The 114,937-nt window shown below is 71.5% G+C and carries 96 protein-coding genes, 1 tRNA gene and 1 pseudogene (2 of these 98 cut by a window edge); 33 read left to right on the forward strand and 65 right to left on the reverse strand.

What is annotated here, in order from left to right; all coding sequences use genetic code 11:
* Together FHS44_RS11430 and FHS44_RS11435 are read left to right on the forward strand one after the other, a co-directional pair.
* Positions 1–388 carry the end of an ABC transporter ATP-binding protein gene (locus FHS44_RS11430; RefSeq protein ID WP_184713940.1) on the forward strand. 1,397 nt of this gene lie to the left of the window's left edge, so 388 of the gene's 1,785 nt are visible here — the last part of the coding sequence; its start codon lies off the left edge, out of view; its stop codon occupies positions 386–388.
* Complete coding sequence (locus FHS44_RS11435; protein WP_184713941.1) at positions 385–2,235, forward strand: ABC transporter ATP-binding protein; 1,851 nt, start codon at positions 385–387, stop codon at positions 2,233–2,235. The genes FHS44_RS11430 and FHS44_RS11435 overlap by 4 nt, the downstream gene beginning before the upstream one ends.
* A 96-nt stretch (positions 2,236–2,331) precedes the next feature.
* Here FHS44_RS11435 and FHS44_RS11440 read toward each other — a convergent pair whose 3' ends face one another.
* Together FHS44_RS11440 and FHS44_RS11445 are read right to left on the reverse strand one after the other, a co-directional pair.
* Positions 2,332–5,802, reverse strand: a complete 3,471-nt coding sequence (locus FHS44_RS11440) for a M28 family peptidase (RefSeq protein ID WP_184713942.1) — start codon at positions 5,800–5,802, stop codon at positions 2,332–2,334.
* 1,190 nt (positions 5,803–6,992) lie between these two features.
* A complete protein-coding gene (locus tag FHS44_RS11445) occupies positions 6,993–7,955 on the reverse strand; it encodes a LysR family transcriptional regulator (protein WP_184713943.1) in 963 nt (320 codons plus the stop codon).
* 480 nt (positions 7,956–8,435) lie between these two features.
* On the opposite strand from FHS44_RS11445, the gene FHS44_RS11450 reads away from it, so the two are divergent.
* The 3 genes from FHS44_RS11450 to FHS44_RS40135 all read left to right on the forward strand — a co-directional run bounded on the left by FHS44_RS11450 (position 8,436) and on the right by FHS44_RS40135 (position 10,648).
* On the forward strand, positions 8,436–9,107 hold the full coding sequence (locus tag FHS44_RS11450; RefSeq protein ID WP_184713944.1) for a restriction endonuclease: 672 nt from the start codon (positions 8,436–8,438) through the stop codon (positions 9,105–9,107).
* Positions 9,108–9,271: 164 nt separating this feature from the next.
* Positions 9,272–9,898 carry a response regulator transcription factor gene (locus FHS44_RS11455; RefSeq protein ID WP_184713945.1) on the forward strand — a complete coding sequence of 209 codons (627 nt, stop codon included), beginning with the start codon at positions 9,272–9,274 and terminating at the stop codon, positions 9,896–9,898.
* Positions 9,899–10,348: 450 nt separating this feature from the next.
* On the forward strand, positions 10,349–10,648 hold the full coding sequence (locus FHS44_RS40135; protein WP_221460660.1) for a hypothetical protein: 300 nt from the start codon (positions 10,349–10,351) through the stop codon (positions 10,646–10,648).
* Here FHS44_RS40135 and FHS44_RS11465 read toward each other — a convergent pair.
* Together FHS44_RS11465 and FHS44_RS11470 are read right to left on the reverse strand one after the other, a co-directional pair.
* Positions 10,535–11,881, reverse strand: a complete 1,347-nt coding sequence (locus FHS44_RS11465) for a sensor histidine kinase (RefSeq protein ID WP_184713947.1) — start codon at positions 11,879–11,881, stop codon at positions 10,535–10,537. The genes FHS44_RS40135 and FHS44_RS11465 overlap by 114 nt on opposite strands.
* A gap of 131 nt (positions 11,882–12,012) precedes the next feature.
* Entirely contained in the window at positions 12,013–13,578 is a 1,566-nt protein-coding gene (locus FHS44_RS11470) for a 4-hydroxyphenylacetate 3-hydroxylase family protein (protein ID WP_184713948.1), read from the reverse strand.
* Between the two features lie 349 nt (positions 13,579–13,927).
* On the opposite strand from FHS44_RS11470, the gene FHS44_RS11475 reads away from it, so the two are divergent.
* On the forward strand, positions 13,928–14,134 hold the full coding sequence (locus tag FHS44_RS11475; protein WP_184713949.1) for a hypothetical protein: 207 nt from the start codon (positions 13,928–13,930) through the stop codon (positions 14,132–14,134).
* Between the two features lie 52 nt (positions 14,135–14,186).
* Positions 14,187–14,609, forward strand: coding sequence for an SgcJ/EcaC family oxidoreductase (locus tag FHS44_RS11480; RefSeq protein WP_184713950.1), 423 nt, complete (start codon positions 14,187–14,189; stop codon positions 14,607–14,609).
* 98 nt (positions 14,610–14,707) lie between these two features.
* Here the strand turns inward: FHS44_RS11480 and FHS44_RS11485 are convergent, their stop codons facing one another.
* From FHS44_RS11485 to FHS44_RS11510, 6 genes are all read right to left on the reverse strand, one after another.
* Positions 14,708–15,937, reverse strand: a complete 1,230-nt coding sequence (locus tag FHS44_RS11485; RefSeq protein ID WP_184715236.1) for a dihydrolipoamide acetyltransferase family protein — start codon at positions 15,935–15,937, stop codon at positions 14,708–14,710.
* 2 nt (positions 15,938–15,939) lie between these two features.
* Positions 15,940–16,917 carry an alpha-ketoacid dehydrogenase subunit beta gene (locus tag FHS44_RS11490; protein WP_184713951.1) on the reverse strand — a complete coding sequence of 326 codons (978 nt, stop codon included), beginning with the start codon at positions 16,915–16,917 and terminating at the stop codon, positions 15,940–15,942.
* The gene (gene pdhA / locus FHS44_RS11495) at positions 16,914–18,032 is read right to left on the reverse strand and encodes a pyruvate dehydrogenase (acetyl-transferring) E1 component subunit alpha (RefSeq protein ID WP_184713952.1); all 1,119 of its coding nucleotides are present in this window, start codon (positions 18,030–18,032) and stop codon (positions 16,914–16,916) included. The genes FHS44_RS11490 and pdhA overlap by 4 nt, the downstream gene beginning before the upstream one ends.
* Before the next feature lie 95 nt (positions 18,033–18,127).
* Positions 18,128–18,343 carry an MbtH family protein gene (locus tag FHS44_RS11500; protein ID WP_184713953.1) on the reverse strand — a complete coding sequence of 72 codons (216 nt, stop codon included), beginning with the start codon at positions 18,341–18,343 and terminating at the stop codon, positions 18,128–18,130.
* A gap of 20 nt (positions 18,344–18,363) precedes the next feature.
* Entirely contained in the window at positions 18,364–20,121 is a 1,758-nt protein-coding gene (locus tag FHS44_RS11505) for a non-ribosomal peptide synthetase (RefSeq protein WP_184713954.1), read from the reverse strand.
* A gap of 231 nt (positions 20,122–20,352) precedes the next feature.
* Complete coding sequence (locus FHS44_RS11510; RefSeq protein WP_184713955.1) at positions 20,353–21,477, reverse strand: carotenoid oxygenase family protein; 1,125 nt, start codon at positions 21,475–21,477, stop codon at positions 20,353–20,355.
* Positions 21,478–21,560: 83 nt separating this feature from the next.
* On the opposite strand from FHS44_RS11510, the gene FHS44_RS11515 reads away from it, so the two are divergent.
* On the forward strand, positions 21,561–22,217 hold the full coding sequence (locus FHS44_RS11515) for a TetR/AcrR family transcriptional regulator (RefSeq protein ID WP_184713956.1): 657 nt from the start codon (positions 21,561–21,563) through the stop codon (positions 22,215–22,217).
* A 156-nt stretch (positions 22,218–22,373) separates the two neighbouring features.
* On the opposite strand, the gene FHS44_RS11520 is transcribed toward FHS44_RS11515, so the two are convergent.
* Both FHS44_RS11520 and FHS44_RS11525 read right to left on the reverse strand, forming a co-directional pair.
* On the reverse strand, positions 22,374–23,915 hold the full coding sequence (locus tag FHS44_RS11520) for an acyl-CoA carboxylase subunit beta (protein ID WP_221460771.1): 1,542 nt from the start codon (positions 23,913–23,915) through the stop codon (positions 22,374–22,376).
* Between the two features lie 86 nt (positions 23,916–24,001).
* Positions 24,002–25,087, reverse strand: coding sequence for an NAD-dependent epimerase/dehydratase family protein (locus FHS44_RS11525; protein WP_246435400.1), 1,086 nt, complete (start codon positions 25,085–25,087; stop codon positions 24,002–24,004).
* A 255-nt stretch (positions 25,088–25,342) separates the two neighbouring features.
* Between FHS44_RS11525 and FHS44_RS11530 the strand changes: the two genes are divergently transcribed.
* Positions 25,343–25,864 carry a hypothetical protein gene (locus tag FHS44_RS11530; protein WP_184713958.1) on the forward strand — a complete coding sequence of 174 codons (522 nt, stop codon included), beginning with the start codon at positions 25,343–25,345 and terminating at the stop codon, positions 25,862–25,864.
* Positions 25,865–25,966: 102 nt separating this feature from the next.
* On the opposite strand, the gene FHS44_RS11535 is transcribed toward FHS44_RS11530, so the two are convergent.
* From FHS44_RS11535 to FHS44_RS11545, 3 genes are read right to left on the reverse strand one after another with little or no spacing between them, the layout of a single operon-like run.
* Positions 25,967–26,998 carry a carboxymuconolactone decarboxylase family protein gene (locus FHS44_RS11535; RefSeq protein WP_184713959.1) on the reverse strand — a complete coding sequence of 344 codons (1,032 nt, stop codon included), beginning with the start codon at positions 26,996–26,998 and terminating at the stop codon, positions 25,967–25,969.
* A 55-nt stretch (positions 26,999–27,053) separates the two neighbouring features.
* Positions 27,054–28,709: an FAD-dependent oxidoreductase gene (locus tag FHS44_RS11540; RefSeq protein ID WP_184713960.1), complete on the reverse strand. Its 1,656-nt coding sequence runs from the start codon at positions 28,707–28,709 to the stop codon at positions 27,054–27,056.
* Positions 28,706–29,236, reverse strand: coding sequence for a DUF5987 family protein (locus tag FHS44_RS11545; RefSeq protein WP_184713961.1), 531 nt, complete (start codon positions 29,234–29,236; stop codon positions 28,706–28,708). Before FHS44_RS11545 ends, FHS44_RS11540 begins: the two co-directional genes overlap by 4 nt.
* A gap of 591 nt (positions 29,237–29,827) precedes the next feature.
* On the opposite strand from FHS44_RS11545, the gene FHS44_RS11550 reads away from it, so the two are divergent.
* Positions 29,828–30,574 carry a helix-turn-helix domain-containing protein gene (locus tag FHS44_RS11550; RefSeq protein ID WP_312863615.1) on the forward strand — a complete coding sequence of 249 codons (747 nt, stop codon included), beginning with the start codon at positions 29,828–29,830 and terminating at the stop codon, positions 30,572–30,574.
* A gap of 75 nt (positions 30,575–30,649) precedes the next feature.
* On the opposite strand, the gene FHS44_RS11555 is transcribed toward FHS44_RS11550, so the two are convergent.
* From FHS44_RS11555 to FHS44_RS11600, 10 genes are all read right to left on the reverse strand, one after another.
* Positions 30,650–32,053, reverse strand: a complete 1,404-nt coding sequence (locus FHS44_RS11555) for a cytochrome P450 (RefSeq protein ID WP_184713962.1) — start codon at positions 32,051–32,053, stop codon at positions 30,650–30,652.
* On the reverse strand, positions 32,050–32,616 hold the full coding sequence (locus FHS44_RS11560; protein ID WP_184713963.1) for a flavin reductase family protein: 567 nt from the start codon (positions 32,614–32,616) through the stop codon (positions 32,050–32,052). The genes FHS44_RS11555 and FHS44_RS11560 overlap by 4 nt, the downstream gene beginning before the upstream one ends.
* A gap of 24 nt (positions 32,617–32,640) precedes the next feature.
* Positions 32,641–33,069 (reverse strand): acyl-CoA thioesterase, encoded by a 429-nt coding sequence (locus FHS44_RS11565; RefSeq protein ID WP_184713964.1) that lies wholly within the window; start codon positions 33,067–33,069, stop codon positions 32,641–32,643.
* Positions 33,069–38,867 (reverse strand): type I polyketide synthase, encoded by a 5,799-nt coding sequence (locus FHS44_RS11570; protein ID WP_184713965.1) that lies wholly within the window; start codon positions 38,865–38,867, stop codon positions 33,069–33,071. The genes FHS44_RS11565 and FHS44_RS11570 overlap by 1 nt, the downstream gene beginning before the upstream one ends.
* Positions 38,864–39,838: an RnfABCDGE type electron transport complex subunit D gene (locus FHS44_RS11575; RefSeq protein ID WP_184713966.1), complete on the reverse strand. Its 975-nt coding sequence runs from the start codon at positions 39,836–39,838 to the stop codon at positions 38,864–38,866. The genes FHS44_RS11570 and FHS44_RS11575 overlap by 4 nt, the downstream gene beginning before the upstream one ends.
* 5 nt (positions 39,839–39,843) lie before the next feature.
* Complete coding sequence (locus FHS44_RS11580) at positions 39,844–41,811, reverse strand: CRTAC1 family protein (protein WP_184713967.1); 1,968 nt, start codon at positions 41,809–41,811, stop codon at positions 39,844–39,846.
* A 3-nt stretch (positions 41,812–41,814) separates the two neighbouring features.
* Entirely contained in the window at positions 41,815–42,801 is a 987-nt protein-coding gene (locus tag FHS44_RS11585) for a DUF1702 family protein (RefSeq protein ID WP_312863616.1), read from the reverse strand.
* A gap of 209 nt (positions 42,802–43,010) precedes the next feature.
* Entirely contained in the window at positions 43,011–44,003 is a 993-nt protein-coding gene (locus tag FHS44_RS11590; RefSeq protein ID WP_184713969.1) for a DUF1702 family protein, read from the reverse strand.
* Between the two features lie 167 nt (positions 44,004–44,170).
* The gene (locus FHS44_RS11595) at positions 44,171–44,974 is read right to left on the reverse strand and encodes a TIGR03084 family metal-binding protein (protein WP_184713970.1); all 804 of its coding nucleotides are present in this window, start codon (positions 44,972–44,974) and stop codon (positions 44,171–44,173) included.
* Positions 44,975–45,104: 130 nt separating this feature from the next.
* Positions 45,105–48,944: an nSTAND1 domain-containing NTPase gene (locus tag FHS44_RS11600; protein ID WP_221460661.1), complete on the reverse strand. Its 3,840-nt coding sequence runs from the start codon at positions 48,942–48,944 to the stop codon at positions 45,105–45,107.
* 369 nt (positions 48,945–49,313) lie between these two features.
* Between FHS44_RS11600 and FHS44_RS11605 the strand changes: the two genes are divergently transcribed.
* From FHS44_RS11605 to FHS44_RS11615, 3 genes and pseudogenes are all read left to right on the forward strand, one after another.
* The gene (locus tag FHS44_RS11605) at positions 49,314–50,846 is read left to right on the forward strand and encodes a DUF4185 domain-containing protein (protein WP_184713971.1); all 1,533 of its coding nucleotides are present in this window, start codon (positions 49,314–49,316) and stop codon (positions 50,844–50,846) included.
* A gap of 121 nt (positions 50,847–50,967) precedes the next feature.
* The gene (locus FHS44_RS11610; protein ID WP_184713972.1) at positions 50,968–51,327 is read left to right on the forward strand and encodes a hypothetical protein; all 360 of its coding nucleotides are present in this window, start codon (positions 50,968–50,970) and stop codon (positions 51,325–51,327) included.
* A gap of 225 nt (positions 51,328–51,552) precedes the next feature.
* Positions 51,553–52,533, forward strand: a pseudogene (locus tag FHS44_RS11615) (RNA polymerase sigma factor); the annotation flags it as partial.
* A 5-nt stretch (positions 52,534–52,538) separates the two neighbouring features.
* Here the strand turns inward: FHS44_RS11615 and FHS44_RS11620 are convergent.
* The 7 genes from FHS44_RS11620 to FHS44_RS11650 all read right to left on the reverse strand — a co-directional run bounded on the left by FHS44_RS11620 (position 52,539) and on the right by FHS44_RS11650 (position 60,043).
* Positions 52,539–53,780 (reverse strand): cytochrome P450, encoded by a 1,242-nt coding sequence (locus FHS44_RS11620; protein WP_184713974.1) that lies wholly within the window; start codon positions 53,778–53,780, stop codon positions 52,539–52,541.
* A 33-nt stretch (positions 53,781–53,813) separates the two neighbouring features.
* Positions 53,814–55,208: an NAD(P)/FAD-dependent oxidoreductase gene (locus FHS44_RS11625; protein WP_184713975.1), complete on the reverse strand. Its 1,395-nt coding sequence runs from the start codon at positions 55,206–55,208 to the stop codon at positions 53,814–53,816.
* A complete protein-coding gene (locus tag FHS44_RS41700) occupies positions 55,198–55,407 on the reverse strand; it encodes a ferredoxin (protein ID WP_184713976.1) in 210 nt (69 codons plus the stop codon). Before FHS44_RS41700 ends, FHS44_RS11625 begins: the two co-directional genes overlap by 11 nt.
* A gap of 168 nt (positions 55,408–55,575) precedes the next feature.
* Positions 55,576–56,964 (reverse strand): amino acid permease, encoded by a 1,389-nt coding sequence (locus tag FHS44_RS11635; protein WP_184713977.1) that lies wholly within the window; start codon positions 56,962–56,964, stop codon positions 55,576–55,578.
* A 129-nt stretch (positions 56,965–57,093) separates the two neighbouring features.
* Positions 57,094–57,882 (reverse strand): enoyl-CoA hydratase/isomerase family protein, encoded by a 789-nt coding sequence (locus tag FHS44_RS11640; protein WP_184713978.1) that lies wholly within the window; start codon positions 57,880–57,882, stop codon positions 57,094–57,096.
* Complete coding sequence (locus tag FHS44_RS11645) at positions 57,879–59,393, reverse strand: AMP-binding protein (protein ID WP_184713979.1); 1,515 nt, start codon at positions 59,391–59,393, stop codon at positions 57,879–57,881. The genes FHS44_RS11640 and FHS44_RS11645 overlap by 4 nt, the downstream gene beginning before the upstream one ends.
* A complete protein-coding gene (locus FHS44_RS11650) occupies positions 59,390–60,043 on the reverse strand; it encodes a TetR/AcrR family transcriptional regulator (protein ID WP_184713980.1) in 654 nt (217 codons plus the stop codon). Before FHS44_RS11650 ends, FHS44_RS11645 begins: the two co-directional genes overlap by 4 nt.
* 88 nt (positions 60,044–60,131) lie before the next feature.
* Between FHS44_RS11650 and FHS44_RS11655 the strand changes: the two genes are divergently transcribed.
* Positions 60,132–60,356, forward strand: coding sequence for a response regulator transcription factor (locus FHS44_RS11655; RefSeq protein WP_184713981.1), 225 nt, complete (start codon positions 60,132–60,134; stop codon positions 60,354–60,356).
* Positions 60,357–60,413: 57 nt separating this feature from the next.
* Here the strand turns inward: FHS44_RS11655 and FHS44_RS11660 are convergent, their stop codons facing one another.
* From FHS44_RS11660 to FHS44_RS11670, 3 genes are all read right to left on the reverse strand, one after another.
* Entirely contained in the window at positions 60,414–61,028 is a 615-nt protein-coding gene (locus FHS44_RS11660; RefSeq protein WP_184713982.1) for a DUF4142 domain-containing protein, read from the reverse strand.
* Between the two features lie 96 nt (positions 61,029–61,124).
* Entirely contained in the window at positions 61,125–62,102 is a 978-nt protein-coding gene (locus FHS44_RS11665; protein ID WP_184713983.1) for a cation diffusion facilitator family transporter, read from the reverse strand.
* A complete protein-coding gene (locus FHS44_RS11670) occupies positions 62,095–62,442 on the reverse strand; it encodes an ArsR/SmtB family transcription factor (RefSeq protein WP_184713984.1) in 348 nt (115 codons plus the stop codon). Before FHS44_RS11670 ends, FHS44_RS11665 begins: the two co-directional genes overlap by 8 nt.
* 398 nt (positions 62,443–62,840) lie before the next feature.
* Between FHS44_RS11670 and FHS44_RS11675 the strand changes: the two genes are divergently transcribed.
* The 3 genes from FHS44_RS11675 to FHS44_RS11685 all read left to right on the forward strand — a co-directional run bounded on the left by FHS44_RS11675 (position 62,841) and on the right by FHS44_RS11685 (position 65,659).
* Entirely contained in the window at positions 62,841–63,674 is an 834-nt protein-coding gene (locus FHS44_RS11675) for a protein phosphatase 2C domain-containing protein (protein WP_184713985.1), read from the forward strand.
* A 101-nt stretch (positions 63,675–63,775) separates the two neighbouring features.
* On the forward strand, positions 63,776–64,837 hold the full coding sequence (locus FHS44_RS11680; RefSeq protein ID WP_184713986.1) for an LLM class flavin-dependent oxidoreductase: 1,062 nt from the start codon (positions 63,776–63,778) through the stop codon (positions 64,835–64,837).
* A gap of 27 nt (positions 64,838–64,864) precedes the next feature.
* The gene (locus tag FHS44_RS11685; protein WP_184713987.1) at positions 64,865–65,659 is read left to right on the forward strand and encodes an MBL fold metallo-hydrolase; all 795 of its coding nucleotides are present in this window, start codon (positions 64,865–64,867) and stop codon (positions 65,657–65,659) included.
* Here the strand turns inward: FHS44_RS11685 and FHS44_RS11690 are convergent.
* Positions 65,656–66,003: a hypothetical protein gene (locus FHS44_RS11690; RefSeq protein ID WP_184713988.1), complete on the reverse strand. Its 348-nt coding sequence runs from the start codon at positions 66,001–66,003 to the stop codon at positions 65,656–65,658. The two genes, FHS44_RS11685 and FHS44_RS11690, sit on opposite strands and share 4 nt — an antisense overlap.
* A 186-nt stretch (positions 66,004–66,189) precedes the next feature.
* Between FHS44_RS11690 and FHS44_RS11695 the strand changes: the two genes are divergently transcribed.
* On the forward strand, positions 66,190–67,620 hold the full coding sequence (locus FHS44_RS11695; RefSeq protein WP_184713989.1) for an amino acid permease: 1,431 nt from the start codon (positions 66,190–66,192) through the stop codon (positions 67,618–67,620).
* Here FHS44_RS11695 and FHS44_RS41705 read toward each other — a convergent pair.
* The 10 genes from FHS44_RS41705 to pobA form a co-directional block, all read right to left on the reverse strand.
* A complete protein-coding gene (locus FHS44_RS41705) occupies positions 67,617–69,530 on the reverse strand; it encodes an FUSC family protein (protein ID WP_184713990.1) in 1,914 nt (637 codons plus the stop codon). The two genes, FHS44_RS11695 and FHS44_RS41705, sit on opposite strands and share 4 nt — an antisense overlap.
* Before the next feature lie 5 nt (positions 69,531–69,535).
* Positions 69,536–71,632 carry a xanthine dehydrogenase family protein molybdopterin-binding subunit gene (locus tag FHS44_RS11705; protein ID WP_184713991.1) on the reverse strand — a complete coding sequence of 699 codons (2,097 nt, stop codon included), beginning with the start codon at positions 71,630–71,632 and terminating at the stop codon, positions 69,536–69,538.
* Positions 71,629–72,615, reverse strand: a complete 987-nt coding sequence (locus FHS44_RS11710) for an FAD binding domain-containing protein (RefSeq protein ID WP_184713992.1) — start codon at positions 72,613–72,615, stop codon at positions 71,629–71,631. The genes FHS44_RS11705 and FHS44_RS11710 overlap by 4 nt, the downstream gene beginning before the upstream one ends.
* A complete protein-coding gene (locus FHS44_RS11715) occupies positions 72,612–73,115 on the reverse strand; it encodes a (2Fe-2S)-binding protein (protein WP_312863672.1) in 504 nt (167 codons plus the stop codon). The genes FHS44_RS11710 and FHS44_RS11715 overlap by 4 nt, the downstream gene beginning before the upstream one ends.
* Before the next feature lie 109 nt (positions 73,116–73,224).
* Positions 73,225–74,337, reverse strand: a complete 1,113-nt coding sequence (gene pcaDC / locus FHS44_RS11720) for a bifunctional 3-oxoadipate enol-lactonase/4-carboxymuconolactone decarboxylase PcaDC (protein WP_312863617.1) — start codon at positions 74,335–74,337, stop codon at positions 73,225–73,227.
* Positions 74,334–75,623 (reverse strand): 3-carboxy-cis,cis-muconate cycloisomerase, encoded by a 1,290-nt coding sequence (gene pcaB, locus FHS44_RS11725; RefSeq protein ID WP_184713994.1) that lies wholly within the window; start codon positions 75,621–75,623, stop codon positions 74,334–74,336. Before pcaB ends, pcaDC begins: the two co-directional genes overlap by 4 nt.
* Complete coding sequence (gene pcaG / locus FHS44_RS11730) at positions 75,613–76,116, reverse strand: protocatechuate 3,4-dioxygenase subunit alpha (protein WP_184713995.1); 504 nt, start codon at positions 76,114–76,116, stop codon at positions 75,613–75,615. Before pcaG ends, pcaB begins: the two co-directional genes overlap by 11 nt.
* Positions 76,113–76,781 (reverse strand): protocatechuate 3,4-dioxygenase subunit beta, encoded by a 669-nt coding sequence (pcaH, locus tag FHS44_RS11735; RefSeq protein WP_184713996.1) that lies wholly within the window; start codon positions 76,779–76,781, stop codon positions 76,113–76,115. Before pcaH ends, pcaG begins: the two co-directional genes overlap by 4 nt.
* Positions 76,778–77,959: a thiolase family protein gene (locus tag FHS44_RS11740; protein WP_312863618.1), complete on the reverse strand. Its 1,182-nt coding sequence runs from the start codon at positions 77,957–77,959 to the stop codon at positions 76,778–76,780. The genes pcaH and FHS44_RS11740 overlap by 4 nt, the downstream gene beginning before the upstream one ends.
* A 23-nt stretch (positions 77,960–77,982) precedes the next feature.
* Positions 77,983–79,185: a 4-hydroxybenzoate 3-monooxygenase gene (gene pobA, locus FHS44_RS11745; protein WP_184713997.1), complete on the reverse strand. Its 1,203-nt coding sequence runs from the start codon at positions 79,183–79,185 to the stop codon at positions 77,983–77,985.
* A gap of 325 nt (positions 79,186–79,510) precedes the next feature.
* Between pobA and FHS44_RS40865 the strand changes: the two genes are divergently transcribed.
* The 3 genes from FHS44_RS40865 to FHS44_RS11760 all read left to right on the forward strand — a co-directional run bounded on the left by FHS44_RS40865 (position 79,511) and on the right by FHS44_RS11760 (position 81,596).
* Positions 79,511–79,843 (forward strand): multicopper oxidase domain-containing protein, encoded by a 333-nt coding sequence (locus FHS44_RS40865; RefSeq protein ID WP_246435401.1) that lies wholly within the window; start codon positions 79,511–79,513, stop codon positions 79,841–79,843.
* A gap of 4 nt (positions 79,844–79,847) precedes the next feature.
* Positions 79,848–80,762, forward strand: coding sequence for a LysR family transcriptional regulator (locus tag FHS44_RS11755; RefSeq protein WP_184713999.1), 915 nt, complete (start codon positions 79,848–79,850; stop codon positions 80,760–80,762).
* Between the two features lie 66 nt (positions 80,763–80,828).
* Positions 80,829–81,596, forward strand: coding sequence for an IclR family transcriptional regulator (locus FHS44_RS11760; protein WP_312863619.1), 768 nt, complete (start codon positions 80,829–80,831; stop codon positions 81,594–81,596).
* Between the two features lie 3 nt (positions 81,597–81,599).
* On the opposite strand, the gene FHS44_RS11765 is transcribed toward FHS44_RS11760, so the two are convergent.
* Entirely contained in the window at positions 81,600–83,795 is a 2,196-nt protein-coding gene (locus tag FHS44_RS11765) for a SpoIIE family protein phosphatase (protein ID WP_184714000.1), read from the reverse strand.
* Between the two features lie 451 nt (positions 83,796–84,246).
* Here FHS44_RS11765 and FHS44_RS11770 point away from each other — a divergent pair, with 451 nt between their 5' ends.
* Entirely contained in the window at positions 84,247–85,452 is a 1,206-nt protein-coding gene (locus FHS44_RS11770) for a cytochrome P450 (RefSeq protein ID WP_184714001.1), read from the forward strand.
* Here FHS44_RS11770 and FHS44_RS11775 read toward each other — a convergent pair.
* Together FHS44_RS11775 and selA are read right to left on the reverse strand one after the other, a co-directional pair.
* On the reverse strand, positions 85,442–87,217 hold the full coding sequence (locus FHS44_RS11775; RefSeq protein ID WP_184714002.1) for a selenocysteine-specific translation elongation factor: 1,776 nt from the start codon (positions 87,215–87,217) through the stop codon (positions 85,442–85,444). The genes FHS44_RS11770 and FHS44_RS11775 overlap by 11 nt on opposite strands.
* Positions 87,217–88,506 (reverse strand): L-seryl-tRNA(Sec) selenium transferase, encoded by a 1,290-nt coding sequence (selA, locus tag FHS44_RS11780; protein WP_184714003.1) that lies wholly within the window; start codon positions 88,504–88,506, stop codon positions 87,217–87,219. Before selA ends, FHS44_RS11775 begins: the two co-directional genes overlap by 1 nt.
* A 260-nt stretch (positions 88,507–88,766) precedes the next feature.
* Between selA and FHS44_RS11785 the strand changes: the two genes are divergently transcribed.
* Entirely contained in the window at positions 88,767–89,246 is a 480-nt protein-coding gene (locus FHS44_RS11785; RefSeq protein WP_184714004.1) for a hypothetical protein, read from the forward strand.
* Positions 89,247–89,249: 3 nt separating this feature from the next.
* Positions 89,250–90,608, forward strand: a complete 1,359-nt coding sequence (locus tag FHS44_RS11790; protein WP_184714005.1) for a NucA/NucB deoxyribonuclease domain-containing protein — start codon at positions 89,250–89,252, stop codon at positions 90,606–90,608.
* 44 nt (positions 90,609–90,652) lie between these two features.
* Here the strand turns inward: FHS44_RS11790 and FHS44_RS11795 are convergent, their stop codons facing one another.
* A complete protein-coding gene (locus FHS44_RS11795) occupies positions 90,653–91,099 on the reverse strand; it encodes a hypothetical protein (RefSeq protein ID WP_184714006.1) in 447 nt (148 codons plus the stop codon).
* A gap of 196 nt (positions 91,100–91,295) precedes the next feature.
* Here FHS44_RS11795 and FHS44_RS11800 point away from each other — a divergent pair, with 196 nt between their 5' ends.
* Complete coding sequence (locus tag FHS44_RS11800) at positions 91,296–91,658, forward strand: hypothetical protein (protein ID WP_184714007.1); 363 nt, start codon at positions 91,296–91,298, stop codon at positions 91,656–91,658.
* 10 nt (positions 91,659–91,668) lie between these two features.
* Here FHS44_RS11800 and FHS44_RS11805 read toward each other — a convergent pair whose 3' ends face one another.
* From FHS44_RS11805 to FHS44_RS11815, 3 genes are all read right to left on the reverse strand, one after another.
* The gene (locus FHS44_RS11805; RefSeq protein ID WP_184714008.1) at positions 91,669–92,319 is read right to left on the reverse strand and encodes a MarC family protein; all 651 of its coding nucleotides are present in this window, start codon (positions 92,317–92,319) and stop codon (positions 91,669–91,671) included.
* A gap of 28 nt (positions 92,320–92,347) precedes the next feature.
* The gene (locus FHS44_RS11810) at positions 92,348–93,622 is read right to left on the reverse strand and encodes an arginine deiminase (protein WP_184714009.1); all 1,275 of its coding nucleotides are present in this window, start codon (positions 93,620–93,622) and stop codon (positions 92,348–92,350) included.
* 107 nt (positions 93,623–93,729) lie between these two features.
* The gene (locus FHS44_RS11815; RefSeq protein ID WP_184714010.1) at positions 93,730–94,293 is read right to left on the reverse strand and encodes a TetR/AcrR family transcriptional regulator; all 564 of its coding nucleotides are present in this window, start codon (positions 94,291–94,293) and stop codon (positions 93,730–93,732) included.
* Between the two features lie 84 nt (positions 94,294–94,377).
* Here FHS44_RS11815 and FHS44_RS11820 point away from each other — a divergent pair, with 84 nt between their 5' ends.
* Complete coding sequence (locus tag FHS44_RS11820; protein ID WP_184714011.1) at positions 94,378–94,749, forward strand: nuclear transport factor 2 family protein; 372 nt, start codon at positions 94,378–94,380, stop codon at positions 94,747–94,749.
* Positions 94,746–95,750 (forward strand): zinc-dependent alcohol dehydrogenase family protein, encoded by a 1,005-nt coding sequence (locus FHS44_RS11825; RefSeq protein WP_312863620.1) that lies wholly within the window; start codon positions 94,746–94,748, stop codon positions 95,748–95,750. The genes FHS44_RS11820 and FHS44_RS11825 overlap by 4 nt, the downstream gene beginning before the upstream one ends.
* Positions 95,751–95,843: 93 nt before the next feature.
* On the opposite strand, the gene FHS44_RS11830 is transcribed toward FHS44_RS11825, so the two are convergent.
* A complete protein-coding gene (locus tag FHS44_RS11830) occupies positions 95,844–96,317 on the reverse strand; it encodes a molybdopterin-binding protein (protein WP_184714012.1) in 474 nt (157 codons plus the stop codon).
* A 269-nt stretch (positions 96,318–96,586) separates the two neighbouring features.
* On the opposite strand from FHS44_RS11830, the gene FHS44_RS11835 reads away from it, so the two are divergent.
* The 4 genes from FHS44_RS11835 (at position 96,587) to FHS44_RS11850 (ending at position 98,922) form a co-directional block, all read left to right on the forward strand.
* On the forward strand, positions 96,587–96,829 hold the full coding sequence (locus tag FHS44_RS11835) for a hypothetical protein (RefSeq protein WP_184714013.1): 243 nt from the start codon (positions 96,587–96,589) through the stop codon (positions 96,827–96,829).
* Positions 96,826–97,113, forward strand: coding sequence for a hypothetical protein (locus tag FHS44_RS11840; RefSeq protein WP_184714014.1), 288 nt, complete (start codon positions 96,826–96,828; stop codon positions 97,111–97,113). The genes FHS44_RS11835 and FHS44_RS11840 overlap by 4 nt, the downstream gene beginning before the upstream one ends.
* Positions 97,114–97,569: 456 nt before the next feature.
* Positions 97,570–98,151 (forward strand): hypothetical protein, encoded by a 582-nt coding sequence (locus tag FHS44_RS11845; RefSeq protein WP_184714015.1) that lies wholly within the window; start codon positions 97,570–97,572, stop codon positions 98,149–98,151.
* 456 nt (positions 98,152–98,607) lie between these two features.
* Positions 98,608–98,922 carry an immunity protein TriTu family protein gene (locus FHS44_RS11850; RefSeq protein ID WP_184714016.1) on the forward strand — a complete coding sequence of 105 codons (315 nt, stop codon included), beginning with the start codon at positions 98,608–98,610 and terminating at the stop codon, positions 98,920–98,922.
* Between the two features lie 128 nt (positions 98,923–99,050).
* Here the strand turns inward: FHS44_RS11850 and FHS44_RS11855 are convergent, their stop codons facing one another.
* The 4 genes from FHS44_RS11855 to FHS44_RS11870 are packed head-to-tail and all read right to left on the reverse strand — an operon-like array spanning position 99,051 to position 102,582.
* Positions 99,051–99,536 (reverse strand): DUF6653 family protein, encoded by a 486-nt coding sequence (locus FHS44_RS11855; protein WP_184714017.1) that lies wholly within the window; start codon positions 99,534–99,536, stop codon positions 99,051–99,053.
* The gene (locus tag FHS44_RS11860) at positions 99,533–100,129 is read right to left on the reverse strand and encodes a TetR/AcrR family transcriptional regulator (protein ID WP_184714018.1); all 597 of its coding nucleotides are present in this window, start codon (positions 100,127–100,129) and stop codon (positions 99,533–99,535) included. The genes FHS44_RS11855 and FHS44_RS11860 overlap by 4 nt, the downstream gene beginning before the upstream one ends.
* A gap of 54 nt (positions 100,130–100,183) precedes the next feature.
* On the reverse strand, positions 100,184–101,062 hold the full coding sequence (locus tag FHS44_RS11865; protein ID WP_184714019.1) for an LLM class flavin-dependent oxidoreductase: 879 nt from the start codon (positions 101,060–101,062) through the stop codon (positions 100,184–100,186).
* Positions 101,059–102,582 carry an MFS transporter gene (locus tag FHS44_RS11870; protein ID WP_184714020.1) on the reverse strand — a complete coding sequence of 508 codons (1,524 nt, stop codon included), beginning with the start codon at positions 102,580–102,582 and terminating at the stop codon, positions 101,059–101,061. The genes FHS44_RS11865 and FHS44_RS11870 overlap by 4 nt, the downstream gene beginning before the upstream one ends.
* Before the next feature lie 49 nt (positions 102,583–102,631).
* Here FHS44_RS11870 and FHS44_RS11875 point away from each other — a divergent pair, with 49 nt between their 5' ends.
* Complete coding sequence (locus tag FHS44_RS11875; protein WP_312863621.1) at positions 102,632–103,156, forward strand: MarR family winged helix-turn-helix transcriptional regulator; 525 nt, start codon at positions 102,632–102,634, stop codon at positions 103,154–103,156.
* 4 nt (positions 103,157–103,160) lie between these two features.
* Here the strand turns inward: FHS44_RS11875 and FHS44_RS11880 are convergent.
* Positions 103,161–103,256: transfer RNA gene (locus tag FHS44_RS11880), tRNA-Sec, on the reverse strand.
* Positions 103,257–103,351: 95 nt separating this feature from the next.
* Between FHS44_RS11880 and selD the strand changes: the two genes are divergently transcribed.
* A complete protein-coding gene (gene selD, locus FHS44_RS11885) occupies positions 103,352–104,374 on the forward strand; it encodes a selenide, water dikinase SelD (RefSeq protein WP_184714021.1) in 1,023 nt (340 codons plus the stop codon).
* 132 nt (positions 104,375–104,506) lie between these two features.
* Here the strand turns inward: selD and nrfD are convergent, their stop codons facing one another.
* The 6 genes in view from nrfD to FHS44_RS11915 are tightly spaced (at most 44 nt apart) and all read right to left on the reverse strand, a layout consistent with a single transcriptional unit that may run on beyond the window.
* Positions 104,507–105,478, reverse strand: a complete 972-nt coding sequence (gene nrfD, locus FHS44_RS11890) for an NrfD/PsrC family molybdoenzyme membrane anchor subunit (protein WP_312863622.1) — start codon at positions 105,476–105,478, stop codon at positions 104,507–104,509.
* On the reverse strand, positions 105,475–106,263 hold the full coding sequence (locus FHS44_RS11895) for a 4Fe-4S dicluster domain-containing protein (RefSeq protein WP_184714022.1): 789 nt from the start codon (positions 106,261–106,263) through the stop codon (positions 105,475–105,477). Before FHS44_RS11895 ends, nrfD begins: the two co-directional genes overlap by 4 nt.
* Positions 106,256–109,447, reverse strand: a complete 3,192-nt coding sequence (gene fdh / locus FHS44_RS11900) for a formate dehydrogenase (RefSeq protein WP_184714023.1) — start codon at positions 109,445–109,447, stop codon at positions 106,256–106,258. The genes FHS44_RS11895 and fdh overlap by 8 nt, the downstream gene beginning before the upstream one ends.
* 44 nt (positions 109,448–109,491) lie before the next feature.
* On the reverse strand, positions 109,492–110,787 hold the full coding sequence (locus FHS44_RS11905) for a hypothetical protein (RefSeq protein WP_184714024.1): 1,296 nt from the start codon (positions 110,785–110,787) through the stop codon (positions 109,492–109,494).
* A 19-nt stretch (positions 110,788–110,806) separates the two neighbouring features.
* A complete protein-coding gene (locus FHS44_RS11910; RefSeq protein WP_184714025.1) occupies positions 110,807–114,229 on the reverse strand; it encodes an acetate and sugar kinases/Hsc70/actin family protein in 3,423 nt (1,140 codons plus the stop codon).
* Positions 114,226–114,937: the 3' portion of a hypothetical protein gene (locus FHS44_RS11915; protein ID WP_184714026.1), read on the reverse strand. Its footprint extends 1,889 nt past the window's final position; 712 of the gene's 2,601 nt are visible here — the last part of the coding sequence; its start codon lies beyond the right edge, outside the window; its stop codon occupies positions 114,226–114,228. The genes FHS44_RS11910 and FHS44_RS11915 overlap by 4 nt, the downstream gene beginning before the upstream one ends.

Below are 114,937 nucleotides of genomic sequence, written 5' to 3' on the forward strand. Positions count from 1 at the left end.
CCACGACCTGCCGTGGGGGCTGGAGACCAGGATCGGCGAGCAGGGGATGTCGCTGTCCGGCGGGCAGCGCCAGCGCCTGGCCCTGGCCCGTGCCGTCCTGGCCAGGCCGAAGGTCCTGGTCCTTGACGACACCCTGTCCGCCCTGGACGTCGAGACCGAGGCCCTGGTCGAGGAGGCGCTCAGGCGGGTGCTGCGGGACGCGACCGGCATCGTCGTCGCGCACCGCGCCTCGACGGTGCTGCTCGCCGACCGGGTCGCGCTGCTGCTCGACGGCACGATCGCCCATGTCGGCCCCCATCACGAGCTGCTGGCGAGGGTGCCCGAGTACCGGGCGCTGCTGTCGGCGGGCCTGGACGAGCCGCTGGACGAACAGGAGGCGCTGCTGTGAGCGGGACGACGGAGAAGAGTCCGGAGACGGACTGGCGGGGCGTCGCCGCGGAGAACCAGGACGAGTTGCCGGAGCGGATCTCGTTCCTGCTGCGCGCCCGGTCAAGGCGGCTGCTGGCCGAGCTGCTGCGGCCGTACCGGCGCGAGATCGCGGTGCTCGTCGCGGTCATCGTGCTGTGCAACGGCGCCTCGCTGGCCATCCCCTTCCTGGTCAAGGTGGGCATCGACTCGGGCATCCCGCCGATGGCCTCGGGGCAGGGTCCGGGCACGCTCGTCACGGTCGTCGCGGCGGTGCTGGTGGCCGCCGCGATCCAGGCGGCGACCCGCCAGGTGTTCCTCAGGCGCGCGGGCCGGATCGGCCAGGACGTCCTGCTCGAACTGCGGCGGCGGGTCTTCGCCCACTTCCAGCGCCTCTCGCTGTCCTTCCACGAGGACTACACCTCCGGCCGGGTCGTCTCCCGGCTCACCTCCGACATCGACGCCATCTACGAGATGCTCGAATCCGGCTTCGACGGGCTGGTCACCGCGGTGCTGACGCTGACCGGCACCGCCGTCCTGCTCCTCGTCCTGGACGTACGGCTCGGCCTGGTGGCGCTGCTTCCGCTGCCGGTGCTGCTGCTGTTCACCCGCTGGTTCCGGCGGCAGTCGAGCATCACCTACCGCAGGACGCGGGAGACGATCGCGCTGCTGATCGTGCACTTCGTGGAGTCGATGGCCGGGATCAGGGCGGTCCAGGCCTTCCGCAGGGAGTCGCGCAACCAGGAGATCTTCGCCGGGCTCAACGTCGACTACCGGGACGCCAACGTCAGGGGCATGCGCCTGATCGCGATCTTCTCGCCGGGCGTCAAGCTGATCGGGAACGTCACGATCGCCGCGATCCTGTTCTACGGCGGATGGCTGGCGCTCGGCGGGCAGGTCACGGTCGGTGTGCTGGCCGCCTTCCTGCTCTACCTGCGCCAGTTCTACGAACCAATGCAAGAAATATCACAATTCTATAACACTTTTCAGTCGGCGGGGGCGGCACTGGAGAAGCTCTCCGGCGTGCTTGAGGAGCGCCCCGCCGTCGCCGAGCCACGCGATCCCGTTCCTCTCGTACGGCCCCGCGGCCTGGTCAGGTTCGAGGCGGTCGAGTTCTCCTACCTGGACGGGACCCCCGTGCTGCCCAGGATGGACCTGACGATCCCCGCGGGGCAGAGCGTGGCGCTGGTCGGCACGACGGGGGCGGGCAAGACCACGCTGGCCAAGCTCGTGGCGCGGTTCTACGACCCGGTCGCCGGGCGCGTGCTGCTGGACGGGGTCGATCTGCGCGACCTGGACGACAGGTCACTGCGGGAGGCGGTGGTCCTGGTGACGCAGGAGAACTTCCTGTTCACCGGGTCGATCGCCGACAACATCAGGTTCGGCAGGCCGGAGGCGACCATGGACGAGGTCGTCGAGGCCGCCACGGCGGTCGGCGCCCACGGGTTCGTCGCCGCGCTCGCCGAGGGCTACGACACACAGGTGGGCAAGCACGGCGGACGGCTGTCGGCGGGTCAGCGCCAGCTCGTCGCCTTCGCGCGGGCCTTCCTCGCCGACCCCGCGGTGCTGATCCTCGACGAGGCGACCTCCAGCCTCGACGTGCCGGGCGAACGGCTGGTGCAGCGGGCGATGCGCACGGTCCTGGCCGACCGGACCGCGCTGATCATCGCGCACCGCCTCTCGACCGTCGAGATCGCCGACCGGGTCCTGGTGATGGAGGGCGGCCGGATCGTCGAGGACGGGCCACCCGAGCGACTCGTCAGGGACGCGGGCCGCTTCGCGGGTCTGCACCGGGCCTGGCTGGAGAGCGTCTCCGACCTTCCCCGCTGACCTGTCGAAGAAAAGGGGCGGTGGCCCGGACCTCGTGGGTCCGGGCCACCGCCTGGGTCTTTCCGGGGGTTCCCGCTGGTTCTCGGGGGTTTCCCGCTAGAAGGAGATGCTCCAGGAGTTGACCACTCCGGTGTCGCCCTGGAAGTAGTCACCGACCATGAGCGACCAGGTGCCGTTGCCGAGCCTGGAGGGGTTGCTCACGGTGAAGGTGACCGGCCCGTTGTAGGGGGTGCAGGCCTGGTAGCCCTCGTACTTCAGCACCCGGGAGGATCCGTTCGGCTGGTAGAGGGTGATGCGCACGTCCTGCGAGCAGGTGTGCTGGATGTCGGCCGTCACGGTGAACGTGCTGCCGGGGGCCCCGTCGAGGTTGACGTCGATGTCGGTGTAGTCCTGGTAACCGTCGTTGATCTCGAAGGGCGTGTCGTTGGTGAAGGTGCGCCCGCCGCCGGTGCCGCCGACGGTGAGGGTGAAGACGGCCGAGCGGTTGGCGCTCGTCCCGTTGCCGTTGAGGCTGATGGAGTAGGTGCCCGCCGGGGTCGTGGACGAGGTGGTGATGCTGACCGAGGAGCTCTGCCCGCTGGTGACGGTCGCCGGGCTGAAGCTCACGTTCGCCCCCGAGGGGACGCCGGTGGCGTTGAGCGAGACCGACTGGGCGTTGCCCGAGGTGGTCTGGGTGTTCAGCGTCGCCGTGGTCGAGCCACCGGCCTGGACCGTGGCCGAGGACGGGCTGACCGAGACCGAGAAGTCGTCGGTCGGCGGCGGGGTGTCGCCACCGACGGCGCCCTTCCAGATCGCGTACGCGGCGGCGTCAGCAGCCCGGTCGAGGATGGTGTCGTTGATGTTGCTGGTGGTGTCACAGGCGGAGTGGTAGCAGGAGTCGTAGGCCCTGCCCGCCGTACCGCCCCACTTGGTGGCCTGCGCCGAGGTCTTGGTGGCGCTGGCGCCCGCGGCCACACCCGAGGTCGCGATGCCCGCGTTGCGGAAGGAGGCGTCGTCGGAACGGTTCGCGCCCTCGACGTTCTCCTCGGTCTGGACCCCGATGCTCGTGTAGAACGCCTTGAGGTCGGTAGCCGCGGCGGTGTTGATGTTGTTGATGAAGTAGCCGCCGTTGGGCGAGCCGGTCATGTCGTAGTTGTAGTAGACCTTGATCTTGGAACGCTCGGTCGAGCTGAGCGAGTTGACGTAGAACTTCGAGCCGAGCAGCCCCTGCTCCTCGTCGGTCCACCAGCCGAAGCGCACGTGCTTCGTCATGGTGGGGTTCTTGGCGGCGAGGGTCAGCGCGACCTCAAGCAGGTTGGCCGAGCCGGAGCCGTTGTCGTTGATGCCGGGGCCCGCGGCGACGCTGTCGAGGTGGGCACCGGACATGACGACCTGGTTGGCGTCACCGCCCGGCCAGTCGGCGATCAGGTTGGGACCCGCGCCACCGGTGCAGCCCGAGGTGCAGCTCTGCCGGGTCACGGTGTAGCCCGCGGCGCGCAGCTTGTTCTCGACGTAGGTCACCGAGGCCGTGTAGCCCGCGCCGGTCGAGCGGCGGTTGCCGCCGTTGCTGCTGGCGATGCTCTGGAACTGCTGCAGGTGAGCCTTGACGTTGGTCAGGCTGATGTCGGGGATCTCGCCGCCGCCGGGCCCGCCGCCCGTGACGGTCAGCGAGTACGTCGCGGTCTTGTCGACCTCGGTGCCGTCCGCGGTGACCGTGATCGACGAGGTGCCGTTCGGCGTGTTCGACGAGGTGGTGACGGTCAGCGTCGAGGTCTGACCGGCGGTGATGGTCGCCGGGCTGAAGGAGGCGTTCGCCCCCGACGGCAGACCGGAGGCCCGCAGCGTGATGGACTGGGCGCTGCCGGCCGTCACCGTGGTGCTGACGGTCGAGGACGCCGACTGACCGGCCTGGACGCTGCCGGAGCCGGGGTTGAGGGAGACGGAGAAGTCGTTGCCGGGGGCGTTGCAGGTGCCCTCGTTGGCGCCGGCGGAGACGTTGACCGCGCTCCAGGCCGCCCTGACCGCGTTGAACTCGACGCAGCTGTTGGGGAAGAGCTGCTTGGCCGCGGCGACCGTGGCGGCGCGCGCCTTGGCGTGCGTCCACGGCGTGGTCTTGTTGTTGAGCCCGGCCATGAAGATCTGACCGGCCTTCTGGATGCCGATGCCGGTCAGGCTCGAAGAACCGGAGCAGACGGGGCTGGTCGGCTTGCCGCCACCGGGGTTGGTGCCCTCGGCGAGCAGGTAGAACCAGTGGTTCTGCGGACCGGCCGCCGCGTGCACCTCGGTGTTCGGGATCGAGGAGCTGTAGCAGTCCGGGTCACCGTTGGTGCTCGGCTTGTACATGTAGCGGATCGGGCCCTGGCCGACCAGGTTGACCTCCTCGCCGACCTGGTAGTCCGGAGTGTCCTTGGAGTTGTTGGCGTAGTGCTCAAGCAGGGCGCCGAAGATGTCACCGGTCGACTCGTTCAGGCCACCGGCCTCGTTGCCGCTGCCCGCGCCGCCCGAGCCGGAGAACTGGAAGATGGCGTGGCCGTACTCGTGGCCCACGACGTCCATCGGGGTCGCCTGCTTGTTGTTGGCCTGGTTGTGGCCGAAGTTGGTGTAGGAGCCGTTCCAGTAGGCGTTGACGTCGTTCAGGCCGACCCGGGCGGGGAAGGCTCCGCCCTGGCCGTTGAAGCCGTTGCGGCCCAGCCAGTCCCTGAGCATGTTCCACTCGGTCTGCGCCGCGTACAGGGCGTCGACGCAGGCGGTCTCAAGGTTGGTGCCCGAGCCGTTGCCCCAGGAGTCGGTGCTCTTGGTGTACGGCGAGCCATTCTGACCACCACAGGCCAGACCGCTGCGGGTGGTGTCGCGCATGGTGTACGAACCGGACGAGCCCGAGGTCTGGATGGTGACCGGGTTGCCGTTGTAGAAGCTGTTGCCGGTGCCCGCGCGGACGTCGTCGTAGGAGTCCAGCACCGTGCCGGTCAGCGCGTCGACGAAGACGTGCAGCACGCTGGGCGCCTTCTCCGTCGCGCCGTTGACCACGACCTCCCACGCCAGCTTCGGCTGGGTGCCCGCGGCGTGGACCAGCAGGGTCGGGGTGCCGACGCTCTCCACCTTGGCGAGCTTGGCACGGGCGGTGGCCGCGGCCTTCGAGGCCGTGACCTTGGCGGTGACCCCGACCTTGATCTCCGCCCGCTGACCGGACGCGACCTGGCCGAGCTGCTCGCCCACCCTGTCGGTGGTCACGATCACGTCGCCGCCGTAGACCGGCAGCCCGCGGTAGGTGCGGCTGTAGGTCAGGTACTGCAGGCCGTAGGCACCGTCGGTGGTCTTGACGAGGTTGAACTTGTCCTGCGCGCTCTTGCGCAGTGCCTTGGGGTCGGCGGCCAACGCCTTGCCCGCGTTCGTGATCGCACGGTCGCGGCCTGCGGTGTTGGGCGGGGTGAACGCCTTCTCTAGCTTCTGCGCTGCTCCCACGGGGGTGGGCTTCGCGTCCGTCGCGGACTTGGCCGCGTAGGCGCCGGGCGCGTTGGCGAACGTGGAAGCCGCCAGCGCCGCTGTCGCCAGTAGGGCGACGGCACCTGTTCTGAGCTTGGATCTCACTCTGGATGACTCCTCTCACAAGTCCCCTGGGGGGAAGGGACCAAGGAGCCGTGGCCGGCCAGGGCTGGACCAAAGGTGCCATTACTCCGACATGTCAGGAACCCTCCAGCTGTCCATAGCGCGTCGCTATGGGGTGATCACTCGTTCAACCATTGACAGATGATCAGTGCGTTTCAACTGGTCATCCGGCCCTTTTGACGTGGGAAGTGACGTTTGTCCGCCTTCCCGTGTCACGATCTGGCCGGTCTTCACAGGGTTTGTCCGTCCCTGCGTATGCGCAGTTCACGACGTCCTGCCCGGACGACCCTCCGCTCAGGAGGAGGCCACAGTCAGTGCCCCTGTCAGCTCCGGCACCGGTACTGGAGTACGGCGTCGGCCCGGGTGACGTCGTATGCCGTGGTCAGGCCGTGCCGTCCACAGTATTGAATAGGAAACCTTCCTATCGCAACGGACGATGGACGGGGTTCGAACCCGCTTCTCCCCGCCCCGCCGTACCCCTCAATAGGTGATTTTTGGGGATTTATAGTGGCTTTTAATATAAAAAGAGGAGGGCGGCGCCGCGGGATCGCGGGGCCGCCCTCGGAGAATCGGCGAATCCGGCTAACGGCAGATCTCATAGTCGAGCGCCGGGGCGTACATCCAGGCCAGGCGACCGCTCGCCAGGTAGACGGCCCGCCTGCCATTGACCTGGTTGGGCTTCATCACATATGTGTTCGGCCCCGTGACACGCGCGTCATCCGCCTTCGGGTCTGGATAGGCCATTTCAGATCCTGTGTAACTAACGTAGACATTCGACCCACCATGACCTGTGTTGACCCGGTAGATGTTGACGGTACAGGGGGCTGCCTGGGCGGAAGCGGCCGGTACGGTGGCCAGTCCACTCCCGAGAGCCGCCACGAGGGCGAAGGCCGTCGTGGTGTTTCGGAGTGATGAGCGATAGAGCTTCATTGATCCTCCGGAATCGCGTTTGTGCGCCGCTGATCGTTACGGCGTTTCCACGATGTCAGAACATGAGCAGCACCGGTTTAATCTCATGGTTTGTGGCCTCAAAAGCATCGGCCACCTCCTTCTCGGTGCGCTCATCCGGAAGACGGTAATCTTTCCTCTTGATGCGATACGTCTTCACTTTTCCAGCTTTTTCACTCGAACCAGATTTGTCGCGTTAACCCTCCCAAGACGCCCGGCGCGAGCTACGGGAAGCGCAGGGGCTGTCCGTGGCGTTCGAGCCAGGACGCGTAGACGGGGACCTTCAGCGCCTCGCTCCAGTACCTGCGGATCGCGCTGCTGATCAGGGAGACCACGTGCTCGGCCAGCGGCCCGTGCCTGGTCCAGGCGATGATGTAGCGGAACAGCATGGGGGTGCCGACCAGCGGGCGGACCACGATCCCCGGATGCGGTTGATAGATCGCCTGGAACATCCCCACGCACCTGCCCGCCTTGATCAGGTCGTAGGCCAGGGCGGGACTGATCGAGAAGGTCAGCTTGGGAGCGAAGCCGTGTTTCCTGCACGCGTCCCAGAAGTGCTCCCGGTGGCCCATCTCCGCCTGCGGGGGCATCGCCCAGTCGTCGTCCGCCAGGTCGGCCAGGTCGATCTCCTCGCGCCCGGCCAGCGGATGGTTCTCCGCGAGCCCGACGAAGATCGGCTCGATCACCGGGACCTCGTACACCACGCCGGGCGGCGGCGTCAGCTCGTAGCCCGGATAGTCACCGAGGACGGCCAGCTCCAGCCTGCCCGTCTCCATGAAGGAGTGCAGGGTGTCCATGGACTCCTCGGTGCGGATGGTGAAGTCGACCCCGGGCACCAGGTCGTACATGCAGTTGCTGACGTATCCCGCCAGCGACATCGGCGCGCAGCCGACCCGCACCAGGGGCTTTCCCGTGCCTCGCTCGATGTAGTGGCGCGCGTCCCGCTGCAACGTGCCGAAGGCGTGCAGCAGCGAGCCCGACCGCTCCAGGATCCATCCGCCGAGCGCCGTCGGACGGCTGCCCTCGTGGGCCCGTTCGAACAGCTGCCCGCCGAGCATCCGCTCGATGCGCTGGAGCTGACCTGCCAGCGCGGGCTGGGACAGTCCGAGGGAGGAGGCCGCCTTGGAGATACTGCCGTGCTCCGCGATCGCATGGATAACCCGAAGATGGCGCATTTCCATGTCCATGCGGTGATGATAGGGAGAAACCCTACCATTTTAAATCAAAATCCAATAGCGATTTCACAGGGAACCAAGACTGTGCACGGTCTTTCCGGGTCAAACGAGAGAGCGCTCCCCGCTCCGGCCCCGGCGACCCCCCGCGCGGACCCCGCGGAGCGCCGCCGGACGCCCGTCCCCGACGGCTCCCGTCCGCCATGCCGTACGGCGGCGCCCCCGCCCGCCGTACCGCCACGGGAGGGACCGCCGCGCGCGCCGGGCGGTGGGGACCGGCCCCCAAACGCAGTTCGCGTTCTCTCCATAAGCCTTATATGGCGAACTATCCGTTCTTTTCTGGTTTTTCCCTTTCGTACGGCCTCGGCGGCGCGGCGGGCCATGAAGATGGATTTTCCTATACGAAAGGGGAACTCTCCCTCCGCCCATGACCGTTTCTGTCGGAGACGTCGTTCACACTCGTGCTTCGACCCCCTGGCGACGGGAGCTGACGCGATGGCAGACCGGCGATCGGCCGGAAGAAGACGCCCGGCGAGCGCGAGGAGGCGCGGCGGAAGACGCGGCAAAGGACGCGAGACCGGTCTCGTGCTCTGGCTCGCCGGTGTGGCACTGGCGTTCCTGCTCCTCAGGGCGATTCTGCCCTTCCTCCAGCGGAACTGGCCATGGTTCGTGGCCGCCGCCGTCGTCGCGCTCGTCCTCGTGGCGGCCTTCGCCGTACTCCGCGCCAGGGTGCAGGCGGAGCGGGAGCGCAGGTGGTTCCGGGAGAACGCGGAGCTCGAACGGGTCGACCGGCTGTCAGGAACGGAGTTCGAGAGGCTCACCGCGGAGCTGCTGCGCCGCGACGGCTTCCGTCACGTCAGACTGCTCGGCGGGGCGGGCGACCGGGGCGTCGACCTGACCGCGGTCGGCCCCGGCGGCGAGCCCTTCGCCTTCCAGTGCAAGCGCTACACCGGCAACGTCGGCGCCTCCCAGGTCCGCGACTTCCTCGGCGCGCTGGCCCACGCCTTCGCCGGGCACACCGGCGTCCTGGTCACCTCGGGCCGTCTCACCCGACCCGCCCTGACCGAGGCGAACCAGGGTGGGCTGATCCTCGTCGAGCGTGAGCGACTGGCCGCCTGGCTCGGCGGCGAAGCCCTCCTGCCCGGCCGTACGGCTCGCGGGGGCTGAGCCTCTCACCGCGGTCATGCGCCTTGATATATGTCATATTTCCCACCTTCGCCCGGCGTGATGATCTAAGTTAGTCAGGCCGGAAAGTAAGGACATAATGGGGTTTTGACGCGCTCATAACACGGCGAGGCCGCCCCGTTTCCTCGGCGCCGGGAAGGGCACCCATGATCGCGGTTTCAGTGGTCGACGACGACCGGATGCTGCTCGACGGACTGACCGCCTGGTTCTCCGGAGTCACCGACATCCACCTGACCGGCACCGCCCGCACGGTCACCGAACTGCTCGCCGGAGGACACGCCCCCGCCGACGTGGTGATCCTCGACCTGCTCCTGGCCGACCGCTCCGACCCGATCGGCAACGTGCGCAGACTCGTGACCGCGGGCAGTCGGGTGCTCGTGGTCAGCGTGGTCCCCTCCCCCACCATGGGCTCCCAGGTGGTCAGGGCCGGGGCCGGGGGCTACCTCACCAAGGACCACGACCTGGGCGTGCTGACCTCGGCCGTCCGCGAGGTCGCCACCCGGGGCAGCACCCACTCCCCGGAACTCGCGCTGAGCTGGCTGTCCGACCGCGCCGCCGACCGGCCCGTGCTCTCCCCCCAGGAGCGGGCCGTACTGCTGGCCTACGCGTCGGGGATGACGCTTTCCGCGGCGGCCCGCAGCGCGGGCGTCCAACCGGGAACCGCCAAGAACTACCTCGACCGGGTCAAGGAGAAGTACCGCAGGGCGGGCAGACCGGCGTATACGAAACTTGATCTGGCTACCAGGGTTAGGGAGGACGGCTGGTTGAGGTAGCTTTTGCGGCCCTGCCTATTTGCGGCGCCTGGCGGCGCCGCGGGCTTGGGCGCCTGAAGTCGGTGACTTCCCTCGTCGCTCCTCCGCTGCGCTCCGTCACTCCTCAGTCCAGCTCACCGACGCGCCCAAGCCGGAAACTCCTCACGCATGGCACCGGTACCCCAAACCCTTCATGCGCGACACCTGGGGGATGAGCAGGCTTTCCAGAGAGCGGCAGGGCACGATGGGCGGGGGGTCACCGGGGGGTGGCACGTGATGTGACATGGGGTGGGGCTTGTGATGGGGCGGGTTGTTCGGGGGGCGGTTGTGTTGGTGGGGGTCGGGGCTCTCCTGGTGGGGAGTCCCGCTGCGGGGGAGGTCGTGGGGAGGGCGCCGACGACGACGTGTGCTTCTACGGCGCCGGTGCGGGGGGTGGTCGTCAAGGCGTGTGTGGACGTCACGGGGCTTCAGGTGCGGACCTACGGGGTCGTCGAGACCGTCGGCATCGCGGAGCCGCCGGGCAGGCCCGTCGAGTTCCTGGCGACCGTGGCCGCGAACGTCGTGTGCGGTGACTCCCTCGGCACCCGCAGCCAGGCGTTGCGTGTCTGGAACGGGGTCCACGTCGTGGAGGGTCCCACCGGGGTCGTGCCCTGTGGGTCAACCGTGCACGCCACGGTCAGCCTGACGCCCGGTCCCTCGGGACCCGGTGGCGGGGGCAACCCCCTGCCGGGGCCGGTCTCCGTCTCGGTTGACGTGACCGTCGAGGACTGACCCCGGGGCTTCCTGGGGAGCGGGCCAGACCAGTTCGACGCAGGTGCCCTCCCCCTCGGCGGAGAGGACGGCGGCGTGGCCACCGACCTCGCGCATGCGTTCGGCCACCGAGGAGGTGAGCCCGAACCCCGGGGCGGTCGAGGCCGGGTCGAAGCCCCTCCCCCGGTCCACGACGCGCACGGTCACCCGGTGGCCGGGAACGTTCCCGGGCTCGTCCTCGCCGATGACCGTCAGCCAGGCCTCCTTGGTCGCCGAGTGCAGGACCACGTTGTTGAGCGCCTCCTGTGAGGCGTCCGCGAGCGCGGAGACGACGGCCCCGGGCACCCGCTCGGGGAGGGAGGCCGCGGCGTAGCGGACCCGCAGCCCCAGCCCGGAGGCCCTGGTGACGACCCCGGCCAGGCTCTCCTCAAGGCGGGCCGCCGTACCGGTGCCCTCGCGCCCGATGAGCAGCCGGACGTACTCCGCGTCGGCGGCGCAGCGCAGCCGTACCTGCTCCTCCTGGTGGTCGAGACCGCCGCGGGCGATGGCCGTCAGGGTGGTGAGCACCGTGTCGTGCAGCCGCCGGTAGTGCGCCAGGCGTTCGGCGGAGCGCGCCTGGTCGGCGACGCGGCCCGTCTCGGTGGCCAGGCGCCGGTCGGCGAGGTCGTCCAGGCGGCGGGCCTGCGCCTTCAGGTAGCGGTGGATGAAGCAGACGATGACCGCGAACCACAGGTAGGAGTTCAGGCGCACCGCGATGTCGACGGGCAGCGGATACCGGATGCCGAGGTCACCGGCGTGCGCCACCATGTAGGCCAGCGCGGGCGGCAGCAGCGCCCACGCCCCGGCGAGGGACTCCGCGACCGCCCCGGCCAGCGCCCCCGTCGCCATGAGGGCGGACGACGACCAGTTCGCCGAGGTCAGGGCGTCGCCGAGGCAGTTGGGGCTGACGGCCAGCAGGAGGGTGCAGGTCACCACGACGTCCCCGGCCACCGCCCACCCGGCGAACCAGCCACGGCGCCGGGTGGCCACGACCAGCGTGGTGTTCCACGCGACCGCGACGGCCAGCAGGGCCGCGTTCAGCGCGACGTTCCGGTAGAGGGGGTCGGCGCTGAAGGCCCCGGCGGCGGCGGGCACCAGGTAGCTGGCGCGCTGCAGGACGAGCAGCATCACGACGAACCGGTTGACCCGCTCCCGTCCCGGCCGGGCCGCGAGGTAGGTGGAGTCACGCCAGCCAAGGGACCATGAGCGCCGCACCCGTTCTCTCCACTCTCCCCGGCGCCGTCCCGGGGTCCGCCGGCAACCACACCCCTGTGTGCCCCTTTTGTCAGTCTTCACCGAAGACGCCCCGGGGCGCCATGCGGAGGGGGTGGCCGGGTGCGGACGGCTCAGCCGTTGAGCAGGCCGTTCCTGGCGTGGCGCAGGTCGTCGAAGGAGGACAGGTCGGGCACGGTCCAGCCGTCCAGGTCGTACTCCCCGAGGCAGCGCTCGACGAACTCCTTGTAGCCGTCGATCTGGCCGGAGGCGCCCTGGCCGAGCAGCAGTTCGACGCGGGTGTTCTCGTGGTTGCCCGCGTAGTTGAGTTCGTACAGCTCGTGCCGTCCGCCGAACTCGGTGCCGACCGCGTCCCACAGCAGCTTCATGACCTTGACGCGTTCGACGGCGTCCACACCGTTCGAGCCGCGGACGAACCTGTCCAGGTAGGGACGGATCTCCGGGTTCCTGAAGTCGTCGGCGCTGGAGTTGACGTAGATCAGCCCGCTGGCGACGTCCTTCAGGATGATCTCCCTGATCCTGGGGTAGCCGACCTGCATGAACCACCGGTAGGCCATGCCGTACTGGGGGTTGGGCAGCACCGCGCCGTTGCGCCACGGGACGGGGTTGCGCGCGGCGGCGTCGGACAGCGCCCAGAAGAGGTTGCGCCAGGCCAGGACCTCGCCCATCCTGCTCTGCACGCCGCGGAAGTCCCTGGTGCCGGTGATCTCAAGGGCCTTGGCCAGCAGCCCCGCGATGAACTCCAGCTTCACCGCGAGCCGGGTGCAGCCGTGGAAGGTGAAGCGCTCGATGAATCCGGAGTGCCCGGTGAAGAGCTGGACCTTGCCCACGTCGCCGTAGACGAAGACGTTCTCCCAGGGGATGAGGACCTTGTCCAGCACGAGGATGGTGTCGTTCTCGTCGAGCCGTGAGGAGAGCGGGTAGTCGAAGGGGCTGCCCATCACCGCCGCCGCCGCGGTGTAGGAGGGACGGCAGATCAGCTTCATCCCCCGCGCGCCCATCGGCACCGTGGCCACCAGCGCGAACTCCCGCTTCTTGATCGGCAGTCCGTAGTGGGCGATGAAGTTGTAGTGGGTGAGCGCGGAGCCGGTCGCGACCACCTTGGCGCCGCTGACGACCAGGCCCGCGTCGGTCTCCCGCTCCACGTGGACGAAGACGTCGGAGACCTCGTCCGGGGGGCGGCTGCGGTCCACCGGGGGGTGGACGATGGCGTGGTTCCAGTACAGGACCTTCTCCTGCGACTCGGCGTACCACCGGCGCGCGTTGTCGGCGAAGGGCTCGTAGAAGTCGGCGTTGGCGCCGAGCGTGCCGAGGAAGGACGCCTTGTAGTCGGGGCTGCGTCCCATCCAGCCGTAGCTCATGCGCGCCCACTCCGCGATGGCCCGCTGGTCGGCGACGAGGTCCTCGGCGCTGTGCGGGGTGGTGAAGAACCTGTGGGTGTATCCGCCGCTTCCCGTGTCGGTCGGCGCGGTGAGGACCTCGCGCCTGGCCGGGTCGTGCAGCGCGTCGTAGAGCCGCGCCGTCATCCGGATGGGGTTGCGGAAGGCCGGGTGGGTCGTGGGGTCCTTGACGCGCTCGCCGTACACGTAGATCTCGCGGTCGTCACGCAGGCTCTCGACGTACTCCTCACCGGTCAGCGGGCGGGTCACGGGCGCAGGGCCTGTCTTCTCGTCTCGCACCTCGGCAACTCCTCAGGGAAGCGGACCTCAATCGTGGCACCCGGCGAGGACGATGCCGTTCTCCCAGATTGCCCAGATCGTCATGGTTTTTCCGGGAGCTTCGACAGCGCAATCCGAGAGATGCGGGGTCCCGGCGCCGGGTGGGACGGTCGGAGGGTGAGTACACCGGGGGCGGTCGCCGCCATCGCCGGTGGATGACAGGCCGTCCGGCACCGGCCGGTTCCCGAGCGGGGGATCGCCGGTCTCCGCCTTCCATGGCCACGCGAACGCTCCGTGACCGTAAGAACGGCACGGCGGATCACGCCTCCCGGTTCCCGTTCGCCGCTTCCCAGCTAGTTCCCTGGAGGAAATGGTGCTGACCGCCGACGTTCCCGCATCGAGACGGCCGATGGGCCGCGTGCCCGAGCCACCCCCCACCCAGCGGGAGGACCCCTCCTCCCCACCCGGTGACGACAAGGAGACAGAGGGCGTGACCTGGACCCGGGTGCGAGGAAAAGGACCGCGTGCCCGCGCGTTCCCGCCTCCCGCCTGGGAGTTCCCGGACGAGGCCGCCTGAGCCCTCAGAACAGCCAGGAGATTTTCCAGAGAGCCAGGAGAAAGGGAGAACCATGACAACGACCAGCCCTTCAGACGCCGACAGAGCCGCCGACAGGGCCGCCGTCGCGGCCGTCCCCCAGCGCGTCGTGGACGCCTGGGCCGAACACGACGCGAAGGCCTTCGCCGACGTCTTCACCGAGGACGGGAGCATGATCCTGCCCGGCCTCTACCGCAAGGGCCGCCAGGAGATCCGCTCGTTCATGGCGGAGGCGTTCGAGGGTCCGTTCAAGGGCACCCAGGTGACCGGGACGCCCATCGACCTCAGGTTCCTCGGTGAGACGGCCGGGGTGCTGATCACGCAGGGCGGCGTGCTGGCCCCCGGCGAGACCGAGGTCTCCTCCGAGCGCGCCATCCGGGCCTCCTGGCTGGTCGTCAAGGAGGACGGGCGGTGGCGGCTCGCCGCCTACCAGAACAGCCCCGTCAACCCGGCCTGACCGCCCCCCGCGCGGACGCCGCCCGGCCCTCCCGACCGGGCGGCGTCTCCGCGTGCCCTGGCTCCCGCCGTACGGCATGGCACCCGTGTGTGGCGGGGTCAGGACCAGGCGAGCATCAGCAGCGGGTCCTCAAGCATGGCGCCGATCTCGCGGAGCACCGCGGCGCCGAGTTCGCCGTCCACGATCCGGTGGTCGAACGACAGCGCCAGCGTGGCGACCCTGCGGACCGCGATCCGCCCCTCGTGCACCCAGGGCGTCTCCCTGATCTGGCCGAGCGCGAGGATCGCCGACTCCCCCGGCGTCAGGATCGGGGTGCCCCCGTCCACCCCGAAGACGCCCACGTTGGTGATCGTGAGAGTTCCCCCCGACAGGTCGCCGGGGGTGGCCCTGCCCGCCCGCGCGGTCGCGGTCAGCTCCGTCAGGGCGCGGGCCAGGGCGGGCAGCGACAGGGCGTCGGCCCCCTTGACGTTGGGGACGATCAGCCCGCGTTCTGTGGCGACGGCGACGCCGAGGTTGACCCGCCGCCAGAGCACGATCTCCTGGTTGTCCTCGTCCCACGAGGAGTTGATCATGGGATTGCGCCCGGCCACGGTCACCAGCGCCCTGGCGACGGGCAGCAGCGGCGAGACCCTGGTCCCGGCGAAGTCGGCAAGCCCGCGCAGCCGCGTGACCAGCTCCGTCATCGCGGTGACGTCCACCTGGAGCCAGGTGGTCACGTGCGGGGCGGTGAACGCCGAGCGCACCATCGCCGCCGCCGTGTGCCTGCGCACCCCCCTGACCGGGATCCGCTCCCGCTCCGCACCGGTCTCCCTTTCCGGTACGGCTGCCCGCCCTTCCGGTACGGCTGCCCGCCGGACGTCCTCGCGGGTGACGGAGCCCCGCGGCCCGGTCCCGGTGAGGGCGGCCAGGTCGACGCCGAGGTCCCTGGCCAGTTTGCGCACGGGTGGTTTGGCCGCCGCCCTGCCGCCGTTCCCGGTCTCCGGGGGAGGTGTCCTGCGGGGTCTGCGGCTCGTCGCGTCCGGCATGGCGCCGTACCCGACGAGCATGGGCACCCGGTCGCCTCCCGGAGCCGCGGGGGCGGCCTCGCCGGTGGCCACGGTGATGAGCGGCGTGCCGACGTCGACCGTGGTGCCCTCCTCGACGAGGAGTTCCCGTACGGTGCCGGCGAAGGGGCAGGGCAGTTCGACGACGGCCTTGGCCGTCTCGATCTCCAGGACTACCTGGTTGACCTCCACGGTCTCGCCGGGGCGCACGTGCCACCTGACGATCTCCGCCTCGATGAGCCCCTCCCCGACGTCGGGGAGCGAGAACCGCCGTAGCTCTTCCATGGTCACCAGGCCATGGTCTGGTCTACGGCGTCGAGGACGCGGTCGAGGTCGGGGAGGTAGTGCCGTTCGAGGCGTGAGGGCGGATACGGCGTGGAGAAGCCGCCGACCCGCAGCACCGGCGCCTGCAGGTCGTAGAAGCAGCGTTCGGTGATCCTGGCCGCCAGCTCGGCGCCGTACCCGCTGAACACCGGGGCCTCGTGCACGACGACGCACCGGCCGGTTTTGCGCACCGAGGCCAGCACCGTCTCCTCGTCCAGGGGGCTGAGCGAGCGGAGGTCCACGACCTCGATGGAGCGGTTCCCGTCGGCCTGGGCGGCTTCGAGGCAGGTCCGCACGGTCGGGCCGTACGCCAGCAGCGTCACGTCCCGCCCGGGGCGGGCGACCACCGCCCGGCCGAGGGGTACCGCGCCCGAGGTGTCGAGCTCGACCCGCGCCCTGTCCCAGTAGCGCCGTTTCGGCTCGAACAGGATCACCGGGTCGGGGCAGGAGATGGCCTGCTGGATCATCGTGTAGGCGTCGGAGGGGTTGGAGCAGGCGACCACGCGCAGGCCGCCGGTGTGGGTGAAGTACGCCTCCGGGGACTCGCCGTGGTGCTCGGCGGCGCCGATGCCGCCGCCGAACGGGATCCGGACGACGACGGGCAGTTCGAGCATGCCGAGGGAGCGCAGCCGCATCTTGGCGAGTTGGGTGGTGATCTGGTTGAAGGCGGGGAACACGAAGCCGTCGAACTGGATCTCGCACACCGGGCGGTAGCCGCGCAGCGCGAGCCCGATGGCCGTGCCGACGATGCCCGACTCGGCCAGGGGCGTGTCGATGACCCGGCTCTCGCCGAAGTCCTTCTGCAGGCCGTCGGTCACCCGGAACACGCCGCCGAGCCTGCCGACGTCCTCCCCCATGACGAGGACCCTGGGGTCGTGCTCCATGGCCTTGCGCAGGCCCTCGTTCATCGCCCGTGACAGGGACAGGTCCTCGGCGCTCACCGCGGCACGTCCTCGAAGGAGGCCAGGTAGGCGGCGAAGCGGGCGCGCTCGTCCTCGACCAGCGGGTGCTCGGCCGCGTAGACGTTGTCCCACAGCTCGTCGAGGTCGGGGTCGGGCAGTTCGCGGCACCGGGTGCGCATGTCTGTCCCGATCCGTGCCGCCTCCGCCTCGACCTCGGCGAGGAAGGCCTCGTCCGCGGCGCCGCTGCTCAGCAGGTGGGTCTTCACCCGGTCCACGGGGTCCTTGAGCAGCCAGGCCTCGGCCTCGGCGCGGGGGCGGTAGCGGCCCGGGTCGTCCGTCGTCGTGTGCGCGCCCATCCGGTAGGTGAACGCCTCGACCAGCGTCGGCCCCAGCCCGCTGCGCGCGTCGTCCAGCGCCCTGGCGGTCACCGCCAGGCAGGCCAGCACGTCGTTGCCGTCCACCCTGACGCCGGGGAAGCCGAAGCCGTCCGCGCGCCGGTGCAGCGGGACGCGTGACTGCCGCTCGGTCGGCTCGGAGATCGCCCACTGGTTGTTCTGGCAGAAGAAGACGATCGGCGCGTTCTGCACGGCCGCCCAGGCGAACGCCTCGTTGACGTCGCCCTCGCTGGTCGCGCCGTCGCCGAAGTAGGCGATCACCGCGTCCTCGGCGCCGTCGCGCTGGACGCCCATGGCGTAGCCGGTGGCGTGCAGGACCTGGCTGCCGATGACGATCGTCGGCAGGTGCAGGTTGTGCTCCCTGGGGTCCCACCCGGCGTGGTTGATGCCGCGGAAGGAGCCGAGCTCCCGCACCGGGTCCACGCCCCTGCACCAGGCGACGCCGTGCTCACGGTAGCTGGGGAAGGCCATGTCCCCGGGCAGCAGGGCGCGGGCCGAGCCGACCTGCGCCGCCTCCTGGCCGCGCAGCGACGGCCAGACGGCCAGCTCCCCCTGCCTGGCCAGGGCCAGGGCCTCCTCGTCGAGCCTTCTGACGATCACCAGGTCCCGGTAGAGACTCCTGACCTCCTGCGCGGTGAAGACGGCGTCGTAGTCCGGGTGCTCGACCCGCCTGCCGTCAGGGGTGAGCAGCTGGACGAGTTCGGGCGGGGGCTCTGCGACGGTCCCCCGGGGCGTACCGCGCGCGGCGTCGATGGTCACGTACCACTCCTCGTGCGTTGCGGTGGGCGGGAACCGGCACGCGGGCGCGGCCAGTCGCCGGTGGTGTCCGTTGAAGCTCTCGTGAGGGGTCCTGCTCAGTGCTGGGCGTCCAGGTGGGCCGCGAGGTCACGGGGCCGGGTGTCGGTCCAGTTCGTCCTGACGTGGTCGAGGCAGTCCTCCCGCCCGGAGGGGCCGTGGGCGACGGCCCATCCGGCGGGCACGGCGGCGAAGACGGGCCACAGGGAGTGCTGGCCCCGCTCGTTGACCAGCACGAGGAAGGCGCCGTCCGGGTTCTCGAAGGGGTTGGCCATCTCGCTCTCCTTCTCGTGAATCACGGGGCACCGCCGAGGCGTGCCGCCAGGCCCGCGACCGTCGGGGTGTCGAACAGGGCGCTGATCGGCAGGTCCTCGCCGAGTTCGGCGTGGATGCGGCTGATCAGCCGCATCGCCAGCAGCGACTGCCCGTCGAGGTCGAAGAAGCTGTCGTCCACGCCGACCCGCTCCACGCCGAGCACCTCGGCGAACAGCGAGCACAGGGTCTCCTCAAGCGGGCCGTCCGGGGCGCGGTAGGCGGTCAGGCCCGTGAAGTCGGGCGCGGGCAGCGCCGCGCGGTCCAGTTTCCCGTTGGGGGTCAGCGGCAGCGCGTCGAGCACGACGAACGCGGCGGGCACCATGTAGTCGGGCAGTGCCCGCGCCGCGTGGGCGCGCAGCGCCTCGACGTCGACGGGACCGGGTCCCGGCACGACGTAGGCGGCCAGCCGCCGGTCCCCCGGCTCGACCTGTCTGGCGACGACGGCGACGTGGGCGAGTCCGGGGTGCCGGGCCAGGATCGCCTCGATCTCGGCGGGCTCGACCCGGAAGCCCCGGATCTTCACCTGGTCCCCGGCGCGGCCGACGAAGTCGACCTGTCCCCTGGGCGTCAGCCGTACCAGGTCGCCGGTGCGGTACATCCGCTCGCCGGGGCCCGCGAACGGGTCGGCGACGAAGCTCTGCGCGGTCAGGTCCGCCCGGCCCGCGTAGCCGCGCGCCAGCCGCGAGCCGCCGACGTACAGCTCGCCGACCGTGCCTGGCGGGACGGGGGTGAGGTTCTCGTCGAGGACGCGCAGCCGTACGTCGTCGAGCGGGCCGCCGACCGGCACGGCGCCGTCCTCGGTGTAGGGGGCGGTCATCGGGCCGTGGGTGACGAACAGCGCCGTCTCCGTGGCACCGTACATGGCCCTGACGACCGTGTCGGGGCAGGCGTCGAGCACCCGCCGTACGGCAGAGGGCGCGATCACGTCCCCGCCGGTCAGCACCTCGCGCACCCCGGCCAGGCACTTGGGCGCCTCCTCGGCGACCACCCGGAACAGGCCCGCCGTCAGGTGCAGCCCGGTGATCGCCTCCTCGGTCACGAGCCGTCCGAGGGTGGCCACGCCGAGGAGGCCGGGGGGCGCGACGACGACCTGGCCGCCGTGCAGCAGCGGCACCCACAGCTCGTAGGTGGAGACGCTGAAGGCGTGTGGCGCGACCATCAGGACCCGCTCGTGCCGTCCGCCCTCCCAGCAGGAGTCGGAGACCAGCCCGAGGATTCCCCCGTGGGTGACGCCGACGCCCTTCGGCTCCCCCGTGGAGCCCGAGGTGTACATCTGGTAGGCGAGCTGGTCGGGGTGGGCGTCGATCCCCGGGTCGGCCGGGGAGGCCTCCCGCGACTCGCGGCCCCCCTCGACGACGACGAGCGGGCCACCCTCGGGAAGACCGCGCTCTCGGGTGATCGGGTCGGCCAGCAGGATCGGCGCGCCCGCGTGGTCCATGATCCACTGGATGCGCTCCGGTGGGTGGGAGGTGTGCAGCGGCAGGTAGAACGCGCCGGTCTTGAGCACCGCCAGGAGGGCGGCGACCATGTCGGCCGAGCGCTCCATCAGCACCGCGACCGGCGTCTCGGGACGGGCTCCCCGTTCGAGCAGCAGGTTCGCGAGCCGGTTGGCCCGCTCGTCCAGCTCCCGGTAGGTCAGGCGCAGGCCGTCGAAGGAGACGGCCGTCGCGTCCGGGGTCAGCGCCACCTGGGCGGCGAAGCGCCCCTGGACGGAACCCCGGGGGGAAGAGGAAGCCATCGCGTACTCCAATCCGTTCGTTCCACCGGAGCCCGCCGTACGGGTCACCCGCGCGGGCGGGAACCGGGGGCCGGGGCGGATCCGCGGGCACGGACGGGCACGGGGGCGTCGGTGGCCGGGGGCCTCACCCCCGTCGCGGACGGCCGCCGTCGCGTCCGGTCACGCAGTCAGCGTCACATCCGCCCGCTGTACAGCGCATCTCCCGGATTGCGATGCTCTCCTGTCCTCCGATCAGGCGGGCAGCCAGGTGGCGCGGCCGTACGCGGGCGGGGGGCAGGGGACGTGGACGGCGGCGTACGGCCCGGCGGCGAGGTCGAGCGCGTCGAACACCAGCAGGGCGCCCTCGCGCCTGGCGTCGTCACGAGCGAAGACGAGCAGCCAACCGTCCGCCTCGCCCGGCCCCCTCGGCGCGAACACGGGCTCCCCCACGCGCGGGCCCGCGCCGAACCGGTGCTCCCGGACCTCGCCGGTCACCAGGTCGTGGTGGACGAGCGCCCGGTCGCGGACGCCGAACACGTGGCGGTGCGCCCGCCCCGTCGTCCGCCCGTCGGCCAGGGCCGTCTCCGTCCCGGGCAGCAGTTCCCGCTCCTCGACGGCGCCGGTGGCCGGGTCGAGCCGCCAGCGCCACAGGCTCGGCCGCCCCCCGGGGCGGGGGTGGCGCACGGCGTCGACCACGACCCGGCCGTCCTCCTCGTAGGCGTTGACCGCCCGGGAGACGTGGCAGGGGTCGATCCCGAACCAGCGCGGCTCCGGCGCCCCCTCGCGGAGCAGCAGTCCGAGCCGTGCGCCGCGGCCCGGCTGCCAGGAGTACGGCGGGCGGGTCCCGACCAGGGCGACGGCGCGGTCGTGCAGGACCGGCAGGTCGAACACGACGACGTGGCGGGCGGTGAGGGCGGTCGCGGCCATCAGGGGCGCGCCGTCGAGGGCGAAGGGCCGGGCGTGGGAGACGGTGCCGTGCGGACCGGCGACCAGGTGCTCGGCGTGGCCGAGACCGGGGTAGGAGGCGACCGTGTGCCACCGTCCGGTCGCGGGGTCGCGGACGGGCCTGGCGAGCGTGAAGGGTCCGGGGACCCGGGCTTCGAGGCTCGCGGGCCGTACGGCGGGGGCCAGCGCGGGCACCGGCCCGAAGGGGCCGTCCGGGGGAACCGTGGTGCGCGCGCGGTGCCGGAACGCCTCTCCGCCGCGCAGGCGGACGCCGGACAGAACCGTCCTGCCGTCGCCGAGGGGGTGCGGGAACGCCTGGAGGAAACAGCCGTCGAGCCCCTCGGGAAGGCCACCCTCGACGGGGAGCCGCAGCGGTGACGGCGCCGCCGGGGCCACCGTTGCCTGGTCGGACGCGCGAGCTGGGGCGGCCATGGGGCGCCTCCTCCGAGCGGGGTCAGCAATACCATAACAGTGTTGTGCTTAAAACATATCGGCGTTATGTAATACTTGTCAACATGAGTCCTCGCCGGGCAGATCCCAGGACACGTCCCGCACTGGTCGACATCGCCGCCCGGCTGCTCGCGGAGGAGGGCCCGCAGGCCCTGTCCACCCGGCGCCTGGCCACCGAGGCCGACAGCTCGACGATGGCGGTCTACACCCACTTCGGGGGCATGAGCGGGCTGGTGCGCGAGATCGTGCACGAGGGGTTCGCCCGATTGCAGCGTCACCTCACCCACGTGCGGCAGACCGACGACCCGGTGGCCGACATGGCACTGCTCGGCAGGGCCTACCGCCACAACGCGCTGGCCAACCCGCACCTGTACGCGGTGATGTTCGGCGGGGCGTCCCTGGCCGGGTTCTCCCTGACCGAGGAGGACCGCCAGCACGGGCGCTACACGCTGGGCAACGTCGTCAAGTGCGCCACCCGCTGCTTCGAGGCGGGCCGCTTCAGGGCCGAGGACGCCGAACTCGTCGCCCACCAGATGTGGAGCGCGATCCACGGGCTGGTCACCCTGGAGCTCGGCGACTACCTCATCGCCCCCTACGACGCCGAGCGCTGCTTCGAGGCCCAGCTCACCGCCCTGATGATCAGCTCGGGAGACGACCTGGACAGCGCGGCCCGCTCGGTCGCCCTGTCGAAGGAGCGGATGCCCCTGGAGGTGGAGGGCTAGGCGTGTTTTGTGGATCTTCGCCGTTGCGAGGATCGTCCAGGTGGATGCACCGCGAGGCGGCCGAGGAGCTCATAACGGAGTTATGGGCGACGAGGCCAACGAAGTGGGGCGCCGCCTGGACGACCGCAGTAGGCGTAAAGATCCAGGAAACACGCCCTAGAGGGGGATGTTGCCGTGTTTGCGCTGTGGCGGCGTCTGGCGCTTGTTGCGCAGCATGGCCAGGCCACGGGCGACCACGGCGCGCGTCTCCGCCGGGTCGATGACGTCGTCGACCAGCCCGCGTTCGGCGGCGTAGTGCGGGTGCATGAGCCGCTCCGAGTACTCGGTGACGAGTTCGGCGGCCAGCTCCGCGGGATCGGTCGCGGCGGCCAGCTCCTTGCGGAAGATGACGTTGACCGCCCCCTGCGCGCCCATCACCGCGATCTCGTTCGTCGGCCAGGCCAGGGAGAGGTCACAGCCGATGGAGCGGGAGTCCATCACGATGTAGGCGCCGCCGTACGCCTTGCGCAGGATGACCTGGACGCGGGGCACGCTGGCCTCGCAGTAGGCGTACAGCAGTTTGGCGCCGTGCCTGATGATGCCCGCGTGTTCCTGGTCGGGGCCCGGCAGGAAGCCGGGGACGTCCACCAGCGTCACCAGCGGGATGCCGAAGGCATCACAGAAGCGGACGAACCTCGCCGCCTTCTGGGATGCCGCGACGTCCAGGACCCCGGCGAGCACCATGGGCTGGTTGCCGACCAGGCCGACGACCTCGCCGTCGACGCGGGCCAGCGCGCACACCACGTTCTGCGCCCAGTTCTCCTGGAGTTCGAGGAACTCGCCGTCGTCGACAAGTTCGGCGACGACCGAGCGGATGTCGTAGGGCCGGTTCGGTTCGACGGGCACGATCTCGGCGAAGGCGGGCCGGTGGTCGGTGGTGGCCTGGCAGGGCGGGAGGGCCGGGGGCGGCTCCAGGTTGTTGCTCGGCAGCAGCGACAGCAGGTAGCGCACGTCCTCAAGCGCGCTCTCCTCGTCGTCGTGCACGAAGGTGGCGACCCCGGAGCGTCCGCCGTGGACCTCGGCGCCGCCCAGCTCGTCGTGGGTGACCCGTCTGCCGCTGACCGCCTCGACGACGTCGGGCCCTGTCAGGTACATCCGCGCGGTGTCGCGGACCATGAAGGTGAAGTCGGCAAGCGCCGGGGAGTAGGCGGCTCCCCCGGCGCAGGGGCCGAGGATCACGCTGATCTGGGGGATCACACCGGAGGCCTGGACGTTGCGCCGGAAGATGCCGCCGTAGCCGTCCAGGGACATCACCCCCTCCTGGATCCTCGCGCCGCCGCTGTCGTTGAGGCCGATGAGGGGGGCTCCGGTGGCGATGGCCAGGTCCATCACCTTGTGGATCTTCGCCGCGTGCGCGTGGCCCAGCGACCCGCCGAAGATCGTGAAGTCCTGGGCGTAGACGAAGACCCGGCGCCCGTCGATCGTGCCGGAGCCCGCGACCACCCCGTCGGTGTGCGGGCGCCGCTCGCCCATCCCCAGGTCGGCGGCCTGGTGGCGGCGGTACATGTCGATCTCGGTGAAGGAGTCCTCGTCGAGGAGCAGGTCGAGCCGCTCCCGCGCCGTCCGCTTGCCCAGGGCCCGCTGCCGCTCGACCGCCGGGCGAGAGCCCTCGGTGATCCGGCCGCGCAGCCTGTCGTGCCGTTCGCGCAGCAGGCCCATCGAGCGGGGCGGTACGGCGGGCGTGTCCTCCTGCTCCACTTCTCCGGGGGCGGGCTCCCGCAGGTCGGTCTGTCTGCTCGTCGGGCTCATGAGGCCCTCACCGGCGTCAGGTCCCCGCGGGCCGTACCCGCCTGCCGGTCGGACAGCAGCCCGTTGGCGTGCAGCCAGCGCACGGTGTCGCCGACCGTCTCGGCCATGGGACGCGGGACGATCCCCCCGGTGCTCACCCCCTCGCCGACCCGGGTCGCGCAGGCGCACACGTAGACGGCGCCGTACTGCGCCGGGAGGTGCCAGGGGCACACGCGCTGCGCGAGGTCGGCCAGCAGCCCGGCCGGGAGCATGGCGCGGGCGGGCAGGAAAAGTGTCGGAAGGCGGCGTCCGGTCACCTCGCGCAGCACCTCCACGTAGCGCCGGGTCGTCAGGTAGTGGCCGGGCCCGAAGTGCCTGGCCCTGCCCTCACCGCTGCCTTCGCCGTACGGCGTGAGCAGCCGGGTGTGCAGTTCGGCGGTGTCACGCACGTCGCCGAGGGGCAGCCCGCCGAGCGGCCACAGGGGCATCAGCCCCCGCAGGACGTCGCGCAGCCTGGCGGTCTGGTCGCCGAGCCGGGGGTCGTGCGGCCCGAGCAGGGCAGGCGGGTAGGTGATCACCACCGGGGCGCCCTCCCGCTGGTGCCCCCGGGCCACGGTCTCGGCCGCCGCCTTGCTCGCCATGTACGTCTCGCGGGGCCTGCCGACGGGGGTGTCCTCGTGGACCACCCGTCCGGGGGCGGGGAAGAGCGCCGCGACGCTGGAGACGTGGATGATCGGGTTCGCGTCCGCCGCGCGGGCGGCCCCGAGCACGACCTCGGCGCCCCGCTCGTTGGTCCGCCGCACGCTCGCGTGCCGCCTGCTGTCGAAGGAGTAGACCGCCGCCGCGTGCAGCACGGCGTCCGCTCCCCGTACGGCCCGGCCGACCGCCTCCTCGTCGGTGACGTCGCCGGTCACCACCTCGACGGCGTCCTCGGCGGACGGCAGATCGGGCAGGAGGGGGGTCAGGGCGGGGGCGACCCGGGACGGCTCGCGGACGAGCAGGCGGACCCGGTGTCCCGCCCGCAGGAACGCCGCGACCGAATGAGCCCCGACGAATCCGGTGCCGCCTGTCACGCTCACCAGCATCAGAAATACCTCGCTCATGGCGGAATCACTGGGCGCTTCGCTGCAAGCGTGCACGAGCGAAGATCCCATTGTCTTCTCCCATTGTGCTTTCAGCGGACCGGCGTTATCGTCCGCATGAGGCGAATTCGGCAATCCAGGAGAAGAAGCGGCGGGATTCACGCTGCTATGGTTGACGGCATTGTCGTCGCGTTATAAGAGAAAATGTTCGTCGCGAGAGCGGGAGGTTTCCGCATGGCTTCTGAGGCGGCTTCGGCAGGTCGCTTTCCTGGAAGAATGACAATCGTCAACGGACCCCAGCACAGAACCTGGCTGAACGTCTTCCTCGTGATCGTCATCGCCCACTGGGCCGAGCACGTGGCGCAGGCCGTGCAGATCTACGTCCTCGGCTGGCCGACCCCGCAGGCGCGCGGTGTGCTCGGTCTGCCGTTCCCGTGGCTGGTGACCTCGGAGTGGATGCACTACGGCTACGCGTTGTTCATGCTCATCGGGCTCGTCATGCTCAGGAAGGGGTTCACGGGCCGCGCCCGCACCTGGTGGAACATCTCGCTCGGCATCCAGGTCTGGCACCACTTCGAGCACCTGCTGCTGCTCCTGCAGGCGCTGACCGGTAACAACCTGGCGGGCAGGCCGGTTCCCACGAGCGTCCTGCAGTTCTTCTTTCCCAGGGTCGAGCTGCACCTGTTCTACAACGCCGTCGTCTTCGCCCCCATGGTGGTCGCGATGCTTCTGCACCGCCGTCCGAACGAATCGGAGCGGTCGGCCATGGCGTGCGGCTGCGCGACGGCACACGCCTGACATTTCCCCACAAATCCCGATTTTTCGGGAATGTCTCCTGAAACACCTCGGCGGCGGCGCGTTTCCCGCGCCGCCGCCGGACGTTTGTCCCTTTTTCCCTGATCAAGGAAAACGCGAAAAGGATTCACGAGCCATCCGGTCGCCCATCCTGCGCGCCGCGGCCATGCTCGCCCACGCGGTCAGCTCGACCAGTGCCCCGTCCTCCCGCCGCCCTTCGGTGAACGCGTCCACGACGGAGCCGCCGACCCGGTAGGAGGCGAAGGCCGTCAGCAGGGCCAGCCGCCCGGCGGGACGGTCCTCTGCCGCCAGGTCCGCGACCGCCTCCTCGGCCCACGCCCCGCCGAGCCCGGGCTGGGCGCCGTCCCAGCCCGCCAGCCTGGCCGCCAGCAGGTCGCGGACGGGGCCGGGCACCGAGCGGCGGCCCGCGGCCTCGATCGCCGCGGCCGCGCGGGCGAACGCCCCCGCCACCTCCGGCGTCCCCGCCGCCCAGGACAGGTCGCCGGGCAGCGGCGCCATGGGCAGCAGGCCGAGCGAGCCGCCGGGCTCGACGCCCCCGCCGACCGGCCGCATGAGCCTGCCCAGCGTCCGCATGAGGACGCCGCGTGCCAGCCGCGGGGTCTGCGGCGGCAGCGGCGTCTCGTCGAGGAACACGTTGACCATGCGGTTGAGGTAGTGGAAGGTGACCGCTACGCCCACGAGCTCGGCGGAGCCCTTTTCGGGGAACGGCGCCGCCCCGCCCGACCTCGCCCACTCCTCGACCGGCGCGAGGTCCGCCTTCGACGACGGGACCAGGCCGCCCAGGGCGGCGCCGTGCACCCCGACGCAGTAGGGGCAGGCGTTGCCGCGCGAGACGCCGGTCGCGACCGCCTCCCTGGCGGCCCGTCCCGCCCCGCCGTGGGTCTCGGCCAGGAGCGTCTCCCGCAGCATCATCCAGCAGGCCGCCAGGACCTCGGGGGCCGGCGAGTGCAGGGCGACCGGGGGCGCGAGCATGCCGAACTCCCGCTCTGCCTGGCCGTACACCTCGGCGACCAGACCGCGCGCCCGCGCGGGCGGCACCGGGCGGACGTGCCTGACCTGGCGGAGCGAGCCGCGCAGCGGCCTCCTGAGGACCCTCCGCAGGAGTGTGGTCTCCATCGTGCGCTCCCTGGATCGGCCGGGCGCGGGCCGTACACCCGCGCCCGGGGAGGGGCTATCGGTGCGTCAGGCTGGGCACGAACGGCAGGGCGGCGCGCCTGCCGCTCGTGGCGCCGTCCGGGGAGGGGGCGCCGTAGGTGACCTCGACGCCGCGCTGCCTGGCGGCCTGCACGATGCCCGGTACGGCGCGCTCGGCCAGCGCCGCGATGGTCATCGCCGGGTTGACCGTCAGCGCCCCCGGCACGGCCGAGCCGTCGGTGACGAAGATGCCCGGGTGCCCGCGCAGTTCGTGCCGGTCGTCGAGCGCCGAGGTGCTGGGGTCGTCGCCGATGCGGCAGGAGGCCAGCGGGTGCACGGTGTAGGCGCCGACCACGTCGTTGGTCCACGGCATCACCCTGGACAGCCCGTCGCGCTCCATGATGTCGCGCACGTCGGCGTCGGCCAGCGCCCACCCGCGCAGCGTGTTGGCGGTCGGACGGTACTGGATGGGACCGCGCCCGAGCATCTGCTGTGAGATCCGTACGGCGTTGCCCGTCGGCGGGGGCGGCCCGAAGACCCCCTCGTTGTCGTCCTCGCTCATCGTGAAGATCGTCAGCCAGGACTGCCAGCGCCGGACGATCTCCTTCTTCTGCGCCCCGAACCACGTCGGCCCCGTGGCGTCGGGGACCTGGGCGAGGATGGTGCCGAAGCCGGGCGGGAAGTAGAGCTGCTCCAGCGAGTAGCGCGAGTACTCGGGCAGCGTGCCGTCAAGGCGGTCCCAGCTCGCCACGCACGGCCCCTTGCCGATCTGGGAGGCGGCGTAGGCCCGGCCGTCGCCCCGCGAGAGCCCCAGCAGGTCGGCGACCCGGTCCTCGTCGAGGATCGCCGTGTTGAGCCGCTCGCCGTTTCCGGAGAAATACCTTCCGACGGCGTACGGCATGGCCCCCAGGTCAGGCGCGGAGCGCTGCAGGATCACCGGGGTCGCCCCGGCGCCCGCGGCCAGGATCACGATCTTGGCGTCGATCGTCCCGCTCCCGGTGTGCACCCGGTAGTCCTCGTCGTCGACGACGTTGTAGTGCACCCGGTAGCCGCCGTCGTCGTTCCTGGTCAGGCGCTGCACCTCGTGCATGGGCCGTACCTCCGCGCCGTGCGCCACCGCGGCGGGCAGGTAGTTGAACAGCAGAGACCGCTTGGCGTCGAAGCGGCACCCGGCCATCATCCAGTTGCAGTTGGTGCACCGCTCACCGTCGATGGCGACCGGCACCGGATTGGCCGTGCGCCCGGCGTGCGCGCACGCCGCCGCGAACAGGCCGCCCGAGTAGGTGACCGCGTCCCAGTCCTGCCTGGTCACGGGCAGCGCCTCGGCCACCCGGTCGTACCACGGCTCCAGGGCGTCGCGGTTGACGGCCTTCGGCCACATCCTGCGGCCGATGGCGCCCCTGCGCTCGAAGACGAAGCGCGGCGCGCGGGGCATCGCGGCGAAGTAGACGACGCTGCCGCCGCCGACGCAGTTGCCGCCGAGCAGGCTCATGCCGTCGCCGACCACGAAGTCGAAGATCCGTGTGTAGCTCGATCCCAGCTTGAAGTCGTGGTCGAAGTCCTCGCCCTGCAGCCAGGGGCCGCGTTCGAGCACCACGACCCGCGCGCCGCCCGCGGCCAGGTGGTACGCCGTGATCGCGCCGCCGAAGCCGCTGCCGACCACGAGGACGTCCGTCGTCTCGGTCACCGTCATGCGGGGCTCCCCGTTGAGGTCGTCGCCGGGTGGAGGCGGGCCAGCTCGCGGCCGTAGGAGTAGACAGGGAAACGCCACAGGCCGTCGTCCTGCGGTGCGGAGAAACCCATCGCCGTCAGGCCGGGGTGGCCCGCGGCCAGGGCGTCGAGGGTGTGCATGTGGGCGGCGGTGTCGAAGGCCATGTTGCTGAACAGCGCGACGCTGACCCACACCTCCCGCTCGGGGTGGGCGGGGGCGGTCAGTATCCCGACCAGGGCGGTCCTGTACGGGAACGGCAGGGAGACGAACGGCGGCAGCGAGGCGGCCAGGTCGATCCCGTGCTGGTCGGCGTAGGCCCGTGCGTGCTCGTTGAGCAGCCGGGCAAGGTCACCGAGCGCGGACGCCAGCCCGGCCGCGGGGGTTTCGAGCAGTTCGACGGCGCCCGCGGCGACCGCGCCCCCGCCCGACGCGGCGCCCGCGACCGCCTCGTCACCGGGTGAGCGCTTCTCACCGGGGACGATCGTGTCCGCGAAGGCCTCCAACGTCATAGTCCTGGCCTGTTCTTCGTCTGGGATACCCGGTTGCACCGGCGTTTCCTCCTGTCGGAGAGGGGGTGCGGCGTGGATGCCGGAAGCCGGCGCGTCGGCCGAACCCTCGTTTCACGGACCGGACCCGGCAGCGGGCACGGGCCGTCGAGGCCCTCGCCCGGCACGGCGGGATCTGCGACCAATTGGAACTCACATATCGAATTCAGTTCCGGTCTGATCCATCGTCCGAGCGGCGCCCCACCCGACGCATCTTCTGAATTGCCGTCCTGTCAAGCCTCTTTCTTCGGGGTTTTCTGCCGCGCACTAACACCCTATTAACGTCGTTCACAACCTAGAGTAGCAGCTCAGACACGGTGAGCACGCTTCACTAGCACAGTTGACAGCAGTCAGATGTTGATTTAGAAATATTGATGCCGATCTTTTTCATTAGTCGTCCGACTGGCATATAGAAGCCCCCCTGAAGGGCGAATAAATGTGGAAGCCGCCCCCTCGGAGACGAACAGCTGATTACAGGTTCACCTTTCCCGTCATTCATATGGATGAATTTTCAACACACGGAGAGGAATGATGGAGGAAGTTCTTGAGAAAGCTGTGAGACGGGTTATCGAGACCATGCGCGAGCACCTCGGTGACGAGCTCACCATCGATGACATGGCCCGTACCGCCATGTTCAGCAAATTTCACTTCTCCCGGGTCTTCAGACAGGTGACCGGTATCTCCCCTGGGCGTTTCCTGTCGGCGTTGCGGCTGCAGGAGGCCAAACGGCTGCTCCTGTCGACCTCACTGAGCGTCGCCGACATCAGCATTCAGGTCGGCTACTCGAGCGTCGGCACCTTCAGCTCGCGTTTCAAGAGCTGCGTCGGCCTGGCACCGACCACCTACCGGCAGCACGGCGGGTTCGCCCCGCTGATCCTCACCAGCGGCAGGAACGACGGCGAGGAGACGCGTCTGACAACCGTCCAGGGCAAGATCTGGGCACCGCCTACGGGCCAGTGCGGCCTCATCTTCGTCGGGCTCTTCCCCACGTGCATCCCCCAGGGACCGCCGGTCCGCTGCACGGTGCTGCGCAGGCCCGGCCCCTACGCGCTTGAGAAGGTGCCCCAGGGCACCTGGCATCTGCTGGCCCACTCCGTCGCCCCGGGAAACGAGAAGATCATGAACAGCCTGGGCAGGGACCCGTCGCTCTACGTGGGGGGCTACGGGCCGATCACGGTACGGCGCGACGTCGTGGTCAAGCCCGCCGACGTGCACCTACGGCCGATGGGGACCCTCGACCCCCCGGTACTGCTCGCGCTGCTCGACGTGCGCCTGGTGGCGCTCAACTCGGTCGCGAGCTGACCCTGTGTCCCATCGGAAACGGCCGCAGCCAAGGAGGCCTGCGGCCGTCACCGTCCTGTCGTGCGGTGCCGTCCCTCACCCCGCCGGGCGCACCGTCATCGGGAGCCCGCCGCGCATCCTGAGCGAGAGCATCGGCTCGGCGACCACCCGGTGGCCGGGAACCCCGGTCAGCCGCAGCTCCCTGGCCACCATGGCGACCACGAAGACCGCCTCCATCATGCCCAGGCTGTTGCCGACGCAGAAGCGCGGACCGGCGCCGAAGGGGATGTAGGCGTAGCGGGGCCGGGACGCGGTTCCCTCGGGGGCGAACCGCTCCGGGTCGAAGCGCTCGGGGTCCTTCCAGAACTCCGGGTGCCGGTGCAGCGTGTAGGGACAGATCAGCACATCCGACCCCCTGGGCACGTGGTAGAGGCCGACCTGGTCGGCCCCCTGCGCGCTGCGCGTCAGGATCCACACGGGCGGATAGAGCCGCATGGCCTCCTCGACGACCATCGTGGTGTACCGCAGCCGGTGCAGGTCCTCGTGGCGGGGCAGCCGGTCGCCGAGCACCTCGACCGCCTCGGCGTGCAGCCTGTCCCACACCTCGGGACTGCCGTCCACCAGATGGAAGGTCCACCCCAGGGTGCTGGCCGTCGTCTCATGCCCGGCGAGCATCAGGGTGATCAGCTCGTCCCTCATGCGCCTGCCGCCGACCCTGGGATCGGCCTCCTCCCGGGTCGAGACGATCAGGCGGGACAGCACGTCGTCGCCCTCGACGGGGCCCCGCGCCGCGCGTTCGGCCACCAGCCGGTCGACGACCCGCTGCAACTGCTCACGCGCCCTGCGGAAGCGAAGCTGTTTGGGCAGCGGCAGCCACGTCGGCACCGCGCCGAGCGTGACCATCTCGAACATCGCCTGGTCCTGCACGGCCTCGAAGGAGTGCGCGACCGAGCCGAACGCGCCGAGGTCGGCGTCCAGCAGGGTACGGCCGAGCACCCCCAGGGTCATCGCGGTCACCTCCCCGAGGACGTCGACGGGCCCGCCGCCCCGGTGTGCCCGCAGCCTGTCGACCAGCCCCGCCGCCTCCTCCGCGACGGCGTCGGCCTGCTGGGCGATTCGCCGGTTCTGGAACACCGGCTGGATCATCCTGCGCTGCTTGCGCCACAGCTCGCCCTCGCTGGTCAGCAGGCCGTCCCCGAGGGCGCGGCGCGCCTGGACCAGCCCGATCCCCTTGTGGTAGTTGGCGCTGTTGTCGGCCAGCACGTGCTTGGCGTGGTCGGGGTGGTTGAAGAAGTAGAGCGTCTTCGGCCCGAGGGAGATGCGGACCGCGTCGCCGTACAGCTCGGCCGCCGAGGTCATCAGCGCGAGCCGGTCGCGGACCAGTTTCAGGAACAGGCCCATCGCGGCCCTGCGCGGCGGACCCGGCGGCGCCATCCCGCCACGCCCCGGGGACGCCCTGCCCCCCGGTACGGCCGAGGCGCCTCGTCCGGTGGAACTCATGCTGATACCTCGCTTCGATCTGGGGTGATCCGGCGGAACCTGCCGTGGAAGAACAGCAGGCCGTCGCGGTCGTCCTGCTGTTCCATGGAGAGCACCCGCCCGACGAAGATCGAGTGGTCGCCCCCTTCGTAGGTGCGCCACAGCTCGCACTCGAAGCGCGCGAGCGTGCCCGCGAGCAGCGGAGAGCCGGTGAGCGGCCCGGGACGCCAGTCGACGGCGTCGAACTGGGCGGTCCCGAGGGGCCGCCACCGGTTGGAGAAGTGCCTGGCCAGACTCTCCTGGCCGGCGGCCAGGACGGAGACCCCGAAGGACCCCTCCGCGGTGAGGCAGCCGTGCATGATCGCGCCACGGTCCACGCAGACCAGCACGAGCGGCGGGTCCAGCGAGACCGAGGTGAAGGAGTTCGCGGTCATGGCGTGCGGGCTGCCGCCGCCGACGGTCACCACGGTGACGCCGGTGGCGAACATCCCGAACGCCCCGCGCATCGCCCTGACGTCCGCCACGGCGTCCATCTCCGGTGTGGCGGGGTCCGCCTCGCGGGACGGCTCAGGATTGACGCTCATGCTGATCTCCCCGGTTCTGCGGTCCTAGGACACGTACGGTTCGAGCGCGCGGGTCAGTGGCTCGGGAACCCTGGCCGGGACCGTGCGGCTGTTGGGCCCGCGCATGCACGCGACCCGCTGCCTGCCGCGGGCGACCAGCGTCTCCCCCTCGCCGGGGTCGAGCCTGACGTAGTCGAAGCCGAACTCGAGCTGCGTCTGGGCGAGGTCGACCAGGCGCATCCTGATGGACAGCTCGTCGAAGGCCGTGAGCTCGGCGAAGAACTCGCAGTCCACCCGCAGCGTGAACAGCTTCAGGTCCTCCTGCAGCTCGCCGAGCACGGCGGGGGCGTGGAGCTTGAGGAACATCTCCCGGCAGCGTCCCTGCCAGCGCAGGTAGTTGACGTAGTAGACGTTGCCGACGAGGTTGGTCTCCTCGAAGCCGACCGTGTGCAGATACTCGAAGTAGTTGCCCATCACCGCCCCCGTCCCTCGGTGAGGATCGCGAAGGCGACCGGTTCCACGGTGTCCCGCAGCGTCGTCACCAGCGTCGCGACCCGCAGGCCGCCGGAGGCCAGCACCGCCCAGGCGTCCCGCCGCTCCGAAGTCCAGGTGAGCGGCGCGCCCGGCGGCAGCCCCGCCTTGCGCAGGCACTCGGCGGCGGCCCACACGCGGGTCGCCGCGGCGTCGAGGCTGCCGCCCAGCTCCATCGCGACCAGTTCGGCGAGGCCGAAGTGCGAGCCGAGCAGGCCCCGCCAGTCCTCGACCGTCCTCTCCCGCACGGTCTCGACGTCGCAGCCGACGGTGCCGGTGGCCGCGACGCACAGGGTCAGCCCGGCGCCGTGGGAGGCCGAGATCGTCCTGCCCCCGTCCACCTCGGGCCGCCCGTCGGGGCGGTGGCGGACCTCGACCGGATGCCCGAGGGCCCGTCCCACGGCCACCGTGGTCGCCGCCCTGCGCTCGGCCGTACCCCTGGCCTGTTCCTGCGGGTCCTGTTCCCGCGGGTGGGGCGGGTCGGGTTCGACGACGACGGCGGCCCCGGTGCCGGTCAGGTCCTCGACCGCGCGCTCCAGGTAGGGGCCGAGCAGCGGCGCCACCCACGGCCCCCGCCCGTCGCCTTTCCGTACGGCCCGCAGCCGCAGCCCGTCCCAGCGTTCGAGGATCCGGCCTGTCCCGTCCCGCACGGCGATGTCGTAGACGTAGGTGTCGCCGTCGCGCAGCCGTTCGGTCGCGCAGTAGCGCAGCTCGCCCGCCTCCACCAGCGCGGCGCCGCCGGGCTGGACGCGTTCGATCCCCGAGGGCAGCAGCGTCGCGTCCGGCACGCAGACCTGGTTGCCGTGCATCAGCGCGTCGCGTACGCCGGGGTCGCCGAGCAGCAGCTCACCGGAGAGGAACCCGGCGAACCAGTCGGTGTTCGCGTCCGCCACGACGTCGGCGTCCACGTGTCTGGCCGCAGCCCTGCGGTAGCGGCGCAGCCGCTGGAAACGGCCGCCCTGGAAGAGGACCTCGCCGTACAGGTCGGCCGCGGGGTCGAGCGGCACCAGGGGCAGGCCGTCGGCGACCTGGTCCGGAGGACCGTCCTGCGCGACCTCCCCGGCGAAGCGCAGCCGCGCCCTGAAGTGGTCGGCGTCGAAGCCGGTCTCCGCGCTGCGCACGGCCACCTCGACGGTGTCGTCCCCGGTGACGGCGGCGGCGACCCTGATCATCGTCGTGCCGTCCGGCGGCACCACGATGGGCCGCAGGAACTCGGCCTGTTCGATCGTCGGCGGCCTGTCCGGGACCGTGCCGAGGGTCGCCACGGCCACCTGGGTCATCGCCTCCATGCCGAAGACGGCGGGGAAGAGCAGGTTGCCGTCGAGGTGGTGGTCGGCGAGGTAGAGGTCGGTGCCCGCGTTCAGCTCGACCTCGACGACCAGCTCGACGCCGTGGTAGCGGATCAGCGGCCTGCCGACGAAGCGGGACAGCGGGAGCGGGGGCAGGTCGTGGCGGACGGTGCCGACGCCCTCGGTGCGCCCGCTGACCACCACGACGGTGGGCGCGTCGGGGTCGGTGACCAGCCTGCGCATGATCCGTACCCCCTGGTCGGGGGTGATGGGGGTGACGCCGTCGCGGGACAGGGTCTCGACGACGTCGAGCCGCTCCCCCATGCCGACGCCGGACCAGACCGACCACTCCATGCACAGGGCACGGCAGCCGGGGTGGTCGCGGGCGATCTCCTCGGTGAGGTCGGCCAGCCACTCGTTCGCGGTGGCGTAGTGTCCCTCCCCGCGCAGCCCGGACCTGCCGATGATGCTGCCGAACGTCACCAGCAGGCGCAGCGTTCCGGGATCGACCGCGCCGAGCACCGCCCGCAGGCCGTCTACCTTGGGGGCGAGGGTACGGCGGAAGGCCTCCATGTCCAGGCTGGTGATCGCGCCGGGCTCGTTGCGTCCGGCGCCGTGCAGCACGGCGGTGACCGGCCCGGTCTCCCTGGTCGCCTCCGTGACCGCCGCGCGCAGCGCCACGGCGTCGGTGACGTCGGCCCTGGCGTACTTGACGGTCACCCCGGTGTCGGACATCCGTCGCAGGTTGGCGGCCAGTTCCTCGTCGTGCTCCGGGTCGGAGCGTCCCACGACGACGAGGGCGGCGCCGCTGTCCGAGGCCAGGGCGAGGGCGCACTCGGCGGTGATGCCCTTGCCGCCTCCGGTCACCAGGAGCACGTCCTGGCCGCCGAGCGGCTGGACGACCTGGGCGGGCCGTACCGGCATGGCGCGCAGGGTCGGCACCCGGCGCGTGCCCCGCTCGTCGTAGTGGGCCTCGGCGTAGCGTGTGGTCGCCGCGACCTCGCCGACGACCCAGCCGACGGCCCGCTCGGACACCGGCACGTGCGCGATGGTCGTGCGCAGGTGGGGTGCCTCAAGGAAGAGCGTCCTGGCCAGTCCGGCGGCGCCCCTGCCGTGCTGTACCAGGACGAACCGGGTTCCCGGCTCGCCCGCGAGGGCGGCCTGGGCGCCCAGCAGGGCCTGTTCGAGGTCCCGCTCCGCGCATCCGGGCGGCAGGCAGACCAGGACGCCTGAGCCGACGCCCGCGCTCTCCAGCTCCCGGCGCAGCGACTCGGCGAAGGGGTGCTCCCCCGCCGTGTGCAGCGTCCAGCGCCCGTTGTCCTCCCGCACGCGCGTGACGGGCAGCGGGATCTCGTCGAAGTCGACGGAGAACGGCCTGGCCCAGGCGGCGGCCCCGGCGACCGTGGCCGGGGACGTTCCCCCGTCCTGTCCGGTCTCGGCGAGGGTGCCCAGGGCGTCGGCCAGCTCGCGCACGGTCGCCGTGGCGAAGTTGGTCGGCGCCTGCGCCGAGGACAGGCCCATCCGCCTGGCGGCGTGGTTGACGATCTGCCCGACCGTGATGGAGCTCAGGTGCAGGTCGTCGAGCAGGTGGCTGTCTGCCCGCACCATGTCCATGGGCAGTTCGGCGCGTTCGGCGGCCAGCCGCCGCAGCATGTCGAGGGCCGTCTCCCCCTCGCTCCTCTCCTGCGGCTGCGGAGTCTCCGGCTGGCTCGCGGGCCGTACGGCGGGGCTCAGCAGTACCTCGGGGGCCCGCTCGCAGGGGCTCTCGAAGAACGACAGCGGCGCGCCGACCCGCAGCGGCCTGACCAGCCTGCCGTGGAAGAGCGCCTCGTGCGCGACCGGGGCCCCGGCGACGTAGGCGGCGGCGACCACCCGCAGCAGTCCGGCCGACGACTCGTCGTCGGTGTCCAGCGCGACCGTGGGCACGTCGGTCACCGCGGCGGCCAGCCCGCTGAGCACCCGCCCGGGGCCGACCTCGACGAACAGGTCGATGTCCTTGGCCGCCAGTTCGACGGCCTGGGCGAACAGCACGGGGTCGGTGACCTGCCTGCCCAGCAGCGCCGGGATGTCGGTGTCCGGGGCGAGGGCCTCCCCGGTGACCGTCGAGACGACGCGCAGCCCGACCCGGTCGAACTCCTCCTCGGCCAGCCGTTCGCCCAGTGCCCGCGCGGCGGGCGCGACGAGGGGCGAGTGGAAGGCGTGCGACACCCGCAGGGGGGTCCACGGCAGTCCCTCGGCGAGGGCCCTGCGCCCGGCCTCCTTCACGGCGTCGAGCGGCCCGGCCACGACGGTCTGCCTGGGGCCGTTGTATCCGGCGATCACCACGGGCAGGTCCCTGATCAGGGCGGTCACCGCGTCCGGGGAGGCGGCGACGCCCGCCATGGTTCCCGAGGCGCTGTGCTCGGACATGGCCCTGCCCCTGGCCGCGGCGACCCGCAGCAGGGTCTCCTCGTCCATGGCGCCCGCCCAGTGCAGCGCCGACAGCTCGCCCAGGCTGTGGCCGACGGCGACACCGGCCTCGACGCCGAGGGCGGCCAGGGCGCGCAGTCCCGCGACGGAGCCGGTGACGATGCGCGGCTGGGCGACCTCGGTCGCGACCATGTCGCCGCCGGTCGGCAGGTCCGCCCTGAGGTAGACCTCCTCGACCTCGGTGAAGCGTCTGCGCAAGGCGCCTCCGCTGGTGCCGCGCCCCGAGCCCTGCCCGGGGAAGAGGTAGCCGATCCTGCCCGGCCCGTTCACGCGGCCGAGGAAGCCCCTGCCGTCGGCGGAGAACAGCGGGATCTCCTCCGCGTCGAGGGCGGCGAGCACGCGGCGCAGCCTGCGCTCGGCGTCCTCCGGCGAGGAGACGACGACCGCCGCCCGGTACGGCAGGCCGCGCAGCTCGCGCTGCAGGGTGGCGGCCAGGTCGCCGAGCTCGGCGTAGGACAGGGCGGGCACGAAGTCCGCCAGCCCGGCCAGGCGTTCGCGCAGCTCGGGGGCCGTGGCGCCGTCGAGCATCAGCAGTTCGGCGTCCTGGACGGAGGAGGCGAGCGCCTTGGTCCTGCCGTCGAGTCCGGCCCTTCTGCGCGGGCCCGGCTTCTCCAGCACCACGTGGGTGTTGATGCCGCCGAAGCCCATGGCGGTCACGCCCGCGCGCACCGGCGCCCCGCCGGGCCACGCCTCCGCCTTGCGCAGCACGCGCAGCCTGGCCGTCTCCTCCGTCAGCACCGGGTGCGGCTCGACGCAGCCCGTGGTCGGCGGCAGCACCTGGTGGTGCACCGCCAGCGTGGCCTTGATGAGCCCGGCGACCCCGGCCGCCGCCTTGGTGTGCCCGATCATCCCCTTGATGGAGCTGATCGCGGCCAGCGGCCCCCGCGCGTCGGACAGGGCCTGGGACAGGGCCGTGAGTTCGGTCCTGTCGCCAACCTCGGTGCCGGTGCCGTGGCCCTCGAACATGGCGACGGTCTCGATGCCGAAGCCCGCCCGTTCGTAGGCGCGGCGCAGCGCCAGCCGGTATCCACTGACCTCGGGCCTGGTGATGCCGCCCCTGCCGTCGGAGGAGACGCCCCACCCGGCGACTGTCGCGTAGATCCGCCGCCCGGCCTCCACGGCGTCCTGTTCGCGCATCAGCACGACCATCCCGCAGCCCTCGCCCGGCCAGAAGCCGTTCGACCCCCGGTCGTAGAGCCGCATCTCCCCCCTGGCCAGGGCGCCGGTCTTGGCGAAGCCCACGATCTCGAAGGGGTCGATGGACAGGTCCACCCCGCCCGCGACGGCCACGTCGAGATCGCCGTCCGCCAGCGCCCTGGCCGCAGTCACCACCGACAGCAGCGAGGAGGAGCAGGCGCCGTCCACGGTGTAACCGCCGCCCTTGAGGTCGAAGTGGTTGCAGATGCGCCCGGCGATCGTGTTGGAGAGCCCACCGGCGAGGGTGTCCTCGTCGGGGACCGGGAAGGGGCTCTTGTAGGCGGCCTCCAGGTCGTCGAGGAAGCCGGTCAGTTGCTCGTCGTCCCAGTCGCGTTCCTTGAGCGCGGCCGCGACGGTGCGCCGGACGTACGGCCAGCGCAGCCGCATGAGGTTAGCCCTGGCGAACTCCCCGGTGAGGGTGTTGCCGACGATGACGCCGGTGCGCTCCCTCGCCAGTCCGTCCGCGCCGGGGAAGCCCGCGTCGGCCAGGGCCAGGGCGGCCGTGTCGAGCGCCAGCCAGTGGGTGAGGTCGGTCGAGCGGTAGGTGCTTCCGGCGATCTTGTAGCCGATCCGGTCGAAGGCGTAGCCCTCGATGACGGCCGCGTTGCGCGCGTAGAAGCGGTCGGGGGTCGCCGGGTCGGCGTCCCAGTAGTCCTCAAGCCGCATGCGCACGTCGGGCAACCTGCGGAAGGCCCGCCGTCCCGCCAGGACGTTCTCCCACAGCTCTCGCGGCGACGCGGCGTCGGGGTAGCGGCACGCCATGCCGACGATCGCGATCCTGCTCATACCGAGGCGACCTCCTTGCCGGTACTCGCCAGGCCGTCCTGGGCGCGGGCGGTGAGGCGCGCCATGGTCTCGCGCTGCTGGCGCCCCTTGTCCACGAAGTGCAGCGACCACAGGAAGACACCGCGGACGAGGCAGACGGTCGCGGTGGCGAAGAAGATGCCGTAGGGGATGTGCACGGCCGTGTAGAAGCCGTACGTCAGGGCGACGCCGCCACCGAAGACCATCTGCGCCGCGGGTTTCGACGGGCTCGTCCCCGGGTCGGTGACCATGTAGTTGGTGAAGAGGATGAAGGCGACGCCGGTCATCGTGCCCAGCGCCCCGGAGATCGAGGTGCCGAAGAACAGGCCACGCAGGACGGACTGCAGGGCGAAGCCGCCCACCCAGGCGGCGATCAGCGGCATCCGCCCGGTGAGCTTGCCGTTGATCATGCTGCCGCCGAGGATGATGATCCCGGGGATGAGCCAGTCGATCCAGGTGTCCACGTTCTCGGTGAAGTGGTACGGCGGGGCGATGCTGGCCCAGGGCAGGATCAGCAGGATGACGGCGATGCCGAAGTTCGACGGGTTCATGAAGTGCCGCAGCTTGCCGCGCACCGGAGCCCGCAGCACCCACTTGGTGCCGACCGCGACGACCACCCCGAACATCATCACCAGGACCTGGTCGTTGACGTAGATCAGCATGTTCATGGCCAGGCTGGTGATGTGCGCGGGGTAGAGGAACTCCACCAGGCCGCGCATGCCGTTGCCCGTGTAGCGCGGCGCGCGTCCCTCGACCCTGGCCGCGACGAACTCCAGCGCGATCTCCACGGCGTAGCCGGTCGCCAGGGCGATGAAGGGCCACAGCCACGGCTGCTCGAACCCCAGGAGGATGTACCCGACGGTGTTGAAGACCGTGATGGATATCGCGAAGTTGCGCAGTGCGATGGTGACCTTGGGATCGTGGCGTGGGGGATTCTGTGTCTTGTCAGACATCTCGGTCACTTCTCCTTGGCCTGGCTGCCGAGTTCGAGGCAGTGCCTGCCCGGCGTCAGCTGAAGGTCCTGTTCGTGTACCTGTCCGGCCCGGTCGCGCCAGCGCAGGTTGACCCGCACGGGACCGGTGACGTTCCTGCCGAGCCCGAGGTGCACCTCGCTGCTGCGCTTGCCGGAGTGTCCGCTGCCGCCGTCCACCCTGCCGAGGATCGTGCGCCCGTCCGGTGTCGTCACCGTGACCTGAGCGCCGGTCGCCGGTGAGCCGGGGGCGGGCAGCGCGCCGGGGACCGGCGTGTCCGCGTGGGTCAGCTGCAGTTCGAGGAAGGCCCCGGGTGAGGGGCTCTGGTTGTGGTAGAAAACGGGCTCTCCCCACTGCCTGGCGACCGCGAAGTCGAGCCTGCCGTCGCCGTCGGCGTCGCCGGTGGCCACGCCCCGCGTCGGCACCGGGATGGCCAGCCCAAGTTCCTTGGCCACGTCGACGTAGGTGCCGTCGGGGCACTTGACGAAGAAGTGCAGCGTCTGGGTCCCCGCGACGTCGTCGCCCGCGCGCACGTTCGGCCACCAGTAGGGGTTCTGCAGTAGCTGGTCGTTGGCCGTCGCCAGCTCCTGAAGCTGCGGCCAGCGGTCGACCTCGCCCTTCACGAACCCGGTGGCCTGGACGATGCTGAGGTCGCCGCCGTTGTCGAAGTCGTCGATCTTGACGTCCCAGCCCCAGCCCGACCAGGCGGTGCGCGCCTGGGCGCTGCGGTCGGTCCACGGCGCCTCGCCCTCGCGGAGCCTCTCGCGCAGGGCGGCCTTGTCGCCGGAGGAGGACACGAACTGGAAGTTGCTCTCCTCGATGCCGAAGGAGGTGGTGATGTTGCTGACGAACATGTCGTAGACGCCGTCACCGTTGAGGTCGCCGAAGTCCAGGCCCATGCCCTTGAAGGAGTCGTGGCCGATCGTCTTCGACTTGGGGATCAGCGGCGTGCGCACGCCCTCGACGAGCGAGAGCCTGATGTGGCCGGGCGTCGAGCGGTTGTAGAACATCCGGTCGGGGCCGAAGTCGTTGGCGAGATACAGCTCGGGAAGCTGGTCTCCGTCGAGGTCGGTCGCCGCGGCGGCCAGCTCCCAGCCCTTGGAGGCCGTCTCGGGCAGCACGTCGTCGAGGCACTGGTAGGTGACCGAGGGGCTGGCTCCCTTGACCGAGCCGGTCCAGCGGAAGAAGTAGTCGTCCCCGCCGTTGTGCGCGTTGGACATCGAGTGGTTCATGTGCACGACGCCGGTGCTCTTGGGGTCGAGAACCGCGCTGTGCGGGAAGTAGTTGCCGATGAAGATGTCGTCGTGGCCGTCGCCGTCGAAGTCCGCGACGGTCGCGGCGTTGGTGTTCCACTGCGGGCCGGTGTAGCGGCCGTTGGTGGAGTTGGAGCCGGGCACCAGCTCGACCGGCCGGTAGGCGTCGGGGCCGAGTTTGGCCGCCCCCGGCTTGGCGAGGTAGAGGATCGGCGTGCGGCCCCACATGTAGACGAGCAGGTCGAGACGGCCGTCCTCGTTGAAGTCGCCGGGGACGCAGCCCATGGGGGCGATGTTGTCGTTCATGGGGAGCGTGCCGGGGTTCAGCGCGAAGGGCGCGTACCTTCCGGGCTTGCCGCCGGGGACGGGGGTGACCACGGTCTGGTCGATGCGCGTGTCGACCAGGCACAGGTCGTTGGCCAGGCCGTCGCCGTCGAGGTCGTTCATCGCGATGGCCGCCCCGACCGAGGAGATCCACGCGTCGATGTGCGTGTAGTCGGGGTGGACCCTGCGGATCTCCTGCTGGCGGAAGCCGCCCGGCAGGGCGACGGACATCGGCGCGAAGGAGTACCTGCTCGCCATACCGGCCGTGTCTGCGGCCGAGGGCGTGGGGATGCGGGCCACCATGAATGCGCTCACGATCAGCACGAGCGCGAGGACTCCGGGGAGCTGCCTGCGCAGCCAGCCCGCTGTCGCGGTCACGTCCTAACACCTCCCAAGGGATGCGAACTCGTCGGCGATGCGCCGCCGCCACACCTCGTAGGCGGGCATCTCGCCCTGGACGGGCCCGTCGGGACGGGCCTTCTCACTGATCCGCGCCGCCTGTTCCGGGGTCATGTCGCAGAAGACCCGGGTGGCCAGGAGCGTGTGCGGCACCACGAGACCGGCACGCTGCCTGGCCTCGGCCGCGAACGCGCTGCCCTGGGCGATCCACGGGCGGTGCTCGCCCGCGCGCTCCCAGAAGGTCAGCAGTTCCTCCTCCTCGGCACCGCCGGCGTAGCTGGCGGCCAGCCCGGCACCGGCGTACAGGTCGGCCCTGCGCTCGGGGGAGAACCCGTCGATCATCGTGGCGACGAGCCCCGCGTCGGCCCCGCCGACGAACCACATGGCCCGCCCGATGCCCTGGTCGATGGCGTGCCCGGCGTACCAGCCGAAGCGGTCGGCCTTCCAGGGGAAGGCGGGGTCGCGGTGGTGGGCGTGGACGTAGCGGCCGGTGTGGAAGTAGGCCTGGTGGAAGCCGTACCCGTCGAGGACGAGCCAGCGCAGCAGCGGGTCGTAGGCCGAGACGTCCGGCCACAGGAAGCGCGGCAGCCTGGCCATGGCCCAGCCGATCCCGACGTAGACCATGTAGAGGTGGTCGTCGCCGCGCCCGGCGAGGAAGTCACCGATCCTCCTGCCCCGGGTGAACGGCAGGGCGTCCAGTACGGCGAAGCCCATGCCCGCGCCCTCGTAGGCGAAGCCGCGGAAGCGGGTGGGGATCGTCTCCAGCCGCTGTTCCGCCTCGCGGGCCGTACGTGACTCGGCCGCGAAGGCGTAGCCGGTGAGAAACGATTCACCAATCGTTTCCAGCAATTCTCTCGCCTCTGGACTTTTCTCATTGAAACCGCGCGTCCCGAGTTTCGTGGCCGAGACGCTCGGGGTCAGAATTCGGCGCCTCAGCGCCCTCAACGCATTGGCCACTTGTCGCCTCACGCCCCTTATTTCCGGATGGATTCGACTTCTAGGGCTATCTTCCGACAAATCTACACAGGCGCCTTGACCGACTGTCTACTTCAAACGTGCTCACGGAAACACAAAGGAAACCTTCCAGTAATCGGGCGCATGATTGTGAAACCCCGGTTCCCCGCGTCACCAATTCACAGAAAGGCCGCAACGGTTGAGCGGAAATGCGGCGTCCGCGATCAGCCCGGCAGACGGCCCGTCTGCGGGGCGAAGTGGGCGCGCACCTTCCCGCGCCACAGCTCGTAGGCGGGCAGCCCGTCGGCGCCCCGCTCCACGGCCGAGTCGTCGGCGAGCGCCACCGCGGCCTCGGCCGTCAGGTCCGCCAGTGCCCAGGCTGCCGTCTCGGTGTGCGGCGGCACGAAACCCGCGTGGTGGCGCGCCTTGGTCGCGAAGACGACGCCCTGGGCCAGCTCGGCCCCGTGCTCGGCGGCCCCCCTGCGCAGCGCGGCCAGGTCCTCCGGCTCGGCCCCGCCCGCGAACGCCGCGGCCAGCCCGACCCCGCTCCACAGGTCCGCCTGACGGTGCCCGGCGAAGCGCCCGACCGCGGCCGTGACGCCGTCGGGACGGCCCCCGTGGATGAACCACAGCGCCCGCCCGACCCCCTGGTCGGACGCCCGCAGGAAGTAGTCCGGCGCCCCCTCCCACGGGTAGGGCGTGGGAGTGCGCTGCTCGTCCACCCAGCGCGCGGTGTCGAAGTAGGCGCGGTCGAAGCCGTACCCGTCCACGGCCAGCCAGCTCATCGTCGGGTGGTACGGCAGGCCCGTCAGGTCGGGCATCGCCTTACCCCACAGGACCCTCGGCAGCCGCGCGAGCGCGAACCCGATGCCGATGTAGGTCAGGAAGAGGTGCGGCCTGCCGGGACCGAGCAGCAGGTCACGGGTGCGGTGGCCACGGCCGCCGCCCATCGCGTCCAGGACGGTGAAGGCCATCGTCGCGCCCTCGTAGGCGAAGCCGCGCAGCTCCTGCTCGACCATCGCGAGCCTGCGCTCGACCTCCCACTGGTCCCGCGCGTTGATCCCCCACTCGAACCCGCAGACCACCGCCTGCGGAATCGCCTCAAGGCGCCGGGTGGCCTCCGAGGGGGTGACCGGGAAGCCGCGCCCCGCGAAGGTCACCTCGGCCAGGGAGGGCGCGAGCACCAGGCTGCGCAGCGATCCGAAGACGGTGGGCATGGGACCTCCCTGCTCGGGTGACCCTTTCATGCTCCCTTCCGGGAGGTCGTGACGCATCTCCTGGATTGCGGCGCCACGGAAGACGGATCGCGTCATTCCTCTCCCCCGCACGCGTGCGGCCCGGGGCGCACCCGTCATGGGCGCGCCCCGGGCCGCGTGGGAGCGCGCTAGCGTCCCGTGGTCGCGAACTGTCCGGGTGTACGGCCCTGCCCCGCGGGCCCCCGGTAGGCCTGGGCGATGTCCAGCCACCGGTCCGCCTCGGCCCCGGAGGCGGTCAGCGCCAGGTCGTCCCGGTGCCTGCGCCTGACCACGAGCAGGCAGAAGTCGTGGGCCGGGCCGGTGATCCGCTGCGTGGCGTCCTTCGGCCCGAAGGCCCACAGCTCGCCCGAGGGCGCGGTCAGCTCGAAGCGGAACTCCTCGGCGGGCGGCGTCAGCCCCCGCGCCTGGTAGCCGAAGTCCCTGGTCAGGGTGGCGAACCACGCCAGGTGCCCGATCCTGTCCGTCGGCTCCCGCCGTACACCTAGGGCGTCCGCGATGTCCTGGCCGTGGCCGAACAGCTCCATGTATCCGGCGCAGCCGAGCACGGCGGGCGGCAGCGGCCTGACCAGCCACGGCACGGTCTGGTCCTCGGGAACCGCGGCGAGCGCCTTGAGCGAGGACTCACGCCCGGCCCGCCAGCGGGCCAGCAGCGTCTCCGGCGGGTCGTTCAGATACTCCGCGAGGGCGGCGTTCACCGCCCCGTCGAAGTCCCGGCTCGCCCGCGCGGCCATCGCCCCGAACGTCTCGGGGTCGGAGGCCGCCAGCTCCGCCAGGCGGAAGATGAAGGTGAGGTGCGCGATCTGGTGCCTGATCGTCCATCCGGGCGCGGGGGTGGGCAGCGCCCACCCGTCGGCGCCGAGGCCCTCGACCAGGCGGTCGAGCTCCTCGCCCTCCGCGGTCAGATCGGAGATCACGTCCTGCAGCTGGGTCACGTGCCTGTCCTCTCACAGGGGAAACTCGCAGGGGGAAAGTGGGTTGGCCAAGCACCTCACCGCGGCGGCGCGTTCTGCCCCAGCATGCATCGGCGCGAACCTGCTGTCTTCTCCCTGTGTGCTGTCCGGGTCAGGCGCAGGGCGGCTCGTAGGGCATGTCGGGGAAGTGGCGTCCCCACTCGGCGCGGGTGATCCTGGGGTGCGCGACGGCGCAGACCAGGGCGGCGGCGCGTTCGGGGGCGATCTCCCACATGCGGACCGTGTGGTCGCGGCCCGCGGTGGCCAGGGTGTGGCCGTCCGGGGAGAAGGCGAGCGCGTGGACCCCCTCGGTGTGGCCGTTGAGGGTGGCCAACTCCACGGGCAGGCGCGGGTCGGCCGTGTCCCACAGCCGCACCGTGTGGTCGGCCCCCGCCGTGGCCAGGGTGCGTCCCCCCGGGCCGAACGCCACGGCGTAGACGGTGTCGGTGTGCGGGGTCAACGTGGACAGGGGCCGTGCGCCGCCGGGCCGGGAGACGTCCCACAGCCTGGCGGTGCGGTCGAAGCCCGAGCTGGCCAGCGTCGTGCCGTCCGGGGAGAAGGCCACCGCGTTCACCCCGTCGGTGTGCCCCGCCAGCGACGCCACCGGCCCCGGCCGCTCAGGGCGGGAGACGTCCCACAGCCGCACCGTACGGTCCCAGCTCCCGGTGGCCAGGGTGTGCCCGTCCGGCGAGAAGGCGACCGCGTTGACGCCGTCGGTGTGGCCGGTCAGCGACGCCACCCGCCGTGGCAGCTCTGGCAGGGAGACGTCCCACAGCCGCACGGCGCGGTCGAGTCCCGCCGTGGCCAGCAGGCGGCCGTCCGGGGAGAAGGCGACCGCGTTGACGTTGTCGGCGAAGTCCGTGAGTGTCGCCAGGGCCCTCGGATGGAGCAGGTCGGTGACCTCCCACAGCCGCACCGCGCGGTCGTAGCCCGCCGTGGCCAGGACCCGGCCCCCGGGGGCGAAGGCGAGCCCGCACACCGAGCCCCGGTGCGCGGTCAGCTCGCTCAGCGCCCTCGGCCTGAAGGGGTCCGCGACGTCCCACAGCCATGCCGTACGGTCCCACCCCCCGCTGGCCAGGGCGCGCCTGTCGGGACTGAACGCGACCGAGCAGACCGCGTCGCGGTGCGCGGCGAGCACGGGACCCGGCAGGTCCCACACCCAGACGGTGTGGTCGTCGCTCGCGCTGGCCAGGCTTCTGCCGCCGGGCGCGAAGGCCACCGAGACGACCGCCCCCACCTGCCCGGACAGTACGACGGGCTCCCCCGCGCCGGGGTCGGCCACGTCCCACAGCCGCACCGTGCGGTCCAGGCTCGCGCTGGCCAGGTCGCGTCCTCCAGGGCCGAAGGCCACCGAGCGCACCACGTCCGTGTGACCGCGCAGGACGCGTCTCTCCCTGACCTCGCGGGGGTCGCCGGTGTCCCACAGCCGCACGGTGCGGTCCTGGCTCCCGCTGGCCAGCGAGTGCCCGTCCGGGCCGAACGCCACCCACACGACCGGCGCCGTGTGACCGGTCAGCGTCGCCGTCTCGACGGGGGCGTCCGGCCGGGTGAGGTCCCACAGCCGAACCGTACGGTCCCACCCCGCGCTGGCCAGCGTGTGCCCGCGCGGGTCGAAGGCGACCGAGACGACGGCGTCGTCATGGCCGGTGATCGTGGCCAGCGGCCTGGGACGCGCGGGGTCGGCCACGTCCCACAGCCGGACGGTGCGGTCGGTTCCCGCGCTGGCCAGCACCCGCCCGTCGGGACTGAACGCCACCGCGTTGACGTCGTCGGTGTGCCCGGCGAGGGTGACCGGCGGCGCGGGACGGCGCGGGTCGCCGACGTCCCACAGTCGCACCGTACGGTCCCACCCGGCGCTGGCCAGCGTGTGCCCGTCCGGGCTGAACGCCACCGCGTTGACGTTACCCGTGTGCCCCGTCAGGACCGCGAGCGCCTCAGGGCGGTGCGGCTCGGTGAGGTCCCACAGCCGCACGGTGCGGTCGCGGCTCGCGCTGGCCAGCGTGTGCCCGTCGGGGCTGAAGACAACCGCGTTGACGTTGTCGGTGTGCCCGGTCAGGCGGGTGGCGTAGGGGGCGGCGAACGCGCTCAGCAAAGTGCCCCTGGCCTGCTCGGTCGGGACGAGCCGGTAGGCGGCGAGCCCGAGCTGGGCGGCCAGGGCGGGGTTGGTCGCGCGCAGCGCCGCGGCCTCGCCCGCGGCCTTCTGGGAGACGGCGATGTTGCGCTGCCGGGTGGCCGTGCCGTTGGCGTTGGCGGCGTAGACGACGGCGGTGACGGCCAGCACGAGCAGGACGGTGAGCGCGGCGACGAGCTGGCGCAGACGGCGGGTGTGGCGCCTGCCCGCGTCGCGCTCCGCGGCCCGCGCGGTCAGGCTGGCGTCGAGGAAGGCGCACTCCCTGGCGGTGAGCACGGCGTCGCCCGCCTCGGCCCAGCTCTGCGCCTGGGCGAGCCTGACCCCCCGGTAGAGGGCTCCGGGGTCGTGGCCGAGCGACTCCCACGTGTCGGTCGCCTCGGTGAGCCTGCGGTGGACGCGCAGCCCCTCGCGGTCCTCGGCGAGCCAGCCGCGCAGGCGGGGCCAGGCGCCGAGTAGTGCCTCGTGGGAGATCTCCACGGTCTCGCGGTCGAGGGTGATGAGCCGCGCCGCGGCCAGCCGTTCCAGGACGAACGGGGTGTCGGGGTCGTCGGAGTCGAGCTCGCGGCGGAAGACGGGCCGTTTGGTGTCCTCGGTGCCCTCCCCGAGGGCGGTCAGCCGCAGGAACAGGCTCTTGACCAGCCGCTGCCGCCGGGGGCCGAGGGTCGCGTAGAGCGACTCGGCCGTCTGCGCGAGCGCGCCGTACAGACCGCCCGCCGCCTGGAAGCCCGCCAGGGTCAGCGCGTTGCCCCTGCGCCTGCGCCAGGTCTCCAGTAGGGCGTGCGAGAGCGAGGGCAGCGTGCCCGCCTGCCCGTTCACCTGGGCCACGACGGTGGCCAGCAGCGCGGTCTCGACCGTGCAGCCCGCCCGGACCGCGGGCTGCACGACGGCGCGGCGCAGCTCGTCGGTGGTCATGGGGCCCACGGCGACCTGGGCGTCGGCCAGGGCCTCAACCAGGTCCGGGTGGCGGGTGCAGTGGGCGTAGAAGTCGGCGCGCACCCCGAGCACGATCCGGCAGCGGCTGTTGTCGGCCTCCGCCGCGGTGACCAGCGCCGCGACGAACCGGCCGCGCTCCGTCTCGTCGTCGCAGAGGGTGAAGACCTCCTCGAACTGGTCGACGACCAGCAGCAGGTCGGTCCGCTCGGGCTCGTCGGCCAGGGCCTGGCGGACGATCCTGTGCAGGTTGCGCGGGTCGGCGGCCAGTTCGTCGTGCAGCCTGCCCGGGGTGCCCCCGGTGAGGCGGGCGAGCTGGATCGCGCACTCCTCAAGGGGGTGCGGCCCGGGGGTGAACAGCACCACGGGGCCTTCCTCGCCCTCCGCCCTCCTGCGCGGCAGCAGCCCGGCCCGCAGCAGTGAGGACTTGCCCGCGCCCGAGGTGCCGAAGAGCGCGACCAGCCGCCGCCGCGCCAGGCGGGTCAGCAACTCCTCGACGAGCCGTTCGCGGCCGAAGAACCGGTCGGCGTCCTCACTGCGGAAGGCCGCCAGGCCGACGTAGGGCGGCTCCTGCCCTGCCGCGTCGTGCTCCCCGGCCTCCTGGGGGCCGGGTCCCGCGAGCTCCGCGGCCACCTCGTGCCAGTGTCGTTCCCACCACGCGCCGTCGCCCCCGCAGGCGTCCACGTAGGCCAGGGTCACCGCCAGGCTCGGCAGTTTCCTGCCCGCCGCCGCGCCGGACAGCGTCGCCACCGAGTAGTGCGCCCTGCGGGCCAGCAGCCGGTACGGCGGGCCACCCGCCCTCTCCCTCAGCTCGCGCAGCTCGGCCGCGAACCGCAGCAGCGCGCTGTCCCCCTCGTCCAGTGGTCGCTCGCCACGCGGCAGCGCCCCCACCCCCTCGGTCCGGCCCCCCGGTGCCCGCGCGAGGTGACGCCGGGAGACAACGGCCCGAGCCCCCCGCCGGGCTCTTCGACATTGGAACTCGCCCGGCGATTGTTGCACACGCCCCAACGGGCCGAAAGCCGATTTATCCACCCCTCAAATCAGACATGACAAACGGTAAACAAGCTGTCACAACACGTGTCAGGATCGGGGCGGCCAGCCGTACCCCATTGTTTTCCATTGTTTTCTGTTCACCGTCCCGTCACCGACGGAGAACAACAGCCGTGGGTTACAGCTTGAGCCGCCAACGCCGCGTGGCGGGTGTTCCCCGTCGTTTTCCACCGGCATTCCAGGAAGCGGACGAAGAAAGAGGCGAAACCCATGGACCCGTTGAGAGGACTCCCCGTCGTGGCCGCCCTGTGCGCGCTCACCGCCCTCCTGCCCGCCGCGGGCACGGCGCAGGCCGAGACGTCGTACTCGGTGGCGCGGCCGGTCGCGCTGGTGGCCGGGCAGGGCGACGGCGATATCAACCAGACGAAGACCAGGTTCGGCGTGCACGCCACCGACCTCGGTGTGATGTGGCGCGACAGCAGGGGCAGGGTGGCGGTCGCGTTCGGCGACACCTACGGCGAGGGCTGGTCGGGTGACGGCGCCGGGCCCGAGAGCGCCGACTGGCGGTTCAACACGCTGGGCCACTCCGACGACACCGACCTCACCGACGGCATGCGCGTCGACTCGATGGTCACCGACAGACCGGGGCACGCGCGGCAGATCCTGCCCGGAGACCCCACGGTGAACGAGGTGACCGTCATTCCCACGGCCGCGGTGAGCGTCGGCACGCGCGACTACATCCACTACATGTCGGTGCGGAGCTGGGGCCAGGCGGGCACCTGGACGACCAACTACTCGGGCCTCGCCTTCTCCGACGACGGCGGGCAGACCTGGACGAAGTCCCCCGTCGCGCGATGGGCCAACCAGGCCGGGGGCGACCGCTTCCAGATGGCCGCCATGGTCAGGCAGGGTGACCTCGTCTACGTCTTCGGCACCCCCAGCGGCAGGTACGGCGACGCCTACCTGGCGCGGGTGCCCGGCTCACGGCTGCTCGAACCGTCCGCCTACGAGTACTGGACGGCCACCGGCTGGCAGGCGGGAGCGGCGGGCCGTACCGTCCCCGTCGTCGCGGGACCGGTGGCGGAGCTGTCAGTGCTGTACAGCTCCCACCTGCGCCGCTGGGTCGCCCTCCACCTCGACGAGCCCAGGACCGCGATCGTGATGCGGACCGCGCCGAGCCCGGCGGGACCGTGGACGGGCGGCCAGGTGGTCGCGCACTCGGCCGACCACCCCGGCCTCTACGGCGGGTTCCTCCACCCTGGCGGCGCAGACGGGCCCGACCTCTACTTCGCGATGTCGCGCTGGTCGCCCTACCACGTGCGGCTGATGCGGCTGCGCCTGGCCGACCTGCCGGTCAACCCCAACCTCGTCCAGGACGGGGGGTTCGAGGACCGTCCCTCGGGGTCCGGGCCCGCGCCGTGGGTCGTCAACGGCAGGGGCGGCGTCGACTACGCCAGGGGCAACGCTCGTTCGGGGGCGAACAACGGGTGGGTCGGCAACACCTCAGGCTGGAACGACCTGCACCAGAAGGTCGCCCTCACCCCGGGCAGGCGCTACCGGCTCAGCGGCTGGGCGCGCAGCTCCGGCACCACGAGCGAGGGCTACTTCGGGGTGCGCGGAGCCTCGGGGCAGGGAGTCGTCGCCGAGCGGAAGTTCGGCTCGCTGCCGGTCCACACCCGGCTGAGCGTCGACTTCACCGCCGGTGACGCCGGGGAGTTCGAGGTCTTCCTCGGCGGCTGGGCGGTGAACAACCAGGACTTCTGGATCCAGGCGGACGACATCTCCCTGGAGGAGCTGCCCTGACGCCGGGGCGTTGTCCATCGCTCGTTGTTCACCTCCGCGCCCCCGACACGGGACAACGCCTCCCCTCGTACAACGGATCCGTCACCGGCGAGACGCCACCACGAGAGAAAGAGCCTCGACCATGAACCTGCGCAAGACCCTGCTGTCCCTGTCCGCCCTGGCCGCCCTGGTCCCCGCGGTCGCCCTCGGTGCCCCCGCCCAGGCGGAGACCGCGTTGAGCGGCACCGTCTGCGACCGGCAGGTCTGTGTCGGCTACGACGGCGACAAGAACGGGTTCTTCGCCAGCACCACCGGCATCTCCTTCTACGGCCATGTGGACCTGTGGGGCCCCGGCCTCTCCTTCCGCCACAGCCCCGACATGCAGAACCCGTCGACCTCGGCCAACGGCATCGGCTCCGGGTGGCTGTGCGCCCACGGCTGGAAGCACGAGAACGGCAACTTCGTCGACATGGGCTTCCCCTGCGTCGAGGTGCCGTCCTGACCCTGTCCCTCTGGTCACCGGCGTCCCTTCCGCCCCGTCCGTGAGCCGCACGGGCCGGGGCGGTCCCACCGTACGAGAGCCGTATGAGATCGTGGGCGGCGCGGTCACCCACCGCCGCGCCGTCCCCGGTGGCCACAGCACTCCCGTGCAGGACGTACGTTGAAATGCACAGGTGTTTGCCCCGCCGGCTCCATGAAGGATGTGATCGCCGTGACGGCCTCCGCTGAGGAAAACGTGCTGATCTTGGCCGACGACGATGACGAGATGCCCGACGCCCTGGTCACGGTGGCGGGTGCGAGCGCGGATCCGGTCAAGGACTACCTACGGCAGATCGGCAAGGTTCCCCTGCTCAACGCCGAGCAGGAGGTCGAGCTGGCCAAGCGCATCGAGGCGGGTCTGTTCGCCGAGGAGCAGCTCGAGGTCGAGGGCGACCGGCTCCCGGTCGACGTGCGCGCCGAGCTGGAGTGGATCGCCGAGGACGGCCGCCGCGCCAAGGACCATCTTCTTGAGGCCAACCTGCGTCTGGTGGTCTCGCTGGCCAAGCGCTACACCGGCAGGGGCATGCTCTTCCTGGACCTGATCCAGGAGGGCAATCTGGGGCTGATCCGCGCGGTGGAGAAGTTCGACTACACCAAGGGGTTCAAGTTCTCCACCTACGCCACCTGGTGGATCAAGCAGGCGATCACCCGCGCGATGGCCGACCAGGCGCGGACGATCCGCATCCCGGTCCACATGGTCGAGGTGATCAACAAGCTGGCCCGGGTGCACCGGCAGATGCTGTCCGACCTGGGCCGTGAGCCGACCTCCGAGGAGCTGGCCCGCGAGCTGGAGATGACGCCGGAGAAGGTCGTCGAGGTCCAGCGCTACGGCCGTGAGCCGATCTCCCTGCACAGCCCGCTCGGCACCGAGGGCGACAGCGAGTTCGGCGACCTCATCGAGGACTCCGAGGCGATCACCCCCGACGAGGCTGTGGCGTTCGGGCTGCTCCAGGAGCAGCTGCACGCCGTTCTGGACACGCTGTCCGAACGTGAGGCCGGGGTGATGGCGCTGCGGTTCGGGCTGACGGACGGCCAGCCGAAGACGCTGGACGAGATCGGCAAGGTCTACGGGGTCACCCGGGAGCGCATCCGCCAGATCGAGTCCAAGACCATGTCCAAGCTGCGTCACCCGTCCAGGTCCCAGGCGCTGCGCGACTACCTGAGCTGACGGCGCTAGCCCACGACGCCGTCGAAGGCGATCTTCAGGTGGCGTGGGCCGCGCAGCACCGGGTTGCGCCGGTAGGGCGGCGGGTCCTCGGCGAGCCCGGGGTCGCCGAGCCTGCGGGCGAGCTGGGTCAGCGCGATCTGCGCCTCCAGGCGGGCCAGCGGCGCCCCGAAGCAGTAGTGGACGCCGCTGCCGAACCCGAAGTGCTGGTTGTCCACGCGCTCCGGGTCGAACCTGTCGGGGTCCTCGAACCGCCGGGGGTCGCGGTTGCCCGAGGCCAGTACGAGCCAGATCGGCGCCCCCTTCGGGATGACGGTCCCGGCGATGTCGATGTCGGTCAGGGCGGTGCGCTGGGGCAGGAACTGCACCGGCGGCTCGAAGCGCAGCAGCTCCTCCACGAGCGGTACGGCCAGCTCGGGCTCCTTCCTGAGCCTGGCCAGGGTCTCCGGGTTGCGCAGCAGTGTGAGCATCCCGTTGGTGATGAGGTTGACGGTGGTCTCGTGACCCGCGATGAACAGCAGGACGGCCGTGGTGATCATCTCGATCGGCGTCAGGCGCTCCCTCGGGTCCTGCTCGGTCACCATGGCCGACAGCAGGTCGTCCCTGGGTGTACGGCGGTGCTCCTCGGCGAGCCCGGCGAGATAGCGGCCCAGCTCGGCCCTGGCCCGCTGGGCGGCCTGCTGCCGCTGCGCGGGGTCCTCCGACGAGCTGGGGTCGATGCCCGCGACGATCTGCTCGGCCCAGACGTGGAAACGCGCCTCGTCCTCGTGGGGCACGCCGAGGAGCCTGCAGATCACCATCACGGGAAAGGGGTAGGCGAAGTCGTCGACCAGATCGACCTCCCGCCTGTCCCGCAGGCCGTCGATCAGACCGGTGACCATCCGGTCGAGCTCCCCGCGCAGGTCGTGGATCCGTCTGGGGGTGTGCGGCGGCCCGAACGGCCGCATCGCCAGCCGCCGCAACCTGTCGTGCTCGGGCGGGTCGAGCCTGATGAAGCTGGGCGGCAGGCCCGTGTCCTCCTCCTCGGAGTCGGCCAGCAGGGTGCCGCCCATCCCGGGCAGGCGGTTGCGGGTGTCGGAGCTGATCCTCGGGTCGTGCAGCAGGCTGAGGATCTCCCAGTAGGTGCTGACCGCGTAGACCCCGTCGTCCTGCCGTGAGACCGGCGTCCTGCGGAGCTCGGCGTACAGCGGGTAGGGGTCGGCGCGGTTGGCGTAGTCGGTGATCTGCTTCAGCAGGGTGCCCTGCGTCATGGCTGCGTCCTCACGGTCCTGTGGCGTCGGCGGTCAGGCTCTGGCCGGGGTGAACTGGAGCCTGCGCTCGCTGGGCGAGTAGCCGCTCAGCGTCACGGTCGGGCCGTGGCTCGGCAGGGAGGGGTCGGGGAAGTCGGCGGGGACGGGCCGCGTGCCCCCGGCCCGCCTGTCCACGTTGGGGAAGTCGGGCGGGAACGGCGCCGCCGACTCGATCAGCCTGCGGTAGAAGTCGATCCACCTGGCCTGGTCGAAGGCGACCGCGGCGATGACGCGCCCCTGGAAGCCGTACGTCACGACGAAGCGGTCCTCCTCAAGGGCGCCCTGCGTGACGACGATCTCCTCGCCCATGGGCGGGACGCCGATGGACTTGATGTTGATCCCGAACTGGGCCGACCAGAAGGCCGGGACCCACAGGTGCGGGCGGCGGGCGAGCCCGGAGCTGATCATGTTGTGGGCGGCGATCTCGGCCTGCTCGACCGCGTTTCCCCAGTGTTCGAGCGAGAGGAACTGGTAGCCGAAGAGCGGGTGCGGGGACCTGGCGACGTCCCCGGCGACGAAGACGTCGTCGGTGACGATGCCGTGGACGTCGAAGGCGCGGCATCCCGCGTCGCAGGCGACGCCCCTCGGTCCCGCGGCGAGTCCCGATCCGGCGAGCCACTCGGTGTTGCGGACCGCGCCGAGCCCGACCACCGCCACCTCTGCGTCGAGCGTGCTCCCGTCGGACAGGTGGGCGCGCCTGAGCCGTCCCGCCGCGTCCCCTTCGAGGGAGGTCACCGTGACGCCGCAGCGCAGGTCGACGCCGTGCGCGCGCTGCAAGCGGGCCGCGACCGCGCCGACGACGCCGCCGAGCGCCCCGACCAGGGGGGCGGGGCCGCGCTCGACGACCGTGACCTCAAGGCCCCTCTCCCGGCAGGCGGAGGCGATCTCGGAGCCGGTGAACCCGGCGCCGACGACGAGCACCCTGCGAGGCCCCGCCGCCAGGCGCCGGTTGAGCCAGGCCGCGTCGTCGGCGGTCCGCAGGACGAACACCCCGTCGAGGGCGGCCTCGGCCTCCCTGAACCACGGCCTGGCGCGGGCTCCGGTCGCGATGAGCAGGCGGTCGTACTCGATCTCGTCGCCGTCGGCGAGGCTGACCCGCCGTTCCGCCAGGTTGAGCCCTGTCGCGGCGACGCCGAGCCGCCAGCGGACGTCGAGCCCGTGGCGGCGCGGCAGCGTGGTCGCGTCCGCCGCCGTCCTGCCCAGCAGGACCTGCTTCGACAGGGGCGGCCTGTCGTACGGCTCGCGCGCCTCGTCGCCGACCACGGTCAGCGAGCCGGTGAAGCCCCCGGCACGCAGCGCCTCGGCCCCGCGCAGCCCCGCGAGGGAGGCTCCGACGACGACCACCCGGCCCCGCCGCCTGAAGTCCCGCAGGGCCGTCTCAGCGGACATCGCTCAGCACTTCCCCTTCGACGGTGATGGCCTGCACCGGGCAGGCCGCCGCGGCCCGCAGGACCTGCTCGCTTCGCTCCTCGCCGGGGCCCGGGTCGTACATCAGGGCCTCCTGGCCGTGCATGACGAAGACGTCGGGCGCCAGGAAGGCACACTGGGCGTAGCCCTCGCAACGGTTGAGATCGACGACAATCCTCACGGGTCCCCCAGGCCATCGGTGATGCCAGCCTAGGCCGATGACCTGGGAGAACAACGGGGACGATTACCGTGTTGCGACCCTTTTGCGGGACCTTTGCCGCTTCCCGTGGGGATGGTGGGGCTTCCTCCGGATCACCGTCCGCAGCCGGGGCTCTGCCGGGCGGACGCATCAGGAGACCTCCAGGGGATCGGTGACCGGCGGGACCGTACGGCCACGCCTGGCCCTGACCGCGTACGCCAGCAGCGTCACGGCCAGGACGGCGACGAGGCCGAGCACGACGGGCCCGACGCCGGGAGAGAGGGAGACGGCGATCAGGGCCGCGCCGAGCAGGACGAGCACCGTCCAGCTCAGCCAGGGGTGGCCCCACATGCGCACCTGCAGCGTCTCCGGGTCGGTGCGGGCGCGCAGCCGTAGCTGGCTCACCGCGATGAACAGGTACATGACCAGCGTGAGCAGGCCGGAGGCGTTCAGCAGGAAGGCGAAGATCTCGTCGGGACTGACCAGGCCCGCGACGGCCACGACCACCAGCGCGAGGCAGCTTCCCGTCACGATCGCGGGGGCGGGCACCCCGGAGGGACGCACCCCGGCCAGTACGCGTGGCGCGTCCCCACGCTCGGCCAGGGACATCAGCATTCTCGATGAGCCGTAGATCCCGGCGTTCAGGATCGACAGCACCGCGACCAGGACGACCGCGGTCATCAGTTCGCCCGCACCGGGGATGCCGAAGGTCTCGATGGCGGTGGCGAAGGGGCTGGCCTGCCCGTCGGCGGGGACCCGGTTCCACGGCACGACCGCGACGATCAGCAGGACCGAGCCGACGTAGAAGACCAGCACGCGCCACACGACCCTGACGGTCGCCCGCGCGACCTCCCTGGCGGGCGCGGCGGACTCCGCGGCGGCGATCGTGACGATCTCCGCGCCGAAGTAGGAGAAGACCACAGTCACCAGCGCGGCCAGCACCGCCGCCCAGCCGTTGGGGGCGAACCCGCCGTGCGCGGTCAGCGCGGCCAGGCCCGTCCCGCCGCGCGGCCACAGCCCGGTGAGGTACAGCGCGCCGACGGCCAGGAAGGCGACGACGACGATGACCTTGACCGAGGCCAGCCAGAACTCGGTCTCACCGAACACCCGCACCGAGACCAGGTTCGCCACGGTGAGGACGGCCAGCAGGGCGGGCGCGACCAACCACACCGGCAGGCCGGGGACGATGCCCTCGACCAGCCTGGCACCCGCGACGGACTCGAAGGCGATCACGGCGACCGCGAAGTACCAGTAACTCCAGCCGATGAGGAAGCCCGCCCAGCGGCCCATGGCCAGCTCCGCGTAGCGGGAGAAGGATCCGGTGGTCGGGTGCGCCGCGGCCATCTCGCCGAGCATCCGCATCACCAGGACGACGATCACGCCGCCCACGGCGTAGGCGACGACCGAGGCGGGACCCGCCATGGCGATCACCGAGCCGCTGCTCACGAACAGTCCGGCGCCGATGACGCCGCCTATGCCGATCATTGTCATGTGCCGCCGCCGCAGTCCGCGGCGGAGTGCCGTCTCGCCTTGCGCCATCGAGGCTCCTTGTTCTCCTGGCCCCCAAGCGGGTTCTTCTGGCGTCATGGGTCCGGGCGCGCGGTCACGCCGGGGCCGCCCGCCGCCACGGTCGGCGGACGGGCGAGGTGTGAGGGGAAGAGGGACCGTTCAGGCGCCGTGGAACTCGGCGCCGCGTCCTTCGCCGAAGGCGTGCAGGCCCTCGGCGAGGTCGGTGCTGCGCAGGCAGGCGAGGGAGCCCTCGACCTCAAGGGCGAGCACGTCCTCCAGGTCGAGTTCCCACGTTCTGCGCAGGTGCCGTCTGATCAGGCCGACCGGCAGGGGGGCGGCGGAGCCGATGGTCTCGGCCAGTGCGACGGCGACGGTGAGCAGGTCCTCGCCGGGCACGACCCGGCTGACCAGGCCCGCGGTGAGCGCCTCGGCGGCGCCGATCCGCTCCCCCGACAGCAGCAGGTCGACCGCCCTGCCATGCCCGACCAGGCGGGGCAGGAAGTACAGCACGCCGTTGGTCGGGTAGAGGCCGCGGCGCACCTCCATGAAGGCGAACTCGGCCCCGTCCGCCGCGATCCGCAGGTCGCTGGCTATCGCCAACTCCGCGCCGACGCCGACCGCGATCCCGTTCACCGCGGAGATGACGGTCTTGGGGAAGGCGACCAGGCGCCTGGTGACGTCCTGGAAGGCCTCGACGGTCGCGGCCAGGTCCTGCGGTGCCGTACGGCTCAGGCGTTCTCGTGTCTCGGTGAGGTCGACACCGGCGGAGAAGGCGCGTCCGCGCCCGGTCAGGACGACCGCGCGCACCGCCGCGTCCCGCTCCGCCTCGTCCAGGGCCGCGCCGAGCTGGGCGAACGTGCGGTCCCTGAAGGCGTTGAGCACCTCGGGGCGGTCGAAGGTGACCACCAGGGCCGTGCCGTGACGGGTGACGGCGAGGTCGGCGCTCACACGGTCTCCCCGAGCGCGTCGTACTCGTTGTCCCTGCCGGAGGGCAGCAGGTGTTTGGCGATCCGTTCCGAAGGGGTCATGGGGAACTCCTCGACGTACTCCACGAAACGCGGCACCTTGAACCCGGCCAGGCGGTCACGGACGAACTCCACCAGTTCCTCCGGCGGCACGGGGACGGCGACCTGGACGAAGGCCTTGACCTCCTCGCCCCGCAGCTCGTCCGGGACCGCGACGACCGCCGCGGCGCGCACGGCGGGGTGCCGGGTGAGGACGGCCTCGACCTCGGCCGCCGCGACGTTCTCGCCGCCACGGCGGATCATGTCCTTGCGCCTGCCGACGAGGTGGATGTAGCCGCGCTCGTCCCTGCGGCCCAGGTCGCCGGTGTGGAGCCTGCCGTCGCGGATGCGCTCCGCGGTGGCCTCGGGGTCGTTCCAGTAGCCGAGCATCATGGGGCTGCCGGTGACGACGATCTCGCCGTCCACGATCTCGACCTGTTTGCCGGGTACGGGCACCCCGGCGGCCCCGCTGCCGACGCAGGCGTCGTCACCGGCCGGGACCGCCAGGTCGACGCCGGTCTCGGTCATGCCGTACGCCTCCCGCCAGGGCGCGCCCCAGCGCCGCTCGAAGGCGGCGTGCAGGTCGGCGACGATACCCGAGCACAGCACGAGCCTGACCCGGTGGTCGCGGTCGAGCGGGTCCTCGGGCTGCCGGTACAGGTAGACCGGCATGGTGCCGAGCAGGTAGAAGCACGTGGCGCCCTCCTCGCGTACGGAGCGCCAGAACGTCGAGGCGGAGAACCTGGGCAGGATCACCAGGGGGATGCCCGTCATCAGGCACATCACGGTGTTCCACTGCGGGTCCATGTAGGAGAAGGGCTGGGTGGTCAGGTCCACGTCGTCCTCGCCGACGCCGAAGATGCCCGCCGCCAGCTCCGCCAGGCGCAGCCAGTATCCGTGGGTGAGCATGCATCCCTTGGGGAAACCCGTCGTCCCCGAGGTGTACTGCAGGTTCACCAGGTCGTCCGGGCCGACCTCCGGCAGGTCGAGGTACGGCGGGGCGGCGTCGGCCTCCGCGCCCGCGTCGAAGGCGCCGGGGACCGGCTGCCCGAAGGGTCCCGCGTCGGCCGGGTCCAGCAGCCCGACCTGTCCGACCGGGGTGGTGAGCAGCGCCCGCGCGGCCTGTGCCGTACCGGCCAGGGCGAGCACCGCGCCCGAGTCGCCGACCACGTGGGCGAGGTCGTCACTGCGGTAGGCGGCATTGACCGGGACCGTGACCGCGCCGAGCTTGGCCACCGCCAGCCAGGCGACGGGGAAGCCGACGCCGTTGGGCAGCATGACGGCCACCCGGTCGCCGCGGCGCACCCCGTGGGCCCGCAGTACGGCCGCCAGCCGGTTCGTCCGCTCCTCCACCTGGGCGATGGTGGTGGTGGCCCCGGCGAAGCGGAACAGCGGCCTGTCCCCGGCGGTCGCGGCCCGCTGCCTGAGCAGGTGACCGAGGCTGGCGGCGCTCATCGGCCGTCCCCGGCCACGCGGGTGGCCAGGTCGAACATGACGGTCAGCTCGGCCGCGCACTCGGCGAGGTCCACGGCCGCCTCGTCGAAGACCCACTGGAGCATGACGCCGTCGATGGCGCCCTGGATGGTCGAGGCGAGCGTGCGGGGGGTGAAGTCCCTGAAGTCCCCGTCCTGCTGTCCTCTGCGCAGGATCGCCTCGATGTGCCTGCGGCAGGGGTCGTAGGCGGTGGCGTTGAAGGCGCGTTTCGCCTCGGGGGTGCCGAAGCTTCCCCAGATGTCGACCATGGCGACGAAGTTCTCGCGGTGGTCGGCCATGAACGCGAAGCTCGCCTCGATGTAGGCGCGGAGCCTGTCCGGGCCGCCGGTCTCCTGTTCGACCCTGGACCTGATGAACCGGTTCGACTCGGCCAGCAGGGAGACGATGACCTCCTCGATCAGCTCGTCCCTGCCGTCGAAGTGGTAGGAGATCACGCTCTTGCTGATGCCGACCTCGTCGGCGATCCGGGCCAGCGACGCCTGGGCGAGTCCCGCGCTGGCGATCGTCGTGATCGCGCCGCCCACGATCTGACGCCTGCGCGTCTCCTCGATGAACGTGGACTTCTTCCTGCCCGAGGTTCTCCGGCCATCTGGCGTAATTTTCGACCGCATGGCCTACATTTAGGCCGTACGGCCGCAAACCCGCAAGGGGCCTGCGCGAACTCTCCGGTTTTCCCTACCCCGAGGAAGTCGGTGTGCCATGGATGACCTTCCCCAGCTCCGCCCCCGTGAGAGGGAGGTGCTGGCGCTGATGGCGCAGGGTTGCTCGAACGCCGAGGTCGCGGCGCGGTTGCACCTGTCGGCCGCCGCCGTCGAGAAGCACGTCTCCGGCGTGTTCACCAAGCTGGGCCTGCCGCCGGGCACGAGCGGGAACCGCCGTGTCCTGGCGGTCCTGCGCTATCTGGGCCACTCCGGGCACCCCTGACCCGGCCGGGACCGGGCCGTGGGGCGCCTGCCGTACCGTGTGTCGGCGGTCGGCGGGTCAGCGGGTCGGTGAGACGGTCGGGGTGCCGTGCGGCATGGGGGATCCACCGCCACCGCCGCCGTTGCCGCCACCTCCGCCACCGTCGCTGCCGCCGCCACCGCCGTTGCCACGGGCCTGCTGGAGCATCTGCAGATGGCCCTGCACGACGGGCTTGGCCTCGGAGGCGACCTTCTTGATCGCGGCGGAGGAGCCGTCCTGCAGCTCGGTGTTGATGACGGCGATGGTCTGGCGGTGCCCGGCGATCTGGGCCCCGATCCAGGCCTTGTCGAAGGCGGTGCCGCTCAGCTTCGACAGTCTGTCGAGCGTGGCGCGCTGCTTGGGAGCGGGCTGCTCGGGAAGCGTGACACCCGCCTGCTGCGCCGCCTTCTTGACGGCCGCGTCCAGCTTGAGGTGGTCGGTGACCAGCTTCTTGGCGATGGTCTTCACCGTCTGGTCGCTCGACTTCTTCTCGGCGAGCCTGCCCGACTCGATCTCGGCCAGGTTCGACCGGTGGGCCTGGGCCAGGAACGTCTTGTCCTGTTCGTTGAGGCTGGGCTGGGCGAGAACGCCGGTGGCACCGCCACCGAGTACGACCGCCACGGTGGCCAGCAGAACGATGATTCTTCTCATCATTGAAACCCCCGCGGATCACTCCTTAGGAATATTTATCACCTCATCCCCATATGCACTGATATTCACCTAAATATCAGCATTCATCAGCAAATGAAGTCAAAAGTTCTGTGTGTGCACCCCGCCCAGGTGCGTGGGGCCGTGCGGATCGGCGCAGTGCGCCTCCCGGGGCTCACCGATGGTCAGCAGCCCCGGGGTCACGTGGTCCACCTGCATCGTGGTGTGCTCGATGCCGTACTCGTCGTGGACCAACCGCTCGGCGGCGGCCCGTACGGCGTGGCAGTCGGCCCCCTCCTCGACCAGGATGTGCGCCGACAGCGCCGCGTAGCCCGAGGTGACCTCCCAGATGTGCAGGTCGTGGACCTCGACGACGTGGTCGAGCGCGGCGGTCCTCCTGCCGATCTCGGCCGGGTTCATCCCCACGGGGGCGGCCTCCATGAAGACCCTGCCCGCGTCCCTGACCAGGCCCCAGCCCGCCTTGAGCATCAGCCCCGCGACCACGAGGGCGGCGACGGCGTCGGCCCTGCCCCAGCCGGTCAGCCAGACGACGGCCCCGGCGACGGTGGTCGCGATGAAGGCGTACAGGTCGTTGAGGATGTGCTGGAAGGCCCCCTCGACGTTGAGGCTCGACCGGTTGGCCCTGCTGAGCAGCCAGGTCGCCACGAGGTTGACCACGATCCCGGCCAGGCCCGTCAGCACGACGTACAGCCCCTCGACGTCCGGTGGCTCGATCAGCCGCCGGACGCCCTCGTAGAGGAAGTAGACGCTGAGCAGCAGCAGCGTGATGCCGTTGATCTGCGCCGAGACGATCTCCGCGCGCTTGAGGCCGTAGGTGAAACCTCCCTGCGGAGGGCGCGCCGCGATCCGCATCGCGACCAGGGCGAAGACGATCGCGATGGCGTCGGTCAACATGTGCCCGGCGTCGGAGACCAGCGCCAGGGAGCGGGCCGCGATGCCGATGACCACCTCGACGGCCATGAAGCCCGTGATCAGCACGAGCGCGCCGGTCAGGTAGCGCCGGTCGGCCCCCGCCCCGACCCCGTGGCCGTGCCCATGACCGTGGCCGTGCTCAGACATCGCCGTGCCCGATGTGGGTGACGGCCAGGTCGAGGAGCATCCGGACGTGTGAGTCGGCGAGGCTGTAGTGGGCAGTCCGCCCCGCCCTGCGGACCTTCACCACCCGGTGCGCGCGCAGCAGCCTGAGCGCGTGGGAGGCGGCCGAGACGCTCTGGCCCGCCGACGCGGCGAGGTCGCACACGCACATCTCGTCGCACTCGCGCAGCGCCGCCATCAGCCGCAGCCGCCCCGGGTCGGCCAGCAGCCCGAAGACCCTGGCCAGCTCCCGCACCTCCTCCTCGGAGGGCCTGCCGGGAAGCTCGCCCCGGTCCGCGACCACAACACTTGAACGGTTACTCATATGTTCAACCTAACATGTGTCTGGCGTGCCCCTCGCCGCCGACCCCCCACCGCGAGCCGCGAGCCGTACGGCTGGCGCTCCTGCTATGTCACGGTAATGACTATTTTTGGGACGGCAGTAAACCCTCGCATCCCCCACCACGTCGGTTTGACATGCGCACCACATACCGAAATATCCAGGCAAATTCCCGAAATCAAATGATTTGCCGGGATTACGGTTAATTTTCGGTATTCACGGCCGGGACCGAGAGGACGCCGGTCCTTCGTGACGGAGCCCACGCACGGGCCGCCCGCCCCGACCGGCACGCGATCGGCCGTCCCGACCAGACCAGACCGGAGGGTTCCCCCTCCCCTGCCCGCGGACGCGGTCTGACATCGGATCGAAGAGAAAGCACAGATGTGAAGCGACTCCAGGCGAAGCCACGATTCATCCCCGCGGGCAGGGTCCTCGACCCGCTCGTCATCGGCGGACGGCCGATGGCGCGTCCCGTCACCGGGGCGGTCCCCGACGCGGTCGGCAAACGGCCCGACAGCGAGCTCGACGGCGCCGACCTGCCCGAGCTGGCCGTCAGGGCGGCCTCCGTCAGGGGCGAGGCCAACCGCCGCGACGGGGCTCCCCGCAGGGACGCGATGGGACTGTGGCAGATCGACGGCTCCCGGCTGCTCGCGTGCGCCGCCGGAGGACTCGCGGAAGGGGAGCTGTCCCACGTCGGCGCGGCCGAGGCCTGCGCCTCCGCCCGCCGCAACCTGCTCGGCCTCCTCCGGCACGCCGAGGACGGCGCCCCCGCGGAGGACTTCTTCGCCGATATCGCCCGTGATCTCACCGAGCGGGCCGAGCGGACCGGGGTCCCCGCCGACGCCCTGCGCGCCACCCTCCTGGCCGCGATCATCGACACCGCCGAGCACCGCGTCCACGTGGCCAGGGTGGGCGACGGCATGGCGGCTCTCCTGCGCGAGGGCTCCTGGACGCCCTTCCTGCCCGGCGGGAACGGCGCGCTGCCCGGGGACGGCGGGGTCAAGACCGCGATGGCCGACCTCCTGCGGGGCGACACCCTGCTGCTGTGCACCGGTGGCCTGGCCAGGGCGATGGGCGACGAGGAGGTCAGCGAACAGGTCTCCGCCTGGTGGTCCCAGCCGTCCGTGCCGTCCCTCCCCGAGTTCTTCTGGCAACTCAGCTTCAGGGACGAGTCCCACGCCGACGACCACACCGCCATCTGCGCCTGGAGACGCTGACCACCTCCCCCGGTGGCCCCGGCGAACCGGGGCCACCGGCGTGACCAAGCTTTTGGGGGGCAACCGGAAATACCCTCCGGTTCGGCGGGGTTGCCACTGTTATGGCTGAAGACATCATCCGCGGGGTGGCCCGGGGCAGTGCCGAGGTTCCGCTTTCGATCCTGGAGCTGGCGGTCGTCGGGTCGGGAGTGAGCCCGACCAGGGCGTTGCGGGCGAGCACCGAGCTGGCCAGGCGGGCCGAGGAGTGGGGATATCACCGCATCTGGGTGGCCGAGCACCACGGCATGCCCTCGGTGGCTAGTTCCTCCCCCGCCGTGCTGATCGCCCACCTCGCCGCGGCGACGGAGAGCATCCGGCTGGGGTCCGGCGGCGTGATGCTGCCCAACCACGCCCCGCTGGTCGTCGCCGAGCAGTTCGGCACCCTGCACGCGCTGCACCCCGGCAGGATCGACCTCGGGCTCGGCAGGGCGCCGGGCACCGACCAGGCGACCGCGCGGGCGCTGCGCAGGAACGGCCCCGACGCCGACGACTTCCCCGAGCAGTTGGCCGAGCTGACCGCCTTCCTGGACGGCTCCTTCCCCGAGGGGCACCCGCTGCGCAGGGTCGTCGCCACCCCGAGGACGCCGGAGTCGGGGCGTCCGCCGATCTGGCTGCTCGGGTCGAGCGGCTTCAGCGCCCAGCTCGCGGGCATCCTCGGCCTGCCGTTCGCCTTCGCCCACCACTTCAGCGCCGCCAACACCCTGCCCGCCCTTGAGCTCTACCGCTCCGCCTTCCAGCCCTCGGCGGTGCTGGACCGGCCGTACGCGATGATCGGCGTCTCCGCCGTCGCCGCGGAGACCTCGGAGCGGGCGCTGAGCCTGGCGCTGCCGGGCGCGCTGTCCATGCTGCGGCTGCGCAGGGGGGCTCCCCAGCCGGTGCCGACCCCCGAGGAGGCCGAGGCGTATCCCTACACCCAGGCCGAGCGGGTCTTCGTCGACGACTACCTGTCCAACGTGGTTCTGGGTGACCCCGGCGAGGTCAGGGAAGGACTGAACGCGCTGCGCAAGCGCACCGAGGCCGACGAGCTGATGATCACCACGATGGTCCACGACCCCGAGGACAGGATCCGTTCCTACGAGCTCGTCGCCCAGGCCTACGACCTGCCCCGGGGCCCCGCCAGCTAGCCATACGGCCCGCAGGAGGAAGTCACCGTGAACAACCTGCCGATCTGTGTGACCTGTGGCGTCCAGTACGCCGCTCCCAGGGAGAACTGCCCGATCTGCGAGGACGAGCGGCAGTACGTCGGCTGGGAGGGGCAGCGCTGGACGTCGCTGGCCGAGCTGGCCGCTACCGGGCACCGGGCCGTGGTCTCCGAGGAGGGCCCCGGGGTCGTCGGCGTCGGCACCGACCCGGCGACCGCGATCGGCCAGCGCGCGCTGCTGGTGCGCGCCGGTGGGGGCAACGTGCTGTGGGACATGGTCACCCACTTCGACGAGGAGACCGTACGGCGGGTCCGCGAGCTCGGCGGGGTCAGGGCCATCACGATCAGCCATCCGCACTTCTACGGGTCGATGGTCGAGTGGGCGCACGCCTTCGACGCGCCGGTCTACATCCACGCCAAGGACCGCGCGTGGGTGGCGCGCCCCGACGAGTCGGTCGTGTTCTGGGAGGGCGAGACCCTGGAGCTCGGCGACGGCCTGACCCTGGTCAACGCGGGCGTGCACTTCGAGGGCGGCCAGGTCCTGCACAGGAGCGACGGCGCGCTGTTCTCCGGTGACATCCTCCAGGTGGTGCCGGACCGGCGCTGGGTCAGCTTCATGTACAGCTATCCCAATTACATTCCCGAGCGTCCGGGGACGGTCCGCCGTGCCCTGTCGCTGCTGGCGCCGTACGACTTCGACCGGGTCTACGGCGGCTGGTGGAAGCGGGTCGTGCGCACCGACGGGGCCGCGGCCGTACGGCGCTCGGCCGAGCGTTACCTCAGGTTCGCCCTCGACGAGGGCTAAAACTCCTCGGAGGGGTCGTCCACGTCGAGCTCCGGGTGCTCCTCGGGCCAGTCCGCGGGCTCGACCAGGCGCCGCAGGGTGTCGCTGTCGAAGATGGAGGTCAGGATGCCAAGCACCCCCTCCCCCAGCGGGCGGAAGGCCTCGACCACGGCCTGGGCTCGGGCTCCCGCCTCCTCCAGCAGCCCCTCGACCAGGGGCGGCAGGGACGGCGTCGGCAGCGTGAACCCCGGTCTCGGCGCGGGTTTCTCCGGTGGCGCCCAGCGCATGGAGTCCTCGCTCATGGCGAGCCACTCGTCGACGACTCCGTCGATCGCGTCGAGCACGTGGTCGGGATCGCTCGGCATGGCATCTCCCCCCGTGTCCGGGATTCGATACCTTCACGTTACCCCGCCAAAACCCCTCCCACCAGCCAATACTCACCAACCTTACAGAACATCACTTATGGAGTAAGCCTAGTGAAAAAGGGGTAAGAGCCGGACGTGGCGGACCAGATCATTCGTCCGCCGCAGTCGTCGTGCGAGAGGAGCGCCATGGCCAGATCGCGGGCGGGATCCGGGCTTCTGCGCCGCAAGCCCATCGAGCACATCGAGGAGCCGGAAGGCGGAAGGACCGAACAGCTCACCCGCGTGCTCGGGCTCTGGCAGCTCACCGCGATCGGGGTCGGCGGCATCATCGGCGCGGGCATCTTCACCCTCGCGGGCGCCGTCGCCAACGGCATCGCCGGACCCGCCGTCGTCGTCTCCTTCCTGATCGCCGGTATCGCCAGCGCCGCCGCGGCGTTCTCCTACGCCGAGTTCGCCGGGCTGATCCCCAAGGCCGGGTCCGCCTACACCTACGGCTACGCGGTGCTCGGCGAGATCGCGGGCTGGTTCATCGGCTGGGACCTGCTGCTTGAGTACACCGCGATCGTCGCGGTCGTGGCCATCGGCATCTCGGGCTACTTCTCGTTCCTGCTCGGCGACCTGGGCGTGAACCTGCCCTCGTGGATGCTCGGCGCCCCGGGGACGGGCGCGGGGCACCGGGTCGACCTGTTCGCCGCCCTGCTGTGCCTGCTGATCGCCTACCTGCTGAACCTCGGCATGCGCAACGCGGCGAGGTTCGAGATGGCGGTGGTCGGCCTGAAGGTCGCCGTGGTGCTGCTGGTCATCGTGGTTGGTCTCTTCCACATCGACACCGCGAACTACAACCCCTTCTTCCCCTTCGGTCTCGGCGGCGCGTTCACCGGCGCGGCCACGGTGTTCTTCGCCGTCTTCGGCTACGACGCGATGAGCACGGCGGCCGAGGAGTCCAAGGACGCCCAGCGCCACATGCCCAGGGCGATCATCTACTCGCTGGGCATCTCGATGGTGCTGTACGTGCTGGCCTGCCTGGTGCTGACGGGCATGCAGAACTACAGCGAGATCGACAAGGAGAGCGGCTTCTCCACGGCGTTCAAGTCGGTCGGCCTGCGGGGCCTGGCCGACGTGATCGCGGTCGGCGCGATCGTCGGCATCCTGACCGTCATGTTCACCTTCATGCTCGGCGTCAGCCGCGTGTGGTTCTCGATGAGCCGTGACGGGCTGCTGCCCAGATGGTTCGCCAAGACGCACCCGACGCGGCACGTGCCGACCCGGGTGACGTGGATCGTCGGCGTCATCTCCGCGCTCATCGCCGGGTTCCTGCCCATCGTGGAGGCGGCCGAGCTGACCAACATCGGCATCCTGCTGGCCTTCGTGGTGGTGTGCGCCTCGGTGATCGTCCTGCGCTACCGGCGTCCCGACCTGCCCAGGACCTTCCGCTGTCCGGGGATGCCCTTCGTCCCGGCGATCGGCATCCTCTTCTCGCTCTGGCTGATCACCTTCCTGCAGTGGCAGACGTGGGTCCGCTTCGCGGTGTGGTTCCTGATCGGCCTTGTCGTCTACTTCGCCTACTCCTACCGCCACTCCGCCCTGGCCACCGACGAGCGGACCGGGGAGCGCTAGCAGGCGTGGTGACCGGAGACGGTGTCGCTCAGCCCGCGCACCGCGGAGTTCACCCGTTCGAGGGACTCGTCCTCCGCCAGCTCCGGCCGTCCCGGTGGGGTGCCCGCGCGCACGTCCCGCGCCACCTCCTCAAGTGAGGCGACCGCCGCCCCGACGGCCCCGTCCGAGGGCGGCGGGGCGCCGTGCTCGGTCCTGGCGACGGTCGCGGCGGTGGCGTCGGCGACCCGCTCAAGAGCGGTCATCGCGGGCATCCACGTGGTGATGCGCCTGCTGATGACCGCCGGTTCCGTCACCGCCCGCTGGAAGACGGTCCGCAGGTCGGCCAGGGCGTCGTAGACGCGGTGGCGCAGCGCCGCCCTGCCGGTGTGCCCGGGGTCGAAGGCGTGCCGGAGATAGTCGGCGGTCGCCGAGACCGCGTCGGCGAACCTCGGCCCGACCGGTGCCTCCCAGCTCGCGGGCCACGGCAGGTACCCCAGCAGCAGGACGATCAGGCACCCGGCCAGGGTGTCGACCAGCCGGATCTCGGCCAACCTGGGGCCGCCGTGGGTCAGCAGGTCGACCAGCAGCAGCACCAACGGCGCCTGGAAGGCCGACATCAACCCCCAGTTGCGCTGCATGCCGTACGGCAGGAGCCCGGCGAAGACCGCGACCGGCACCAGGAGCGCGGGGCCGTACGGCACGGCGACGAGCACGACGGTGCCGAGCACCGTGCCCGCGAGGGTGCCCAGGGCGCGTTGCACGGCACGGGCGAAGACCGAGCCGAAGTCGGGTTTGAGCACCAGCGCCACGGTCAGCGTCGTCCAGTAGGACCGTTCGACCAGGTTCAGTTCGCTCACCGCGCTGGCGACCCCCATGCACAGCGCGAGCCTGACCGTGTAGACGCGGGTCAGGTGGCCCGACCACACCCGCTCCCAGACCTGCCTGAGGCGCTCACCCCTGCCTCGCCTCTCGTACGGTGGCCCGTCGGCGGGCGGGTCCCCGCCGGACAGCAGTTCGACGGCCCCGTCGAGGGCCGAGTTCAGGGCGCGGGTGGCGGGCGAGTCCGGCCCCTTCCTCGGCGTCGGCGCCTCTCTGGCAGGGGGTCCTCCTCCGGCCAGGGAGGCGGCGATCCCCTCGACGGCCGCCGCCGTACCCTCCGGTGGGTCGCGTCCCTCAAGGTCGAGGGAGATCAGCGCGTTGCGGACCAGCGACGCCTGGTTCAGCAGGGCGACCGCGCGGGTGCGCCACGGGTCGGTCCCCGCCGACGTGGAGCGGGCGCCGAAGACGGTGTCGTAGGCGTTCCTGAGGGCGGTGTCGAAGGCGGCGACGGTGCCGGGGTCGCGCTCGGCGACCAGGCCGCCGAGCGCCCGGTAGGCCGCGATCACCGCCGCCTCCTCCGGCGCCCTCGGGTGCAGCGGCCAGTCGGCCAGCGCGAGCGCCAGCGCCCATCCCGCGCCGAGCAGGAACAGCAGCGCGCCCGCGACCGGTGGTCCCAGCGGGACACCGGTGCCGAGCACGGTCATCACGAGGAGCTGGAGCCCGGCGCTCGACCCCGCGGCGCCCGTGGTGCTGACCAGCGCAGACAGCACGGCGACCGCGACGGTGACCAGCACCGCCCACCAGCCAGTCCCCCTGGCCACGGCCCCGAGCAGGAAGCCGACGGCGCCGCCGAGCGCGGTTGCGCCCATCCTGACGACCCTGGCCCGGTAGGAGCCGCCCTGGTCGGCCAGGGCGGTGCCCATGGCCCCCATGGCGGGCAGCAGCCCCAGGGCGATCCGTCCCAGGGCGAGCCCTACGAGCAGCGGGGTGACCACGGCCAGCGCGGTGCGCAGCATCGGCCACCAGCGGGGCGGCGCGGGCCTGATCCGCACCGTCTCGACGAGCCAGCCCGGTGCCGCGTCGGCGAGCCTGCCCGCGGCGTTCCTGAACACCACGCTCAGCGCACGAGCCTGTCGACGCGGATCGGCAGGTCGCGGACGCGGACGCCGGTCGCGTGGTAGACGGCGTTGGCCACGGCGGCGGCGGTGCCGACAATGCCGATCTCGCCGATGCCCTTGGCACCCATCGGGTTGAGGTGCGGGTCGTCCTCGTCGACCCAGACCGCCTCGATGTCACGCACGTCAGCGCAGGCGGCCACGTGGTACTGGGCGAGGTCGTGGTTGAGGTAGTCGCCGAACTCGCGGTCCATGACGCTCTCCTCAAGCAGCGCCATGGACAGGCCCATGGTCATGCCGCCGATGAACTGCGAGCGGGCGGTCTTGGGGTTGACGATCCTGCCCGCGGCGAACACGCCGAGCAGCCGCAGCACCCGGGTCTCCCCGGTGCCGGGATCGACGGCGACCTCGGCGAACTGGGCGCCGAAGGCGTGGCGCGCGTAGCGTTCCCCGTTCCCGACCTCCCGCGCGGTGTCGGCGGAGACCTCGACGCCGTCGGGGGGCACCTGCCCGCCCCGCTCCCGCAGCGCCCCGGTGAGCGCCTCGCAGGCCCTGACGACGGCGGTGCCCCAGGAGGCGGTGCCCATCGAGCCGCCCGCGAGCGAGGCGTCGGGCAGCGCGCTGTCGCCGATCTCCACCCGGACCAGGCCCGTGGGGACGCCCAGCGCGTCCGCGGCGATCTGGGTCAGCGCGGTCCTGGCGCCGGTGCCGATGTCCGCCGCGGCGATCCGTACGGTGAACGTGCCGTCGGCCAGGGCGGTCGCGGTGGCCCGGGAGGGGCGGCGGTAGACCGGGTAGGTCGAGGCCGCGACGCCGGTGCCGACCAGCAGGCCGTCCCTGAGCCTGATCCCGGGGGCCGGGTCGCGCTCCGCCCAGCCGAACCTGCGGGCTCCCTCGCGCATGCAGGCGACGAGGTTGCGGGAGCTGAAGGGCAGGCCGCTCTCCGGGTCGGCGGCGGGCTCGTTGCGCACGCGCAGCTCGATCGGGTCGATCCCGCAGGCCACGGCCAGTTCGTCCAGCGCCGACTCCAGGGCGTACATGCCGGGGGTCTCGCCGGGGGCGCGCATCCAGGAGGGCGTCGGCACGTCCAGCCTGACCAGCCGGTGGGTGGTGCGCCGGTTGGGGGCGGCGTACATCATCCGGGTCGGCGTCGTCGTCTGCTCGGCGAACTCCCTGATCCGCGAACTCTGCTCGAACGCGTCGTGGACGATCACCTTCAGACGTCCCTCGGCGTCGGCGCCGAGCCGTACCCGCTGGATGGTCGGGGTGCGGTAGCCGATCACCGCGAACATCTGCCTGCGGGTCACCGTGAGCTTGACGGGCCGTCCCACGTGCTTGGCGGCCAGGGCGGCGAGCACGACCGGCGAGAGCGGCGTGCCCTTCGAGCCGAAGCCGCCGCCCACGTGCGGGGAGACGACCCGGACGTTGCCCGGCGGCAGCCCGAACAGCGGGGCCACGGTGTCGCGGACCGCGGTAGCCCCCTGAGTCGAGTCGTAGAGGGTCAGCCCGTCGTCGCCCCACACGGCGACTGTGGCGTGCGGCTCCATCGGGTTGTTGTGCTCGGCGGGGGTCGAGTAGACCTCGTCGACCACCACCTCGGCCCCGGCCAGCGCCTCGTCCGGGTCTCCCTGCTCGGTGTCGGCGGGGTAGGCCGGGTTGACCTTCTCCGGGCGGTACATCCCGGGGTGGTCGGCGCGCAGCTCGACGTCGTGCCCCTCGACGTCGTAGTCGACCCGCAGCAGCCTGGCCGCCTCGACGGCGTTCTCCAGCGTGTCGGCGACCACGACCGCGACGTACTGGCCCCGGTAGGCGACCCGGCGTGACTGGAGCACCGACAGCTCGGCGTTCTCGGCGGGGGCGATCCTGGGGGCGTTGCCGTACCAGATGGTGGCGATCACGCCGGGAAGCTTGACGGCGGCGTCGGCGTCGACCGAGCGGACCTCTCCCCTGGCGATGTCCGCCTGTACCGGTACGGCGTAGACCAGATCGTCCGGGGCGTACTCGTAGGCGTACTTCGCCTGGCCGGTCACCTTCTCCACCCCTTCGACCCGGTCGAGCGCCGAGCCGACGGAAGGTGTGGGTCTCGTGAGGGTGGTCATGACGCCTCCGCGAGGTCGGCGAGGGTGCGCACGAGCACGTTGCGGACCAGCGGGATCTTGAACGCGTTGCCGGGCAACGGCCGGGCGGCGGCCAGCTCGGCCTCGGCGGCCCTGGCGAACTCCGTCTCCGTCGCCGTCGCGCCGCGCAGCACCGCCTCGGCCGTCTCGGCCCGCCAGGGCGCGTGGGCGACGCCGCCGAAGGCGATCCGGCAGTCGCGCACGATCCCGTCGGCCACGTCGAGGGCGACGGCCACGGAGACCACGGCGAACGCGAACGACGCCCTGTCCCTGACCTTGCGGTAGCGGGAGCGGCCCGCGAAGGGCAGCGGCGGGACCTCCACTGCGGTTATCAGCTCCCCCTGGCCGAGCACGGTGTCGCGCTCCGGCTCGTCGCCGGGCAGCCGGTGCAGCCCGGGCATCGGCACGGTGCGCGGCCCGTCGGCGCCCTCGACGTGCACGATCGCGCCGAGCGCGGCCAGCGCGACCGCCATGTCCGAGGGGTGGGTGGCCACGCAGCTGTCCGAGTGACCGAGAATCGCAAGATTGCGGTTCTCGCCCGTCCTGGCCGGGCAGCCGGTGCCGGGAAGGCGTTTGTTGCAGGGCTTCGTGACGTCCTGGAAGTAGGGGCAGCGGGTGCGCTGCATCAGGTTGCCGCCGACGGTCGCCATGTTGCGGATCTGGCCGGAGGCCCCGGCGAGCACCGCCTGCGACAGCAGGGGCTGGCGGCGCCGTACCAGAGGGTCGGCGGCCAGGTCGCTGTTGCGCACGCCCGCGCCGACCAGCAGGGTGCCGTCCCCGGTCTCCTCGACCGTGCCGGAGGCGATCCCGCTGACGTCGACCAGGACGTCGGGTACGGCGACGCCGAGCCGCATCAGGTCCACCAGGTTCGTGCCGCCCGCGAGATACATGGTCTCCGGCCGTCCGGTGGCCGTGGCGACCGCGCTCGGCGCGTCCTGGGCCCGCAGGTAGGAGAAGGGTCTCATCGCGCCACCTCCCCGATGGCCGCGACGATGTTGACATAGGCGCCGCAGCGGCACAGGTTGCCGCTCATGCGCTCCCGGATCTCCTCCTCGTCGAGATCCACCCCCGCGTCCGTCTCGGGGGTGACCGCGCTGGGCCATCCGGCCGCCGCCTCGGCCAGCATGCCGACCGCGGAGCAGAGCTGGCCGGGCGTGCAGTACCCGCACTGGAAGGCGTCGTGCTCGATGAACGCCGCCTGGAGCGGGTGCAGCCCGTCGCCGTCCGCCAGCCCCTCGACGGACACCACGCGCCTGCCGTCCAGGGTCACGGTCAGCGTCAGGCAGGACTTCACCCTCCTGCCGTCGAGCAGCACCGTGCAGGCGCCGCACTGCCCGTGGTCGCAGCCCTTCTTCGCGCCGGTCAGCCCGAGACGCTCACGGAGCGTGTCGAGGAGGGTCTCCCTGGTGTCCACGGTGATCGGGTAGCGCTCCCCGTTGACGGAGAGCACGAGATCGGCCGTGATCGGAGACGGCGCCTCCGGTCCTGTGATGTGCGCTTCGCCGTTCACGGGCGCTCTCCTACCCATTCGTCCGGTCCCCTACCACCACCGGGGAAACGGGCATATGGGCAGGTCAGGCCTCGTCGAGGGTCCGCTGCGCCACGGCGAAGGCGGCGTTGGCGGCGGGTACCCCGCAGTAGACGGCGCTCTGCAGCAGCACCTCCTTGATCTCGTCGGGGGTCAGCCCGTTGCGCAGGGCCGCGCGGACGTGCATGGCCAGCTCGCCCAGGTGCCCTCCGGCGACGAGCGCGGTCAGCGTGACGCAGCTTCGGGTACGGCGGTCGAGCCCGGGCCGGTTCCAGACGCCGTCCCAGGCGTAGCGGGTGATGAACTCCTGGAAGTCGCGGGTGAAGCCGGTGGTCGCCGCGGCGGCGCGGTCGACGTGCGCGTCCCCGAGCACCTGCCGCCTGGTCCGCTCCCCCGCCGCGGTGTGCCCGCCGCCGAGGTGCCGGACGATCGCCGCGGTGACCTCCTCCGGCTTCTCCACGTTCGCCAGGTGGGAGGCGCCCGGCACGACCGTGAGCAGCGCGCCGGGGATGCCGGTGGCGAGGGTGAGGGCGTGGGGGACGGGGGTGGCGGGGTCGTCGGCGCCCGCGACGACCAGGGTCGGCGCGGTGACGGCGCCCAGCCGGTCGGTGAGGTCGTAGCCCGCCAGGGCCTCGCAGCAGGCGGCGTAGGAGTCGGCGTCCACCCCGTAGGGCATCCGCCGCACCTCGGTGACGGCCTCGGTGCCGTTGTCCTGGGCGCTGAACCAGCGGGAGGGCGCGGTGTCGGCCAGCGGTTTCATCCCGTCCCGCCGTACGGCACGCGCCCGCTCGCGCCACGGCTCCGGCTCGCCGAAGCGGGCCGAGGAGCAGCACAGCACCAGGTGGCTCACCCGCTCGGGGGCCGTGACGGCGACGGTCGCGGCCACGGCGCCGCCGAGGGAGACGCCGCCCACCGCGAACCTGTCGGCCTGCTCGGCGTCGGCCAGGGCGAGCACGGCCTCGGCGAGCTGGCCGACGCCGACCTCGGTCGCGGGCGCGGAGCCGCCATGGCCCGGCAGGTCGTAGCGCAGCACCCGCCAGGAGGCGGTCAGCGCCGCCATCTGCGGCTCCCACACCCGCAGGGTGGTGCCCAGCGAGGGGCCGAGCACCAGCAGCGGCGCCCAGGCGGGGCCGTCCACGCGGTGGCTGAGGATCGTCACAACTGCTCCCGGTAGGCCGTCAGAACGCGGTCGATGAGGGGCTGGGCCGCCCCGAGATAGCCCGCGGGGTCGAACGCCTCGTCGGGGACCTCGCCCGCGAGCGTCCGCCTGAGCGGCTCCTCCTGGGCGGCGGCCCGTTCGAGCCTGTCCCTGCCGAGCAGCGTGGCCAGGCGTTCGGAGACGACGCGGTCCCCGGTGAGGTCCAGGTTGGCGCGCATCCGCTCGGGGAAGACCCGCAGCCCGGCGAGCAGCTCCGCCGTGGTCTCGGCGGCACCGCCCGTCAGCCGCAGGCACTCGCGCACCGCGTGCCACTCGGCCTGCCAGGAGCCCGTCGCCCGCTCGTGCTCGGCGAGCTGCGCCGTGACCAGGAGCTGGCCGTACACCGGCACCTGGAGGGACGCCGAGCGCACGAGCACCGACAGCGCGGGGTTGCGCTTGTGCGGCATCGCCGAGGAGCCGCCAGCGGAGGACTCGGCGACCTCGCCGACCTCCGTCTGGGTGAGCAGGATCACGTCGAGGGCCGTCTTGCCGAGGGCGCCCGAGGTCTGGGTGAGGGCCGCGCCCAGCGCGGCGACCGGAGAGCGCTCCGCGTGCCAGGGCACCGGCGGCGCGGCCAGGCCGAGCTCCTCGGCGAACAGCGCGGGCAGCGTGGGGTCGCCGCCGAGCGCGGCCAGGGTGCCGGCCGCCCCGCCGAGCTGGGCGGGCAGGCGCAGGTCCCGCAGCCGCTCCCGCGCGGCGAGCAGGCCGGACAGCCACCCCGCCGCCTTCAGGCCGAAGGTGGTCGGCACGGCGTGCTGGCCGAGGGTCCTGGCCGCCGTCAGCGTGTGGCGGTGGGTCTCGGCGAGCCCGGCGAGGGTGGCCATGGCCCGGTCGAGGTCGGCGCCGATGATGCCGACCGTCTCGCGGCAGACGAGCATGGCGGCGCTGTCGAGGATGTCCTGGCTGGTCGCGCCGTGGTGGACGTAGCGCGCCTCCTCGGGGGCCGTCTCCGCGACGGCCCGGCGCAGGTCGGCCACCAGTGGCACGACGGGGTTGGCCGACTGCCTGGCCCGCCCGGCGAGGTCGGCGGGGTCGGGGGTGAACGCGTCGGCGACCCTGCCGATCGTCGCCGCGGCCTCGGGCGGCACCGTCCCCGCGCGGGCCTGGGCGCGGGCCAGCGCCGCCTCGGCCGCCAGCATGGCGCGCAGCCACGCCCGGTCCGAGGTTGCCGTCTCGGCCGCCGTGCCCGCCCGTACAGGGCTGAGCAGGCCGCCGTCCTGGTCAGAACTGTCCTGGTCAGAACTCAAGAAAGACCGTCTCCCCTTCTCCCTGGAGCCTCACGTCGAAACGGTAGGTCCCCTCCCCCACCGGCTCGGCGACCAGGGTCGCCCTGCGCGCGGGATCGAGCGTGTCGAGCAACGGGTCGGGGCCGTCCTGGAGGTAGACGCGGGTGGCGACGGACCTCAGCAGCCCTCGGGCGAAGACGAGCATCGCGAGGTACGGCCCGGCGGGCCTGGCCGTACGGAACCGGTAGGAGCCGTCGGCGCCGGTCGGGCAGCGTCCGAACCCGGAGACGCCCTCTCCCGTGCGGTCGAGCGCCCTCCTGGTGCCGGTCTCGCCGAGCCACAGTTCGAGCATGGCGTCGGGCACGGGCTCCCCGGCCCCGTCGAGCACCCGCCCCGCGACGGTGATCGCCCCCGGGTGCCCCTCCGCGACCAGATCCGGCCCCTGGTCGTACGGCAGCGCGTAGCCGAAGAACGGCCCCACGGTCTGCGACGGGGTCGGTTGGACGGCGTTCACGGCTCCTCCGTCGGGGTGCGGCCGAGGACGACGTCGAACCGGTAGCCGAGCGCCCACTCGGGTTCGGTGACGTCCAGGTCGAAGTGGGCGACGAGCCGCTCGCGGGCGGCGGGGTCGGGGATGGACTGCATGATCGGGTCGAAGGGGAACAGTGGGTCACCCGGGAAGTACATCTGGGTGACCAGGCGCTGGGTGAACGCGGTGCCGAAGACCGAGAAGTGGATGTGCGCGGGCCGCCAGGCGTTGTGGTGGTTGCGCCACGGGTAGGCGCCCGGCTTGATCGAGACGAACCGGTAACGGCCCTGCTCGTCGGTCACGCACCGTCCGGCGCCGGTGAAGTTCGGGTCGAGCGGCGCCGGGTGCTGGTCGCGCTGGTGGGCGTAGCGCCCGGCCGCGTTGGCCTGCCAGACCTCGATCAGCGTGTGGGGGACGGGCCTGCCCGCCGCGTCGAGGATCCTGCCGGTGACGATGATCCGCTCACCGATCGGCTCGCCCGCGTGGTGGCGGGTCAGGTCGGCGTCCAGCTCGCCGACCTCGTCGTGCCCGAAGACCGGGCCGGTCAGCTCCACGGCGTCCGGGTCGGCGCGCAGGACGACCGGTGGCCGGGACGGCGCCCGCAGCACGCTGCTGCGGTAGGCCGGGCTCAGGTAGGGCGGGTGGGTCATGACGTGCCTTCCAGTACCAGGGCGAGGCCCTGCCCGACACCGATGCAGAGCGTGGCCACGCCGTACCCGCCGGTTCTGGAGAGGCGGTGGGCCAGGGTGCCCGCGAGCCGGGCGCCCGAGCAGCCAAGCGGGTGGCCGATCGCGATGGCGCCACCGGCCGGGTTGACGAGCTCCGGGTCGAGGCCGGGCCACTCGGACACGCAGGCCAGGACCTGGGCGGCGAAGGCCTCGTTGAGTTCGACGCTGGACAGGTCACCCAAGGTGAGTTTGGCCCTGCCCAGTGCCTTGGCGACCGCGTGCACGGGGCCGATGCCGAAGCTGACCGGATCGACGCCCGCGACGCCGGTCGAGACCACCCTGGCCAGGGGGCGCAGGCCGTGCTCGGCCAGTCCTTCGGCGTCGGTGACCAGCAGCGCCGCCGCCCCGTCGTTGAGCGGGGAGGAGTTGCCCGCGGTGATGGTGCCGTCGGCGGTGAAGGCGGGCCTGAGCCTGGCCAGTCCCTCCGGGGAGGAGTCGGGGCGGATGGACTCGTCGCCGGTCAGGTCGCTGTCCTCGACGAGCGCGATCTCGGCGTCGAGCGCTCCCGTCCGCCACGCCTCGGCCGCCAGGCGGTGGCTGCGCGCGGCGTACTCGTCCTGGGCCTCGCGGGTCACGCCGTACCGCGTGGCGAGGGTCTCGGTGGCCTCGCCGAGGGAGACCGTCCAGCGGCCGGGCATCCGGGGGTTGACCAGGCGCCAGCCGAGGGTTGTCGAGTGGAGCTGCTCGTGGCCGCGCGGGTAGGCCCGTTCCGGCTTCTGCAGCACCCAGGGGGCGCGGCTCATGGACTCCACGCCGCCCGCGACGACGAGGGAGGCGTCGCCCACGGCGACCGCCCTGGCGGCCTGGATCACCGCCTCAAGGCCGGAGGCGCACAGCCGGTTGACCGTGGCGCCCGGCACCGTGACGGGCAGCCCGGCCAGCAGCGCCGCCATCCTGCCCACGTTGCGGTTGTCCTCGCCCGCGCCGTTGGCGGCGCCGAGGACGACGTCGTCGATCCTGGCGGGGTCGAGGCCAGGTGAGCGGTCGAGCAGCGCCCTGATCACCCCGGCTGCCAGGTCGTCGGGACGGACCGAGGCCAGGGCCCCGCCGTACCGGCCGATCGGGGTGCGGACGGCGTCGGCGATGTAGACGTCTTTCACAGCGGTTGCGCTCCTGATCGTTCTCACTGCTCCGTGGGCTCGGGGAGGTCACGTTCGTACGGCAGGCCGACGTAGTTCTCGGCCAGCGTGGTCGCCGCGGCCTCCGAGGAGGTCACGTAGTCCAGGTGGGAGACCTGCAGCCGCCGCGCGTAGGCGTCGTCGGTCTCGAAGGTGTGCAGCAGCGTCGTCATCCACCAGGAGAAGTGCTGCGCCCGCCACACCCGCCGCAGGCAGGTCTCTGAGTAGGCGTCGAGCAGGTCGCCGGAACCGGTGGCGTACCGGTGCGCCAGGGCCTCGGTCAGCACCCGCACGTCGGCGACCGCGAGGTTGAGGCCCTTGGCCCCGGTCGGGGGGACGATGTGGGCCGCGTCGCCCGCGAGGAACAGGTTGCCGTGGCGCATGGGCTCGGCCACGAAGCTCCGCATGGGCGTCACGCCCTTCTCGACGATCTCCCCGGTGGTCAGGGTGAAGCCGGGCACCGTTTCGAGGCGGGCGCGCAGTTCGGCCCAGATCCGCTCGTTGGGCCAGTCGGCGACGTCCTCCCCGGCGGGGACCTGGAGGTAGAAGCGGCTGATCTCGGGTGAGCGCATGCTGTGCAGGGCGAAGCCGCGCTCGTTCCAGGCGTAGATCAGCTCCTCGGCGGACGGCTCGACCCTGGCCAGGACGCCGAGCCAGGCGAAGGGGTAGTCCCGTTCGTAGACCGTGAGCTCACCCTCGGGGACGCTCGCGCGGGACACACCGTGGAAGCCGTCGCAGCCCGCGATGACGTCGCAGTCGAGCCGCTGGCCGTCGAAGGTCAGGTAGGGGGCGTCGGTCGCGGCGTCGTGCACGGCCACGTCCCCGACCTCGAAGCGGATGTCGCCTCCCGCGGCGAGACGGGCGGCGATCAGGTCCTTGACGACCTCCTGCTGGCCGTACACCGTGATGGCGCGGCCGGGGACCAGCCGTTCGAAGGGCACCCGGTGACCGGTGCCGCCGTAGCGCAGCTCGATGCCGTGGTGGACGAGCCCCTCCCGGGTGAGGCGGTCGCCGACCCCGGCCGCCACGAGGGTGTCCACGGTCCCCTGTTCGAGCACTCCCGCCCGGATCCGCCGTTCGACGTGGTCGCGGCTGCGGCGTTCGAGCACCACCGAGTCGATGCCGCGCAGGTGGAGCAGGTGGGAGAGCAGCAGACCGGCCGGTCCCGCCCCGATGATCCCGACCTGTGTCCGTCTGGGAGGAGTCATGGGACAAGAGCATCGTGGACCCGGCGCGGAAAACCGAGCCTCGCCTTCCACTGACCGGAAGGGGACGTTCACGAGCGGGCCTGGTCCTCGGCTGGGAGGTCGTTTCCCGGATCGCCGACCACCGTTGTACGGCGCGCTCACCGAACCGGCCGCGGGCTGTCAACCAGCCCCACTTTTCCGGATAAATCAGGCTATGGCCGGTGCTCCCGTCTCGTCGATTGCGTCACGTGCAATGTCTCTTTACCGACATTGCACTGGTGGTCACCGTTGGGGCGCCCCTAGCTTTCCGGCCGTGTTCGGTACTTTCGATATAGCCAGCGCGGTCTTGTCCGCGATCGTTTTCGTGCTTGTGACGCCCCCGGCCCTGCTGATCCATCGGCTGGGAAGACGGGCCGCCGTCCGGTGGGCGGTGGCGGACGGGCTGGCCCTGTCCGCGAACGGACGGCCGGTCACCGGCAGCCCCTGGTGGATCGACAGCCTGGACATGCCGCCCGGGACCTGGTTCGAGATCGGCTTCCTGGCCGGCAACCCCGGGTTGTGGATGGACCACTGCCACAATCTGGAACACGCGGCCGCCGGGATGATGATGCACCTGGGCTACGAGGGCGTCACGACCCGGTTCGAGACCGGCAGCGCGACAGGCAACCGACCGGAGTGAACACATGCTGGATCTGAACCTCCTGGTCGCGCTCGACGCGCTCCTGGAAGAGGGCAGCGTCGCCGGTGCGGCGGCCCGGCTCAACACCTCCGCGCCCGCGATGAGCCGCACGCTGGGGCGGATCAGACGCCAGCTGAACGACCCCGTCCTGGTGCGCGCGGGCCGCAACCTGGTCCCCACCCCGCGCGCGCTCGAACTGCGCTCCGCCGTACACGACCTGGTGGAGCAGGCGTCCGCCCTCCTCGTGCCCGCGGGCGACCCCGCCCCCGCCACGCTCGCCAGGACCTTCAACCTGCAGGCGAGCGACATGCTGCTGTCCGCCCTGGCCGCGCCGCTCGTCCTTGCGGTCGGCCGCCGGGCGCCGGAGGTGGTGCTGCGGTTCCTGCCCGACACCCTCGAAGGGACCTCGGCGCTGCGGGAGGGCCGGGTGGACCTGGAGATCGGGGTCATCGACCACACCTCCCCCGAGACCCGTGTCGAGCCGCTGGGCACCGGCCGCATCGTCGGCATGGCGCGGGAGGACCATCCCCTGGTGACCAGAGGGGTCACCCTGCGCCGGTTCGCCGACGCCAAGCACGTCGGGGTGTCCAGGCACGGCCGGCTGCACGGGCCGATCGACGACCTGCTGGCCGCCCGGGGGCTGCGCCGCAGGACCGTGGTGACCGTCTCCTCGCACTCGACGGCCCTGCTTCTGGCCAGGCAGGGCGGCCTGGTCTGCCTGGCGCCCGCCCCCGCCGACGACGACCTCCCGGCGGCGCTCGGCCTGCGCGCCTTCGAGATCCCGCTGGAACTACCCGAGGTCGAGGTGGCCATGGCGTGGCATCCACGCAACGACGCCGACGGCGGACAGCGCTGGCTGCGCGACCAGGTGCGCGAGGTCCTGCGCGGAGCCGAAGCCTTCCACCACGCAGGCCAGTAGTGCCCTCGCCGTCCCGGGGACGCTCCCCGGTGAGAGAAGGAGGAGAATTCCCTTCTAGGAACCACGGTGAGGGGAGGCGTGATGGCGGGCGGGTCGCGGGAACCGGGGCGTTCCGTGACGTCGAAGGTCCTGGCGATCCTGGGCGCCTTCGACACCGACCATCCCCGGCTCACCCTCTCGGAGATCTCCCGGCGCAGCGGGGTCCCGCTGACGACCACGCACCGCCTGGTGGGCGAGCTGGTGGCCTGGCAGGCGCTGAGCCGTACGGCCGACGGCCACCTGAGGGTCGGGCTGCGGCTGTGGGAGCTGGGCCAGCTCGCGCCGGGCAGGCTGCAGGAGGTCGCCCACCCGTGGCTGCAGGAGCTGTACGCGGAGACCGGCGAGAACGTGCACCTGGCCGTCAGGGACGGTCTTGAGGTGCTCTACGTGGACAAACTGCACGGCAGGCGGGCCGTACGGCTGGTCTCCAGGACGGGCGGGCGGCTGCCGATGCACCCGACGGGGGTCGGCAAGGCCCTGCTGGCCCACGAGCCCGACTGGTTCCGGGGCGCCTACCTGGCCCGTGAGCTCGAACGGCCGACCCCGCGCACGATCGTCGAGCCGGGGCGGCTGGCCAGGGAGCTGGCCTCGGTGCGGGTCCAGGGGTACGCGCTGACGTTCGAGGAGATGAGTCTGGGCTCCTGTTCCGCGGCGGCGCCGGTGCTCGTGGAGGGCCGCGCGGTGGCCGCCGTCGGGGTCGTGCTGTCCTCCCGGCGCGCCAGGGAGCTGCAACGCCTGGTCGAGCCGCTGCTCAGGGTGACCTCCGAGATCGCCCGCGCCTACGCCGCCCGCTGAGGGTCATCTCTGCTGGCTCGGGCGCGGTTGGGTGGGGGTCCACCGTTCCGCGGCCAGGTGCAGCAGCAGGAGCGCGATGTCGTCGCTGCGGTGGCTGGTCTGCTGGGCGTGCCTGATCAGGGTGCTCGCCACCTCCTCAAGGGGGCGGTCCCCGACCCGTTCCAACTCGGTGGCCAGGTCGGCGAGCGCGTCGTCGATGTCCACGCCGGGGGTCTCGACCAGGCCGTCGGTGTAGAGGGCCAGCGTCGCGCCCGGCTGCAGCGGGATCTCGGTGTGCGGATACTCCACGGAGTGGTCGATGCCCAGCAGCAGCCCGCCGGGGACCTCGACCACCTGCACCCGCCCGTCGGGCAGGCGCATCAGCGGCTGGGGGTGTCCGGCGCGGGCCAGGCAGGCCAGGTTCCTGCGCAGGTCGAGCCGCAGATAGACGCAGCTGGCGAACAGGCCGGGATCCAGGTCCACCAGGAGGTGGTTGGTGCGCGCCAGGACCTCGCCGGGGTCGGCGCCCGCGGTGGCGTAGGCGCGGACCGCGGTGCGCACCTGCCCCATGAGGGCCGCGGCGGTGACGTTGTGCCCCTGGACGTCGCCCACGACGGCGGCGACGGTGTCGTCGGCGAGGCTGATGACGTCGTAGAAGTCGCCCCCGATGTCCATGTCCTCGGTGCCGGGCAGGTAGCGGGCGGCGGCGCTCAGCCGGGGCAGCCGGGGAAGGGCGTGCGGCAGCAGGCTCTCCTGCAGGGCGTGGGCCAGCTCCAGCTTGGCGTCGTAGAGGCGGGCGCGCTCCAGGGCCTGGGCGATCAGGCCGCCGAGCGCGGTCAGCAGGGCGCGTTCCTCGACGGTGAAGCGGTGGTGCCTGGCGAAGGCGAGCACGCAGGTGCCCACGGACCTTCCCGAGGCGATCAGCGGCAGGAACGCCCAGGAGGCCATCCCGTCGTCCACGGCGATCTCCGCGCCGTAGACCTCGTCCAGCTCCTCCTGGGAGCTGAAGAAGCTGGGCATCCCGGTGACCATGGTCCGCACGCTCGGCGTCGGTGAGGTCAGCGGGAGGCCGTCGTAGTGCTCCCTGAGGTGGGGCGGGTAACCACGGTCGCCGACGACACTCATCCTGCCGTCGTCGGCGACCATCAGTGCCATCCCGTCGCCGCCGAAGGCGGGCATGAGCCGGTTGGCGACCAGGTCCACCACGTCCTGCACGCTGGCGGCCTTGGTGAGCGTGCTGGCCAGGTGGAGGATGTGGTAGAGCGCCCCGACCCTGGTCGGCAGGGTCAGGTCCGCGTCGCAGACGGGGCCGGGCGGTTCGACCTCCGGGGCCTGGACGGGGATGTCCGCCGCCTCGACCATGGCCGGGGAGATACGCATCGTCACGCCGTTCGGCGCCGGGTAGAGCTCGAAGGACAGCCAGCGGTCGGGCGGGCGCAGCGCGACGAACGAGGTCGCCTGCTGGCTGATCATGGCCGCGCGGTAGCGGTCCTCGTAGACGGGGTCGTTCAGCCAGGGCACCAGGGTCCAGGGGTGGGAGCCGACCAGCCGGGCCGGGAGCGTGCGGAGCAGCGCGGCGGCCCTGGGGGTGACGAAGGTGACGCGGCCGGTGGCGTCGAGGCCGCAGATGCCCTCGGGGAGCCGGTCGGTGACGGCGGAGATCACCTCGGCGGGCTGCATGCTGGGAACGGGCAGCACGCGGGGTTCGAGGCCGGGGCGCAGCCTGTGGCCCTGCCGGTCGGCCTTCTCCAGGCCCCGCGCCATCTCCGTCGCGGCGCCGATCAGGCGTTCGCGCTCGACCGGGGAGAGCTCGCACGAGTGGGTGCCCGCCCACATGACGAACATCCCGCCGTAGACGGTGGTGGTGCCGATCAGCGGCACGGCGGCGAGGGTGAAGTCGTACGGCATGACCAGCGCCGCCCCCGGATAGACGCGGGCCATCTCCTTCTCGTCGCCGACCCACACCAGCCGCCGGTAGCGGATCGCGTCGGTCACCGGCATGGGGGTGGCCAGGCTCATCCGCTCCCAGGGGCGGATGAAGTCGCGGGGCGCCCCCTTCATCACCGCGAGTTCGAGCACCTCGGCGTCCGGCGCCAGCAGGTAGACCGTGCCCAGGTGGGCTCCCACGCTCTCCAGGACCTTGCCCAGGTCGTCGGCGAGCGCGTCGAGGCCGCTCCGTGGGGAACGGCCTTCGAGAAAGGTCGGGTGTTCGGGCACCATCAGCGCCTCATCTCCGGCGCCCGGCCCACGGGCGGTCGCGATCCCCGGCCGTCTCCGCCGTCACGTGGCGGTCCGCCCGCCCCCGGCGGGCGGACCTGGAGGAAAGCCGCGCCATCCAATAACACGCCTTAATGCGCATATATGGACGATACTCCCCCTGAGCAGGGAGTTTGGGGACACGCATTCCCAAGCTTGCGCCCCGTCCCCTGATTTTGCGGCTCGCTGGGTACGGCCAGGCACGACACTGAACATCCGGTGCCGTTCCGCCCCGGAGAACCGAATCGGATTACCGGACATAGGCCAATTCACTGGACGCACTTGACTGTTTCCACACGTATGGTCAAAAAAGAATCATGGCGCGAAAAATCCGTAGATCGCGCTACCTGCCGCGCCGTACGGTGGGACATCCGACAGCGGCCCCGCCGCCGAGCCCAGGGGGTGCCTTTCGGTCATGGACGACCACGCCTACGACCACACCGGCCACGACGACCTGCCGAGGCTTCCCTTCGACAGGAAGGATCCGCTCGACGTCCCGGCGATGTACCGCACGCTGCAGACCGGTGAGCCGGTGACCAGGGTGCGTACCGCGACCGGTGACGTCGCCTGGCTGGTCTCCGGCTACGAGGAGGCCAGGCAGGCCTTCGCCGACAGGCATCTCGGCCGTTCCGCGCCCGACCCGGACAGGGCGGCCAGGATCTCCAACTCGGCGCTGATCGGCGGCCCGATGGGCGACATCGAGACCGAGAAGACCCGGCACGAGCGAATGCGCAGGATGCTCACCCCCGCCTTCTCCGCCCGCAGGATGGCCGCCCTCGCCCCGCACGTCCAGAACCTGGTGGACGGCCTGCTCGACCGGATGGCCGAGGGGCCACGGCCGACCGACCTGCGCCAGGCGCTCTCCCTGCCGCTGCCCGTGCTGGTGATCTGCGAACTGCTCGGCGTGCCGTACGGCGACCGCGAGCACTTCAGGGCGCTGGCCGACGCGATGACGGACCTGGCGGACCGGGAGCGTTCGGCCGCCGCGCTGGCCGAGCTCGGCGAGTACACCAGGAAGATCATCGTCGCCAAGCGGGACAACCCGGCAGGGGACGTGTTCTCCGACCTGGCGGCCCTGGACGCGCCCGACGAGGAGATCGCCGCCCTCTCGGCCGGGCTGCTGTTCGCCGGGCACGAGACGACAGTCAACCGGATCGACTACGGCACGCTGTTGCTGCTGGCCAACCCCGCCCAGCGGGACGCCCTGGTCGCCGACCCGTCGCTGGTGGGCTCGGCGGTCGAGGAGATCCTGCGGGTGGCCGCGCCGAGCAACCACGGCATGCCCCGCTACGCGCACGAGGACGTGACCGTCGGCGGGAAGGCGATCAGGCGCGGCGAGGCGGTGGTCATCAGCACGACGGCGGCCAACCGCGACGCGCGGGTCTTCGCAGAGCCCGACCGCTTCGACATCTCCCGGGGTCTCGACGAACCGCACCTGGCCTTCGGCTACGCCGCCCGCTACTGCATCGGAGCGAGCCTGGCCAGGATCGAGCTGCGCGCGGTCTTCGGCACGCTGTTCCAGCGCTTCCCCACGCTGGCGCTCGCCGTACCCGCCGAGGAGCTCGTCCAGCGGGAGAACTCGCTGACCGGGGGCTTCGAGCGCATCCCCGTCACCTGGTAGCGGCCGGGCAGCGGCGGTTGACCCCGTCGAGCCGCTCGGTGAGGCCGCCGCGGTCGAGGTGTTCGAGCAGGGGCACCGCGACGCGGCGGCTGGTGTCGAGGGCCTGCCTGGCCTGGCTGACCGTGAAGGGCTGGGGCAGGCGGGCCAGCAGCCGCGCCGCCGCCACGTCCGCGCCGGGCAGCAGCACGATCCCGTCGGCGATCCGCAGCAGCATCCCCGCCCGTACGGCTGCCGCCACCTCTCTCGGGCCGAGTCCCAGCTCCGCCAGACGCCCCGCCTCGGGCGCGAGGAACGGCCTGGCCGAGAGCTCGGCGCGCAGCCGGGAGACGGCGCGGGCGACCGGCTCGGGCAGCCCCCTGGGCGGCCCGCTCACGATCCGCCCGCCCGTGACGGCCAGCGGCGGCCTGACCAGGGCGGCGACCAGCCTCCTTTCTGGCAGGCCGAGGGCGTTCCTGGCCGCCTCGACGGGTGTCCCCGGTTCGAGCGGATGCTCCGCCGCGTGACGCGCCACGGTCTCGGCCAGCCGTTCCCCGAGCAGTGACCAGTGCTCGGGGTCGGCGTACCAGTCGCCGCACACCGGCTCCCCCTCGGGAGCGCACCCCATGGCCAGCAGGTCGGCCTCACGCAGCAGCCGGTGCGTGCGCAGCAGCGCCCCCGCGCCGGGAGGCGCCTTCGTCAGCTCGGCCGCCCGCAGCCGCGCGGCACCCCTGCGGCGCAGCGGGGGCGGGCGCACGTCGAGCACGCTCGCCCCGGCGAGCACCCGCACCTCGGTCCTGTCCATTCCTGTCGCCCTGCCCGGGTCGCGCAGCAGCAGCACGTCCCCCACGTGCAGCGGCAGCGGCCTGGCCAGGCGCAGCCGTACGACACCGTCACCGAGCGGCCTGACCGCGCACCCCACCGCCGCCGAGCCGAGGTGCGCGCTCAGCCTGCCCGGCAGCGCGGCCTCCCGCGCCCCTCCCACGGGCGAGAGCCGTACGTCGACGAGGTCGGTCATCGTCCACGCGCCGGGGGTGAGCAGCGCCCGGCCCCGCTCGGCGGCGCCGCCGCGCAGGTTGACCGCGACCCTGGCCACCCCGGTCACCGAGGACACCGGCTCCTTCAGGCATTCGAGCGCCCGCACCCGCGCGAGCCCGTCACCGAGGACCAGTTCGTCCCCGATGCCGATCCTGCCCTCGGGTAGCGTCCCGGTCACGACCGTGCCGCTGCCGCGCACGCTGAAGGCCCGGTCGATCCACAGCCGCACCGGCGCCCCGGGATCGGGCGTCGGCAGCCGGGCGACCAGCCGGTCCAGCGCCTCCCGCAGCTCGCCGAGCCCCTGTCCCGTGCGCCCGCTCACCGCCAGCGCCTCGGCCCCGGTCAGCCCTGCCGCCGCGAGCCTGGCCCCGGCCTCCTCGACCACGGGGGCGGGGTCGGCCAGGTCGGCGCGGGTCACCGCGAGCAGGCCGTGCCGTACACCGAGGGCCTCAAGCGCGACCAGGTGCTCCTGCGACTGGGGCATCCAGCCCTCGTCGGCGGCGACCACGAACATCACCGCGGGGACGGGCCCGACCCCGGCCAGCGTCGTGCCGAGGAAGCGCTCGTGCCCCGGCACGTCCACGAAGGCCAGGCGCTCGCCCGAGGGCAGCGTCGTCCAGGCGTAGCCAAGCTCGATCGTCAGCCCCCTGCGCCGCTCCTCGGCCAGCCGGTCGGGCTCCATCCCGGTGAGGGCGCGCACCAGCGTGGACTTGCCGTGGTCCACGTGCCCCGCCGTCGCGACGACCTGCATCAGCCGCCCGCCTTCAGGACCGCGCGGGCCACCTCGCCGTCCCGCTCCCGGGGAAGCGCCCTGAGGTCGAGCAGCAGCCGTCCCGCCTCGATCCGCCCGACCACGGGCGGCTCCCCGGTCCGCAGCGGTACGGCCAGCCGCTCGGGCAGGCTCACCGCGGCGCTCGGCAGCGTCACCCCGGGGGCGCCTCCCCCGCCGACGGTCGCCAGGCTCGGCACGGCGACGGCGTCGATCCCGGCCAGGGACAGCTCGGCGGCGAGTGCCCGCGCCCGGACGTGCAACGTGTCCGGCTCCGCGCGCAGCGCCCCGAGCACCGGGGGTTCCGGGCCTCTCAGCGTCGCCTCAAGGGCGGCCAGCGTCGTCTTGCCGACCCGCAGCGCGCGGGCCAGCGGGTGCCGTCTGCAGCGTTCGACCAGGTCACGGCGGCCGAGCAGCAGACCGGCCTGCGGCCCGCCGAGCAGCTTGTCGGCGCTCGCGGTGACCAGGTCGGCCCCCGCGGCGAGCGTGCTCGCGGCGTCCGGCTCGTCCGGCAGCAGCCGTTCGCGGGTGAGCAGCCCGGAGCCGATGTCGGCCACGACGGGCACGCCAAGGCCGGTGAGCCGCTCGATCCCGACGGATCCGGTGAAGCCCTCGACGCGGAAGTTCGACGGGTGCACCTTGAGCACGAAGCCCGTCTCCGGCCCGACGGCCCGCTCGTAGTCGTCGTAGGCGGTGCGGTTGGTGGTGCCCACCTCGCGCAGCCTCGCGCCGGTCGAGACGAGCAGGTCGGGGATGCGGAAGCCGTCCCCGATCTCCACCAGCTCACCCCTGCTGACCACGATCTCCCTGCCCGAGGCCAGGGCGGTGGCCACGAGCACCAGGGCGGCGGCGTTGTTGTTGACCACGTGCGCGTCCTGCGCGCCGGACACCGCTGTGGCGAGCGCGTCGAGGGCGCCCCGGCCCCTGCGGGCCCTGACCCCGGTGACCAGGTCGAACTCCACGTCGGTGTATCCGGCCGCGGCCGTCGCCGCCTCGGCCGCCGCCCGGGAGAGCGGCGCCCTGCCGAGGTTGGTGTGGACGATCACGCCGGTCAGGTTGAGCACCGGCCGCAGGCTCGCCGCGTACGGCGGAAGCCCCTCGACGGCCGCGTCCGCCACCTGCTCGGGCTCGATCCCGCCCTGCCTGGCCCGTGACTGCGCCCGGACGACCGCCTCCTTGACGACCGCCCGCCCAAGGCGCCCCTCGGCCGCGACGAGTCTGGGGTCGGCGAGCACGGCGTCGGTACGCGGCACACGCCTGCGTTGGTCCATCCCTCGACCATAGATCGCAGCCGGGGAAGCCCGCGTTCGCCGTGCCGTACGGCTTTTTCCGTAGACCAAACCACCACAAAAGGCTGTCCCTTTTGATGGTGATTGTTAGGCGTTGTTTGTTTTTCTCCTTGGCGCCGATGGCAAACAACGTCCCCCTGGTAGGCCAAACCCCGGAGCACCACCACGAGTGCTCCTTTCCTCGGAAATTTCTTGATCCGCTATGGCGTGACCGCTTCGCGGACGACCAAGGAAGGGGAACGATGACCGTGATCAGGCGCCTGGCCCACGTGGCCGCGAGCGTGATCGCCGGAACGGCCGTGTTCACCGCCCCCGCCGCTCCCTCCCACGCCGCCCAGGCGGAGGGGTGCTGGGGCACCGGCCCGACCGTCACCGACACGCTCGGTGTCCGGTGGCCCACCCGGTACTGCAACAACTTCCGCGCCGGAGATGTCTACAACTACGTCGAGGGCCGCTGGCAGCCCATCGGCAGGCTCAACGCCGGGGATAGCTGGTTCGTCTGCCAGTCCCACGGCCCGGAGAACCCTCCCGTCGGCGAGTGGCTCAACGACATCTGGCTCTACACCGAGGCCGACGTGGTCTGGGCCGCAGGAGGGTGGGGCGGCTTCCCCGCGACGCACGTCTCCGGCGGCGAGAACTACACGCCCATCCCCAACCTCGACTGGTGCCCCTGGGAGAACGCCCTGGCACGTCGCGGCACCCCCACGACCCCCGGGAAGTGACCCGTGAATCCCCTCCGCCGCCTGACGAGCGCGGCCGTATGCATCCTCACCGTGACCGCCCTCTGCCTGGGCACCCCGGCCCTCGCCACCGCGCAGGCTCCCACGCCGACCTCCGACCCCAAGCCCGTGCTCCCGCAGAAGGAGGCCCAGCGGCGGGCGCTGCACGAGGCCGCGAGGCTCGGCGACCACTCCTACTACGACGCGGACAAGGTAGACGCCGACGGCCACTCGTCCCAGAGCCTGAGCAGGCTGGCCACGACCCTCGCCTTCCCCGCCACGCCGCCCCAGCCGGACACCGACGACTGCCTCAGCGCCAACGACGCCGAACGCAAGGAGGGCAGGACCTACAACCGGCTGCTGTGGTGCCAGAAGATCGAGTACCGCGCGAGGTACCAGACCGTCGACACCTCGGGCAACGTCCGGTACTGGGGCACCAACGCGATCCGCTGGAACATGGTCGCGATGGGCAGCAACACCCAGCGGGCCATCCGGATCTTCTGGCGTCCCGAGGCCGGATCGGTCAGGTATCTCGACTGGACCGACCCCACGGTCGTCCCCAGCACCCTGCCCTTCGCGGTGCGCCCCGAGTGCGCCCAGGGCTCGTCGTACTGCTCGACCAGCGGTTCGGCCGCCACCAACAGTTGGGCGGGCTGGAACACGACAACCGGGTGGAGCGCGTGGGACGTCCAGGGCCCCGCCCTGGCGAACGACTCAAGCCGGGAGAAGATCACCACCTTCGACTGGCACCTGACCACCGACGCCACCACCCCTCGCTTCCCGCTGGGCGGCGGCAAGACCCTCGACCTGCCGTTCCGCTGTGACTCGGCCGACTACTTCAGCCGGTTCGGCCAGTCCTTCGACCGGGCGTGCGTGTTCACCACCGTGATCCCGCACCTGCAGTACAGGCTGTCCAGCCCCAAGCACGGCGCCGTCGCCAGGCACATCTACGACGCGCAGCTCAGCCCGGACACCTCCTACCCGGCGGAGGGGCACCGCAAGGTGATCCCCGGCAGGTGGACCAACGACCCGGACGACCCCGCGCTGCACCGGGTCGAGGGCTCGGGCACCATCGCCAAGGCGAACGAGACCTGGAAGGACTACGCCTGCAACCGCAACGGCCCCTACAACGCGGTGACGGGCCTGCCGCCCAGGACCCCGCAGCAGGAGGCGGACAAGTGGCAGTGTGACGAGTATCCCTTCCACGCGACCGCGGAGGGCGCCAGCAGCGGCACCTGGGACTTCTCCGTCAGGTGGGTCCCGCCGAGCCAGAACGCCTCGGCGGGCGGCTCACTGATCTCCTACTTCTTCGACGACCGCATCCTGTTCGTCAACGACCCCTTCTGGGTCCAGATCAACCCCTGACGCGACGCCGCCCCCGGGACCTCTCTCCCGGGGGCGGCTCCGTGTCACGGCAGGACCAGCTCCCTGACCCTGACCGCCACCAATGTGCCGGTGTACTCGACCCGGACCGGGATCCTGCCCTTCAGCAGTTTCCCCAGGTGGGCGGAGGAGCACTTCCTGGTGCCGTAGGCGTTCCCGTCGTGGGTGTCGTACGGATAACCGGCAGAGGGCCTGCCGCACACCCTGTTCACCTGCCGGAAGTCCACGCCCCTGGTGTAGCGGATCGTGAGGGGGGCGCCCTTCCTGCCCCGCAAATCCCACGCGTACAGGCCGCTCTCCCCCACCTGACTCCGGGTGGCCCCGCGCGGGACGATCGTCATGGCTGAGTTCCCCGACCGTACGGCCCAGCCGTACACAACCCTGGTCTTGGTCGTGCTCTGGGCTGAGGCGGGTGGGGCGATGGTGAGCAGGACGGCGAGGCCGGTGGCCGCACCGAGGAAGGCCGATCTCATCTCTCTCCTCATCGTGGTCGCGTCAGTCGTGTGAACCTCCACGTCGTCCGACAGGCTCCGCCCAGGAAAAGTTCTAAATCCCGATAAATCACTGTTTTTCGGGTGGCACTTTCCCGTGATAGCGGAGGCGCGTGAACTTTCCACGGTCCGGGAGCGACGAAGCAGGTGACCGATCCCCCCGAGACGGAGGTCGCCGATGAAAGCACCCCTGAGACTCCTCGGGGCACTCGTGCTCGGTGTGGCGCTGGGGGTGGCGCTGTCCGTCGCGGCGTGCTGGCCCCGCTCGGAGGTGCTCTACCGCAGCGCCCAGCCGCCCACCGTGGCGTACGGCGACGGCTCATCGCACCTTCTGGCGCTGGTCCGCAGGAGCAGCCTGCTCGGGGAGTCGCACGAGATCGTCGTCGGCCGGGATCCGAGTCTCTCCTACGGTCACCGGGTGGGCATCGAGGTCTCCGGCCCCGTGCGGGCGGCCGAGTGGACGGACGCCGGGGTGCGGGTGTCCTTCGGCACCGGGCACGAGCTGTTCGTCCCCGCCGAGCGGTTCGTCGGCGGCCGGTGACCCCTGCGGCTCACTGACCGAGGCGGGCGGTGACGAGGTCGGTGAAGCCGTTGGCGAGCAGGATGACGGCGATCGCGGTCAGCAGGATGCCCGCCACCCGGTCCAGGAGCATCGCCCCCTTGAGCGAGATGCGCCGCTGTACGTGACCCGACAGGTAGAGCGTCAGCCCGGTGACCGCCGCGAAGCACAGGGCGGCGATCGACAGGGCGAGCTTGTCGCGCACGGTCGAGGCCTCCGCCGAGGCCGCGACACCGAAGGCGAAGGTGGTGCCGCCCACGGTCAGCGGGAAGCTGAGCGGGGTGAACAGGATGGTCTTCGGGTCCGGCGGAGGCCCGGGCGGGGGCGCGTCCTCCTGGAGCTTCTCCAGTTCCTCGACGGCCCCGGCCTTGCCGCGCATCAGCGGGATGGCGGCGTAGGCCAGGGCGATGCCTCCGGTCGCGGTCAGCGCGGCGGTGCTGATGCCCAGCAGCTTGAGCAGCGGTTCCCCGACCCACAGGGCCGCCAGGACGAACACGGCGACGTTGACGGCGAGCCCGATCGCCAGCCGGGTGACCTGGCCTCCGCCGTACGGCCTGACGATCGGCAGGTAGGACGCCAGCGCCGCGACCGGGCTGTAGAGACCGAACAGCGCCAGGAACAGCACCGGTGCCGGATGGGTCATCGCGATCTCCCCTCAGGCTTTCCGAGGGTCAGACCGGGTCGCGCAGGATCGGGCAGGTCATGCAGTGCCCGCCGCCCCGGCCCTTGCCCAGCTCGAACCCCTCGATCTCGATCACCTCGACGCCGTGCTCACGCAGCTTGCGGTTGGTGAACTCGTTCTTGTGGTAGCCGACCACGACCCCCGGCTCCAGGGCGACGAAGTTGCTGCCGCTGTCCCACTGCTCCCTGGCCCGCTGGTAGTCGTCGCCCCCGGTGGAGACGATGTCCAGCTTGCCGATCCCGAGGGCGTCCTCGAACGCGGCCGCCATGCCCGGTTCACGATGGACCCGTACGGTGCCGGGCCTGTCACCGGGACGCAGCGAGTAGACCTCGGCGTTCTCCACGACCGGCGGATAGCCGGTCGCCCTGTCCACGTCGAGCAGCGTGAAGACGGTGTCCAGGTGCATGTAGGAGCGGTGCGGAGGGATCTTGACCGCCAGCACCCGGGTCGCGGCCCCCGCGGCGAAGAGTTCCTTCGCCAGGTGCTCGACCATGATGGGGCTGGTGCGCTCGCTGACGCCGACGGCGACGACGCCGTTGCCGATGGGCATCATGTCGCCGCCCTCCATGCAGGCGTGCCCGAAGTCCTCCTCGTCGAAGCGGCCGTCGTCGCCCATCGGGGGATACCAGTAGGCGAAGCCGTCGTCGGCGAACATCGGGTGGAAGTGGTAGACGATGCTCTGGTTGAGCGTCTCCAGCCGACGGGCGTGATAGTAGAGCGGGTTGAGCGAGACGCCGCCGTACAGCCAGGCGGAGGGGTCGCGCTGGTAGAGCGAGTTGGGCAGCGGCGGCAGGATGAACGATCCCCGCTCGGCCATCGCGGTGACCAGCGAGCGCGCGTCGAAACCTTCCCGGCTGGCCTGTACGGCGGTGGCGAACTCCTCCTTGGTCAGCCCGCCGATCAGGTGCTCGGCGAGCTTCTCCCCGCTCCAGGAGGCGAGTTCGGAGCGCACCTCGTCCACGAGGGACGGCCCGACCGTCAGGTGGGTGACCGTGCGCTCGACCGCGTGCCGTTTCGCCTCGGGGGCGGCCTCAAGCGCCTCGGCGAGCAGCCGCTGGTGGTAGAAGACCTCGATGCCCCGCCCGCGCATCGTCTCGACGAACGCGTCGTGTTCGATCTGGGCGCGGCTGACCCAGAGCACGTCGTCGTAGAGCAGTTCGTCCTTGTTGACCGGCGTCAGCCGCTTCAGGCTCAGCTCCGGCCGGTGCACGATCACCTGGCGCAGCGTGCCGACCTCGGAGTGGACCCCGTACCTCGTGCTCACCGCATCCCCCTCGATCACCTTGGCGAACCCAGGGGGACAGAACTCAGGGGGACAAACCGCCGCAATCCTCTCGTTCCCCCATATTTCCCAAGGCAACCGTCCGGGGGTCAGGCGTCGAGGATGTGTTCGGCCAGCTCACGCGCGGAGATCGCCGGGTTCGTTCCCGGCCTGGTCGCCCCCGCCGCGAGGACGCCGTCAACGAGCAGGAGGAGCTGGTCGGCGGCGCGTCCGGGGCTCCGGTGCCCGAGCCTGACGAGTTCGTCCTCGAACAACCGGCGCACGCGTTCGCGGTAGTCGCGGGTGACGGCGTGGGCCGGGTGCCCGGGGTCGGCCAAGGCGAGGTCGGCGGCCAGGTAGCGGCACCCCCGGAAGCCCGGCCCGCCGACGATCTCGGCGAGCCGGTCGAAGACGGCCAGCAGCCGGGCACGGGGGTCCTCCCCCGCCGCGCGCATCGTCCGCAGATAGTCATCCTCGTCCTCGGCCGTGGTGCGCCGCAGCACCTCGGCGATCAGCCCGTCCTTGCCGCCGAAGTGCTCGTACAGCGAACGGCGCGCCACGTTCGCCTCCCTCAGCAGGGCGTCGACGCCCACCCCGACCCCGTGGCGGTAGGTCAGCTCCCTGGCCGCCTCCAGGAGACGTTCGCGGGGACCGGGTCCGGTGCGTGTCGTCATGGGGCCAGCATCCCACCGGTTGACGAGTAGAACAACCGGTCGATATAAATCCGTAGACCGAACGTTCTATCCCAAGGAGCCGCAATGCCATCCCGGACCACGGCCGAGGTCATCGACCTCTTCAACCGGGCGTTCGTCACCCACGCCCCCGAGATCCTCGACAACCTGGTCGCCGACGACTGCGTGATGGAGGCCGTCCAGCCCGCCCCCGACGGCGAACGCGTGGAGGGAGGCGAGGCGTGCCTGGCGTTCTGGCGGACGCTCGCCGACGACCGCGCCACCCAGTTCAGCCCCGAGGACGTCACGGTCGCGGGTGACCGCGCGACGATCCGCTGGCGTTACCGGTACGGCGACGGCCCTGCCGACTCGGTACGCGGCGTCAACCTCATGCGGATCCGCGACGGGCTGATCGTCGAGGCCCTCGGCTACAGCAAGACCGACGGGGTGCTGTCGTGACGATCCGCAGCTACCACCTCGACAGCGGCGCCGGGCTGGCGGGCCTGACCCTCAGGGAGCACCCGGACCCGGCCCCCGGCCCGGGACAGGTCGCGATCGCCGTACGAGCGACGTCACTGAGCTTCCGCGAGCTGATGATCCTGCGCGGCGACTACGTGCTGCCGGTGAAGCCGCAGGTGATCCCGGTGTCCGACGGGGCGGGCGAGATCGTGGCGGTCGGGGCCGGGGTCGATCCGCTGCGGATCGGCGAACGGGTCATGGCCACGCTCTTCCCCAGCTGGCAGGACGGCCCGTTCGGCCTGGAACACCTGCCGCAGCGCGGCGGCTCCCTGGACGGCATGCTCACCGAGATCGCCCTGGTCGAGGAGGAGTCCCTGGTGCCTGTCCCCGGCCACCTGTCCTACGAGGAGGCCGCGACGCTCCCCTGCGTCGCGGTCACCGCGTGGAACGCCCTGACCGGCGCGGACGCCTCACGTCCCGGCCAGACCGTGGTGACGCAGGGCTCGGGCGGGGTCTCACTGTTCGCCCTCGGGTTCGCCAAGGCGCTCGGCGCCCGGGTGATCGCCACGACCGGCGACCCCGGGAAGGCGGCCCGCCTGCTCGACCTCGGCGCGGACGAGGTCGTCGACCACCGGGCCGTCCCCGACTGGCCCGCCAGGGTCCGCGAGCTGACCGGCGGCCGGGGCGCCGACCACGTCATCGACGTCACCGGCCACCTGGAGCGGTCGCTCGGGGCGGTAGCGATGGCGGGCCAGGTGGCCTGCGTGGGCTTCATCTCCGGCGCCTCCCCGATCGACCCGCGCGTCCTGTTCGCCTCCGGCGCCACCGTCCGCCCCGTCGCGGTCGGCAGCCGCGCCCAGTTCCTCGCCATGAACAAGGTCATCGAGGCCAACGGCCTCCGCCCCGTCATCGACAGCGTCTTCCCCTTCGACAAAGCCCACGACGCCTACCACCACTACGCCTCAGGAAAAGCCTTCGGCAAGGTCGTCATCACCGTCTGACCCGTGACCGCCGGACGTCCCGCACCGAAAACGCATGGCGTCCGTCTCGTCCTCCTCAAAGCGAGAGGCCACCGTACGGCCACCGGCCCAAACTCAGCCGGTTTCCCAGAGCCGCTCGTCGGCGCAGAGCCGGATCTCGGTGATCCCGCTGACGTATCTGCCACCGCACCGGTCTCCCGGCACCACCAGATGCGGCCCCTGGCCGGTCAGCGACCGGTCATCCATCCACAGTCCGAGCAGCACCCGGGCGTCGCCGAACTCCGGGTCGATCTCCCCCCACGAGACCGTCGCGCGATGGCCGTCACGACCCAGCACCGAGATCACGAACCGCACCCGGTCCTTGCGCTCCTCCGGATCGAACAGCGGCCCGGCCCCTCGCAGCACGTCCAGCAGCAACGGGCCGGTGAACCGATGCCTGCGCGGCCCCGAGGTGCGGCACCTGAAGGTGACCTCGGCCTCGTACCGGGGCAACTCGTACAGTCGGCCGGGACTGATCACCCCCGCCGAACGCACGTCCCCGCTCAGCCGCACCCACCCACCGGAGGTCTCGATCGCCGCGGACCGCATTCCAGCCTCCCCACCCAAGGAGCGTCAGTAGCGGGAAACACTTACTCACCCTTTACCCGCAAAATCCGCCCTACCAACCCAAAAAACCCAGCGAAAGCAGCCCTGAACCACCCAAGCCCCTCGCTTTTGCGAGTTCACCTGGCGAAGCGGGGGCGCGCCGCCTTCCTGACCAAGCCAGAGAGGCTACGACCCTGATCCACCTCGGCGCCCACGAGGACGACGCGGAGACAGGCCGGTCTTCGACACCTCGGACCCGTGGAGCCCACGCCGTGGCACTGGAACTCCAGTCGCACGTCGAGAAATTCTGGAAGCAGCACAAGGTGGCCATCGTCAATGATCTGACCATTGCCGACCCCCACACGTACTATGTGCCGGCGGGCGCCGCATCGATATTCATTCGCAACGGCGACGGCGAACCGACACCTGAATCGGCTCGTGTCGGCGGCTTGCCGAGACACGCGCCAGGCATCTCAGGAAGGAAACACACAATAACCGGGAGTTTTCGCCGATGACCGAGATTCCAGTAGACAAGCTCAAAGATGTCTTCGACCTGCTCATGGAACGGATCCACGCCGGTAAACAGGTGTTGCAAATCGACGCGGATGAATTCTGGTCCGTTCCCCGAGACCAGGCTTACGATGTCTACAGTAAGCCTCAAGATCTCACGATAGGCGCGTTGTCCGATTCATGGAGTTACCTGGAAGACATGCTCTCCGACCCCGACCGCGTTGTGGGATACGGTTTCGTTTGGCTCTCCGAGGTTCTTCGTGCCATCGGTGACGAAACAGTCTCCTGAGGCCACGAAAGTCTTGCATAAAACAATTGATTGAACGGGTGCCGAATAGCGGGACCCGAATTCCGCCAGGCGCGACCCTCCGCCGCCCTGCTCCAGGAGCAGGGCGGCGGAGGGTCGCGGAAGCGGATGCGCCGGGACCGGCCAGTCAAGGAAGCCGCGAAGTGGCGGGTGGCCCGTAGACCACGGTCGAAGTGACAGCCGCCCCCGACAGCGCTCGCCGATCACGGAGCACTTTCGCGGGCGGCACCGGGCGCGGATGCGCCTGCGGCTCCCAGCGATCATCCTTCCGTTGACCCAGATCTTCCCGCGCCCGGGTGCGGCCATCGGGTAGGTGACCTGAATCGGCCATTTTCTTACTGTAATCACGTGGCTACCTTCTGTGGCGATAGGTTGCCGTCGCCCCTCACGAGACCGCATCCCCGCGGCTGGGGGCACATCCACTCGAAGGAGCTTCCTATGCGTCACCTGCGTGTTCTGCCGCTGGCCGCCGCTCTCACCGCGCTGGCCGGTGTGCCCGCTCTCATATCGCCCGCCCAGGCCGCCGCCCTTCCCGCCTCCGCGAAGGCGCCGTCCGTCGCCGGTCAGGCGGCCGGTGAGGGGCCCGGTTGCGGCGGGCATCAGGCCGACTGGCGCTCGGCCACCATCGCCGCGGGCTTCTTCGGCTCGGTGCGGGCCACGTTCTGGAACGGCAACAGCGGCACCTACGGCAAGCGCCGGGTCGCCGTCGTGCCCGGTGGCGTGGTCCCCCTCCTGCCCAAGGGTGGCCTGGCAGCCATCGGCGGCAGCATCGAGGACATCTTCGCCGGGCAGCCGAAGACCTTCACCGGCACCGGCACGACCTCCAGGCGTGGCTACACCTGGACGATCGCCCCCAGCACCGGCGACGCCCCCCGCCCCGGAGGGACCGCGGCCCTGCTCAACCCCCGATGCGCAGCGGGCAGCACCGCGGTCATCAGCGCCACCTACCACTACCAGTCCAAGCCCTCCACCGGCGCCTACATCCGCACCCTCCTCGGAACCTTGACCCGCAAGGTCTAGCAACGACGAACCAGCGCGGCAGCCGGTGAGAGCGGCTGCCGCGTGATCTGCGAGACCCCGCCACCCTGAGGCTCACGGCCGACGCGGAGGCGGTCGACTATCGGGAGATGGGTCAGCCGGCTGACCCATCTCCCGATGGTCTTCTCCAGACGACATGTTCGCGCGGTTCGATTGAGGCGTTCACCAGCCATCGAGGATGCTCTGGCCAGTTCCAGCCATCAGCAACGCAAACGCCAGAATCCTCACGAGAACCACGACGACATGCGGGTTCTGGAAGATTCATGGCGGGCTGTCGGTACGTACCCGCGCTCCGAGGAGGCTTCGGTCCTCAACGAACTCGATGGCTGGTTCGCGGAAATTGAACTGGAGTCAACGGACCTCGAATCCATAGAATCACCCTCCTGGGCAGCGGTATTCGAGCCCTTTCGGCGTGATCTCCTTGGAGGGTGAACCATCATGTCCGTAAGCCCGTCCCTGCTACGGGACGCACGCGACTGGATCGACACTCGCCTTGGGGAAATCCGCGAAAATGGCCTGCTGGCAAAGGTGAACAGCTCTCCGGAGAGTCGGCCCAAGCAGTGCATATGGTGGAGTCTGGAGGGCGATGAGCGAATGAGCATGATCGCTCTCTGGGATACGGGCGAGGCCGAGCTCAGCTTCGCTCTGATCGAGACCGGGGAGATCCGTTGCGAACATCGCGACATTGACGATTCCCCTGCCCTTGAGGATGCTTTGCAAGCGGTTCTTGACTGGGTTTCCGTCACGGCTTAGCACAGAGGACGCTCTCACGACATCTGACGACACTGGCCGAGATGCTTCAACCGATGCCAGGCCGTTCGGCCCTGGGAAGACCGGTCCCGTTGCCTATCCGACCTCCCAAGGAGTGCCATCCGACGCCGCTACCCGGTCCCTGAGGTCCGCGTCTGGTTGTAGAAGATGCCCAGCCGGTCGATTCGCCAGAGCTGGCCGTACACGATGAGGGTTGTGCCGAACGCGGTCGGCCAGATTTGCAGGGTGATCAGCCCCCACGCCAGCAGGGAGACTCCGGCGAGCGCACCGACGGTCCAGATTCGCTGGGCTACCGCGAATCCGGCAGGCATGTGTGAGCGGTCCTTCAGCCAGAGGCGTTCGCCGTAGATGCCTCTGGAGGACCAGGCGGTCGGTCTGGCGATCGGGGGGAAGGCGTGCGGGTTGGCCCACAGCCACAGGACGACCAGTGCCAGCGGTGCCAGCGACCACCAGCCGATCCACACGCGGCTCCAGATCGCCAGGATGGCGAGCGGGATGGCGGCGAAGCGGGTCCAGACGCTCCACGGGTTGGCGTGACGCTTCCACGCCTCCTCGGTCATCCCGGCCATGTTCGCGTATCTGTCCAGAACGCTCATGTCAGCATTCCCCTCGCCAGAGTCCTGATGGTGGCTTCGAGCACCTGCTCGTAGGCGGGGCCGAAGCGGTCGCGGTTGAGAACGATGAGGCCCACCCCACGGATCACCCCGACCAGCGTCTCCGGTGGGATGTCCGTGACCACGACACCGGCGCGTTGCCCCTCGGCCAGGTAGTCGAGCAGCGGTGTGACGATCTGCGGGGTGACGCGGGCGATCTGTTCGGGGCCGACGCGCCTGGTCACCGCCTCCAGTTCGTCTGGCCGCGCCAGGAGGCGCCGGTAGAGGGGGTCGTCGGTGAGCACACCGGTGATGGCGCGCATGACGGCGACCAGGCTCTCCTCCCCCGGTGGACCGGTGAGGGCCGTCGCGACCCGGGCGGCCACCTGCGGGGCGCGGCGGAGCATGACCTCCAGATACAGCGACTCCTTGGAGTCGAAGAATGCGTAGAAGCTGCCCTTCGCGATGCCCGCGGAGGCGACGAGCTCGTCAAGCGAGGTCTTCTTCAGCCCCTGCGTGGTGAACAGCTCCTCACCGGCGTCGAGCAGCACGCGGGTGATGTGCGTCTTCTCCTCGGTGGTGAACGCGATTGCCAAGGCTATGACTCCTTTGGTCATTTGTTCATAGCGTACTCCAACGGGCGGTGAGGGTCATCGGGCCCGCTCCCGGTTCGGTGGGTTCTGTGCGCGGGCTTCGGCGACGAGGTCGCGGGTCCGTGGTGCGACGGTCGTGGCGAGGGCGCGGATCTGGGCGGGAGAGTCGACGAAGAACAGGAATCCGCCTGTGCCGTGCTCAAGGGTGAGGGCGGCGAGCTGGGAGGACACGTCACCGGACAGTCCGGGGAGGTTGTAGAGGCGGCGGATGTCGGCGGGCCTGCGGCCGGCCGCCGTCGCGGCGTCGTCGATGACGCGGTTGGCGTCGGCCAGCGCGTGGGGTGGGATCCGGGTCGCGCTGGGCAGCCACCCGTCGGCGATCCGCCCGGTGAGGCGCAGGGCCCGAGGGCCGACTGTCCCGAGCCACAGCCCGATCGGGTGCGGGTGGGCCGGTCCGGGGCGCGCGTCGCGCAGGTGGTGGTGGACGCCGTCGAAGTTGACGGGCTGGCCGGGCGTGAGCAGGCCCCGGATGACGGTGACGGCCTCGCTCAACGCGTCGAGGCTTTCCCCGGGAGTACGGCGTGGGCCGCCCTCATCCGCGATGGCGTCGGCGTAGCCGCCCGCGCCGAGACCGAGTTCGACCCGCCCGCCGCTGAGCAGGTCCAGGGTGGCGGCGGCACGGGCCAGCAGGGCGGGTGGACGCAGCGCGAGGTTCGCGACGTTCGGCAGCACGCGAATACTCGTGGTGCGGGTGGCGATCGCGGTCAGCAGGGTCCACGCCTCCAGATAGTCGGGCCGGTACGGATGGTCGGGGACCGTGACCAGGTCCAGGCCCGCCTCGTCGGCGAGGACGGCGAGGTCGAGCGCCCCGGTGGGAGTGTGCGCGTCGGGAGTGAGGATCACCCCGAACAGCAGGTCGTGCCCGTAGTCGGTCATCGAGCCGCCTCCGTCCCCGTTGTCTGCGAAGGCCCCTGTGAGGTCTCCTGTGGGACCTCCTCCGAGGTTCCCCGCGCAGCCTCCGCTGAGGTCTCTCGCGCGGTCTCCCCCAAGGCTCCTTGTGAAGCCGCCGGTGAAGCCCCCTCTGCGGCCTCCTGTGAACGCCGGGCCGTACGAGATCTGGCTGTGGATGCGACCAGGGCGGCAATGAGGAGGGCGATGGCGGAGAGGGTGAACGCGGTGGTGTAGCCACTCACAGCCGGAAGGTCCGTGGCGACGATGGTGATGGCCGCCTGGGCGCCGAGGGAGCCGCCGACCGTGCGCACGATGGTGTTGACGCCCGTGGCCTCGCCGGTCTCGTGTGGGCCGACCGCGGCGACGACCACGTTGGCCAGGGCGGAGAAGGCGAAGCCGATGCCGACGCCGAGGACACCCGCGCCGACGGCGATGGCCCAGGCGTGCCGGTGGCCCGCCGCGAAGAACGTGAATCCGGCCGCCCCGACGACGCAGGCAAGGACCAGCGTCGGGGTGAATCCGAGACGCGCCCCGAGGCGCCCCGCGGCCGGGCCCGCGAACAGCATGGTGACCGCCATCGGCAGCAGGTAGAGGCCGGACTCGGTGACGGTCGCACCGAAGCCGTACCCGGCGGTCACGGGGGTCTGGACGAGCTGGGGGACGAGGGTGAAGGCGCCGTACATGCCGAACCCGATGATCAGTGCGGTGAGGTTCGCCGTGACGAGGGTACGGCGCCGCAGCATCCGCAGGTCGATCAGCGGCGACGTCAGGCGGGTCTCCAGTACGGCGAACCCGGCGAACGCGACAACCGACGCGGTTCCCAAGGCCACGACCACCGGCGTCGCCCACTGACGGGACTGGCTGATCGCCAGCAGCAGCGAGACCAGCGCCACGGTCAGCACGATGCCGCCGGGCCAGTCGACACGGCCTCCCCCTCGGCCCCGGTCGTGGGGAACGAACGCGGCGACCGCGGCCAGGGCGAGGAGGATCACGGCGAGCGCGGTCCAGAACAGCCACGGCCAGCCCAGCGTGTCAGTGATCGGGCCCGGGACGACGAGCCCGACGCCGAACCCGATGCCGAAGATCGCGCTGATGGTGCCGATGGCCACCGGGACGCGGTCGCGGGGGAAGGTGGCGCGGACGATCCCGAACGCCAGGGGGAACGTCCCCGCGCCGAGGCCCTGGACGGCGCGGGCGGCGACGAGCACGCCGATCGAGCCGGACAGGGCGGCCAGGAGTGTGCCCGCGGCGAGAAGCGTGAGGCTGACCAGCAGCAGGCGGCGTTTGCCGAACAGGTCGCCGAGGCGGCCGATGACGACGGTGCCGACCGAGGAGGTCAGCAGGAACGAGCTGATCACCCACGCCGTGGCGGCCGGGGTGGCGTCGAGTTCGCGTCCCAGGTCCGGCAGGGCGGGGACGACCATCGTCTGCAGCAGGGAGAACGACAGCACCGCGAGCAGGAGCGCGGCGAACGGCCCGGTTGGAGACGCACTATTTGATTCCATGGCGACATTATTACATCAAGAAACGAAGTCATGATGATAGTGTCGGCCCGTGAATGACATCGCAGGAAACGCCGAGGACAGGGGGAACGCGCGCCCGCCGACGCTGCTGGCGCTGCCGTCGTATCTGGCCGGTCACGTCTCCCGGATCGGCCATCGGACCCTGGTGGCCGACCTCACCGAGCACGGGCTGCGGCTGCCGCACTTCGCCGTGCTCTCCGGACTGCACGATCTCGGGTCGCTCACCCAGAACGAGCTCGCCGACCGGCTGGGCCTCAACCGCAGCCACCTCGTGGGCTACCTCGACGATCTGGAGCGCAAGGGGCTGGTCAGCCGGACCCGTGACCTCGCTGACCGGCGGCGTCAACTGGTCCGGCTCGAAGACGCGGGACAGCGGCTGGCCGCCGACCTGATCGACCGGGCGCACGCCGGCGAGACCGCCAGCCTGGGGGTGCTCAGCGCCGCCGAACTCGCCACCCTGACCGACCTGCTCCGCCGCGTCGTCACCGCCGACGACGCCGCGCAGGCGTGCGCGGCCGCCGAGAAACACCCCGAAAAACACGCGGAGAAACGCTGAAAGGTGGCGGAGGCGGACGGGAATCGAACCCGCCAGGCCGAGGACCTCGGCCTCACCGGTTTTGAAGACCGGGGGGACCACCAGGCACCCAGACGCCTCCAAGGGGAGAACATACCCGCGAGGGGGTAGGACCGCGGGGACGCGGGGGGCACGGGAAGGCACGGCGTCGCCCGCACCCGACCGGAGGAGACGCAGATGGCAGGACCGGACACCCTCCAGGGAACATCGCACACGGACAGGCCCCGGCTGACGGGGTACGCGCACGGAGGCGGCTGCGCCTGCAAGATCCCGCCCGGCGAGCTTGAGGCCGTGGTCGCCGGGCTCCTGTCCGGTGACCGGCCCGGCGACCTGCTCATCGGGCTCGACGACGGTGACGACGCCGCCGTAGTCCGTGTCGAGGGTGGCCGGGCGATCGTGGCGACCGCCGACTTCTTCACCCCGGTGGTGGACGACCCCTACGACTGGGGGCGGATCGCCGCGGCCAACGCCCTGTCGGACGTCTACGCGGTCGGCGGTGACCCACTGGTTGCCGTCAACCTGCTGTGCTGGCCCAGGGACGTGCTGCCGATGGAGCTGGCCAAGGTGGTGCTGCGCGGCGGCCTGGACGTGGCGCGCGCGGCGGGCTGTCACGTGGCGGGCGGCCACAGCGTGGACGATCCCGAGCCCAAGTACGGCATGGCCGTCACCGGTCTGGCCGATCCTGCGCGGTTGCTGCGCATCGACGCCGGGCGGCCCGGCCTGCCGCTGTCGCTGACCAAGCCGCTCGGCGTCGGCGTGCTCAACACCCGGCACAAGGCGACCGGTGTGGTCTTCCCGCAGGCCGTCGAGGCGATGACGACGCTCAACCGGGACGCCTCGAAGGCGGCGCTCGCCGCGGGCGTGGAGTGCGCGACCGACGTGACCGGTTTCGGGCTGCTCGGGCACCTGTACAAGCTGGCCAGGGCGAGCAGGGTGACGGCCGTGGTGGACGCGGCGGCGGTGCCGTACCTGGAGGGGGCTCGTCAGGCGGTGCGGGACGGCTACGTCAGCGGCGGCACCCGCCGCAACCTGGCGTGGGTCGAACCGCACCTGGACCGGGGTGGCCTGGACGAGGAGGATGTGCTGCTGCTCGCCGACGCCCAGACCTCGGGCGGGCTGCTCGTGGCCGGGGAGGTGCCGGGCGCGCCGGTCGTGGGTGAGCTGACCGCCTTCGACGGCACCGCCGTACGGCTGCGCTGAGGGTGGGGCGGGGTTCACGACTCTAAACGGAGCCTCGAAGGGAGAGCTGACGCCCAGGCCCCGGCACGCCCGTCGTGGGTGGGCTGACCGTGGGGCGGGCCGAGCCGCGTGGTTCAGGAGAGGGCGGGAAGGTCAGGAGTCGGCGGGGACCGAGGCGGGTTGGCCCGCTTCGAGGCGGAGGCGTTGGGGGACGACGGTGTACTTGGGGTCGGCGGCCGAGGCCCGGCCCGCCGCGAGCAGGCCGAAGCGGGTGTAGAGCGCACCCGCGGTGAGGGCGGCGCCGGACAGCGCGGTCAGGACACGGCTGCGGCCCGCGACCGTGGCCAGCAGGCCACCGCCGACCGTCAGGGCGCGGGCGATCCGCATCCTGCGGCCCGCCTCCCCCGTCCTGTACGGCTCGCCGACCAGCCCGAGGCGATGTTCCATCAGGGCTCCCGCGGCCGTCTCGACGGCGGCGCCCAGTACGGCGACGGCCCTGGCCGGGGCGGCCGACGCCCCGGGGGTGGCCAGCATGCCCGCGGCGCCCGCGCTGGCCAGGGCGCTTCCGGCGAACAGGAACGGCAGCTCCTTACGGGCCTCGTGCCAGGCGGGTATGGCGGTGTCGGCGAGCAGGACGGCGGTGTAGGTGGCCATCAGCGGACCGGTGAGCGCGGAGGCGGCGACCGCGGCGTCCCCCAGGACGGGTACGCGCAGCGGGGCGATGATCCGCCAGGCGGGCAACACGGGGGCCAGGGCCGAGGCGGCGGCCAGGCCGGTCGTCGCGCCGTGCGCGGCCAGGATCCACGAGCCCATGCTCATCGGGGAGGTGGGCTTGAACACGCGCATCATGTTGAGGAAGCGCGCGGGCCTGCCCAGTTCGGCGACCAAGAACCCGGCGCCCGCGACGGCGCCGAACGCGGCCGTGGCCCTGGCGGTGAGGGCGAGACGGTCGTTTCCCGCGAGCCCGGCGACGGCGGCCATCGTGGCGGCGGCGCCGGACAGGCCACCGAGGTAGAGGTAGACCGGCATGTGGGGCTCGTGCCAGACGGGGGCCTTGATGATCGGTTGCCCGTAGTAGGACCGGAATCCGGCCTCGGGGACCATCGGCTCCTCTCCGCGCCTCACCTGCCCCTCCCCCGGTCGGAGAAGCCCAGGAAGGACAGGGCGACGACGCCGGTCAGGGACAGCGCGGCGCCCGCCGCCCAGCGCCACATCTGCGGCAGGTCCCTGGTGGTGACCACCGGGTCCGGGGGCAGGCCGTACACCTCGGGTTCGTCGAGCAGCAGGAAGAACGCGCCGTCGCCGCCGACACCGTCGTCGGGGCTGGCGCCGTACAGGCGGGCGTCCGTCCTGCCCTGCTCGTGCAGGGTCGCGACGCGCTCGTCGGCCCTGGCCCGCAGCTCGTCGAGCGGCCCGAACTGGATGGAGTCGGTCGGGCAGGCCTTGGCGCAGGCGGGTTCGAGGCCGCCGAGCTGGCGGTCGTAGCACATCGTGCACTTGAAGGCCCGGCCGTCGCGTTCGCGCCTGGCGATCACGCCGTACGGGCAGGCGGGCACGCAGTAGCCGCAGCCGTTGCACACGTCCGCCTGCACGACGACCGTCTCGAACTCGGTGTGGAACAGGGCTCCGGTGGGGCAGACGTCCAGGCAGGCGGCGTGCGTGCAGTGCTTGCACACGTCGGACGACATCAGCCAGCCGTCGAGACCGTCCCCGGACTCCTCGGAGGGGCGTTCGATGAAGGCCACGTGGCGCCAGGTGTCGGCGCCCAGGCTGCCGGTGTTGTCGTAGGAGGTCGCCCTGAAGACGAACCCGTCGTCGGGCACGTCGTTCCACTCCTTGCAGGCGACCTCGCAGGCCTTGCAGCCGATGCAGATGCTCGTGTCGGTGAAGAATCCCATCCGCTCAGCCATCGCGGTACTCCCTGATCAGTTCGAGCAGTGCCGGGCCCGTGGGGCGCCTGCCGGGCCGCAGGTCGCAGGTGACGGCCTTGCCCTCCTGGATGTAGACGTTCGGGTCGAGCACGATGGGCAGCAGGTCGTTGGTCGAGTCGCCGGTCACCAGGCCGCCCCCGTCCCATCCCCAGTGGTACGGCAGGCCGACCTGGTGGACCGTGTGGCCCTGCACCCGCAGTGGCCGGACCCGTTCGGTGACCAGGACGCGGGCCTCGATCGCGGTGCGGGTCGTCACGATCGTCGCCCAGCCGCCGTTGACCAGCCCGACCAGCCCGGCCAGTTCCGGCGAGACCTCGCAGAACAGCGCGGGCTGCAGTTCGGCCAGGTAGGACAGCGGCCTGCTCATGGCGCCCGCCGTGTGGTGCTCGGTGAGCCGGTAGGTCGTCAGGACGTAGGGGAAACGCGGTGACTCGGGCGGGTTGTACGGGCTCTCCGGACGGTCGTAGAGGCGGCGGGCGGGGTTGGCGCGCTGGCCGTACAGCAGGTTGGGGACCGGTGACTCCTGCGGCTCGTAGTGCGTGGGCAGCGGCCCGTCGGCCAGCCCGGCGGGGGCGAACAGCCAGCCCTTGCCGTCGGCCTGCATGATGAACGGGTCGGTCCCGGCCAGGGCGTCCTCGGCCACCGCGCCCTCCGGCGGCAGGTAGTCGGGCGGCTTGGTCAGCTCGAAGTCGGGCACGTCGTGACCGGTCCACTCGCCCTTTTCCGCGTCCCACCAGACGTAGGCCTTGCGTTCGCTCCACGGGCGGCCCTCGGGGTCGGCGGAGGCCCGGTTGTAGAGCGTGCGCCGGTTGGCGGGCCAGGCCCAGCCCCATTCGGGCGCCACCCAGCTCTGCTCGCTGTCCGGCTTGCGTCTGGCGGCCTGGTTGACCTCGTCGGCGTAGACGCCGCAGTAGATCCAGCAGCCGCACCGGGTCGAGCCGTCGGGCTTGAGCTCGGTGTAGGCCGAGAGCGTCCGCCCGTCGGGGCCGGTGCCGTTGATCTCCCGCAGCACGGCGGACGCGGAGGGCTCGGCGCGTTCGCCCTCCTCGGGGTAGTCCCAGGCCAGCTCACGCAGCGGGCGGTCGATCTCGTCGTCGCTCAGCCGGGCCCTGATCCGCTTGCCGAGGTGGTGGTAGAACCACAGCTCGCTGCGGCAGTCCTCCGGCGGGTCGAGCGCCTTGTGCCGCCACTGCAGCAGCCGCTGGGTGTTGGTGAAGGTGCCCTCCTTCTCGGCGTGGGTGGCGGCGGGCAGGAAGAACACCTCGGTCGCGATGTCCTCGGTGCGCATCTCGCCGGTCGCCAGTTCGGGGCCGTTCTTCCAGAACGTGGCGGTCTCGACGAGGGTCAGGTCCCGCACGACCAGCCAGTCGAGGTTGGCCAGCCCGAAGCGCTGCGCCTTGCCGCCCGAGGAGCCGATCGCCGGGTTCTCCCCCACGACGAAGTAGCCCTTGACGGTGCCGTCGATCTGCGCCATCACGGTCGAGTAGTGGCCGTGGTCGCCGGTCAGGCGGGGCAGGTGACCGAAGCAGAAGTCGTTGTCCGCCGTGGCGTGCTCGCCCCACCAGGCCTTGAGCAGGCTCACCATGTAGGAGCGTTTCCTGCCCCAGAAGCCCGTCTCGGCGCCCGCTCCCTTCAGGTAGTCGTCGAGGTTCTGGTGCTCGTGGGCGTTCGGCATCGGCAGGTAGCCGGGCAGGATGTTGAACAGCGTCGGGATGTCCGTCGAGCCCTGGATGCTGGCGTGGCCGCGCAGCGCCAGGATGCCGCCGCCGGGCCGTCCCATGTTGCCCAGCAGCAACTGCAGGATCGAAGCGGTGCGGATGTACTGCGCGCCCACGGTGTGCTGGGTCCAGCCGACGGCGTAGACCCAGGCGGTGGTGTGCTCCCTGCCCGAGTTCTCGGTGATCGCCCCGGCCAGCTCGGCGAAGTCCGCCTTCGAGACGCCGCACACCTGTTCGACCAGTTCCGGGGTGTAGCGCGCGAAGTGGCGCCTGAGGATCTGGTAGACGCAGCGCGGGTGGCGCAGCGTCGGGTCCGTCGGCGGGCTGGCCTGCTCACGGGCGCCGCCCGAGCCGTACTGGTCGGCACCGGCGACCTCGGCGTGGTGGGCCCCTCCTTCGAGCTGCTCACCGCGCAGCCCCGCGGCGGGCTCCTCGTCCACGCCCTCGTAGGCCCAGCTCGACGGGTCGTACTTGCGGCTGCCCGCGTCGAAGCCGGAGAACAGCCCGTCGAGATCCTCGGTGTCCCTGAAGTCCGCGGAGACGATCGTCGCGGCGTTGGTGTAGGCCAGCACGTACTCGCGGAAGTCAAGCTCGTTGACCAGCACGTGGTTGATCAGCGCGCCGAGCAGCACGATGTCGGCGCCCGCGCGGATCGGCAGGTGCCGGTCGGCCAGCGCGCTGGTGCGGGTGTAGCGCGGATCGACGTGGAACACCCTGGCGCCCCGCGCCCTGGCCTCGACCACCCACTGGAACCCGACCGGATGGCACTCGGCCATGTTCGAGCCCTGGATGACGACGCAGTCGGCGTTGACGAGGTCCCGTGGGAAACCCGTCGCGCCACCGCGCCCGAAGCTGGTCCCCAGACCGGGGACGGTCGAGGAGTGTCAAATACGGGCCTGGTTCTCCACCTGGATCGCGCCGAGGGCGGTGTAGAGCTTCTTCATCAGGTAGTTCTCTTCGTTGTCCAGCGTCGCCCCGCCCAGGCTGGCGATGCCCATGGTGCGCCGGACCGTCTTGCCCTCGTGCTCCTGCTGCCAGGTCTGCCTGCGGGTACGGAGCACCCGCTCGGCGATCATGTCCATCGCGGTGTCGAGGTCGAGCGCCTCCCACTCGGTGCCGTGGGGGCGCCGGTAGAGGACGTGCTTCTGCCTGCCGGGGTGGGTGACGAGCTGTTTGCTCGCCGCGCCCTTCGGGCAGAGCCTGCCGCGCGAGACGGGCGAGTCGGGGTCGCCCTCGATCTGGGTGACGCGGCCGTCCTTGACGTAGATGAGCTGGCCGCAGCCGACCGCGCAGTAGGGGCAGACGGACCTGGCGACGCTGTCGGCCTGCTCGGTCCTGGGGCGCAGCGCGTCGGTGCGCGCCGAACGGGCGGCGCGCGACCTGCCGTCCTCTCCCCTGAGCTGCCGGAGAACCGGCCAGCGGGAGATCCATCCCCCCTGTGCCACGTGGCGGTCCTACCCGCCAATATGGTCGCTAACCGCCATAACTCTCAGCGACGCCGTACCCCGTGGACGACCCGCCCCGGTTCGCCGCTGCCGCCGAACTCCCACGGCAGCCGCAGCGTCCACAGCACCCGGTCGGCGTCGGCCTCCTCGACCGGCAGGATCATCTGGGTGCCGCTGAGCCTGCCGCGCAGCGCCCTGTCGTACGGCCTGCCGTCCAGGACGTCGGCCTTGCCGCCCGCGGCCCTGACCGCGTCGAGCACCAGGGTGCGGGAGCGCCGGTAGCGCTCGGCCCACCAGCTGTCCGGCACGGGCAGCGGCAGCGGGAAGAACGAGGAGACGACCTCGTCCACCCAGGCCAGGTATCTGATCTCCAGCTCGCTGCCCGCCCGCAGCTCGTCGAGCTCCCGCAGCCGCGTCCAGGCCCGCTCCCGGTACTGGCGGTGGGTCTTGACGTCCAGCCTGATCGGGGCCTGGGCGTCGCGCGCCATCTCGTCGAGGCCGTGGTAGACGCCCGGGTCCAGCTCGGCGACGGCGAACATCTCCGTCAGGATGTCGCACATCCGCTCGGTCCGCTCCGAGCGCCAGCGGTCGCCGTCGTTGCGCCTGGGGACGCCGAGCCCGAGGAAGCCGATCGCGGGCAGCGCCGGGACGATCGCCTCGTCCAGCTCCCCGCCGAAGGTCCGCGCGAAGTGCTCGCGCTGGAACCTGGCGATGGCCTCGGGCAGCCGCAGGCACGCCACGTGCAGGCCGATCCACAGCCCCTCGGCCGTGTCCGGGGCCTCGCCGGGCTCACCCAGGTAGACGACGCTGTCCTGGTAGAGGCGGTCGAACTCGTCGCGCAGCCGTACGGTCAGATCGTCGGGCTCCCGCTCCTCCGATTTCTCCACCTCCGCCACGGTCTCCACAACGGGCGCGGGCTCCTGGCGGGGGGCCGGGTGGGTCAGGCCGAGCAGGACGCCGACCAGGTTGAGCACCAGGTGGCTGTCCTCCTCCTGCCGCTGCCGGGGGCCGTCGCGGTGCAGCATGATGAGCAACTGTCCCGCCAGGTCGCCGAGCGCGCCCCACAGCGGCACCCGCAGCGGGCTGGCCGCGTCGTCGAGCTCGGTCAGGACCGCCTGGTGCACCCCCCTTGCGGGCACCCGGCAGACGGTGCGCAGACGGCCGATCAGGTCCTGTCCCCGCAGGTAGAGGTCGGTGGGCGTCTGCGCGGCCCGCTGGTCGAGGTGGGTGTCCAGGCGGGTGACGACGTCGCGCAGACGGTCGCGCAGCGGCCCGGCGAACGGCGCGGGCCGCCCGTCCAGGCCGAGCAGGGGTTCGAGCAGATCGTCGAGCGTTCGCATGGCGTCGTCCTGTCGAAGGTCAGTGGTCACCGGTGAAGGGCTCCCACTCCGGTTTGCCGAACGGTTCTCCCGGATCCATCGGGGAGGTGAACACCGACCCGGGGTAGTCGGCCAGGTCGGTGAGCCTGCGGGCGGCTAGGTAGCGGGGGTAACCGACGTGGATCCGCAACCGCCCCAGGTGGTCGAGGGTGACGTGGTAGCGCACGTGCGCGTCCCTGCGGGGCGCGGACATCCGGAACAGCGGGGACAGACGGCCGTGCCCGTCGGCCCAGAGGAACTCCCAGGTCGCCGCGCCGTACCCCGGCGCGGGAGCGGGCAGCCAGGCCGGGGAGATCGCCCCGCTGAACACCCTGCCGTCGCCGCCGCTCTCCAGCAGGTAGGAGCGCAGGTGGCGTCTGGTCGCCTCGCCCGGCGCCAGGATCGGGAACAGCTCCACGGTCGCCCTGTCGTCGAGCGCGTCCGGGGTCCTCCTGACGTGGATGGCGGCGGGCAGCCCCGTGGCCTCAAGCTGGACGCCGTGACGGCCGCCGTTCAGCGCCGCCCCGACGTCGCCGTGCTCGCCCTCCACGAGGTAGATGGGGTTGCCGCCGTGGCACAGGTGGATGACCGGTTCGAGCTCCTGGTTGATCTCGATCTGGAAGCGGATCCTGCCCCAGTCGACGTTGGCCTGGGTGAGCCTGTCCTGCCTGCTGTCGAAGGTGAACCTGCCCCACTCGATGGACTCGCCCCGGTCGCCGCCCAGTTCCCGGTGGATGTGGATGTCCTCCTTCATCGGGCGCCAGGCCGTACGGACCGACAGTCTGCCGGTGCGGTCGGCGATGTCGAGCTGGTCGCCCGCGTTGAGCAGCATCCCGACCCGCGTGTCGGTGTTCTGCAGGGAGAAGTCGCACGGCAGGCTCTGGAACAGGTTGTCCACGGCGATGCCGACGACGTTCTGGCCGGCCCGCAGCCGTTCGCGGCTGTCCACGTGGCGCTCGGCCTCCCCGGCGGGGCCGCCCGGGTCCTCGCTCTCGATGTCGGCGTAGCGGCTGAAGCTGTGCGCCCAGCACGCGCCGATCGAGGTGGCCTGCTTGGCGTAGCGACGCTCGACGACCAGGCGGGGAACCGGCACGGCGTCGGTGCCGTCGACGCCGTTGAGGGTCAGCTCCCGCAGCCGCCTGGCCACGATGCGCTCGACCAGCGGCATCGTGCTGGTCTTGCCGGACAGCGCCACGATGTCGATGGGCTCCCCCGGCTCCCTGCGGCGCTGGGCGCTGAAGGTGGTGAGCGCGATGTCGACAGCGGCGGTGATCACGGGGGTCGCCAGGTGCTCGAACTGCTCGGGCAGCAGGGTGACCACGGTGTGCCCGAGTCGTTCGACCAGCGCGGCGGGCGGCCTCGACCGGCCGTCGATGTTGTTGAGCACCTCCTGCAGCTTGTTCTTGGGCAGGGTGTACTCCCGGCCCGCGCCCAGCAGCCGTTTGGCCTGCTCCGCCTCCTGCCACAGCCGGAAGAACGCCCGTCCCGGCGCGGCGCGCCCGCCCGCCGCCAGTACGGGGCTGTGCGTCGGCAGCAGGTCGCGCAGCGCCGCCCAGACCTGCTCGGGCCTGGGTCCCGGGTCGGGGTTGGCGATGAAGGCGGGGGCGATCGGGCGCGGCACGCCGTCGGCGCCGACGTGGGAGGCGGGCCAGTGCCCCAGCCACGTCTCCTCCTCGGCGCTCGAAGGCCCCCCTGAGGCGTCCCCGCTGCGGCCCGTCAGCGCCATCAGGGCGTCGGCGATCTCCGCCTTCAGCCAGTGGAAGACGCGCAGCGTCAGCAGGTCGCCGCCGAGCTGCGGATGCCCGGTCGAGCCCCGCACCTCGGGACGGATCACGTAGTGGCGGCCGAAGAACTCCTCGGGGACGTCCTCGGCGGGCACCTGCCTGTCGATCAGGTGCAGGGCGAAGAGCGCGACATCCGTCGTGCCGCCGCCGATGTCGATGACCAGCATGTTCTGCCGCCAGGCGGGGCGGCCGGGCCGTACCCGCCTGGATCTGGCGCGGAACGGCTCGACGCCGGTGTCTGACTCGCCGCCGAAGTCACGCATGACGAAGAACAGCGCCGCGGCGACGGCCTCGTCGAACGTCGTGGTCACCCTGGCCATCCTGAGACTGGACTGCGCCAGCTTCTCCAGCGCGCGGCGGCCCGAAGGAGGAAGCGTGGTCGGATAGGTCAGCACGAGGTGGTTCAGCCCGCGGATGCCCCACTCGGCGGAGCGTTTCTCGTTACCGTACTCGATGGTCTTGTCGACCAGGTCGTTGTAGGCGTGCATCAGCAACGTGTCCGTGGTGACCGGCGCCCCGCCCTCCCCCCGCAGCTCCGGCATCTCGCGCGGCCGGGAGAAGGCGCGCTTCAGCCCCGGGTAGGCGCGGGTCACCCGGTCGGCCCGGTCGCCCAGCACCGCCCGCAGCGGCGAGCCCTCAAGCACCTTGATCTCGCTGGAGATCTCCGGCGAGTCACCGTCGAAGACGACCTGGTGGAGGTAGAGCGAGCCCAGCGCGGGCGTGCCGAAGGCATCGGCGTAGCAGCCGCTGAGACTCATGGCGTAGGCGGTGCCCAGCTTCTCGTCCATCCGGGAGATCGCCACGTCGAGCTCCTTGCAGAGCGCGTCCCGGTAGCGGACCCTCGGCACCGGCAGGTGCTGGAAACCCGGCTGGAGCACCTCAAGGCCCTCGGGGGTGACGGTGACCCTGACGGAGTCGCCGGTGCCCGACAGGCCGAGCAGCGAGTTCAGCCGGGTGGTCAGGCTCCGCACGATGTCGTCGCGCGCCTGCGCCCAGTCGGCCTCGTGCGTGCCCACCGGGCCGTCGAGCAGCAGCCGGTCGAACCCGCCGAGCAGCACGTCGAACTGCTGCTCGTCCATCTCGACGCGCCTGCCGCCCGTCCTGTCGTACAGCGTCACGGTCGAGGAGGAGGTGCCGTAGTCGATCGCCGCGTGCCCGAAGAAGCTCACGTGCCGCCGGGGCTCGCCGATCGGGGCGACCCTCCTGGTGGCGTCCTGGTTGACGCCGCCCTTCGCGGGACGCGCCCCCGGCGGCATCAGCCGCAGTTCGAGCGTGAACTCCCTGGGACCCGTGCCCGCCTCACCGATCCACCAGGCGATCCTGACGGTCCGCTCACCACCGAGCCCGAGGTCGGCGGCCGGTACGGCGGGGCCCTGGACGAGCAGGTAGCGCCCCGGCACCGGGCGCGGGCGCCAGCCGGGCAGCGTGTACAGCTCGGCGACCCGCCCGGCCAGTTCGTCGTCCGGCGGCTGCGGCCCCGGCCCCTGGACGTTCACGGCGTGCGCCACCCCGTCCGGTTCGACGAACACGTCGGGCAGCCGGTACTCCCCGTTCACCTCGAAGATCACGAACACGCCGGGGGAGGTCTCGTCGTCCCCCTCGCCGTCGTTGGGCCCCGCGAACAGCAGGCGCACGGTCATCGGGTATTACCTCCGGACTTTCCATCCCATTCGTCGAGCAGGTCACGGACCGGGCCGCCCGCCGGGGCGCGTCCGTTGTCGTGCGGTCCCCGCCGGGTGAGGCGTCGCACGCTCTCCTCGGCGGGTACGGCCTCGCGCAGCTCCTGCAGTTCCAGACGCAGTTCCCGGCCCAGCCTGACCGCGTCGGCCAGCAGGTGGCGCCGCACGTGGTGGCCGACCGCCGCGACGATGTCGCCGCGCACCCGGAAGATGTTCATCTGGTGGGTGACGACCCTGGCCCCCGCGTCTCCGGCGATGTTGTGGCGCCCGCCGTTCCAGGGCAGCGCCTGCACGGTCCGCAGCGGGAAGCGTTCGGTGATCCGCTCCCTGTCCTCGTAGGACGCCGGCACCGGAACCGGCAGCAGGCCCGCCGCCGCGCCGGGCAGCCAGTCCATCGAGACCAGGCTGAGCAGGTTGTGCCCGCGCGCCTGGCCGTCGTCCTCCGGGTCGAGCGCGGCCAGCAGCCGCCCGACGGACTCCCACGTGCCGGAGTCGCGCAGCCGTTCGCGCACGTGGGTCAGCTCCCGGTGGCGCCGCTCCGCCCAGGCGGCGACGGCCTCAAGGTAGATCTCCCTGGCCTCGCCGACGGCCCTGACGCAGGTGGGCTCGAACCTGGCGAAGAGCCGCTCCGTGGTGTCCGGGGCGCCCGCGTCGGCCTCGGTCGGCATG

Origin of the sequence: Streptosporangium saharense (genome assembly GCF_014203715.1) — a bacterium.
GTDB classification, from domain to species: Bacteria; Actinomycetota; Actinomycetes; order Streptosporangiales; family Streptosporangiaceae; genus Streptosporangium; species Streptosporangium saharense.

Bases quoted from the DNA above. Each gene is read 5' to 3' on its own strand.
- FHS44_RS11445 (WP_184713943.1), bottom strand. From the start codon at position 7,955: ATGGACATGGAAATGCGCCATCTTCGGGTTATCCATGCGATCGCGGAG.
- FHS44_RS11450 (WP_184713944.1), top strand. From the start codon at position 8,436: ATGGCAGACCGGCGATCGGCCGGAAGAAGACGCCCGGCGAGCGCGAGG.
- FHS44_RS11455 (WP_184713945.1), top strand. From the start codon at position 9,272: ATGATCGCGGTTTCAGTGGTCGACGACGACCGGATGCTGCTCGACGGA.
- FHS44_RS11475 (WP_184713949.1), top strand. From the start codon at position 13,928: ATGGTGCTGACCGCCGACGTTCCCGCATCGAGACGGCCGATGGGCCGC.
- FHS44_RS11480 (WP_184713950.1), top strand. From the start codon at position 14,187: ATGACAACGACCAGCCCTTCAGACGCCGACAGAGCCGCCGACAGGGCC.
- FHS44_RS11485 (WP_184715236.1), bottom strand. From the start codon at position 15,937: ATGGAAGAGCTACGGCGGTTCTCGCTCCCCGACGTCGGGGAGGGGCTC.
- FHS44_RS11500 (WP_184713953.1), bottom strand. From the start codon at position 18,343: ATGGCCAACCCCTTCGAGAACCCGGACGGCGCCTTCCTCGTGCTGGTC.
- FHS44_RS11505 (WP_184713954.1), bottom strand. From the start codon at position 20,121: ATGGCTTCCTCTTCCCCCCGGGGTTCCGTCCAGGGGCGCTTCGCCGCC.
- FHS44_RS11510 (WP_184713955.1), bottom strand. From the start codon at position 21,477: ATGGCCGCCCCAGCTCGCGCGTCCGACCAGGCAACGGTGGCCCCGGCG.
- FHS44_RS11515 (WP_184713956.1), top strand. From the start codon at position 21,561: ATGAGTCCTCGCCGGGCAGATCCCAGGACACGTCCCGCACTGGTCGAC.
- FHS44_RS11520 (WP_221460771.1), bottom strand. From the start codon at position 23,915: ATGGGCCTGCTGCGCGAACGGCACGACAGGCTGCGCGGCCGGATCACC.
- FHS44_RS11525 (WP_246435400.1), bottom strand. From the start codon at position 25,087: ATGAGCGAGGTATTTCTGATGCTGGTGAGCGTGACAGGCGGCACCGGA.
- FHS44_RS11530 (WP_184713958.1), top strand. From the start codon at position 25,343: ATGACAATCGTCAACGGACCCCAGCACAGAACCTGGCTGAACGTCTTC.
- FHS44_RS11535 (WP_184713959.1), bottom strand. From the start codon at position 26,998: ATGGAGACCACACTCCTGCGGAGGGTCCTCAGGAGGCCGCTGCGCGGC.
- FHS44_RS11540 (WP_184713960.1), bottom strand. From the start codon at position 28,709: ATGACGGTGACCGAGACGACGGACGTCCTCGTGGTCGGCAGCGGCTTC.
- FHS44_RS11545 (WP_184713961.1), bottom strand. From the start codon at position 29,236: ATGACGTTGGAGGCCTTCGCGGACACGATCGTCCCCGGTGAGAAGCGC.
- FHS44_RS11555 (WP_184713962.1), bottom strand. From the start codon at position 32,053: ATGAGTTCCACCGGACGAGGCGCCTCGGCCGTACCGGGGGGCAGGGCG.
- FHS44_RS11560 (WP_184713963.1), bottom strand. From the start codon at position 32,616: ATGAGCGTCAATCCTGAGCCGTCCCGCGAGGCGGACCCCGCCACACCG.
- FHS44_RS11565 (WP_184713964.1), bottom strand. From the start codon at position 33,069: ATGGGCAACTACTTCGAGTATCTGCACACGGTCGGCTTCGAGGAGACC.
- FHS44_RS11570 (WP_184713965.1), bottom strand. From the start codon at position 38,867: ATGAGCAGGATCGCGATCGTCGGCATGGCGTGCCGCTACCCCGACGCC.
- FHS44_RS11575 (WP_184713966.1), bottom strand. From the start codon at position 39,838: ATGTCTGACAAGACACAGAATCCCCCACGCCACGATCCCAAGGTCACC.
- FHS44_RS11590 (WP_184713969.1), bottom strand. From the start codon at position 44,003: ATGCCCACCGTCTTCGGATCGCTGCGCAGCCTGGTGCTCGCGCCCTCC.
- FHS44_RS11605 (WP_184713971.1), top strand. From the start codon at position 49,314: ATGGACCCGTTGAGAGGACTCCCCGTCGTGGCCGCCCTGTGCGCGCTC.
- FHS44_RS11610 (WP_184713972.1), top strand. From the start codon at position 50,968: ATGAACCTGCGCAAGACCCTGCTGTCCCTGTCCGCCCTGGCCGCCCTG.
- FHS44_RS11620 (WP_184713974.1), bottom strand. From the start codon at position 53,780: ATGACGCAGGGCACCCTGCTGAAGCAGATCACCGACTACGCCAACCGC.
- FHS44_RS11625 (WP_184713975.1), bottom strand. From the start codon at position 55,208: ATGTCCGCTGAGACGGCCCTGCGGGACTTCAGGCGGCGGGGCCGGGTG.
- FHS44_RS11635 (WP_184713977.1), bottom strand. From the start codon at position 56,964: ATGGCGCAAGGCGAGACGGCACTCCGCCGCGGACTGCGGCGGCGGCAC.
- FHS44_RS11645 (WP_184713979.1), bottom strand. From the start codon at position 59,393: ATGAGCGCCGCCAGCCTCGGTCACCTGCTCAGGCAGCGGGCCGCGACC.
- FHS44_RS11650 (WP_184713980.1), bottom strand. From the start codon at position 60,043: ATGCGGTCGAAAATTACGCCAGATGGCCGGAGAACCTCGGGCAGGAAG.
- FHS44_RS11655 (WP_184713981.1), top strand. From the start codon at position 60,132: ATGGATGACCTTCCCCAGCTCCGCCCCCGTGAGAGGGAGGTGCTGGCG.
- FHS44_RS11660 (WP_184713982.1), bottom strand. From the start codon at position 61,028: ATGATGAGAAGAATCATCGTTCTGCTGGCCACCGTGGCGGTCGTACTC.
- FHS44_RS11665 (WP_184713983.1), bottom strand. From the start codon at position 62,102: ATGTCTGAGCACGGCCACGGTCATGGGCACGGCCACGGGGTCGGGGCG.
- FHS44_RS11670 (WP_184713984.1), bottom strand. From the start codon at position 62,442: ATGAGTAACCGTTCAAGTGTTGTGGTCGCGGACCGGGGCGAGCTTCCC.
- FHS44_RS11680 (WP_184713986.1), top strand. From the start codon at position 63,776: ATGGCTGAAGACATCATCCGCGGGGTGGCCCGGGGCAGTGCCGAGGTT.
- FHS44_RS11690 (WP_184713988.1), bottom strand. From the start codon at position 66,003: ATGCCGAGCGATCCCGACCACGTGCTCGACGCGATCGACGGAGTCGTC.
- FHS44_RS11695 (WP_184713989.1), top strand. From the start codon at position 66,190: ATGGCCAGATCGCGGGCGGGATCCGGGCTTCTGCGCCGCAAGCCCATC.
- FHS44_RS11705 (WP_184713991.1), bottom strand. From the start codon at position 71,632: ATGACCACCCTCACGAGACCCACACCTTCCGTCGGCTCGGCGCTCGAC.
- FHS44_RS11710 (WP_184713992.1), bottom strand. From the start codon at position 72,615: ATGAGACCCTTCTCCTACCTGCGGGCCCAGGACGCGCCGAGCGCGGTC.
- pcaH (WP_184713996.1), bottom strand. From the start codon at position 76,781: ATGACCCACCCGCCCTACCTGAGCCCGGCCTACCGCAGCAGCGTGCTG.
- pobA (WP_184713997.1), bottom strand. From the start codon at position 79,185: ATGACTCCTCCCAGACGGACACAGGTCGGGATCATCGGGGCGGGACCG.
- FHS44_RS11755 (WP_184713999.1), top strand. From the start codon at position 79,848: ATGCTGGATCTGAACCTCCTGGTCGCGCTCGACGCGCTCCTGGAAGAG.
- FHS44_RS11765 (WP_184714000.1), bottom strand. From the start codon at position 83,795: ATGGTGCCCGAACACCCGACCTTTCTCGAAGGCCGTTCCCCACGGAGC.
- FHS44_RS11770 (WP_184714001.1), top strand. From the start codon at position 84,247: ATGGACGACCACGCCTACGACCACACCGGCCACGACGACCTGCCGAGG.
- FHS44_RS11775 (WP_184714002.1), bottom strand. From the start codon at position 87,217: ATGCAGGTCGTCGCGACGGCGGGGCACGTGGACCACGGCAAGTCCACG.
- selA (WP_184714003.1), bottom strand. From the start codon at position 88,506: ATGGACCAACGCAGGCGTGTGCCGCGTACCGACGCCGTGCTCGCCGAC.
- FHS44_RS11785 (WP_184714004.1), top strand. From the start codon at position 88,767: ATGACCGTGATCAGGCGCCTGGCCCACGTGGCCGCGAGCGTGATCGCC.
- FHS44_RS11795 (WP_184714006.1), bottom strand. From the start codon at position 91,099: ATGAGATCGGCCTTCCTCGGTGCGGCCACCGGCCTCGCCGTCCTGCTC.
- FHS44_RS11800 (WP_184714007.1), top strand. From the start codon at position 91,296: ATGAAAGCACCCCTGAGACTCCTCGGGGCACTCGTGCTCGGTGTGGCG.
- FHS44_RS11805 (WP_184714008.1), bottom strand. From the start codon at position 92,319: ATGACCCATCCGGCACCGGTGCTGTTCCTGGCGCTGTTCGGTCTCTAC.
- FHS44_RS11815 (WP_184714010.1), bottom strand. From the start codon at position 94,293: ATGACGACACGCACCGGACCCGGTCCCCGCGAACGTCTCCTGGAGGCG.
- FHS44_RS11820 (WP_184714011.1), top strand. From the start codon at position 94,378: ATGCCATCCCGGACCACGGCCGAGGTCATCGACCTCTTCAACCGGGCG.
- FHS44_RS11830 (WP_184714012.1), bottom strand. From the start codon at position 96,317: ATGCGGTCCGCGGCGATCGAGACCTCCGGTGGGTGGGTGCGGCTGAGC.
- FHS44_RS11840 (WP_184714014.1), top strand. From the start codon at position 96,826: ATGACCGAGATTCCAGTAGACAAGCTCAAAGATGTCTTCGACCTGCTC.
- FHS44_RS11845 (WP_184714015.1), top strand. From the start codon at position 97,570: ATGCGTCACCTGCGTGTTCTGCCGCTGGCCGCCGCTCTCACCGCGCTG.
- FHS44_RS11850 (WP_184714016.1), top strand. From the start codon at position 98,608: ATGTCCGTAAGCCCGTCCCTGCTACGGGACGCACGCGACTGGATCGAC.
- FHS44_RS11855 (WP_184714017.1), bottom strand. From the start codon at position 99,536: ATGAGCGTTCTGGACAGATACGCGAACATGGCCGGGATGACCGAGGAG.
- FHS44_RS11865 (WP_184714019.1), bottom strand. From the start codon at position 101,062: ATGACCGACTACGGGCACGACCTGCTGTTCGGGGTGATCCTCACTCCC.
- FHS44_RS11870 (WP_184714020.1), bottom strand. From the start codon at position 102,582: ATGGAATCAAATAGTGCGTCTCCAACCGGGCCGTTCGCCGCGCTCCTG.
- selD (WP_184714021.1), top strand. From the start codon at position 103,352: ATGGCAGGACCGGACACCCTCCAGGGAACATCGCACACGGACAGGCCC.
- FHS44_RS11895 (WP_184714022.1), bottom strand. From the start codon at position 106,263: ATGGCTGAGCGGATGGGATTCTTCACCGACACGAGCATCTGCATCGGC.
- FHS44_RS11905 (WP_184714024.1), bottom strand. From the start codon at position 110,787: ATGCGAACGCTCGACGATCTGCTCGAACCCCTGCTCGGCCTGGACGGG.
- FHS44_RS11910 (WP_184714025.1), bottom strand. From the start codon at position 114,229: ATGACCGTGCGCCTGCTGTTCGCGGGGCCCAACGACGGCGAGGGGGAC.